117 protein-coding genes and 1 other annotated feature (2 of these 118 only partly in view) are annotated in these 115,343 nt (G+C 41.2%); of the genes, 115 read left to right on the top strand and 2 right to left on the bottom strand.

The genetic code is table 11. From position 1 onward, the window contains the following. The 43 genes from E2R51_RS05275 to pyrE form a co-directional block, all read left to right on the top strand. Positions 1–1,043, top strand: the 3' portion of a protein-coding gene (locus E2R51_RS05275) for an acyl-CoA carboxylase subunit beta (RefSeq protein ID WP_133375966.1). Its footprint begins 499 nt before the window's first position; only the last 1,043 of its 1,542 coding nucleotides appear in the window; its start codon lies off the left edge, out of view; the stop codon is at positions 1,041–1,043. A gap of 131 nt (positions 1,044–1,174) precedes the next feature. After that, a complete protein-coding gene (locus tag E2R51_RS05270; RefSeq protein ID WP_133375965.1) occupies positions 1,175–2,077 on the top strand; it encodes a ketopantoate reductase family protein in 903 nt (300 codons plus the stop codon). Further along, the gene (locus tag E2R51_RS05265; RefSeq protein ID WP_133375964.1) at positions 2,074–2,466 is read left to right on the top strand and encodes a DUF3397 domain-containing protein; all 393 of its coding nucleotides are present in this window, start codon (positions 2,074–2,076) and stop codon (positions 2,464–2,466) included. The genes E2R51_RS05270 and E2R51_RS05265 overlap by 4 nt, the downstream gene beginning before the upstream one ends. A gap of 80 nt (positions 2,467–2,546) precedes the next feature. Further along, positions 2,547–4,166 (top strand): bacillithiol biosynthesis cysteine-adding enzyme BshC, encoded by a 1,620-nt coding sequence (gene bshC, locus E2R51_RS05260; RefSeq protein ID WP_133375963.1) that lies wholly within the window; start codon positions 2,547–2,549, stop codon positions 4,164–4,166. A 253-nt stretch (positions 4,167–4,419) separates the two neighbouring features. Then, positions 4,420–4,851: a division/cell wall cluster transcriptional repressor MraZ gene (gene mraZ / locus E2R51_RS05255; RefSeq protein WP_133375962.1), complete on the top strand. Its 432-nt coding sequence runs from the start codon at positions 4,420–4,422 to the stop codon at positions 4,849–4,851. Positions 4,852–4,879: 28 nt separating this feature from the next. Further along, positions 4,880–5,815 carry a 16S rRNA (cytosine(1402)-N(4))-methyltransferase RsmH gene (gene rsmH / locus E2R51_RS05250; RefSeq protein ID WP_133375961.1) on the top strand — a complete coding sequence of 312 codons (936 nt, stop codon included), beginning with the start codon at positions 4,880–4,882 and terminating at the stop codon, positions 5,813–5,815. Positions 5,816–5,842: 27 nt separating this feature from the next. Then, complete coding sequence (gene ftsL, locus E2R51_RS05245; protein ID WP_133375960.1) at positions 5,843–6,199, top strand: cell division protein FtsL; 357 nt, start codon at positions 5,843–5,845, stop codon at positions 6,197–6,199. Next, a complete protein-coding gene (locus E2R51_RS05240) occupies positions 6,196–8,409 on the top strand; it encodes a penicillin-binding protein (protein ID WP_133375959.1) in 2,214 nt (737 codons plus the stop codon). The genes ftsL and E2R51_RS05240 overlap by 4 nt, the downstream gene beginning before the upstream one ends. Positions 8,410–8,518: 109 nt before the next feature. Further along, positions 8,519–10,441 carry a stage V sporulation protein D gene (locus tag E2R51_RS05235; protein WP_483299900.1) on the top strand — a complete coding sequence of 641 codons (1,923 nt, stop codon included), beginning with the start codon at positions 8,519–8,521 and terminating at the stop codon, positions 10,439–10,441. A 63-nt stretch (positions 10,442–10,504) separates the two neighbouring features. Beyond that, entirely contained in the window at positions 10,505–11,980 is a 1,476-nt protein-coding gene (locus tag E2R51_RS05230) for a UDP-N-acetylmuramoyl-L-alanyl-D-glutamate--2,6-diaminopimelate ligase (protein ID WP_133375958.1), read from the top strand. Between the two features lie 265 nt (positions 11,981–12,245). Then, positions 12,246–13,220: a phospho-N-acetylmuramoyl-pentapeptide-transferase gene (gene mraY / locus E2R51_RS05225; RefSeq protein ID WP_133375957.1), complete on the top strand. Its 975-nt coding sequence runs from the start codon at positions 12,246–12,248 to the stop codon at positions 13,218–13,220. After that, positions 13,220–14,569, top strand: a complete 1,350-nt coding sequence (gene murD / locus E2R51_RS05220; RefSeq protein ID WP_133375956.1) for a UDP-N-acetylmuramoyl-L-alanine--D-glutamate ligase — start codon at positions 13,220–13,222, stop codon at positions 14,567–14,569. Before mraY ends, murD begins: the two co-directional genes overlap by 1 nt. Positions 14,570–14,613: 44 nt before the next feature. Continuing rightward, positions 14,614–15,696: a stage V sporulation protein E gene (gene spoVE / locus E2R51_RS05215; protein ID WP_133375955.1), complete on the top strand. Its 1,083-nt coding sequence runs from the start codon at positions 14,614–14,616 to the stop codon at positions 15,694–15,696. A gap of 295 nt (positions 15,697–15,991) precedes the next feature. After that, positions 15,992–16,915, top strand: coding sequence for a UDP-N-acetylmuramate dehydrogenase (gene murB / locus E2R51_RS05210; RefSeq protein WP_133375954.1), 924 nt, complete (start codon positions 15,992–15,994; stop codon positions 16,913–16,915). A 155-nt stretch (positions 16,916–17,070) separates the two neighbouring features. Continuing rightward, a complete protein-coding gene (locus E2R51_RS05205) occupies positions 17,071–17,895 on the top strand; it encodes a cell division protein FtsQ/DivIB (RefSeq protein ID WP_133375953.1) in 825 nt (274 codons plus the stop codon). After that, on the top strand, positions 17,876–18,586 hold the full coding sequence (locus E2R51_RS05200; protein WP_240732960.1) for a DUF881 domain-containing protein: 711 nt from the start codon (positions 17,876–17,878) through the stop codon (positions 18,584–18,586). The genes E2R51_RS05205 and E2R51_RS05200 overlap by 20 nt, the downstream gene beginning before the upstream one ends. Positions 18,587–18,616: 30 nt before the next feature. Beyond that, entirely contained in the window at positions 18,617–19,342 is a 726-nt protein-coding gene (locus E2R51_RS05195) for a DUF881 domain-containing protein (RefSeq protein WP_133375952.1), read from the top strand. Positions 19,343–19,347: 5 nt separating this feature from the next. Further along, positions 19,348–19,716, top strand: a complete 369-nt coding sequence (locus E2R51_RS05190) for a small basic family protein (protein ID WP_133375951.1) — start codon at positions 19,348–19,350, stop codon at positions 19,714–19,716. A gap of 103 nt (positions 19,717–19,819) precedes the next feature. Beyond that, the gene (ftsA, locus tag E2R51_RS05185) at positions 19,820–21,118 is read left to right on the top strand and encodes a cell division protein FtsA (protein WP_133375950.1); all 1,299 of its coding nucleotides are present in this window, start codon (positions 19,820–19,822) and stop codon (positions 21,116–21,118) included. 41 nt (positions 21,119–21,159) lie between these two features. Then, complete coding sequence (gene ftsZ / locus E2R51_RS05180) at positions 21,160–22,347, top strand: cell division protein FtsZ (RefSeq protein ID WP_133376336.1); 1,188 nt, start codon at positions 21,160–21,162, stop codon at positions 22,345–22,347. A gap of 150 nt (positions 22,348–22,497) precedes the next feature. Next, entirely contained in the window at positions 22,498–23,373 is an 876-nt protein-coding gene (locus E2R51_RS05175) for a sigma-E processing peptidase SpoIIGA (RefSeq protein WP_165967144.1), read from the top strand. Positions 23,374–23,385: 12 nt separating this feature from the next. After that, positions 23,386–24,111 (top strand): RNA polymerase sporulation sigma factor SigE, encoded by a 726-nt coding sequence (gene sigE, locus E2R51_RS05170; protein WP_133375948.1) that lies wholly within the window; start codon positions 23,386–23,388, stop codon positions 24,109–24,111. Between the two features lie 98 nt (positions 24,112–24,209). Beyond that, positions 24,210–24,986, top strand: coding sequence for an RNA polymerase sporulation sigma factor SigG (gene sigG / locus E2R51_RS05165; RefSeq protein WP_133375947.1), 777 nt, complete (start codon positions 24,210–24,212; stop codon positions 24,984–24,986). A 66-nt stretch (positions 24,987–25,052) separates the two neighbouring features. Then, positions 25,053–25,310 carry a YlmC/YmxH family sporulation protein gene (locus E2R51_RS05160; RefSeq protein ID WP_133375946.1) on the top strand — a complete coding sequence of 86 codons (258 nt, stop codon included), beginning with the start codon at positions 25,053–25,055 and terminating at the stop codon, positions 25,308–25,310. A 78-nt stretch (positions 25,311–25,388) separates the two neighbouring features. After that, positions 25,389–26,201: a peptidoglycan editing factor PgeF gene (gene pgeF, locus E2R51_RS05155; RefSeq protein ID WP_165967160.1), complete on the top strand. Its 813-nt coding sequence runs from the start codon at positions 25,389–25,391 to the stop codon at positions 26,199–26,201. Between the two features lie 5 nt (positions 26,202–26,206). After that, positions 26,207–26,878 (top strand): YggS family pyridoxal phosphate-dependent enzyme, encoded by a 672-nt coding sequence (locus E2R51_RS05150; RefSeq protein ID WP_133375945.1) that lies wholly within the window; start codon positions 26,207–26,209, stop codon positions 26,876–26,878. 15 nt (positions 26,879–26,893) lie between these two features. After that, complete coding sequence (locus E2R51_RS05145; protein ID WP_133375944.1) at positions 26,894–27,316, top strand: cell division protein SepF; 423 nt, start codon at positions 26,894–26,896, stop codon at positions 27,314–27,316. 36 nt (positions 27,317–27,352) lie between these two features. Beyond that, positions 27,353–27,616, top strand: coding sequence for a YggT family protein (locus tag E2R51_RS05140; protein WP_133375943.1), 264 nt, complete (start codon positions 27,353–27,355; stop codon positions 27,614–27,616). A 66-nt stretch (positions 27,617–27,682) separates the two neighbouring features. Beyond that, a complete protein-coding gene (locus E2R51_RS05135) occupies positions 27,683–28,456 on the top strand; it encodes a YlmH family RNA-binding protein (protein ID WP_133375942.1) in 774 nt (257 codons plus the stop codon). Positions 28,457–28,603: 147 nt separating this feature from the next. After that, positions 28,604–29,122, top strand: a complete 519-nt coding sequence (locus E2R51_RS05130; RefSeq protein ID WP_133375941.1) for a DivIVA domain-containing protein — start codon at positions 28,604–28,606, stop codon at positions 29,120–29,122. Between the two features lie 49 nt (positions 29,123–29,171). After that, positions 29,172–29,399: a binding site (T-box leader), on the top strand. Between the two features lie 57 nt (positions 29,400–29,456). Beyond that, a complete protein-coding gene (ileS, locus tag E2R51_RS05125) occupies positions 29,457–32,234 on the top strand; it encodes an isoleucine--tRNA ligase (protein ID WP_133375940.1) in 2,778 nt (925 codons plus the stop codon). Between the two features lie 148 nt (positions 32,235–32,382). Then, a complete protein-coding gene (lspA, locus tag E2R51_RS05120) occupies positions 32,383–32,871 on the top strand; it encodes a signal peptidase II (RefSeq protein ID WP_240732959.1) in 489 nt (162 codons plus the stop codon). Beyond that, on the top strand, positions 32,837–33,748 hold the full coding sequence (locus E2R51_RS05115) for an RluA family pseudouridine synthase (protein WP_133375938.1): 912 nt from the start codon (positions 32,837–32,839) through the stop codon (positions 33,746–33,748). Before lspA ends, E2R51_RS05115 begins: the two co-directional genes overlap by 35 nt. Positions 33,749–33,920: 172 nt before the next feature. Next, entirely contained in the window at positions 33,921–34,463 is a 543-nt protein-coding gene (gene pyrR, locus E2R51_RS05110; RefSeq protein WP_133375937.1) for a bifunctional pyr operon transcriptional regulator/uracil phosphoribosyltransferase PyrR, read from the top strand. A gap of 136 nt (positions 34,464–34,599) precedes the next feature. After that, positions 34,600–35,928, top strand: coding sequence for a solute carrier family 23 protein (locus E2R51_RS05105; RefSeq protein ID WP_133375936.1), 1,329 nt, complete (start codon positions 34,600–34,602; stop codon positions 35,926–35,928). A gap of 143 nt (positions 35,929–36,071) precedes the next feature. Continuing rightward, positions 36,072–36,965, top strand: a complete 894-nt coding sequence (locus E2R51_RS05100) for an aspartate carbamoyltransferase catalytic subunit (protein ID WP_133376334.1) — start codon at positions 36,072–36,074, stop codon at positions 36,963–36,965. After that, the gene (locus tag E2R51_RS05095; RefSeq protein WP_133375935.1) at positions 36,949–38,223 is read left to right on the top strand and encodes a dihydroorotase; all 1,275 of its coding nucleotides are present in this window, start codon (positions 36,949–36,951) and stop codon (positions 38,221–38,223) included. Before E2R51_RS05100 ends, E2R51_RS05095 begins: the two co-directional genes overlap by 17 nt. Further along, positions 38,220–39,311, top strand: coding sequence for a carbamoyl phosphate synthase small subunit (locus E2R51_RS05090; protein WP_133375934.1), 1,092 nt, complete (start codon positions 38,220–38,222; stop codon positions 39,309–39,311). Before E2R51_RS05095 ends, E2R51_RS05090 begins: the two co-directional genes overlap by 4 nt. Continuing rightward, a complete protein-coding gene (carB, locus tag E2R51_RS05085; protein ID WP_133375933.1) occupies positions 39,304–42,507 on the top strand; it encodes a carbamoyl-phosphate synthase large subunit in 3,204 nt (1,067 codons plus the stop codon). Before E2R51_RS05090 ends, carB begins: the two co-directional genes overlap by 8 nt. Then, complete coding sequence (locus tag E2R51_RS05080; protein WP_133375932.1) at positions 42,504–43,283, top strand: dihydroorotate dehydrogenase electron transfer subunit; 780 nt, start codon at positions 42,504–42,506, stop codon at positions 43,281–43,283. The genes carB and E2R51_RS05080 overlap by 4 nt, the downstream gene beginning before the upstream one ends. Next, positions 43,280–44,221 carry a dihydroorotate dehydrogenase gene (locus tag E2R51_RS05075; protein ID WP_133375931.1) on the top strand — a complete coding sequence of 314 codons (942 nt, stop codon included), beginning with the start codon at positions 43,280–43,282 and terminating at the stop codon, positions 44,219–44,221. The genes E2R51_RS05080 and E2R51_RS05075 overlap by 4 nt, the downstream gene beginning before the upstream one ends. Beyond that, positions 44,193–44,918 (top strand): orotidine-5'-phosphate decarboxylase, encoded by a 726-nt coding sequence (gene pyrF / locus E2R51_RS05070; protein ID WP_133375930.1) that lies wholly within the window; start codon positions 44,193–44,195, stop codon positions 44,916–44,918. The genes E2R51_RS05075 and pyrF overlap by 29 nt, the downstream gene beginning before the upstream one ends. After that, positions 44,899–45,507: an orotate phosphoribosyltransferase gene (gene pyrE, locus E2R51_RS05065; RefSeq protein WP_133375929.1), complete on the top strand. Its 609-nt coding sequence runs from the start codon at positions 44,899–44,901 to the stop codon at positions 45,505–45,507. The genes pyrF and pyrE overlap by 20 nt, the downstream gene beginning before the upstream one ends. Positions 45,508–45,555: 48 nt before the next feature. Here pyrE and E2R51_RS05060 read toward each other — a convergent pair whose 3' ends face one another. Next, positions 45,556–47,265, bottom strand: a complete 1,710-nt coding sequence (locus E2R51_RS05060; RefSeq protein WP_133375928.1) for an Rqc2 family fibronectin-binding protein — start codon at positions 47,263–47,265, stop codon at positions 45,556–45,558. A 148-nt stretch (positions 47,266–47,413) separates the two neighbouring features. On the opposite strand from E2R51_RS05060, the gene E2R51_RS05055 reads away from it, so the two are divergent. The 15 genes from E2R51_RS05055 (at position 47,414) to spoVM (ending at position 61,206) form a co-directional block, all read left to right on the top strand. Then, the gene (locus E2R51_RS05055) at positions 47,414–48,289 is read left to right on the top strand and encodes a YicC/YloC family endoribonuclease (protein WP_240732958.1); all 876 of its coding nucleotides are present in this window, start codon (positions 47,414–47,416) and stop codon (positions 48,287–48,289) included. A gap of 31 nt (positions 48,290–48,320) precedes the next feature. After that, complete coding sequence (gene remA / locus E2R51_RS05050) at positions 48,321–48,584, top strand: extracellular matrix/biofilm regulator RemA (protein WP_133375927.1); 264 nt, start codon at positions 48,321–48,323, stop codon at positions 48,582–48,584. Positions 48,585–48,586: 2 nt separating this feature from the next. Next, positions 48,587–49,201, top strand: coding sequence for a guanylate kinase (gene gmk, locus E2R51_RS05045; RefSeq protein WP_133375926.1), 615 nt, complete (start codon positions 48,587–48,589; stop codon positions 49,199–49,201). 1 nt (position 49,202) lies between these two features. After that, the gene (rpoZ, locus tag E2R51_RS05040) at positions 49,203–49,430 is read left to right on the top strand and encodes a DNA-directed RNA polymerase subunit omega (RefSeq protein WP_133375925.1); all 228 of its coding nucleotides are present in this window, start codon (positions 49,203–49,205) and stop codon (positions 49,428–49,430) included. A 99-nt stretch (positions 49,431–49,529) separates the two neighbouring features. After that, entirely contained in the window at positions 49,530–50,753 is a 1,224-nt protein-coding gene (coaBC, locus tag E2R51_RS05035) for a bifunctional phosphopantothenoylcysteine decarboxylase/phosphopantothenate--cysteine ligase CoaBC (RefSeq protein WP_240732957.1), read from the top strand. Continuing rightward, positions 50,750–53,155 (top strand): primosomal protein N', encoded by a 2,406-nt coding sequence (gene priA, locus E2R51_RS05030; protein ID WP_133375923.1) that lies wholly within the window; start codon positions 50,750–50,752, stop codon positions 53,153–53,155. The genes coaBC and priA overlap by 4 nt, the downstream gene beginning before the upstream one ends. Before the next feature lie 20 nt (positions 53,156–53,175). Further along, positions 53,176–53,661, top strand: coding sequence for a peptide deformylase (gene def / locus E2R51_RS05025; RefSeq protein WP_133375922.1), 486 nt, complete (start codon positions 53,176–53,178; stop codon positions 53,659–53,661). Further along, entirely contained in the window at positions 53,658–54,611 is a 954-nt protein-coding gene (gene fmt, locus E2R51_RS05020) for a methionyl-tRNA formyltransferase (protein ID WP_133375921.1), read from the top strand. The genes def and fmt overlap by 4 nt, the downstream gene beginning before the upstream one ends. Then, positions 54,604–55,932, top strand: a complete 1,329-nt coding sequence (gene rsmB, locus E2R51_RS05015; RefSeq protein ID WP_133375920.1) for a 16S rRNA (cytosine(967)-C(5))-methyltransferase RsmB — start codon at positions 54,604–54,606, stop codon at positions 55,930–55,932. The genes fmt and rsmB overlap by 8 nt, the downstream gene beginning before the upstream one ends. Before the next feature lie 73 nt (positions 55,933–56,005). Further along, positions 56,006–56,764: a Stp1/IreP family PP2C-type Ser/Thr phosphatase gene (locus E2R51_RS05010; RefSeq protein WP_133375919.1), complete on the top strand. Its 759-nt coding sequence runs from the start codon at positions 56,006–56,008 to the stop codon at positions 56,762–56,764. Beyond that, a complete protein-coding gene (gene pknB / locus E2R51_RS05005) occupies positions 56,761–58,779 on the top strand; it encodes a Stk1 family PASTA domain-containing Ser/Thr kinase (protein ID WP_133375918.1) in 2,019 nt (672 codons plus the stop codon). Before E2R51_RS05010 ends, pknB begins: the two co-directional genes overlap by 4 nt. Positions 58,780–58,799: 20 nt before the next feature. Then, positions 58,800–59,681 carry a ribosome small subunit-dependent GTPase A gene (rsgA, locus tag E2R51_RS05000; protein ID WP_133375917.1) on the top strand — a complete coding sequence of 294 codons (882 nt, stop codon included), beginning with the start codon at positions 58,800–58,802 and terminating at the stop codon, positions 59,679–59,681. 1 nt (position 59,682) lies between these two features. Then, on the top strand, positions 59,683–60,339 hold the full coding sequence (rpe, locus tag E2R51_RS04995; RefSeq protein ID WP_133375916.1) for a ribulose-phosphate 3-epimerase: 657 nt from the start codon (positions 59,683–59,685) through the stop codon (positions 60,337–60,339). 111 nt (positions 60,340–60,450) lie between these two features. Further along, on the top strand, positions 60,451–61,095 hold the full coding sequence (locus E2R51_RS04990) for a thiamine diphosphokinase (protein WP_165967143.1): 645 nt from the start codon (positions 60,451–60,453) through the stop codon (positions 61,093–61,095). A 12-nt stretch (positions 61,096–61,107) separates the two neighbouring features. Next, positions 61,108–61,206, top strand: a complete 99-nt coding sequence (gene spoVM, locus E2R51_RS04985) for a stage V sporulation protein SpoVM (protein WP_240732956.1) — start codon at positions 61,108–61,110, stop codon at positions 61,204–61,206. Positions 61,207–61,266: 60 nt separating this feature from the next. Here the strand turns inward: spoVM and rpmB are convergent, their stop codons facing one another. After that, entirely contained in the window at positions 61,267–61,455 is a 189-nt protein-coding gene (rpmB, locus tag E2R51_RS04980; RefSeq protein WP_039808810.1) for a 50S ribosomal protein L28, read from the bottom strand. Positions 61,456–61,893: 438 nt separating this feature from the next. Here rpmB and E2R51_RS04975 point away from each other — a divergent pair, with 438 nt between their 5' ends. The 57 genes from E2R51_RS04975 to rpsB form a co-directional block, all read left to right on the top strand. Then, complete coding sequence (locus E2R51_RS04975) at positions 61,894–62,256, top strand: Asp23/Gls24 family envelope stress response protein (RefSeq protein ID WP_133375914.1); 363 nt, start codon at positions 61,894–61,896, stop codon at positions 62,254–62,256. A 16-nt stretch (positions 62,257–62,272) separates the two neighbouring features. Further along, on the top strand, positions 62,273–63,943 hold the full coding sequence (locus E2R51_RS04970) for a DAK2 domain-containing protein (protein ID WP_133375913.1): 1,671 nt from the start codon (positions 62,273–62,275) through the stop codon (positions 63,941–63,943). 117 nt (positions 63,944–64,060) lie between these two features. Next, positions 64,061–64,723 (top strand): L-serine ammonia-lyase, iron-sulfur-dependent subunit beta, encoded by a 663-nt coding sequence (sdaAB, locus tag E2R51_RS04965; protein ID WP_133375912.1) that lies wholly within the window; start codon positions 64,061–64,063, stop codon positions 64,721–64,723. Positions 64,724–64,777: 54 nt separating this feature from the next. Next, a complete protein-coding gene (sdaAA, locus tag E2R51_RS04960; RefSeq protein ID WP_133375911.1) occupies positions 64,778–65,665 on the top strand; it encodes an L-serine ammonia-lyase, iron-sulfur-dependent, subunit alpha in 888 nt (295 codons plus the stop codon). Then, positions 65,637–67,709 carry an ATP-dependent DNA helicase RecG gene (gene recG / locus E2R51_RS04955; RefSeq protein ID WP_240732955.1) on the top strand — a complete coding sequence of 691 codons (2,073 nt, stop codon included), beginning with the start codon at positions 65,637–65,639 and terminating at the stop codon, positions 67,707–67,709. Before sdaAA ends, recG begins: the two co-directional genes overlap by 29 nt. Positions 67,710–67,787: 78 nt before the next feature. Then, a complete protein-coding gene (gene fapR, locus E2R51_RS04950) occupies positions 67,788–68,363 on the top strand; it encodes a transcription factor FapR (RefSeq protein ID WP_133375910.1) in 576 nt (191 codons plus the stop codon). Between the two features lies 1 nt (position 68,364). Next, positions 68,365–69,357 carry a phosphate acyltransferase PlsX gene (gene plsX, locus E2R51_RS04945; protein WP_133375909.1) on the top strand — a complete coding sequence of 331 codons (993 nt, stop codon included), beginning with the start codon at positions 68,365–68,367 and terminating at the stop codon, positions 69,355–69,357. A 4-nt stretch (positions 69,358–69,361) separates the two neighbouring features. After that, positions 69,362–70,309: an ACP S-malonyltransferase gene (fabD, locus tag E2R51_RS04940; protein ID WP_133375908.1), complete on the top strand. Its 948-nt coding sequence runs from the start codon at positions 69,362–69,364 to the stop codon at positions 70,307–70,309. Beyond that, entirely contained in the window at positions 70,306–71,049 is a 744-nt protein-coding gene (fabG, locus tag E2R51_RS04935) for a 3-oxoacyl-[acyl-carrier-protein] reductase (RefSeq protein WP_133375907.1), read from the top strand. The genes fabD and fabG overlap by 4 nt, the downstream gene beginning before the upstream one ends. Positions 71,050–71,126: 77 nt before the next feature. Further along, positions 71,127–71,348 carry an acyl carrier protein gene (acpP, locus tag E2R51_RS04930; RefSeq protein WP_483299915.1) on the top strand — a complete coding sequence of 74 codons (222 nt, stop codon included), beginning with the start codon at positions 71,127–71,129 and terminating at the stop codon, positions 71,346–71,348. A 131-nt stretch (positions 71,349–71,479) separates the two neighbouring features. Continuing rightward, on the top strand, positions 71,480–72,235 hold the full coding sequence (gene rnc / locus E2R51_RS04925) for a ribonuclease III (RefSeq protein ID WP_133375905.1): 756 nt from the start codon (positions 71,480–71,482) through the stop codon (positions 72,233–72,235). Continuing rightward, a complete protein-coding gene (gene smc / locus E2R51_RS04920) occupies positions 72,235–75,804 on the top strand; it encodes a chromosome segregation protein SMC (RefSeq protein WP_133375904.1) in 3,570 nt (1,189 codons plus the stop codon). Before rnc ends, smc begins: the two co-directional genes overlap by 1 nt. A 16-nt stretch (positions 75,805–75,820) precedes the next feature. After that, on the top strand, positions 75,821–76,819 hold the full coding sequence (gene ftsY / locus E2R51_RS04915) for a signal recognition particle-docking protein FtsY (RefSeq protein WP_133375903.1): 999 nt from the start codon (positions 75,821–75,823) through the stop codon (positions 76,817–76,819). A 100-nt stretch (positions 76,820–76,919) separates the two neighbouring features. Further along, entirely contained in the window at positions 76,920–77,252 is a 333-nt protein-coding gene (locus E2R51_RS04910) for a putative DNA-binding protein (protein WP_133375902.1), read from the top strand. Positions 77,253–77,264: 12 nt separating this feature from the next. Then, positions 77,265–78,614, top strand: coding sequence for a signal recognition particle protein (gene ffh / locus E2R51_RS04905; RefSeq protein ID WP_133375901.1), 1,350 nt, complete (start codon positions 77,265–77,267; stop codon positions 78,612–78,614). Between the two features lie 109 nt (positions 78,615–78,723). Then, complete coding sequence (rpsP, locus tag E2R51_RS04900) at positions 78,724–78,996, top strand: 30S ribosomal protein S16 (protein WP_104056010.1); 273 nt, start codon at positions 78,724–78,726, stop codon at positions 78,994–78,996. An 11-nt stretch (positions 78,997–79,007) separates the two neighbouring features. Further along, on the top strand, positions 79,008–79,244 hold the full coding sequence (locus E2R51_RS04895) for a KH domain-containing protein (protein ID WP_133375900.1): 237 nt from the start codon (positions 79,008–79,010) through the stop codon (positions 79,242–79,244). 60 nt (positions 79,245–79,304) lie between these two features. Beyond that, positions 79,305–79,697 (top strand): YlqD family protein, encoded by a 393-nt coding sequence (locus E2R51_RS04890; RefSeq protein WP_133375899.1) that lies wholly within the window; start codon positions 79,305–79,307, stop codon positions 79,695–79,697. A gap of 2 nt (positions 79,698–79,699) precedes the next feature. Beyond that, on the top strand, positions 79,700–80,218 hold the full coding sequence (rimM, locus tag E2R51_RS04885) for a ribosome maturation factor RimM (protein WP_133375898.1): 519 nt from the start codon (positions 79,700–79,702) through the stop codon (positions 80,216–80,218). Then, a complete protein-coding gene (gene trmD, locus E2R51_RS04880) occupies positions 80,215–80,958 on the top strand; it encodes a tRNA (guanosine(37)-N1)-methyltransferase TrmD (protein WP_133375897.1) in 744 nt (247 codons plus the stop codon). The genes rimM and trmD overlap by 4 nt, the downstream gene beginning before the upstream one ends. Positions 80,959–81,084: 126 nt before the next feature. Continuing rightward, positions 81,085–81,429 (top strand): 50S ribosomal protein L19, encoded by a 345-nt coding sequence (rplS, locus tag E2R51_RS04875; RefSeq protein WP_133375896.1) that lies wholly within the window; start codon positions 81,085–81,087, stop codon positions 81,427–81,429. Positions 81,430–81,692: 263 nt separating this feature from the next. Next, positions 81,693–82,262, top strand: coding sequence for a signal peptidase I (gene lepB / locus E2R51_RS04870; protein WP_133375895.1), 570 nt, complete (start codon positions 81,693–81,695; stop codon positions 82,260–82,262). Between the two features lie 20 nt (positions 82,263–82,282). After that, positions 82,283–83,155, top strand: coding sequence for a ribosome biogenesis GTPase YlqF (gene ylqF / locus E2R51_RS04865; RefSeq protein WP_133375894.1), 873 nt, complete (start codon positions 82,283–82,285; stop codon positions 83,153–83,155). A 55-nt stretch (positions 83,156–83,210) separates the two neighbouring features. Next, on the top strand, positions 83,211–83,993 hold the full coding sequence (locus E2R51_RS04860) for a ribonuclease HII (RefSeq protein WP_133376330.1): 783 nt from the start codon (positions 83,211–83,213) through the stop codon (positions 83,991–83,993). Between the two features lie 359 nt (positions 83,994–84,352). Further along, the gene (gene sucC, locus E2R51_RS04855) at positions 84,353–85,513 is read left to right on the top strand and encodes an ADP-forming succinate--CoA ligase subunit beta (protein WP_133375893.1); all 1,161 of its coding nucleotides are present in this window, start codon (positions 84,353–84,355) and stop codon (positions 85,511–85,513) included. Positions 85,514–85,531: 18 nt separating this feature from the next. Beyond that, positions 85,532–86,434 (top strand): succinate--CoA ligase subunit alpha, encoded by a 903-nt coding sequence (sucD, locus tag E2R51_RS04850; RefSeq protein ID WP_133375892.1) that lies wholly within the window; start codon positions 85,532–85,534, stop codon positions 86,432–86,434. Positions 86,435–86,505: 71 nt separating this feature from the next. Next, positions 86,506–87,384: a DNA-processing protein DprA gene (dprA, locus tag E2R51_RS04845; RefSeq protein WP_133375891.1), complete on the top strand. Its 879-nt coding sequence runs from the start codon at positions 86,506–86,508 to the stop codon at positions 87,382–87,384. Between the two features lie 237 nt (positions 87,385–87,621). After that, the gene (topA, locus tag E2R51_RS04840) at positions 87,622–89,703 is read left to right on the top strand and encodes a type I DNA topoisomerase (protein ID WP_133375890.1); all 2,082 of its coding nucleotides are present in this window, start codon (positions 87,622–87,624) and stop codon (positions 89,701–89,703) included. Between the two features lie 101 nt (positions 89,704–89,804). Continuing rightward, the gene (gene trmFO, locus E2R51_RS04835) at positions 89,805–91,112 is read left to right on the top strand and encodes an FADH(2)-oxidizing methylenetetrahydrofolate--tRNA-(uracil(54)-C(5))-methyltransferase TrmFO (RefSeq protein ID WP_133375889.1); all 1,308 of its coding nucleotides are present in this window, start codon (positions 89,805–89,807) and stop codon (positions 91,110–91,112) included. 60 nt (positions 91,113–91,172) lie between these two features. Further along, positions 91,173–92,072 carry a tyrosine recombinase XerC gene (gene xerC, locus E2R51_RS04830; protein WP_133375888.1) on the top strand — a complete coding sequence of 300 codons (900 nt, stop codon included), beginning with the start codon at positions 91,173–91,175 and terminating at the stop codon, positions 92,070–92,072. A gap of 36 nt (positions 92,073–92,108) precedes the next feature. Next, positions 92,109–92,651 carry an ATP-dependent protease subunit HslV gene (hslV, locus tag E2R51_RS04825; RefSeq protein WP_133375887.1) on the top strand — a complete coding sequence of 181 codons (543 nt, stop codon included), beginning with the start codon at positions 92,109–92,111 and terminating at the stop codon, positions 92,649–92,651. A gap of 12 nt (positions 92,652–92,663) precedes the next feature. After that, positions 92,664–94,076, top strand: a complete 1,413-nt coding sequence (gene hslU, locus E2R51_RS04820; RefSeq protein WP_133375886.1) for an ATP-dependent protease ATPase subunit HslU — start codon at positions 92,664–92,666, stop codon at positions 94,074–94,076. Positions 94,077–94,155: 79 nt separating this feature from the next. Further along, on the top strand, positions 94,156–94,935 hold the full coding sequence (gene codY, locus E2R51_RS04815; protein WP_133375885.1) for a GTP-sensing pleiotropic transcriptional regulator CodY: 780 nt from the start codon (positions 94,156–94,158) through the stop codon (positions 94,933–94,935). Between the two features lie 535 nt (positions 94,936–95,470). Then, positions 95,471–95,863, top strand: coding sequence for a flagellar basal body rod protein FlgB (flgB, locus tag E2R51_RS04810; protein WP_133375884.1), 393 nt, complete (start codon positions 95,471–95,473; stop codon positions 95,861–95,863). 16 nt (positions 95,864–95,879) lie between these two features. Continuing rightward, a complete protein-coding gene (flgC, locus tag E2R51_RS04805; RefSeq protein WP_133376329.1) occupies positions 95,880–96,314 on the top strand; it encodes a flagellar basal body rod protein FlgC in 435 nt (144 codons plus the stop codon). 8 nt (positions 96,315–96,322) lie between these two features. Continuing rightward, positions 96,323–96,643 (top strand): flagellar hook-basal body complex protein FliE, encoded by a 321-nt coding sequence (gene fliE / locus E2R51_RS04800; RefSeq protein WP_133375883.1) that lies wholly within the window; start codon positions 96,323–96,325, stop codon positions 96,641–96,643. A 51-nt stretch (positions 96,644–96,694) separates the two neighbouring features. Then, positions 96,695–98,293 carry a flagellar basal-body MS-ring/collar protein FliF gene (fliF, locus tag E2R51_RS04795; RefSeq protein ID WP_133375882.1) on the top strand — a complete coding sequence of 533 codons (1,599 nt, stop codon included), beginning with the start codon at positions 96,695–96,697 and terminating at the stop codon, positions 98,291–98,293. A 13-nt stretch (positions 98,294–98,306) separates the two neighbouring features. After that, complete coding sequence (gene fliG, locus E2R51_RS04790; protein ID WP_133375881.1) at positions 98,307–99,320, top strand: flagellar motor switch protein FliG; 1,014 nt, start codon at positions 98,307–98,309, stop codon at positions 99,318–99,320. After that, the gene (gene fliH / locus E2R51_RS04785) at positions 99,313–100,077 is read left to right on the top strand and encodes a flagellar assembly protein FliH (protein WP_133375880.1); all 765 of its coding nucleotides are present in this window, start codon (positions 99,313–99,315) and stop codon (positions 100,075–100,077) included. The genes fliG and fliH overlap by 8 nt, the downstream gene beginning before the upstream one ends. Then, positions 100,074–101,399, top strand: a complete 1,326-nt coding sequence (gene fliI / locus E2R51_RS04780; protein ID WP_133375879.1) for a flagellar protein export ATPase FliI — start codon at positions 100,074–100,076, stop codon at positions 101,397–101,399. The genes fliH and fliI overlap by 4 nt, the downstream gene beginning before the upstream one ends. Before the next feature lie 4 nt (positions 101,400–101,403). Further along, on the top strand, positions 101,404–101,850 hold the full coding sequence (gene fliJ / locus E2R51_RS04775) for a flagellar export protein FliJ (RefSeq protein ID WP_165967142.1): 447 nt from the start codon (positions 101,404–101,406) through the stop codon (positions 101,848–101,850). A gap of 4 nt (positions 101,851–101,854) precedes the next feature. Continuing rightward, a complete protein-coding gene (locus tag E2R51_RS04770) occupies positions 101,855–102,463 on the top strand; it encodes a MotE family protein (RefSeq protein ID WP_133375877.1) in 609 nt (202 codons plus the stop codon). 23 nt (positions 102,464–102,486) lie between these two features. Further along, the gene (locus E2R51_RS04765) at positions 102,487–103,650 is read left to right on the top strand and encodes a flagellar hook-length control protein FliK (RefSeq protein ID WP_133375876.1); all 1,164 of its coding nucleotides are present in this window, start codon (positions 102,487–102,489) and stop codon (positions 103,648–103,650) included. A 3-nt stretch (positions 103,651–103,653) separates the two neighbouring features. Next, on the top strand, positions 103,654–104,286 hold the full coding sequence (gene flgD, locus E2R51_RS04760; RefSeq protein ID WP_133375875.1) for a flagellar hook assembly protein FlgD: 633 nt from the start codon (positions 103,654–103,656) through the stop codon (positions 104,284–104,286). A 68-nt stretch (positions 104,287–104,354) separates the two neighbouring features. Next, complete coding sequence (locus E2R51_RS04755) at positions 104,355–105,551, top strand: flagellar hook protein FlgE (protein ID WP_133375874.1); 1,197 nt, start codon at positions 104,355–104,357, stop codon at positions 105,549–105,551. 54 nt (positions 105,552–105,605) lie between these two features. Then, positions 105,606–105,824 carry a flagellar FlbD family protein gene (locus E2R51_RS04750; RefSeq protein ID WP_133375873.1) on the top strand — a complete coding sequence of 73 codons (219 nt, stop codon included), beginning with the start codon at positions 105,606–105,608 and terminating at the stop codon, positions 105,822–105,824. 127 nt (positions 105,825–105,951) lie between these two features. Next, on the top strand, positions 105,952–106,950 hold the full coding sequence (fliM, locus tag E2R51_RS04745) for a flagellar motor switch protein FliM (protein WP_133375872.1): 999 nt from the start codon (positions 105,952–105,954) through the stop codon (positions 106,948–106,950). Further along, positions 106,940–108,070: a flagellar motor switch phosphatase FliY gene (gene fliY, locus E2R51_RS04740; RefSeq protein ID WP_133375871.1), complete on the top strand. Its 1,131-nt coding sequence runs from the start codon at positions 106,940–106,942 to the stop codon at positions 108,068–108,070. The genes fliM and fliY overlap by 11 nt, the downstream gene beginning before the upstream one ends. A gap of 15 nt (positions 108,071–108,085) precedes the next feature. Further along, positions 108,086–108,448, top strand: coding sequence for a response regulator (locus E2R51_RS04735; RefSeq protein ID WP_133375870.1), 363 nt, complete (start codon positions 108,086–108,088; stop codon positions 108,446–108,448). 5 nt (positions 108,449–108,453) lie between these two features. Then, on the top strand, positions 108,454–109,068 hold the full coding sequence (locus E2R51_RS04730; RefSeq protein ID WP_165967141.1) for a flagellar biosynthetic protein FliO: 615 nt from the start codon (positions 108,454–108,456) through the stop codon (positions 109,066–109,068). After that, positions 109,061–109,726, top strand: coding sequence for a flagellar type III secretion system pore protein FliP (gene fliP / locus E2R51_RS04725; protein ID WP_133375868.1), 666 nt, complete (start codon positions 109,061–109,063; stop codon positions 109,724–109,726). Before E2R51_RS04730 ends, fliP begins: the two co-directional genes overlap by 8 nt. 14 nt (positions 109,727–109,740) lie before the next feature. Further along, on the top strand, positions 109,741–110,010 hold the full coding sequence (fliQ, locus tag E2R51_RS04720) for a flagellar biosynthesis protein FliQ (RefSeq protein ID WP_133375867.1): 270 nt from the start codon (positions 109,741–109,743) through the stop codon (positions 110,008–110,010). A gap of 4 nt (positions 110,011–110,014) precedes the next feature. Continuing rightward, positions 110,015–110,794 carry a flagellar biosynthetic protein FliR gene (gene fliR / locus E2R51_RS04715; protein WP_133375866.1) on the top strand — a complete coding sequence of 260 codons (780 nt, stop codon included), beginning with the start codon at positions 110,015–110,017 and terminating at the stop codon, positions 110,792–110,794. Next, the gene (flhB, locus tag E2R51_RS04710; RefSeq protein WP_133375865.1) at positions 110,791–111,873 is read left to right on the top strand and encodes a flagellar biosynthesis protein FlhB; all 1,083 of its coding nucleotides are present in this window, start codon (positions 110,791–110,793) and stop codon (positions 111,871–111,873) included. Before fliR ends, flhB begins: the two co-directional genes overlap by 4 nt. 24 nt (positions 111,874–111,897) lie before the next feature. Further along, positions 111,898–113,928: a flagellar biosynthesis protein FlhA gene (gene flhA / locus E2R51_RS04705; protein ID WP_133375864.1), complete on the top strand. Its 2,031-nt coding sequence runs from the start codon at positions 111,898–111,900 to the stop codon at positions 113,926–113,928. Between the two features lie 66 nt (positions 113,929–113,994). After that, complete coding sequence (locus E2R51_RS04700; RefSeq protein WP_133375863.1) at positions 113,995–114,768, top strand: FliA/WhiG family RNA polymerase sigma factor; 774 nt, start codon at positions 113,995–113,997, stop codon at positions 114,766–114,768. 270 nt (positions 114,769–115,038) lie between these two features. Further along, positions 115,039–115,343: the 5' portion of a 30S ribosomal protein S2 gene (rpsB, locus tag E2R51_RS04695; RefSeq protein ID WP_133375862.1), read on the top strand. 412 nt of this gene lie beyond the right edge of the window; 305 of the gene's 717 nt are visible here — the first part of the coding sequence; its start codon is at positions 115,039–115,041; the stop codon falls past the right edge of the window.

Below are 115,343 nucleotides of genomic sequence, written 5' to 3'. Positions count from 1 at the left end.
CGGCTGGAGGAGCCTACATACCGGCGTTTTGTGACATTGTCATCATGGTAGACGGCAATGCTTCCATGTATTTGGGTTCGCCGCGGATGGCTGAAAAAGTTATTGGTGAAAAGGTTACGCTGGAGGAAATGGGCGGGGCAAGAATGCATTGTTCTGTCAGCGGATGCGGGGATATACTGGCACAAAATGAAGAAGAAGCAATTCAAAAGGCTCAGCAGTATTTGGGCTACCTGCCGACAAATTTTAATGCAGCTGTGCCAAAAAAAGAACCCATTATGCCGTCTTCTGACAAGGCGCTGAAAGATTTGATACCTGAAAATCAAAATGCACCTTTTGATATGTATGACGCAATCAATACTTTAGTGGATGGAGAAAGTTTTTTTGAAATAAAAAAATTATTCGCACCAGAACTTATAACCGGCTTAGCCCGTCTGGATGGCAGACCTGTGGGGATCATTGCAAACCAGCCAAGAGTTAAAGGCGGGGTATTGTTTGTTGACTCAGCAGATAAAGCGGCTAAATTTATTCAATTATGTGATGCATTTAATATTCCTTTGTTATTTTTAGCGGATGTTCCCGGTTTTATGATTGGAACCAAGGTAGAAAGAGCAGGTATTATTCGTCATGGCGCCAAGCTGATTGCAGCGATGAGTTCTGCGACCGTTCCAAAAATATCAGTCATCGTCCGCAAAGCATATGGAGCAGGACTCTACGCTATGTCCGGCCCGGCCTTTGAACCCGATTGCTGCATTGCTCTGCCAACAGCTCAAATTGCTGTCATGGGGCCGGAAGCAGCGGTTAATGCGGTTTATTCAAACAAAATACAGGCAATTGAGGATCCTAAGGAAAGAATGGCATTTGTTCAGCAGAAGCATCAGGAGTATAAAGAAGAAATTGATATTTACCGTCTTGCTTCTGAGCTGATTATTGATGACATTATAGATCCGAATGATCTGAGGGGTGAACTGATTAACCGTTTTGACTACTATGCATCTAAAGAAATTGTTCATGCTCCTAAAAAACATTCGGTTTATCCTGTCTAACTAACGGGGACAGAAACTTTACACCAGCCTTTTATAAGGCGGCTACGGTGTAAAGTTTTTTTAAAACCTGGAATTATTTTTCTATTTTATGATCGAGAGATTTGCTAGACTAATCTTAAGAAGGTGATTAAATGAAAATTGCAGTAATTGGTGCCGGTGCTATTGGGCTATTATTTTCCGCTAAGCTGGTATCTGCTGGTCACGAGATATTTTTGGTAGCACGTGAAAAGCATCAAAGCGGTGAAATTAATTTAAAAGGAATCCACGTTCATTCTGATCAGGTTGAGATCACTTCAAGTACTGTTGTCTCCGGTGTTTGTTTACCCCATGAATTTAAAGCAGATTGCGTGATTGTTACAGTAAAGCAATATCATTTAGAGTCGTTAAAAAAAATGCTGGCAAGCATTCCAGGGGATATACCACTTATTTTTGCCCAAAATGGCATGGGGCACATTGAATTCATGTCCGGTCTTGCTAATACTCAATTATTTGTCAGTACAATTGAACATGGTGTAAAAAAGGAATCCCCAACCGAGGTTCGCCATAATGGAATTGGAGCCTGGAAAATTGCAGCATTCCGAGGAAACATGGACTGCATTAACTTTTTACAGTCTTCCGACCCCTCATTTCCAGTCAGTTTTTGGACAGATTATCAATCTCTTCTTCTCGAAAAGCTGATTAAAAACATTTTAATTAATTCTCTGACTTCGCTATTCGAAGTCAAAAATGGTGAATTATTGACCAACCCTTTTTTAAATAAAAATTTGCAGCACCTTTATTCTGAAACAATGCTGTTATTTCCACAAATGAAACACATGCTGACGCTTAAAGATGTTGAAAGTTTATGTGATGAGACTTCAAAGAACACCTCATCCATGAGTGCCGATCTTCAATCCAATCGCAAAACAGAAGTGGATGCCATAATCGGTTTTGCTTTAAAGACTGCAAAAGAGAAACAGATTACCGTACCTTTATTACAGTTTGTTTATGATGGTATATGTGCAATTGAATATGGAAAGGGGATTAGAGGTTGAGCGAATTCATTGCATTTCTGCTGGGTATTTTCATGATCCTGCCGACCGGTGTTTATGTCATCCTGTTCACCTGCACGAAGTTAATTACTAAGCATCATAAAAATGCAGTCAATGTTGCTGTCTATGGGACTACTCCATTTGCAATCGGATCGGTTTATTTTCTTATTTTAACAATATGGGAAATTTCACTGCTATGGGCAATTCTTATTGTAATGGCATTAGTCGGTATTTTTCTGTCGTTTTTTTTATGGAAAAATGATCCTGATTTTTATTGGCATAAGATTTTTAAAGGATATTGGCGTTTGAATTTTGTAATTTTTATCTTCATACACGGAGTCATCGTTTTATATGGACTGATTCAAGCTGTAATTTATGCCGTAGTCATCTGAGCAAGCAACTTCTTTCTTATTTTTACTGTCAGGTGCTATACTCTTTATGGACAAATGTCGGATAAAGGGGTTTTTGATCTATGTTACTGGAAAATGTGAAGCTTCCTGCGATTCAGCCTTTTACCTCTGGTTACTTAAATCAGGATGAAAAAGTTCTTTCGTTTTTTCATAATGGGTATGATGGCCAGGAAGCTTTTAACGCTAGAAAAAAAGAACTGCAGGACCGTTCGTTTAATCGGAAGGATCTTGCTGATTGCATAGAAAATTATATGAAGGATTTACCTGCTGGAGTAGCAGTGCAGCATTCATTAGATAAGCTAAGAAGGGATGGTCTGGTAGTTATCGGCGGGCAGCAGGCCGGATTGCTGACAGGTCCTCTTTATTCCATACATAAAGTGATCTCGATCGTTCAGCTGGCAAAAGTACAGGAAAAGAAATTAAATACCCCAGTACTCCCTGTTTTTTGGATTGCTGGGGAAGATCATGATTTCCTGGAAATTAATCATTTATTTATCGAATCTGATGGTCAAATGAACAAAAAAGGATATCCTGAACGCATTGCAGATAAAAGAATGGCTTCCTCAATTGAATATGATTCCGATACAATGAAAAGGTGGGTAAGGTCAGTTTTGCGTGATTTTGGAGAAACTGTCCACACGAAGGAATTGCTTTCAAAATTGGACGCTGCAATCGAACAGGCCACATCACTATCCAAGCTTTTTGCTTATATTATTATGGATATGTTTAAAGATGATGGACTCCTTGTCATTGATGCGGCAGATCCATCTCTTCGTAAACTTGAGGCACCATTTTTTAAAAGCCTTCTTTATCAAAGTGAGAAGCTGACCCAGAGTGTACTCCAGCAGCAGTCCAAAATAAAAGAGCATAACTTTAAGCCCTTAATCGAAATCGCTTCAAATGCAGTAAATTTATTTATTACAATCAATGAGGAACGTGTACTTCTGTATAGGACTGAACATGGTTTCAGTGATAAACAGGGGCATATAACATTCACTTATGATGAGCTGATAGAGCTGATGGATAATGAGCCTGAAAGGTTCAGCAATAATGTAGTGACAAGACCATTGATGCAGGAGTGGTTATTTCCAAGTCTGGCATTTATTGCAGGACCTGGAGAAATAGCGTATTGGGCTGAGCTTAAAACAGCATTTGAAAAAATGGAAATCAATATGCCTCCGATTGTTCCAAGGCTCTCGATCACCCTTGTTGAACGGGACGTTAAACAAAAAATTGACGAACTGGAAATGGATTTAAAGGAAGTTTTGATGCAGGGAACCGACATGGAAAGAGCGAAATTCTGGAATAGTGTAAAAGACGAAAAAATGGATCAATTTATAGACGAAACGGAAAAGCTTCTTGATGAGCAATATGAAAAAATTCAATCAAAAGCTGGTGAATTGCACGCAGGTCTCTTACCTATTGTTACTAAAAATTTATCCATTCATCAGAAGCAACTCGCTTTTTTAAAAAAGAAGTCAGATCATTATATCTCCTTTAAACATGAAGTAACCTTAAAAAAGTATGATCGTATTTCTTCAAGCCTTCGTCCTGAAAACGGCCCGCAGGAAAGAATATGGAATATCTTTTATTTTATAAACCGATATGGATATGAATTTGTGCATTCTATAAGCAATATTGAGTATGAATTTGATCATTCGCATAAGGTTGTATTTTTATAGATCGCGTTGATTTTCACAAAATGTTCAATCACAGAACAGCTGGATCCCGAAAAGGATTTCCAGCTGTTTTTTTGTCTGTAATTATCGCTTGAAGTACTGCCAGATTGGGATTTGTACAATTAGAACTATAAAAGTTAGAATATTCTTTTTATTTTAGCTGGTTCACATTATTACAGTTGTGTTAGAATAACAAAAAGAAGTGGTGCGAAGTGGGGGACTGTGGTACATTTAGGTGGAGAGGTGGGAAAGACGCATGTTCATGGGAGAATATCAGCACAATATTGATGCAAAGGGACGCATAATCATCCCTGCAAAACACCGTGAACATGTAGAAGATGTCTTCGTAGTTACCAGAGGACTCGATCAGTGTCTTTTCGGCTATCCTATGGAGGAATGGCGACGTCTCGAAGAAAAAGTTCGTTCGCTTCCCGTTACCAAAAAAGATGCCCGTGCTTTCGCCCGATTTTTCTTTTCTGGAGCTGTAGAGTGTGAGATTGACAAACAAGGCAGGATAAATTTACCTAAAAATTTACTTGACTATGCAAAAATCGAAAAAGAATGTATGATACTTGGCGTATCAAGTCGAATTGAAATATGGGGACAATCAGTTTGGGATGATTATTTAGCTCAATCTGAAGATTCATTCGCAGAGATTGCAGAAAACCTCATTGATTTTGATTTATAGACTTAGAAGAAGTATAGAGGTGACCCCAATGTTCGACCACACGACTGTATTATTAAAAGAAACCGTTGATGGATTAAACATCAGACCTGATGGGATTTATGTAGACTGTACCCTTGGAGGGGCCGGTCATAGTGAATATTTATTGTCTCAATTATCCTCTGAAGGTCATTTATATTGTTTTGATCAAGATGAAACAGCTATTTTTCACGCAAAGGAAAAACTGAAAAACTATGCTGGACAAGTTACATTTATTCAATCAAATTTTCGTTTTTTAAAAGAGGAACTAAATAAGCACGAAGTATATGAAGTTGATGGAATTCTTTACGATTTAGGCGTTTCTTCTCCCCAGCTTGATACTCCAGAAAGGGGATTCAGCTATCATAATGATGCTCCCTTGGATATGAGGATGGATCAAACAGCTTTCCTTACAGCAAAAATTGTTGTGAATGAATGGAAGTTTGAAGATCTGGTTCGAATTTTTTACAGGTATGGCGAAGAAAAATTCTCCAAGCAAATTGCACGTAAAATTGAGGCTGCAAGGGAAAAGAAACCTATTGAAACCACAGCTGAGTTAGTGGAATTGATTAAAGAAGGCATACCAGCACCTGCAAGAAGAAAGGGCGGACATCCGGCGAAACGAGTTTTTCAGGCAATCAGGATTGCAGTAAATGATGAACTTGGTGTTGTGGAGGATTCGCTGGAACAAGCCATTGATCTTATCAAGCCAGGCGGTCGTATCAGTGTAATCACGTTTCACTCTTTAGAAGACCGCATTTGTAAAACGATGTTTAAAAAAGCAGCACAAGGACCGGAATTGCCACACGGCCTTCCTATTATTCCAGATGAGTATAAGCCGTTATTAAAACTCATTACCCGTAAACCTATCCTTGCCAGCGAAGAAGAATTGGAACAGAATAACCGTTCAAGATCGGCTAAACTCCGTATAGTAGAAAAAAACAGATAAATTATATTATTGACAGGGGGAACTAGAGTGGCAAACTCCGCAAGACAGTACAGGGAATATCAGACTACTGAAAAAGTAAAAAAAGTAAAAGTCGTTAAACACAGAACATCGACATTTACACCCGGGGAAAAGTTAATTGCAATGTTATTTGTTGCATTTATCTGCTTTGCAAGTCTTCAAATCATTACAGCTCAAGCAGAGATTTACAGTACAAACAAAGACATACAGGATCTTGAAACCACAATCGTCAATCAGCAAACAGTTAATCATGACCTTTCCATCCAGGTTAGCCAGATGAGTACATACGAACGTGTATGGGAAAAGGCCAAAGAACTGGGGCTTACGTTAGATGAAACAAATGTGAAAGTTGTACAGCAGCCATGAATCAATTTGCAAGAGCAATAAAACAAAATTGGGGAGCCTACCTGCTGTTTATGGTATTCGGTGCTCTCTTTTTTGTTTTACTTACACGTTTTTTAACACTTCAAATCACTGGCGAAGCAGAAGGAAGAGATTTAGCTGCACAGGCACAGGCCCAATATGCAAGGGAGCAAATTCTGGAGGCTGAAAGAGGAAAGATAGTAGACCGCAATGGAGAAGTGATTGCCGAGGATACGGCCACTTACAAATTAGTGGCAATTTTAAATGAGGATATGACAACCAATGTAGATGATCCGCGTCATGTGGTTGATCCCGAAAAAACTGCATCCGTTTTAGCAGAATATCTTGAAATGCCGGAAGATGAAATTCTGAAGAAATTACAGCAGGAAGAAGCGTTCCAGGTGGAATTCGGTGCAGAAGGAAAAGACATTCCTTTAGAGGTGAAGAATAAAATCGAGGATGAAAATCTTCCTGGTGTTTTATTTTTGCAGGATTTAAAGAGATTTTACCCTAATGGCAGCTTTTCCTCCCATTTAATTGGCTTTGCTCAACCGGAGGAACAGGAAGATGGAACAATTGAAACCGTCGGTCAGATGGGCATCGAGCGGAATTTAAACAAGTATCTAGAGGGGAAAAACGGAAAATTATCCAAAGAGGAAGATGCCAGAGGCTATTTGCTTCCTATGGGCGATGAAAAAATTGAAAAAGCTAAAGATGGAAATGATGTATATGTAACATTGGATAAAAAAATCCAAACCTTTTTAGAAGATTCAATGAGCCAGGTTGCTGACGAATATAGTCCTAAGCAAATGTATGGAATTGTGGCAGATCCTAAAACGGGAGAAATTCTGGCTATGAGCCAGCGGCCGACTTTCAATCCGGACACAAGGGAAGGGCTTAATGATAACTGGTATAACCAAATTGTTGAAAGCACCTTTGAACCTGGTTCGACGTTTAAATCCTATTCACTTGCAGCTGCTGTGGAAGAAGGTGTTTTCAACCCGAATGCCACGTATAAATCCGGTTCGTATGATGTGTTAGGCACGCTTATCCGCGACCATAATAATGGAGCTGGCTGGGGAGAAATCAGTTATCTTGAAGGAGTTCAGCGCTCGAGCAACGTTGCATTTGCAAAACTGCTTGAACAAATGGGAGAAGAACGGTACGAACAGTATCTTCATGAATTTGGTTTTGGCTCAAAAACTGGTATTGATTTACCTAACGAAGCAGCGGGAAATATACTCTATCACTGGCCGATTGAAAAGGTTACAACTGTATTTGGACAGGGAACCACCGTTACACCGCTGCAGATGATTCAGGCTCAAACAGCAATCGCTAACGACGGAAAAATGATGAAACCTTATGTCATTTCAAAAATTGTGGATCCAAACTCCAAAAAAACTGTCCATGAAGGAGAACCTGAGGTCTCTGGAGAACCGATTTCCAAAGACACAGCTGCCAAGGTAAGGGAGTATCTTGCATCCACCGTTACATCAGAAAACGGGACTGGCAAACCATTTGCTGTTCAAGGCTACGATGTTGCGGGCAAATCAGGAACTGCGCAAATCCCTGATCCAGCTACAGGCAAGTATATGCAGGGAAGAGAAAACTATTTGTTTTCCTTTATGGGTATGGCACCTGCTGATGATCCTGAATTGATTGTCTATATTGCTATTCAGCAGCCGACACTTCCTGAAACAGAAATAGGTTCTGTGCCGGTGTCAAAAGTATTTAATCCTGTTATGCTGAACAGCCTTAAATATTTGAATATCCAGCCTGCAGAAACTGCATCAAAAGAAGCAGTGGAAATTGAAGATTTTAATGGAGAATCAATAGAAAAAGTTAAATCATCTTTAGAAGAAAAAGGAATTGTTCCAGTAATACTTGGAAATGGAAATAAAGTTGTCACTCAATCTGTTAAAGGTGCCTCCATGCTTGCTGGAGAAAAACTTATATTGCGGACAGACGGCAAAGTAACCATACCGGATATGACCGGCTGGTCCGTGAGGGATGTAACCAAAGTGGCCTCCCTTGCAAAACTAAAGCTCAGCATGTCCGGTTCGGGTTATCTTGATAAGCAAAGCATTCAACCCGGCGCGCAAATTGCCGGAGATGAGCCGTTAATTGTATCTTTTAAATCTCATGAACAGCAGCAAAATGCACAGCAAAATGATTCCGGGGAAGAATCTGCTGAGGAACTTCCACAGGATTAATTAAAACCTTTTCTAGACGTGTCATACGTTTAGAAAAGGTTTTTTTTGTCATGTCTAACTCTTTAAACTCATATAGTCTGATTATTACGAAGCTGGAGGATTGTACTCCTTGAAAAAGACACCGATCAGAATAATTCGAAAACGTTTGGTTGTGGCACTGCTGTTATTTTTAGCCGGAGTAGTGGTTCTTACCGGAAGAATGTTTATCGTGCAATTTGTATCACACGATACATTGTTATCTAAAGCATTAAACAGCTGGAGCAGAGAACTGCCAATGGAAGCGCAGAGAGGCCTTATCTATGACAGAAACGGAGAACCTATTGTGGCCAATAAACTGGCCCCCAGCCTGTTTATCATTCCAAGGCAAATAGAGGACCGCAAAAAAACAGCGGAAATCCTTGCTGAGATATTGGACATGCCGCTGGAAAAAGCGACTGAGTTTGTTGGACGAAAAGGATCGATGGAAAAGCTGCATCCGGAAGGGCGCAAGCTATCTTTTGAACAGGTGAGGAAAATCGAAGAAGCAAAGCTTAAAGGTGTTTATGTGGCTGATGATTTTGAACGGGAATACCCAAATGGCCGTACACTGTCTCATGTGCTTGGGTTTATAGGTGTGGACAATCAGGGGTTATCAGGTCTTGAACTGATGCATGACGATATGTTAAACGGAGAAAAAGGGGCCATTGATTTATACACAGACGCCAAAGGAAGAGATATGGAGGGAATGACTGCAAATTACAATCAGCCAGTCAAAGGGAATGATTTGTATCTAACGATCGACAGCAAAGTCCAGTCGATTCTGGAAAGAGAATTAACTAACGCTCAAATACAATATAACCCTGATCAGATGCTTGCAGTCGCTATGAATCCAAAAACGGGTGAAGTGCTGGGTATGGCAAGCAGACCGGATTTTCATCCCCTTTCATTTCAGGATACGAATCCGGATATTTATAACCGCATATTACCAATCTGGAGTACGTATGAACCGGGCTCTACATTTAAGATCATTACCCTCGCTGCCGCTCTTGAAGAAGGTAAGGTTGATTTGGAAAAAGATCAATTTTATGATTCAGGGTCTGTAGAAATTGCCGGCACGCATCTTCATTGCTGGAAAAGGGAAGGGCATGGACAGCAAACTTTTCTGGAGGTTGTACAGAATTCCTGCAACCCCGGCTTTATTGAACTGGGAAACCGTCTGGGGAAGGAAAAATTATTTGATTATATTAATCAGTTTGGGTTTGGTGCAAAAACAGGAATTGATCTGCAGGGAGAAGCAAGCGGTATTCTTTTTCCCATGGAGCGCGTTGGACCGCTTGAGCATGCCACTACTGCATTTGGACAAGGTGTTTCTGTAACACCTATTCAGCAGATAACGGCAGTTTCCGCTGCGATAAATGGGGGCTATTTGCCGACTCCGCATATCGCAAAAAAATGGACTGATGGCGAAACAGGAGAGACGGTAAAAGAGATTCAACCTAAAATGAAAAGACAGGTGATCTCTGAGGAGACCTCAAAAAAAGTTCGTGAAGCACTGGAAACGGTAGTGGCGCAAGGAACCGGAAGAGGAGCCTATGTAGACACATACCGGGTTGGAGGAAAAACAGGTACTGCACAAAAAGTAAAAGACGGCCGATATATGGAAGACAGCTATATTGTTTCTTTTATCGGTTTTGCTCCAAGTGATGACCCGGAATTGATCGTTTATCTTGCGGTTGACCATCCGAAAAACACGGTGCAATTCGGCGGTGTAGTAGCAGCTCCAATCGTAGGAAATATTTTAGAAGACGGCCTCCGGTCATTGGGGGTAAAACCCAGAACAGAACAAGTAGAAAAAGAAGTGAACTGGCTGGACCCTGTTACGTATAAAGTGCCTGACTTAATCGGCACTTCTACAAAAGATTTAAAAGAAATGCTGCTGCCATTAAAGCTGGAGGTTGAGGGGAAAGGATCGAAGGTTATTGAGCAATCTCCTAAACCGAATGTTACCGTGAACGAGGGAACGACTATACGGGTCATGATGGGAGATGAATAAGGAGCAGTAAACGCGATTTTTACAATGTTATCTGTTCAGGCACTACAGTTAGGAGTTGAAGAGATGAAGCTTTCGGAGTTGGCAAGTTGTCTGCCTTTTTATGAAATGAGAGGACCTGCCTGCGATCCGGTGATAAAAGAGATATCCCATCATCATAAAAATGTGAAAAACGGGACGCTTTTTGTTGCCATTAAAGGCGAGAATAGAGATGGAAAAGATTTTATTGCAGAGGCTGTAAGCAGCGGGGCAGCTGCTGTATTATGCGATATTGAATTATCCCTGCCGGTTCCTGTTATTCAGGTTCGCAACCCAAGGCATGCACTTGCTCAGATTACTAATTTATTTTACAACTACCCCAGCTATAAAATGAATGTCATTGGAGTAACCGGTACAAATGGCAAAACAACTGTCTCCCATATGATTCAATCAATAGTGGAATATGCAGGCGAAAAAACGGGTGTAATCGGCACGTTATACATGAAGCAGGGGCAGGAGGTTAAAGCTTCAGTAAATACCACGCCTGACAGTCTGGTATTGCAGCAGACGCTTTCGTCCTTTTTATCAAACAATGTGACTACCTCAATTATAGAAGTATCTTCCCATGGCCTGGCCCAGGGAAGACTGTTTGGCTGTGATATAGATATAGCGGTGTTCACAAACCTGACGCAAGACCACCTGGACTATCACGGTTCCATGGACCACTACAGATGGTCCAAGAGCCTGCTGTTTTCACAACTTGGCCATCACCATTATAAGGACCTTCCAAAGTTCGCCATCATTAATGATGACGATCCTTTCTCGGAAATGATTAGTCAGGCTACGTCTGCGCATATCATCTCTTACGGGCTTCATAACACTTCTGATGTTTATGCAAGCGATATTCAGTACGGAAGACACTCTACCTCTTTTCTTGCTCATACGCCGGTAGGGAAAATCAAAATAAAGATGCCGGTAGTGGGTGTGTTTAATGTTTATAATGCACTGGCTTCAATTGCTGCTACATTTGCGAAAAGAATTCCGCTGGAGGTTATTTCAAAGGGGCTTGAGAACATGAAAAGTGTCCCGGGGCGATTTGAAATTGTGGAGGGCAGCCATCCATTTACTGTTATTGTGGATTATGCCCACACCCCCGACAGCCTGGAAAATGTTATGCAGGCAATTGTGAAAATGAATGCGAACCGCACGTTCGTAGTTGTTGGCTGCGGGGGGGACAGAGACCGTTCCAAAAGGCCCTTAATGGCTAAAGTGGCTTGCGGGTATGCCACGGATGTTATATTCACCTCGGATAACCCGAGAAGTGAAAAGCCGTTGGATATTATAAAGGATATGGAAAAAGGGGTGCCGGGCAGAACCTACACCGTCCTTTTGGATCGGGAAGAGGCTATTGCTTATGCGATCGGAATGGCGTGTGAAGATGATGTCATTCTAATAGCTGGCAAAGGACATGAAAAAGTGCAGGTGATTGGGGATCAAGCTTATCCATTCGATGATAAACAAGTTGCCTGTCAACTGCTTAAAAAGCGATTCAGCAAAAATTAATTAATGAGAAAATCAAATGCAGGGTACTAATTATTTCATCCTAAAACACAGGTCCCGGTACCTTAACTTTTAGGTGTGAATCATTAGACCCTTTTTTATTTTTTCACCCGATTTTACGTATTTGAAAGAAAAAAACCTTTACCTATAGTCATTTCACTACTATGATGATATGGGGGCTTATGAACTGATTCTTATTGAATTAGTCCATGGTACAATAAAGATAAACAGAGTACATAAGGGTTTGTATTTGTTAGGAGGAGCAAGCATGTCTATTTGGGCAATTTTCGTCGCATTATTTGGCGCATTTTTTGTAACAGTTGCAGTATCACCATTGTTTATTCCTTATCTGCGCAGATTGAAATTCGGGCAGAGCATCAGGGAAGAAGGTCCGGAATCACATCAGAAAAAATCCGGCACTCCGACAATGGGCGGCGTAATTATTTTATTTTCAATTATCGTTACAACCATAGCGGTTTCAGCGTTTTATAATGCATTAAATGTAACAATTCTTTTATTATTACTGGTAACAGTCACCTTTGGAATACTAGGGTTTTTAGACGACTTTATTAAAGTGGTAATGAAGCGAAACCTGGGACTTACATCGAAACAAAAGCTGCTCGGTCAAATTATTATTGCTGTTATTTTTTATTTGATTTTCCAAGCAAACGGTTTTTCTTCGATCGTGTCCATACCGTTTACTTCATTTGAGATAAATCTCGGTTTTGTTTATGTAGGCTTTGTTATCTTTTGGCTTGTTGGATTTTCGAATGCTGTTAATTTAACCGATGGACTAGATGGGCTTGTTTCAGGGACTTCCGCTATTGCATTTAGCGCATTTGCCATCATTGCATGGCAGCAGGAACAGCTTTCATTGGCCATTTTCTGTATGGCAGTCGTTGGAGCAGTTTTAGGATTTCTGGTTTTTAATGCCCATCCTGCGAAAGTGTTTATGGGAGATACTGGTTCCCTGGCGCTTGGCAGTGCGATAGGGACTGTTTCATTAATGGCAAAACAGGAAATCCTGCTGCTATTAATCGGTCTGGTTTTTGTACTTGAAACGCTTTCCGTTATTATGCAGGTTACTTCCTTTAAATTAACGGGTAAACGCATATTTAAAATGAGTCCTCTTCATCACCATTTTGAACTTGTAGGCTGGTCTGAATGGAAAGTTGTTACCGTCTTCTGGTCGGTGGGATTGATTGTAGGAATTTTAGGTGTATTGATAGGAGTGTTTGGCTAATGAAATCCATTACGACATACCAAAATAAAAAAGTACTCGTCGTGGGGCTGGCGAAAAGCGGGGTCGCTGCGTCTCTGCTTCTGCATCGTTTAGGGGCTTTTGTAACAGTGAATGACTGGAAACCCCTCTCTGAGAATAAAGAAGCCCAGTCGCTTCTCGACGAGGGGATAAAAGTAGTCTGCGGGAGCCATCCGGTGGAATTGCTGGATGAAGGCTTTGAGTTTATCGTTAAAAATCCGGGTATTCCTTACACAAATGATCTTATTAAGGGAGCGGCACAAAAAGGGCTTCCAATCTTAACGGAAGTAGAACTTGCATACCAGATCAGTGAAGCTGATATCATTGGTATAACCGGTACAAATGGTAAAACCACAACCACAACACTTACTCACCACATGATCGAAGCCGGAAAAAAACCTTCGTATATGGCCGGTAATATTGGAACGGTCGCTTGTGAGGTTGCTCAAACAGCGCTGGAAAATGAGACCATGGTGGTTGAACTTTCTTCATTTCAGCTAATGGGGATTAAAGACTTTAGGCCTTCTATTGCCATTATCACGAATTTATATGATGCCCACTTGGATTATCATTCTTCAAGAGAAGAATATGCCGATGCGAAAGTCGCGATAACAAAAAATCAGACTAAAGAAGATTACTTAATTGTCAATGGAGATCAGCAGGAGCTGCTTGACCGGGTTCAATTTACAGATGCTGCAATTATTCCATTCTCTACAAAAAAAGAACTGGATTTTGGACTTTATGTCCAAAATGGCGGGATATATTTTAATCAGGAACATATTATCAATTTACAGGATGTAGTCCTGCCGGGTGCTCATAACCTGGAAAATATATTGGCATCGATTGGAGCAGCAAAGCTTACGGGCGTTAGCAACGAGGCTATCCAGTCAGTATTGACATCCTTTACCGGTGTGCGCCACCGCACACAATTTGTTCGTGAGTGGAATGGTATAAAATTTTATAATGATTCAAAAGCGACAAACTCACTTGCAACCAAAAGTGCATTAAATGCTTTTTCTAAGCCAACCATTCTTCTTTGCGGAGGGCTCGACCGAGGCAATGATTTTGATGACTTGCTGCCATATTTGAATAATGTGAAAGCGATGGTTGTATTTGGACAAACTGCTCCGAAAATGGCTGAGCTTGGTGAAAAAGCTGAGATTAAGTTAATTAAAAAGGTTGAAGATGTAAAAGCAGGTGTATGGGCGGCTGCTGAAATTGCAGGGGAAGGCGATATTGTACTGCTGTCACCGGCTTGTGCAAGCTGGGATCAGCATCCGACATTTGAAGTGCGCGGTGACATATTTATTGAGCAGGTGAATAAGCTTTAATAGGGCGTACAAAAGCTCAATCTCTCTACTGTGAGGCTGTATATATGGACAGATGGCTTATTGGGCTAGTGTGTTCTTGTGTGGTTTTTGGCATAGTAATGATCGATAGTGCAAGTTCTGTTTGGGCTTTGGATCGTTTTGGAGATGCCCACTTTTTTTCCAAGAGACAAGCCATTTTTGCCGTGCTGGGTATTGTTAGTATGCTGATGCTTGCCAAGTACGATTACTGGCATTGGAAAAAGTATGCATGGTGGATCTATGCTGGCGGTATTCTATTGCTGATCTTAGTGCTTATTCCCGGTGTAGGGCTTGTAAGAAATGGCTCGCAAAGCTGGCTTGGTGTGGGTCCCATATCTTTACAGCCGTCAGAATTTGCGAAGATAGGTGTTTTGTTGCTTTTAGCTCGGAACCTCGAGCGAAACGAACAGAGTATTACCAATTTTCGCAAGGGGATGTCGCCGCTATTATTGCTTCTGCTGATTCCTTTTGGAATTGTGATGCTCCAGCCCGATTTGGGTACGGGTACAGTTATTTTAGGGACAGGCCTGTCATTATTATTTCTGGCAGGAGCCCCTTACCGATTTTTTGTTGGACTGATTTTTTTGGGTATAGCAGGCTTTGCGGGATTAATTATTTCAGCGCCATACCGGCTTCAGCGAATTGTTTCGTACCTTGATCCGTGGGAGGATCCTTTAGGAGCCGGATTTCAAATGATTCAATCTCTTTATGCTATAGGACCCGGAGCAATGTTTGGGTTCGGACTGGGTGAGAGCAGGCAGAAATATTTTTACTTGCCTGAACCCCAAAATGATTTTATTTTTGCCATTGTGGGAGAAGAACTGGGTTTTTTTGGAGGGGTTATGCTGCTGGTTCTTTTCAGCGCAATTGTCTGGAGAGGGATCCTGATCGCACTTGCTGCTCCTGATCGTTTTGGCCAGCTCATGGCCGGCGGCATTGTTTTAATGATTGGAATTCAAGTAATGATTAATGTATCCGTTGTAATCGGCTTGATCCCGGTTACAGGAATCACATTGCCCTTTATGAGCTATGGCGGCTCATCACTGCTATTAGTGCTGTTATCGTGCGGTATATTGCTGAATATAAGTAAATACAGTAAAAAAATATAAAAAAACAGCTTGGGTGTAGTGATCAAGCTGTTTTTTTTCGTCTATTTTTAAGTGAACACCTTTAAGATAAGGTACAATATAATAATAAAGGAAAATCTGCATAAGATGGTTTGTTATTTTAGAATTTCCATTAATTTGTTTTATTGCCAAGAAGGAATTTTACATTTTAATGACGAAGAGTCTTCAGTTGTATGTTATGAGATTAGAATAGTGTAGTATAGGGAAAAGACCACATTGTATTGTTTGCATGTAATCATCCAAACTACGAATATTTATAGCTTTAAGGAGAGAAAGTATGGAAAAGTTTATTAATGAACTGCGTGAAGCAGAAATTGGAAATGTGTCGGTTGATGAAAAACTTGTTAACCATACAACGATGAAAGTAGGAGGCCCGGCTGAAGTATTTGTAGAGCCTTCTTCAATTGAAAAGCTGCAGAAACTAATGAAGCTGATAAATAAGCATAATTTAGAGTGGCGTGCCATTGGCCGGGGGTCAAACTTGTTAGTAAGCGATGAGGGCATTAGTGGAGTGGTTATTAAGCTTGGAAAAGGGCTGGATAACTTAACAATCGAAGGAACCACCATCCGTGCAGGAGGAGGCTATTCGATAATTGTATTGGCTACTAAAATGGCAAGGGAAGGGCTCCACGGTCTTCAGTTCTCAAGTGGAATTCCAGGTTCAGTGGGCGGATCCGTCTATATGAATGCCGGCGCGCATGGTTCTGATATTTCAAAGGTATTAACCCGGGCCCATATCTTATTTCCAGATGGAACAACAGAGTGGCTTAGCAATGAGGAAATGAAATTTTCCTATCGTACTTCCGTTTTGCAAAATGAGCGTCCAGGGATTGTATTGGAAGCAGAGTTTGAATTAACAGCCGGAGAGCCGGCAGATATTAAAGCCGATATGAAAAAATATAAAGATTACAGAAGAGAAACACAGCCATGGAATAATCCATGCTCGGGAAGTATTTTCAGAAACCCTCTGCCTAAATATGCTGGTCAGCTGATTCAGGATGCAGGACTAAAGGGATACCAAATTGGAGGGGCGCAAGTATCTGAACTTCATGGCAATTTTATTGTCAATGCAGGCGGAGCTACCTCGGAGGATGTTCAAAATTTAATAAAACATATTAAAAAAACGATCTCAGATCAATATGGAATTACGATTGAAACAGAAGTCGAATGGATTGGAAATCAGTCTGATCTAATTAATTAGCTTTTACATTCATAAGGCAGTTTGATTATTGACAGCTGGCTGCGGTGGATCTCTTGCCGGGGCATTTCTTTTTAAGCGGTAAGCTAAAAAGAAATGTCCTGAGCATCTTCTGCGTTCCACTTATGCTTTTGTTCTGAAAAAGGAGTGTAGATTCGATGGGCAGAAAGCCAGTCGTTTCACTTGAAGATCGAGTCCCTCAATTGAAGCAGCGCCGACGAAAAAAAGCGAACAGGCGGCTGCTCGCGGTAGTGCTTTTATTTATTGGAGTGATTTTAGTAGTTTTGTACCTGCAGTCACCCTTCAGCAAAATACAAACCATTTCAGTCAGCGGATCTCAATGGCTTTCTGAAGAAGAAATTATTGCGGCCAGCGGGGTTAAAACAGGAGATTCCTATTGGTCCACAAACAACAAATCCGTGGAAGAAAACATTTCGGACAAGCTGGATGTTGAGGCTGTAACGATTTCGAAAAAATTTCCTACTACTTTTAAAATTGAAATTGATGAATATGATCAAATTGCATATGTTGCAAAAGAACAGCAATTTATTCCCGTACTTGAGAACGGGGCTTCCGCAAAACCGATAGAGCCGCATGAACTGTCGAGTGATGCACCAATGCTCTTTGGGTTTACTGCCAAATCAATGCTGACTGAAATGTCGACAGCACTCGCAAGTCTGCCGCCGGAGGTTCAGCAGTCTATCTCAGAAGTGTACCTGACTCCGTCTGAAACGGATAAAGATCATATTACGGTGTATATGAATGATGGCTTTGAGGTATCAGCCCTTATAAATACATTTGCTGAAAAAATGACTCATTATCCGTCAATTGTCAGTCAGCTCGACAAAGACGTAAAGGGTGTCATTGACCTTGAAGTAGGTTCTTATTTTAGAGCTTACAACTCCAGTGATGAGATGTCTGAAGAGGAGCCGGCTGAAGGGGAAGAGCCAGAAGGAGTGGAAGATGTTGAAACGGAAGGGTAAAAGACTTGCGTTTTCAATCGTCTTTCTTACACTTGGATTTCTGCTTTCCTTTTCCTATAGCATTACGAAAGATCAATTTTCACAAGACGGGCAAGGCCATGCGGCTGTCAGCCAATACAGTGCGCAGGAAAAACAGGTAAGAAAAGAACTGCTGCAGATACAGCAAAGAAATTTGGAACTGCAAGATCACTTATACAAGAATCAGGATATCATTCGTGAATTTGAACAGAAATTGTCAGACGAAAATGATTTATCCTCATTAACCGAACAGGCGGAACGTTACAGACTTATTCTGGGGAAAGTGGCTGTTGAAGGGCCGGGTGTTGAAGTGACATTAAAAGATGGCCAATATGATCCTGCCATTTTAAATATAAATGATTATATTGTTCACGAGCACCACATTTTCAATGTCATGAATGAGCTATATATTGCAGGGGCAGAAGCAATTTCAATTAACGGACAGAGAATCAGCCATGATTCGTATATTGTATGTAACGGTCCTGTCATTACCATTGATGATGTTCAGTATCCCGCTCCATTTGTCATTTCAGCTATTGGCGATGGGGAAGTCCTAGCAGCCGCATTGAATATAACTGGCGGGATCAAGGATCAGCTGGTTAATGATCACATTATCTTCACCTTGGAGAAAAAGGCACTGCTAACGATGGATCCAATTATCGGTGGTCTTTAATGGAAGTTAAAGAAGGGCGATTGCTTCAAAATGAATAGAAAAGCTAAACGTAACTTTACTCTTATAACAATTGCAGTAGGATTTTTAGTTGCAGTGCAATTTAAAATGGTGCAGCAGCCTGTCGTTCGTGATAACCGGGATATTTGGGAATTAAAACAGGAAACACTTGCTCAATTGCAGATGCAGTCTTCCTTATTGAGTCAAATTCAAAACCAGGAAAACACGATATTTCATTATGAAGATGATAAGGCATCTGCTGCTGAAAAGGCTTTGGAAGAAACAGTTTATGCGCTCGGGGAAGAAGCGGGGATGGCTGAAATAGAGGCTTCAGGGCTTATTATCGAATTAAAGCCCGTTGAAGAAAGGCTAATGATGGGAGCCTCTCCCGCCACAATAACACCTGAACTTCTTAGAAGGCTCGTCAACCAACTTTACCAATTCAATGCAAAGTATATTTCAATCAATGAGGAACGTCTAATCGCTACCTCCGTTATTCGGGACATTAACGGTGAAACAACCGTTAATTCAAAGCCTGTCCCCAATCTTCCTATTACGGTTAAGGTTGCTGTAGAAAACTTTGAGGATGCTGAAAAGCTTTATAATAAAATGCAAGGATCAGTATTAATAGAAGATTTTTTCATTGAAGATATTCGATTGACAGTAAATGACCCTGAACGAACTCTCATAATCCCCGCCTATGAAAAAATGATTCAAGTTCGCTCGATGAAACCTGTGTCAACGAATGAAGGGGAGTAGAAAAAATGTGGCTGCCGATTTTAGGGCTGTTAATCGGGATATTCTTAGGTCTAATTACGGATCTTTCAATACCGGAGCAATATTCCAACTACTTATCGATTGCCGTGTTAGCAGCACTTGATACATTGTTTGGAGGCATTCGCGCCCATTTGCAAAATGTTTATGATGACAATGTTTTTATTTCTGGTTTCTTCTTTAATATTGCGTTAGCCGCAAGTTTGGCTTTTCTAGGCGTTCATCTTGGTGTAGACTTGTATTTAGCAGCCATTTTTGCTTTTGGTGTTCGATTGTTTCAAAATATCGCTGTAATTCGACGTATCTTATTAGTACAATGGAGTGAAAAGAAAAAATCCACAAAATTGGCTGATAAATAAAGGCTTTTGAGTTTTTTTGTTGAATAGTAAATTATATCAAATAAAATCTTAACGTACGGTTAAAATAAATAAATTTATTTGTGTTTGAGGGAGGTGCCACAGGGTGAGTAATAATGAATATTTTGTAAGCTTAGATATAGGTACATCAAATGTAAAGGTAATTATCGCAGAATTGGTTCATGACTCTCTCAACATCATCGGAGTAGGCAATGTCCATTCTGAGGGTATTCGTAAGGGTTCAATCGTAGATATTGATGAAACAGTACAATCTATTCAAAAAGCTGTAGATCAAGCAGAAAGAATGACAGGACTTGATATACATAATGTTATAGTAGGGATTCCAGGAAACCATGTGTCGCTTCAGCCTTGTCATGGGGTTGTAGCAGTATCAACAGAAGATAAAGAAATAAGAGATGAAGATGTGGCAAGAGTTATTGATGCCGCTCAGGTTATGCCAATCTCTCCGGAACGTGAAATTATTAATATAGTACCAAGACAGTTTATCGTTGACGGCCTGGATGAAATTAAAGATCCAAGAGGTATGATCGGCGTTCGGCTTGAAATGGAAGGTACAGTCGTGACCGGATCAAAAACGATGCTCCACAATATTCTCCGCTGTGTAGAAAGAGCAGGGTTGGAAGTTGCTGATATCTTTTTGCAGCCATTGGCAGCAGGTACGATTGCACTTTCCAAGGATGAACAGAGCCTTGGCACTGCGATACTCGATATCGGAGGCGGTTCTACCACAATTGCAGTATTTGAACAGGGACATTTAATTGCTACTTCCATCGTACCAGTCGGCGGAGACCATATCACTAAAGATCTTTCAATCGGTCTCAGAACAACAACTGGTGATGCTGAAGCGATTAAAATAAAGCATGGACATGCATTTTATGACTATGCTTCTGAAGAAGAAGTCTTTAGTGTTCCTATTATTGGCAGCGATCAGCACCAACAATTTAATCAGCTTGAAATATCTGATATTATTGAAGTAAGATTAGAAGAAATGTTTGATTTAGTAGTTCACGAATTAAAGAGATTAAATATTCATGATTTGCCTGGAGGTTTCGTTTTATCCGGTGGAGTGGCAAACATGCAGGGCATTTTAGAGCTTGGACAGGCCGTGCTGCAAAATCAAGTGAGAGTTGCGATTCCTGATTACATTGGCGTCAGAGAACCACAATATACTACGGCAGTGGGCTTAATAAAATATGCTCATAAACACGCAAAGCTTCAAGGGAGGCTTGACAGACAGCCTTCCGCATCTGAATATGAAGGCGCCGGGGAACATTCGTTAAAAAAACAACCGGATTCAAGGCCCAAACAGCCAAAACAGCCAAAACCAAAGCAAAACAATGAAGAGGGTAAGTTCAAAAAATTATTAGGATACTTTTTTGAATAACCTTTATTAAAAGTAATTTGGATGAATTAGGAGGACTTATGATGTTGGATTTTGATACGAATGTAGATTCTTTAGCAACTATAAAAGTCATCGGTGTAGGCGGCGGCGGTAACAATGCAGTCAATCGTATGATCGAGCATGGCGTTCAGGGAGTGGAGTTTATTGCGGTTAATACGGATGCTCAAGCATTAAACCTCTCAAAAGCAGAGATAAAAATGCAAATTGGCGGCAAGATGACCCGGGGACTGGGTGCGGGTGCTAATCCTGAAGTTGGGAAAAAAGCTGCAGAAGAAAGCCGTGAGCAAATTGAAGAAGCAATCAAAGGTGCCGATATGGTATTTGTTACAGCCGGAATGGGCGGCGGTACTGGTACTGGTGCTGCTCCTGTAATTGCTCAAATTGCCCGCGAATTAGGCAGTTTAACAGTAGGGGTAGTAACACGACCATTTACTTTTGAAGGACGCAAACGTGCCAATCAGGCAGCAGGCGGCATCAGCTCAATGAAAGAAGCAGTGGACACATTAATTGTTATACCAAACGACCGTCTTCTTGAAATTGTCGATAAAAGCACACCGATGCTTGAAGCGTTCAGAGAAGCGGATAACGTACTTCGACAAGGTGTACAGGGGATTTCTGATTTGATTGCTGTACCTGGTCTTATCAACCTGGATTTCGCGGATGTAAAAACCATTATGTCAAATAAAGGATCTGCGTTAATGGGGATCGGCGTTGCTTCTGGAGAAAACCGTGCATCGGAAGCTGCGAAAAAAGCAATTTCCAGTCCTCTTCTTGAAACGTCGATCGACGGAGCACAAGGCGTGCTGATGAATATTAACGGAGGTACTAGCCTTAGTTTATATGAAGTCCAGGAAGCGGCAGATATTGTAGCCAGTGCTTCTGACCAGGAAGTTAACATGATTTTTGGATCGGTTATTAATGAGGATCTAAAAGATGAAATCCTGGTTACTGTTATTGCTACAGGTTTTAGTGAAAATATGAGTCAGCAAAAACCTGTACGGCCTCAAATGGGCAATGGGCAGGTAAGACATCAACAGCCGCCTCCAATGGCGCCTAAGCGCGAACGGGAGCGTGACAGAGAGCTTACAAGAGAGCGTGAAAGAGAAGAAGCATCATCACATGAGCAGCCTTCACGCAATTCTCAGCAGCCTGTAGAGGATACACTGGATATCCCTACTTTCCTGAGAAACCGCAACCGACGCAGAAACTAATAAAAAAATATATGACTAAAAAGACTGAATCCACTTGTGGGATTCAGTCTTTTTTTGAAGAAATATTTATTGTTTACCGTTATGTATTTTGACAATTTTCTCTTTAACTCTTCGATATACTTTCAATCAAAGAAAGGGGGACACCGCACGATGCTTCACCTAGAAGCGCTGTGGGCGTTAAACTCTTGGATAGATTGCTGTGTTTTATGGATGGTTGGCCGCTTCCTCCATCAGGCGCCAAGGTGGAAACGCTTCTTTTTTGTAACCACGGCCAGTACTTTCTTTCACATTGGAATGATTGTTACAAACCTTTCACCTCTCCTTGAAGTGATCCTGCTTGTCTTGATGAGTGCAGGAATTGTGATCTTTACATTTACAATCAAAGGTTTTGCCCAACTCACTAAAGCCTGCTTCTTATTCTGGGGCAGTTCAAGTGCAGTTGGGGGAGTCATGTATGTGATTCAGCGTCTATTAATTGATACACCTTTTCAATCGTATATGGATCATTCATTAGGCATGCTTATCCTTTTATCAGCTGTCATTTTAGGTACCGTCATTTGTGTAGCAAAAGTGGTGGAATCCCTGCAGATGAAACATATTGAAGGAACATTTACGTACAAAGTAGAGATTATCGTTAATGGACAGGCATGGAAAGGATTTGGGTTTTTAGACAGCGGAAATCATGTGGTGGACCCTTTTACAAAGTCTCCAGTCGTATTTGCCGACACGAAAGTTGCAACAGAACTTTTACCGAATTATATTGCAGATTCTCTTACTGATAATCAGTTTTTAGCATGGCCGGAATACTGGCAAAAAAAGGTTCGCATGATACCATCGCGAACGGTTCACTCCTCAAGTCAAATGATGATTGGCATTATGTGTGATCAGGTGACTTGCTCCGTTAACGGACAAGAATACTCCTTAAACAATGTACCCGTAGTCTTCACGAAACAATCTTTATTATTTGAAGAAAAATGTAATTGTTTATTAAATCCTCTGCAATTATTGCCTTGTCATCAAATATAAGGAGTGTTGAAAATGTTACTAGTTCAAGCTAAGAGAACTGTTCAATTATGGTTACTGCAAACTTCCGACAAATTGGGAATTCGTGTTAAAGATATTTTTTATATAGGAGGCAGTGAAGCGCTGCCATCTCCGTTAGATAGGCAGGAGGAAGCAGTTGTATTGCAGCGGCTTGCTCAAGGCGATGAAAGCGCACGTTCCACCTTAATCGAAAGAAATTTAAGACTGGTTGTATACATTGCTAGAAAGTTTGAAAACACTGGTATTAATATTGAAGACTTGATCAGTATTGGAACGATTGGTCTGATTAAAGCAATCAATACTTTTGATCTTGAAAAAAAAATCAAGCTTGCTACCTATGCCTCACGCTGTATCGAAAATGAAATATTAATGTACCTTCGCCGAACAAATAAATTGCGGTCTGAAGTATCTTTTGATGAACCGCTCAATACAGACTGGGATGGCAACGAGCTGTTATTATCCGATGTACTCGGTACAGAAAATGATCTGATTGTAAAAGACATAGAGTCGCGGATGGATCGGGTTTTACTGAAGCAGGCATTAAATATTCTTGATGAACGTGAAACCTTTATCATTGAATGCAGGTTTGGATTAAATGGACAACAGGAGCATACGCAAAAAGATGTAGCGGATCTTATGGGCATTTCGCAATCATATATTTCTAGGCTTGAAAAGCGAATTATCCGCCGTCTTCAAAAAGAAGTCAGTAAAATGGTTTAAGGAAAAACCTCCAAATACAGGTAATTCAAAAATAGAATATTTTTTCTTCCGGGGGAAATACTGAACGAGAACCCATACTCCCGACTGGAGGAAAAAAGATGGCACGCAATAAAGTAGAAATTTGTGGAGTTGATACTTCAACATTACCGATTTTTAAAAATGAAGAAATGAGAAAAGTATTCACAGAACTGCAAAGCGGCAACGAAGAAGCCAGAGAAAGACTGGTGTATGGAAATTTGCGCCTGGTGTTGAGCGTAATTCAGCGCTTTTCACACAGAAATGAAAATCCTGACGATTTATTTCAAGTGGGCTGCATCGGACTTCTGAAGTCCATAGACAATTTTGATTTAGGACAAAATGTTCGATTTTCAACGTATGCTGTACCGATGATTATAGGGGAAATAAGAAGATATCTTCGAGATAACAACCCAATAAGGGTATCAAGATCATTAAGGGATATCGCCTATAAATCCTTACAGGCAAAAGAACAGCTTATAAGCGAGACATCAAAAGAACCCACCATCGAAGAAATCGCTGCAAGAATAGACCTTCCAAAAGAAGATATTTTATTTGCACTTGATGCAATACAAGATCCTGTCTCGCTTTTTGAGCCTATTTATCAGGATGGCGGGGATCCAATTTATGTGCTTGATCAAGTGAGCGATGATCGGACAAGCGATGAACAATGGGTAGAGGATTTATCCATTAAAGAAGGAATGCATCATTTAAGTGAGCGCGAAAAAATGATCATTCAAAACAGATTCTTTTTTGGTAAAACCCAAATGGAAGTTGCTGATGAAATCGGCATATCACAAGCACAGGTTTCCAGGTTGGAAAAAGGTGCCATCAAACAAATGAATAGATATGTTCATTAAGAGGGGAGATAAGTGTTCTCCTCTCTTTTTATTGCATAAAATAGATGTATCTTAGGAGGGATGGATATGAGAATTTCTGAATTACAGCAAAAAGATGTTGTTTCAGTTGCCGACGGCAAAAAGCTGGGTCCCATTTCTGATATTGATATTAATGTTAAGACGGGGATGATCGAATCCATTATCATCCAGGGAAATGGAAATTGGAAGGGCTGGTTCAGTAAAGGAGGAGAAATAACAATTCCTTGGAAAGATTTAGTTAAAATAGGGAATGATGTGATTTTAGTCCGAGGACAAATTCTTCAAGATACGATCGAATCAACTTAATCGCAATGTTTTCGATAACGTTTTAGGCGGCAATATGATACACTTTAAAAAAATGCTAATGGGGTGTGACGACAAGTGATGATGACCAAAGAGCATTCACCTGCATTTTTATCCATTGATAAATGGAAAAGTGAATTTCCCTCACTTGTTGCCGCCTTTTCAACCAAAAATGGCGGGGTAAGTCAAGGGTCATTTCGTTCACTAAACGTAGGTTTGCATGTGAACGATATGGATGAAAGTGTTATTAGAAACCGTGAGATTTTAAGCGAGGCTTGCAGCAGCAATTTATCCCAGTGGGTGTTTGCTGACCAGGTTCACGGTTCTGCGATAAAGAGAACAGGTCATTTTGACAGAGGAAAAGGCACGTTATCCTATCAAGAAGCCCTGCCTGAAACGGACGGACTTTGGACGATGGAGCGCAATGTTTTTTTAAGTTTATGTTTTGCTGATTGTGTGCCGATTTACTTTGTAGAACCGCAAACTCAATTTATTGGAATTGCCCATGCCGGATGGAAGGGAACAGTTCAAAACATTGCAGGGCGGATGATCAATGAAGCAATTGAAGCAGGAGTTGCAATTGGCCAGATTCAAGCATTTATCGGCCCGTCAATTGGGGATTGCTGTTATGTTGTAGATGATATTGTTATACAGGAAGTGAAAAATTGTTTATCCGAAATGTTTCATTCAAGTTTTAGTAAACAGTCAAAAGGGCAATATACATTAGATTTAAAAGCCGTCAATGAACAGCTTCTTTTAAATGCAGGTCTTGCAAAAGAACAGATTGCTATTTCCTCTTATTGTACATCCTGTGAGGAGTCGCTGTTTTTTTCCCATAGAAAAGACAAAGGGAAAACAGGCAGAATGGCAGCGGTCATCGGCTGGAAGGAGTAGTATTGATGAAAGTTGAGGAAAAGGGCAAGGACATTATTAACCGTATTAAGCAGGCAGCTGCGCGGTCAGGACGAACCCCTGACGAAATTAATGTAGTAGCTGTGACAAAATATGTGTCAAACGAACGTGCACAGGAAGCAGTTGAGGCCGGATTTAACCATCTTGGAGAAAATAGATTTGAGGGTTTGACTGAAAAACAGGCCAGTTTAAGTGGTTCCGTTAAATGGCACTTCATAGGATCACTGCAGTCAAGAAAAGTAAAAGATGTTATTAACCGCATTGATTATCTTCATTCACTCGATCGATTATCCCTGGCAAAAGAAATTAATAAACGCGCCCACAAGACCGTGGAATGTTTTGTGCAGGTAAATGTGTCAGGTGAAGTACAAAAGCACGGGCTGGCTCCTCAAAATGTATTGAATTTTATCGAACAGCTGTCTATATATGATAAAATAAAAGTAGTAGGTTTAATGACGATGGCTCCCGATACAGAAGATGAACAGGTTCTTAGAAAATGCTTCAAAGACCTGTCGCGCTTAAAGGATGAAATACATAGACATAGATACCAGAACGCACCATGTACTGAACTTTCTATGGGCATGTCCAATGATTATGAGATAGCCATTGAAGAAGGTGCTACATTTGTACGGATTGGATCAGCACTAGTAGGCGAATAAAGGAGGAATTTAGCCGTGGGCATGAAATCGAAATTTAAAAATTTCTTTTTTGTTGAGGATGAAGAAGAATATGTTGAAGATTACGTAGATGAACAGCCTGATGAAACTCCGGCAGTACGTCAAAATAAAAAAGCCCCTCAAAAACAAAATGTAGTGAGCCTGCAAAGCATCCAAAAATCATCCAAAATGGTTTTGCTTGAGCCAAGAATGTATGCAGAAGCACAGGATATTGCAGATAATTTAAAAAATCACCGTGCCGTCGTCGTGAATCTGCAAAGGATAAATAAGGATCAGGCAAAAAGAATTGTTGATTTCCTGAGTGGTACAGTGTATGCCATTGGCGGTGATATTCAGCGTGTAGGAACCGATATTTTCTTATGTACTCCCGACAATATTGAAGTAAGTGGCAACATTACAGATTTTATAAATGAAGAATAATTCTCAATAATGGATGGATAGGTGGGGTCATACAATATGCAATCTGTTTTAAGTATTTTAAACACTGCAATAACCTTTTATAGTTACGCTTTAATTATCTATATTTTACTGTCCTGGTTTCCTAATGCCAGGGAAAGCAGCTTTGGACAGACATTGGCCAAGCTCTGTGAACCCTATTTGGAACCTTTCAGAAAAATTATTCCTCCGCTTGGCATGATCGATATCTCACCTTTGGTTGCAATTATCACGTTGCGTCTGGCGCAGAGCGGAATTCAAGTTTTGTTTGGAATGGTTGCCTGAACAAGTTAAGTGCCTTTATCCTGAAAAAAGGGTAGAGGTGCTTTTTTAGTAAAGTGAGGAGATAAAATGTCATCGTTATACCAGCATTTTCGTAAAGAAGAACAGGGTTTTATTGATCAGGTGCTAAATTGGAAACGCGATGTAGAATCAAAATATGCGCCAAGATTAACTGATTTCCTTGATCCCAGACAAATGTTTATTTTAAGCTCGATCATCGGAGCATCAGATGATGTGCGTATTGCTTTTGAAGGAGGACCTGAGTCCGAGCGGAAAAGAGGGTTGCTTTATCCTTCTTATCTGGAACCGGACATTGAGGACTTTGATCTAGCCTTGCTTGAAGTCAATTATCCGTCAAAGTTTATAACTGTTGAGCATAAGCATGTCCTGGGTTCGCTAATGGGATTGGGAATTAAACGTGAAAAGATTGGCGACATTATTGTGTCAAATGAAATTATACAGATCGTGGTGGCAAAAGAACTTTCATCATTTTTTACATTAAACTTTAACCAAATTGGCAACGCATCAGTTTCTGTCAGTGAAATCAGCTGGGAAAAGCATGTTCCGTCAAATGAAAAATGGAAAGACCGTTTTGTTACTCTGAGCTCACTCAGGCTGGATGTAGTTGTTGCTGGAGCGATGGCGATTTCCAGGCAAAAAGCGCAGCTATTGATCAAAGCATCAAAGGTGAAAGTTAATTTTAAGGCAGAGGAACAAACATCTTTTGAATGTGCAGAAGGAGATATGGTGTCAGTCCGCGGTTTCGGTAGGTTTCGGGTCGGAGAAATTGATGGGAAAACCAAAAAAGACAAATGGCGGATGACACTTTATTTGTTAGGCTAAACGGAGGAGCTTGCTTTAAATACATGATACAATTTGACGAAATTTGAAAAAAGTTAAAATGAATTGCAGGAGATTCCACACAAGCGGGCGAATCATCAGTATAATGAATAAAGATAAGCTTAAAGAGAAGTTGGAGGTGCCAGAAGAATGCCACTATCGCCATTAGATATACATAATAAAGATTTTAACCGTGGGTTCAGAGGGTATGATGAGGATGAAGTAAACGAATTCTTAGATCAAATAATGAAAGACTATGAAATTTTGCTTCGGGAAAAGAAAGAGCTTGAAGAAAAATTAAATAACAATAGTGAACGTTTAGGCCATTTTACAACGATTGAAGAGACGTTAAATAAATCAATCGTCGTTGCTCAGGAAGCAGCAGAAGAAGTTCGTCACAATGCCTTGAAAGAATCAAAGCTGATTGTCAAGGAAGCAGAGCGAAATGCAGACCGGATAGTAAATGAATCCCTTGCCAAAGCAAGAAAAATTGCAATAGAAATTGAAGATCTTAAAAAGCAGTCAAAGGTTTTCCGCACAAGATTCAAGATGTTAATTGAAGCGCAGCTTGATCTCATTTCAAATGGTGACTGGGAAGACCTTCTGGAGTATGAGCTTGACACAACCGATTTAAAAAGCTTGCAGCCTCAAGAGAAAGAACAGTACTAGTTGACTTTAACCGCTATTTTAAAATATAATAACTTCAGAATCATATACGTTATGGACAGTGATGGGAACAGTATCTAATACTGCTGTGTATCAGCGAGCCGGGGATGGTGCAAGCCCGGTGCGGAGCAATTAGAGAACATCATCCTTGAGTTCTGCTGCCGAAGTGGGAGTAAGCAGCAGCGGTTAGCATCCGTTAAAGGCTACTTGAGTGGGAAATAATTTTTGTTATTTTCTATAAGGGTGGTACCGCGTGAAGCAATGCTCTCTCGTCCCTTTTTTGGGATGGGGGAGCTTTTTTTATTTTACTGCAGATTTTATCCAAGGAGGTACACTGATGGAATACAAAGATACATTACTTATGCCAAAAACAGCTTTCCCTATGCGTGGCAATCTGCCAAACCGGGAACCTGAAATTCAGCAAAAATGGGCTGAAATGAATATTTACGACAAAGTGCAAAAACGCACAGAAGGACGGCCGCTTTTTGTTCTTCATGATGGACCGCCATATGCAAATGGTGATCTTCACATGGGCCATGCCTTAAACAAGGTCCTGAAGGATTTTATCGTACGCTACAAATCAATGAACGGTTTTCAAGCACCTTATGTGCCGGGCTGGGATACGCATGGTCTTCCTATTGAACAGGCGTTAACAAACAAGGGTGTGAAAAGAAAAGAAATGACCGTTGCTGAATTCAGAGAACGCTGTGCTGAATATGCATACAGTCAGGTTGAAAATCAGCGTGAACAATTTAAACGGATTGGTGTACGTGGAGATTGGGATAATCCATATATTACACTTGAACCAAAATACGAAGCACAACAGATCCGTGTTTTTGGTGAAATGGCGAAAAAAGGCTATATCTATAAAGGGAAAAAGCCGGTCTACTGGTCACCTTCAAGTGAATCAGCCCTTGCAGAAGCAGAAATTGAATACCAGGATAAGCGCTCTGCTTCAATCTATGTTTCGTTTAAGGTAAAAGACGGAAAAGGAAAACTGGATACCGGTGTTAATTTCGTTATTTGGACTACAACTCCATGGACAATCCCAGCGAACCTGGCAATTGCTCTTCACCCTGAGCTGGATTATGTGGTGGTTGAAGAACAGGGAAGCAATTATGTTGTGGCAAAAGACCTTCTGTCACATGTAGCAGAAACGATGGGTTGGACTGACGCGGCTGTCCTTAAAACAGTTAAAGGGGCAGAACTTGAGCATGTTACAGCGCAGCATCCGATTTATGATCGTGAATCATTAGTTGTTCTCGGTGAGCATGTTACAACTGAAGCGGGAACAGGCTGTGTTCATACGGCACCCGGCCACGGGGAAGACGATTTCCAGGTGGGCAGAAAATACGGTCTCGATGTCTTATGTCCAGTTGATGACCGCGGTGTGTTTACAGAAGAAGCACCGGGTTTTGAAGGACTATTTTATGATAAAGCAAATAAGCCGATTACGGAAAAGCTTGAGGAAGCCGGTGCTTTACTTAAACTTGAATTCTTTACGCATAGCTATCCTCATGATTGGCGTACAAAGAAACCGATTATCTTCCGTGCGACGGCTCAATGGTTTGCTTCCATTGATAAGTTCCGTGAAGAACTGAAGCAGGCAGTTAACGATACTAAATGGGTTCCGGCATGGGGAGAAACCCGTCTTTATAATATGGTACGGGACCGCGGAGACTGGTGCATTTCGCGCCAGCGTGCATGGGGCGTCCCAATTCCCGTTTTTTATGCTGAAAATGGTGAAGCTATTATCACAGAAGAAACAATTGATCATGTTTCCCGCCTGTTTGGAGAGCACGGATCAAATATCTGGTTTGAAAAAGAAGCAAAAGAATTGCTTCCTGAAGGTTTTGCACATGAAGGCAGCCCGAATGGCAGATTTACAAAAGAAAATGACATCATGGATGTTTGGTTTGACAGCGGATCATCCCACCAGTCAGTGCTTGAAGAAAGAGAAGATCTTCAGCGTCCTGCCGACCTTTATCTGGAAGGCTCCGACCAATACCGCGGCTGGTTCAACTCTTCATTGACAACGGGAGTTGCCGTTACAGGCAAAGCTCCTTACAAGGGTGTTTTGAGTCATGGCTTCGCATTGGACGGCAACGGCAGAAAAATGAGTAAATCATTGGGGAACGTGATGCTTCCATCGAAAGTCATGAACCAATTAGGAGCAGATATTCTGCGTCTATGGGTAGCCTCCGTGGATTATCAGGCTGATGTCAGGGTATCAGACCCAATTTTAAAACAAGTTGCTGAAGTATATAGAAAAATCCGGAATACACTGCGATTCCTATTGGCAAACCTGGCTGATTTTGATCCGAAAAATGATGCTGTCGCTTTTGATCAGCTGCGTGAAGTCGATCAATTTTTAATGGTTCGCTTAAATCAAGTGATTAAAACCGTTAAAACCTCATATGAGGAATATGAGTTTGCGACCATCTACCATACAATTAATAACTTCTGTACGCTGGATCTCAGCTCATTCTATATGGATTTTGCCAAAGATATTTTATACATCGAAGCAAAAAATCATGCAGACCGCAGAGCGATGCAAACCGTTATGTATGAAACGCTGACTGCATTAGTAAAACTGACATCACCAATTCTTTCGCATACTGCAGATGAGGTGTGGGCATTTATTCCAGGTGTTGAGGAAGAAAGCGTTCAGTTAACTGACATGCCAAAAACGACAGAATATGCCAATGAAAAGGATATTCTTGAAAAATGGAACGCATTCCTTGATTTGCGTGATGATGTATTAAAGGCGCTTGAAGAGGCGCGCAATAATAAAGTAATTGGTAAGTCTCTTGCAGCAAAAGTTACACTTTATGCTGATGACTCAACCAGAAACTTATTATCATCAATTGATGAAGATTTAAAACAGTTGTTTATCGTATCTCAATTCGAAGTTGCAGGAAGTTCAACAAGTGCACCTGACGAGGCAATGAAGTTTGAAGGCCATTCAGTTGCAGTAACAAAAGCAGATGGAGAAACGTGTGAGCGCTGCTGGATCATCACACCTGAAATCGGCAGTGACGCTGCTCATCCGACGTTATGTCCAAGATGTGCAGCAGTGGTAAAAGAAAATTATTCCCATCTCACAGCAGAATAATCAGAAACCAAAAAGGCCTGGAGATCTGTTTGGATCTCCGGGCCTTTTTATATGCAAAATGAAAAAACAATTCAGGCGCAGGTGCCTGCAGCAGTAAATTATGCTACAATACACAAAGGTATTGTATTCAATTATCGGAGGTAGACATGTGATTTATTACTTAATTGCTTTCCTTATTATTGTCATTGACCAAATCACAAAATATTTTGTGGTTCGTAATATGGAGCTTGGGGAGTCCATACGTGTAATTGATGGTATCTTTTACATAACCTCACACCGCAACACCGGAGCCGCCTGGGGTATGTTAGAAGGACAAATGTGGTTGTTTTATCTTGTTACAATCGCTGTGATTATCGGGATTCTATTTTATTTTCACCGCCATGCAAAAGGAAATCCATTATTCAGTTTAAGCCTTATGGTTATTCTTGGAGGTGCGGTTGGCAATTTTATTGACCGGATATTCAGACTAGAAGTGGTTGATTTTATTCAATTTACTTTCTTCAATTTTATCTTTAATATAGCGGATGCTGCCTTAACAATAGGTGTGGCATTGCTTTTAATTCAAATGATTTTGGAAGAAGTGCAGGAAAAGAGGAAAAAGAGTGGAAAACATTCAACATCAGATACAGGAAAATGAAAAAGGCAATCGCCTTGATATGGTGGTCGCAAGTCTTCAAAAAGACTGGTCGCGATCTCAGGTTCAGCAATGGATAAAGGAAGGCGATGTAACCGTTAATGGTTTGACGGCTAAACCAAATTATAAAAGTGCAGCAGGAGACATGATTGAAATAACGATCCATGATCCTGAACCGCTTGACGTGGAAGCTGAAGAAATGAACTTGGACATACATTATGAAGATGAAGATGTTCTTGTCGTGAACAAGCCGAAAGGAATGGTAGTTCATCCTGCTCCCGGTCATTTAAATGGTACACTGGTCAACGGTCTGATGGCTCATTGCAAAGACTTATCAGGGATTAACGGCGTATTGCGCCCCGGAATTGTCCATCGTATTGATAAAGATACGTCTGGTCTTTTAATGGTAGCAAAAAATGATTTTTCTCATGAAAGACTCGTTCAGCAGCTTGTTGATAAGTCAGTTACAAGAAAATACCGGGCGATCGTCCATGGATTAATTCCTCACGAATATGGAACAATTGATGCCCCTATCGGCCGTGATCAAAAGGATCGCCAAAGCATGGCGGTAGTTAATAACGGAAAGCAGGCTGTCACGCATTTTCGCGTTCTGGAACGTTTCAAAGAGTTTTCTTTTGTGGAATGCGAACTTGAAACAGGCAGAACACATCAAATCCGTGTGCATATGAAGTATATCGGATTTCCACTGGCAGGAGACCCTAAGTATGGGCCGAGAAAAACGATGGATATTGGCGGTCAGGCACTTCATGCAGGTATTCTGGGTTTTGTCCATCCAAGAACAGAGGAATATATTGAATTCAGTGCTCCATTGCCAGCCGATTACGAAGAATTGCTCGACAAGCTTCGGAATGACCGTTGACAAAAATCGAGCTTGGCTTTACAATGAAAACAACTTAATAATTCGGACCCTTTAAATCAGTCCAGAGAGGCTGGGAAGGACAATTTTGTGTGCATGTTTGTAATATGCATACCTGTACCCTCCCTGTCTGCTGACTGGGAGGGTTTTTCTATAGGAGGAATTGTTGCTTACTATGTCCACTCAAACAACAACTGTAATGGATGAACAAATGATGAAGCGGGCGCTGACAAGAATTGCCCATGAGATAATTGAAAGAAATAAAGGTGTTGAAGACTGTGTATTGGTAGGCATTAAAACCCGCGGCATTTATCTGGCCAATCGCTTAAAGGAACGGATTGAAGCAATTGAGGGAGTAATGATTCCAGTCGGTGAGCTGGATATTACCATGTACCGCGATGATCTGAAAGCCAAGCATGAGAGCGGGGAGCCTGTTGTGAATGATGTAGACTTAGGAGCTGCCATAGACGGACAAAAGGTCATTGTCATTGATGATGTTTTGTATACCGGACGCACTGTGCGGGCTGCTATGGATGCCATCATGGATTACGGCAGACCTAATCAGATTCAGCTCGCAGTATTAATTGACAGAGGGCACAGAGAGTTGCCAATTCGGGCGGACTTTGTGGGAAAAAATATTCCAACTTCCAGTCAGGAACAGATAAAAGTTGAATTAACTGAAGTAGATTCACAGGATTTAGTTACGATTCACAAATAAAATGAATATCCTTTAATCGCAGTCCAGAGAGGCTGACAAAGGAATTTCAGAAGGATGCACCGCCTTCCTTCTGTCTGCCCTCTTTGTCTATGCCCTCATGGATGAAGAGGGTTTTTTCTATATGAGGAGGAAAAACATGACAACAGCAGAAACAAAACGTCCAGTACTCGATGTTCAGGAAGTGCCAAAAGCCAATCAATGGCTGACATTAAGCTTACAGCATCTTTTCGCAATGTTTGGAGCAACGGTATTAGTTCCCATGCTTGTAGGGTTAAGCCCCGGTGTGGCGCTTATCTCAAGCGGACTGGGAACACTTGCCTACCTATTAATTACGAAAGGGCAGATACCGGCCTACCTTGGTTCTTCCTTTGCTTTTATAGCACCGATCATTGCTGCAACTGAACTTGGCGGACCTCAGGCCGCTATGTTTGGAGCTTTTTTTGCGGGGCTTGCCTACGGCGCAGTTTCACTCCTGATTTATAAGTTTGGCGTTGGATGGCTGACCCGGGTACTTCCGCCGGTAGTCGTAGGGCCGGTTATCATCGTCATCGGACTTGGACTCGCAGGCACTGCAGTTAATATGGCTATGTATGAAAATCCATTAGCTCAAAACCCGATGGATTTCGTATACAGCGGACGGCATATCACAGTTGCTCTGATCACTTTAGCCATTACAGTAGTCGGCTCAATTTATTTTAAAAAATTCTTTGGACTCATACCTATTTTAATCGGAATAACAGGCGGGTACATTGCAGGAATATTTGCCGGTCTGGTTGATTTCCAGCCGGTTCTGGATGCTAAATGGTTTGCGATGCCTGAATTTATCATACCATTTGTCAACTATACCCCATCTTTTTCAATGGCTGCACTGGCGCTGATGGTACCCATCGCGGTAGTGACGCTGTCTGAGCATACCGGTCATCAAATGGTTGTAAGTAAAGTAGTGGGGCGCAATTTTCTTGAAAAGCCGGGTCTGCACCGTTCAATTTTAGGAGATGGCGTGGCAACAATCATCGCTTCCTTAATCGGAGGACCGCCAAATACGACTTATGGTGAAAATATAGGAGTGCTGGCTATTACACGGGTTTACAGTGTGTTTGTTATCGGCGGCGCTGCTGTCCTGGCAATATGCTTTGGTTTTGTAGGCAAAATATCAGCCCTCATCAGTACAATCCCCACTGCAGTAATGGGCGGAGTATCCATCCTGTTGTTTGGAATCATTGCTTCAAGCGGATTGCGGATGCTGATCGAAGCAAAGGTGGATTTTTCTTATAAACGGAATTTGATCATTGCTTCAGTTATTATGATTCTCGGAGTGGGAGGGGCATTCATTCAGTTTACACCTGAGTTTACGCTTCCCGGAATGGCGCTTGCTGCAATCGTCGGGATCTTTTTAAACCTTGTACTGCCCGGCAGAAAAAAAGAGGAAGAAAGTCTTTTTAATGAAGAAAAAGAAGTTGCATAGCAATCCTTTTAATTGAAGTCCAGAGAGGCTTTCAAAAGGGGAATTAGAAACTGTATTTACGCAGGTTTCTTTTGACACCTTTTGAGGCTTTCTCAAAAGGTGTTTTTTATATCGAAGGAGGTAAAAATGTGCATATCTTAACGATGGATGATTTAACAAATGAGCAAATGATGTATCTTATCGAGACGGCTGAAGCATTTAGAAGGGGCCAAAAACAATTGACGCGCCCTTATTATGCTGCCAATTTGTTTTTTGAAGACAGCACCCGCACAAAAAGCAGCTTTGAGATGGCCGAAAGAAAGCTTGGCATGAATGTAATTTCATTTGATGCACAAACCGCTTCGATTCAAAAAGGCGAAACGCTTTATGACACCGTTAAAACACTTGAGGCGGTAGGACTTGATGTCGTGGTGATTCGTCACGGCGAAGACCGTTTTTTTGATCAGCTTGAAGGCCGGGTTAAGCTTTCCATCATTAATGGCGGAGACGGGATGGGGCATCATCCATCCCAGTGCTTACTTGATTTGCAAACCATCTATCAGGAGTTTAAATCATTTAAAGGGCTGAATGTCACCATTGTAGGCGATATTCATCACAGCCGTGTCGCAAGATCGAACGCCATTGCGTTAAAAAGACTGGGAGCGTTTGTGCAATTTTCTGGTCCTAAAGAATGGATGGACGATGATTTGCTGGCAATAGGGAGATACATAGATTTTGATCAGGCAGTGGAAACAAGTGATGTATTAATGATGCTGCGCGTTCAGCATGAGAGGCATGCATTTGGGATGACGTTCTCTAAGAATGAATATCACCGGTTGTACGGTCTGAATGCAGAAAGAGAAAAGAGAATGAAGCAGTCAAGTATCATAATGCATCCTGCTCCTGTAAACAGGGGAGTTGAGATTGCAGATGAATTGGTGGAATGCAGCCGGTCAAGAATTTTTAAGCAAATGGCAAATGGCGTATATACCCGAATGGCAATGCTGCAGTTTGTTTTACAACAAAGGGAGGCTTTAAAACATGAATTTGTTAATTAAAAACGCAACGATCGATGCAGAAAAAAATGAGCTTGGTTATGTAGGGATTAAAGATGGAAAAATAGCTGAAATTGGTGAACATCCAACCGGTGACTATGAGCAGGTTATTGATGGAAAAGGATTTTTCCTGGCACCGGGATTTGTGGATGTGCATGTTCATCTCAGAGAACCGGGTGGAGAACATAAAGAAACTATTCAGACAGGTTCTGCTGCTGCTGCGCGGGGAGGATTTACAACAATATGTGCAATGCCAAATACCCGTCCTGTTCCGGACACGGTTGAAACCGTCAAGGATTTGTTCAGCCGCATCGAACAAACATCAAGTGTAAATGTACTTCCTTATGCGTCAATTACAGAACGCCAGCTTGGCAAAAATTTAGTGGATATGGAATCACTCCATGAACTGGGAATATTTGCTTTTACGGATGATGGAGTGGGTGTTCAAAGCGCTGATATGATGTACCAGGCAATGAAAAGAGCTGCTGGTGTAGGAAAGGCGATTGTTGCCCACTGTGAGGATAACACGCTCATTCATGGAGGGTGCATGCATGATGGAGAAAAATCAAAAGAACTGGGGCTGCCGGGTATTCCCTCGATTTGTGAATCAGTCCAAATTGCACGGGATGTGCTGTTGGCTGAAGCGGCAGGCTGCCATTACCATGTCTGCCATGTGTCAACAAAAGAATCTGTCCGTGTAATCAGAGACGCAAAAAAAGCAGGTATCCGGGTGACAGCTGAAGTAACACCGCATCACCTGCTGCTGAATGAGCAGGACATCACTGAGCCCGATTCAATGTATAAAATGAATCCTCCTCTCAGGTCATTGGAAGATCATAAAGCACTATTGGACGGACTGGAAGACGGGACCATTGATTTTATCGCAACCGATCATGCCCCCCACTCACTGGAGGAAAAATCTGAAGGAATGAAACTTGCCCCATTTGGTATTGTTGGGCTTGAAACAGCTTTTCCTTTGCTTTATACGCGGTTTGTAAAAACAGAACGATGGACGCTGACGCAGCTGATTGACTGGCTGACGATTAAACCAGCTGAGACCTTTGGATTAAATGCAGGCACAATCCAGGTTGGGCAGCCAGCTGATCTGGTCCTGCTTGATCTTTCTAAGGAAAAAAGAATTGATGCAAATGAATTTCTGTCCAAAGGAAAAAACACACCGTTTAACGGTTTGAAAACGATGGGCTGGCCTGTTATGACGATTGTAAATGGAAAAGTTGCATGGAAGGAGCAATCAGAATGAAGAGACAATTGATTTTAGAAGACGGCACCGTGTTTGTAGGAGAAGGATTTGGCAGTGAAGGGGATACAGTTGGGGAAGTCGTTTTTAATACCGGTATGACCGGTTACCAGGAAATTTTATCTGACCCTTCCTATTGCGGTCAAATGGTTGCATTAACTTACCCGCTCATCGGAAATTACGGCATTAATCGAGATGATTTTGAATCAATCCAGCCATCAATAAAAGCACTTATTGTACGTGAAGCTACTGATCTGCCTTCCAACTTCAGAAGCGAGCTCACGATAGATGAGCTGCTAAAAGAAAAAAACATTCCAGGTCTAGCCGGAATCGATACGAGAAAGCTGACACGCCTGATTCGGCAGCATGGAACATTAAAAGGAAAGCTTACTGCGCTTGATGTGGATGTTCAAAATGTAGTTGATTCACTGCAGTCATGTACTTTGCCGACAAATCAGGTGCAGCAGGTATCTACACCAACTCCATATCCTAGCCCGGGGAGAGGGAAACGGGTAGTGCTCGTTGATTTTGGAATGAAACACGGTATTTTGAGGGAGCTGAATCGCCGTGATTGCGATGTAATCGTAGTTCCGTATAATACATCCGTTTCCTCCATTCTTTCTCTGCATCCCGATGGCGTCATGCTGTCAAATGGTCCCGGGGATCCGAAGGATGTAACCGAAGCGATTCAAATGGTGAATGAGCTTCTAGGAAAAGTCCCGGTGTTTGGAATTTGTCTTGGGCACCAGCTCCTTGCTCTGGCGTGTGGAGCGGATACGTTTAAATTAAAGTTCGGTCACCGTGGATCAAATCACCCTGTAAAAGAACTAAGTTCAGGAAAAGTTGATATAACAGCTCAAAATCATGGATATACAGTAGATCCAGCATCGCTGTTGGCAACTTCTTTGGAAATCACTCATGTTGCACTCAACGATGGAACTGTGGAGGGGCTCAGACATAAAACAGTGCCGGCGTTTTCAGTTCAGTATCATCCGGAAGCTTCACCCGGTCCGGAGGATGCCAACGGTTTATTCGACCAATTTATGACAATGATGGAACAGTTCTTGAAGGAGGAAGCAGCACATGCCTAAACGTACAGATATACAAACTATTTTAGTTATCGGATCAGGACCGATCGTTATCGGCCAGGCAGCGGAGTTTGATTACGCTGGCACCCAGGCTTGCCTGGCTTTGAGGGAAGAAGGCTATAAAGTCATTCTCGTTAACTCCAACCCTGCTACCATCATGACGGACACTGAAATCGCAGATAAAGTGTACATGGAACCATTAACGGTAGAATTCATAAGTCAGATCATTCGCAAAGAGCGCCCGGACGCTTTACTTCCTACTTTAGGCGGGCAAACGGCTCTTAACCTGGCTGTTGAACTTTCAGAATCCGGCGTTTTGGATGAATGTGACGTAGAAATATTAGGAACTAAGCTTTCCGCAATTCAGCAGGCTGAAGACCGTGACTTATTTCGAACATTGATGAATGAATTAGGAGAGCCTGTACCCGACAGTGATATTATTCATAATCTTGATGAAGCGAAAGCTTTCGTTGAGAGAATTGGCTATCCCGTGATCGTTCGTCCTGCGTTTACGCTCGGTGGTACGGGAGGAGGAATTTGTCATAATGATAAAGAGCTGAAAGAAATCGTTTCTTCTGGTCTGAAATACAGTCCAGTGACACAATGCCTCCTTGAAAAAAGCATTGCGGGATTTAAAGAAATTGAATATGAAGTAATGCGGGATGCCAGTGACCATGCCATTGTAGTATGTAATATGGAAAACATTGATCCGGTTGGAATTCATACTGGTGATTCAATCGTTGTAGCTCCGTCTCAAACATTGAGTGACCGCGAATATCAAATGCTGAGAAACTGCTCGCTAAAAATCATCAGAGAATTGGGGATTGAAGGCGGCTGTAATGTTCAGCTGGCACTGGACCCCCACAGCTATCAGTATTACATTATCGAAGTTAATCCGCGGGTAAGCCGGTCATCGGCTCTTGCATCAAAAGCAACGGGCTATCCTATTGCAAAGCTTGCTGCAAAAATTGCAGTAGGTCTGACATTAGATGAAATGCTGAATCCTGTTACCGGAACATCTTATGCCTGCTTTGAGCCTGCGTTAGATTATGTAGTGACCAAAATTCCAAGATGGCCATTTGATAAATTTGAATCGGCTAAACGAAATCTGGGAACACAAATGAAAGCAACAGGAGAAATCATGGCGATCGGCCGGACGATTGAAGAATCATTGCTTAAGGCAGTACGATCTCTAGAAAATGATGTATATCATCTGGAGCTTGATCAAGCAGATTCTTTCACGGCGGAATGGATCGAAAGAAGAATAAGAAAAGCCGGCGACGAAAGACTTTTCTATGTAGGAGAAGCATTGAGAAGAGGAGTGCCAGTCGAAGACATTCATGAGTGGAGCAAAATCGACTATTTTTTTCTTGATAAAATGGAAAAAATCGTTGCATTCGAAAAAGATATTGCCCAAACGAGAGATTATGAAACTTTAAAACAGGCGAAGCGGATGGGATTCTCTGATATTACGATTGCCCGGTTATGGAATTGTGATGAAAAAGAAGTATATGATACAAGAAAAAAAGAATCCATCCTGCCTGTATATAAAATGGTAGATACCTGTGCGGCTGAATTTGAATCGTCAACCCCTTACTTTTACGGCACCTACGAAGAAGAAAACGAGTCCGTCGTCAGTGAACGAAAAAAGGTGATTGTACTCGGTTCAGGTCCGATCCGTATTGGCCAGGGCGTTGAATTTGACTATGCAACTGTCCATTCAGTGTGGGCAATCAAAGAAGCCGGTTATGAAGCGATTATCATTAACAATAATCCGGAGACAGTTTCAACAGATTTTTCGATTTCAGATAAGCTGTACTTTGAACCGCTGACAATTGAAGATGTGATGCATATTGTGGACCTTGAGCAGCCGGAAGGAGTTATTGTCCAGTTTGGCGGACAAACTGCGATTAACCTGGCGGACAAACTGGTTGAACGGGGCGTAAAGATACTTGGTACAAGCCTTGAGGATTTAGACCGGGCAGAAAACAGGGACAAATTCGAACACACACTAAATGAATTGGATATTCCTCAGCCGGAAGGAAAAACAGCCGTTTCAGCCAGGGAAGCGCTGATTATTGCTGAATCCATTGGGTATCCTGTGCTTGTTCGTCCTTCCTACGTTCTTGGCGGAAGAGCGATGGAAATTGTTTACCGTAAAGAAGAATTAGAGCAATACATGACCAACGCAGTAAAAGCAAGTCCGGAACACCCGGTATTAATAGATCGTTATTTAACGGGAAAAGAGATTGAAGTCGATGCCATCTCAGATGGGGAAAACGTCTTAATACCGGGGATAATGGAGCATATAGAGCGGGCTGGAGTTCATTCTGGAGACTCGATTGCAGTTTATCCTCCTCAGTCCCTTACCGATGATCAAATTAATCAGCTTGCCTTGTATACAGAAAAGCTTGCCAGAGGATTGAACATTAAAGGATTAATAAATATTCAGTACGTTATTTCGAAAGATCAAATTTACGTTCTTGAAGTTAATCCAAGATCCAGCAGAACGGTTCCTTTCTTAAGCAAGATCACCGGTGTGCCAATGGCTAATCTGGCAACAAAAGCAATATTGGGCCACTCTATTCCTTCCTTTGGTTTTGGCACGGGGCTGGTTAAGCCGGGTAAAGGGGTATTTGTAAAAGTACCTGTGTTTTCCTTTGCTAAATTACGCCGGGTTGATATTACATTAGGACCTGAAATGAAATCAACAGGGGAAGTCATGGGAAAAGATGCTACCCTTGAAAAGGCGCTGTATAAGGGATTAGTAGCAGCTGGAATGAGTATGAAAAAACATGGATCAGTTCTTTTAACTGTAGCCGATAAAGACAAGCCGGAAGCAGCCGTTTTGGCAAAACGTTTTCATGCATTAGGATATAAAATTCTTGCCACTGAAGGAACGTCAGGAATACTGAGTGAAATTGGCATACCGTATGAAGTAGTAAACAAAATTGGCCAAGGTGAAAAAACACTTCTTGATTTTATACAGGGAGGAGAAATTCAGCTCGTGATCAATACGCTGACTAAAGGAAAACAGCCTGCAAGAGACGGATTTAGAATAAGAAGAGAATCCGTTGAAAACAGCATTCCATGTTTGACTTCACTTGATACAGCAGAGGCAATGGTACGGGTATTTGAATCAATGAACTTTGCCATGGATCCTATGACTTTACCAAATAAGGAGAAGGTCTCTATATGATAAAACAGCAAAATATGATGATCGTTTCCCATCAATCAATTGCAGAAGATGTTTATGAGCTGACTCTGCAGGGGTCTCTTGTCAGACATATGAGCTCTCCAGGACAATTTGTGCATGTAAAGGTAACTGCAGGAAGTGATCCTTTGCTTAGGAGACCAATCAGTATTTGTTCAATCGATCCGCTGCTTGAGCAATTCACAATGCTTTACCGGGTTTCAGGCGGCGGAACAAAAGTGCTGTCAAATCTCGTTAAGGGCTCAGAAATAAATGTAATGGGTCCACTCGGCAGCGGTTTTCCGGTTGATGAATTGCGTGAGGGTGAAAAAGCGCTGCTCATTGGCGGGGGAATCGGAGTGCCTCCTCTTTTTGAATTATCCAAACGCTTAAAAACAAAAGGTGTAAAAGTCACACATGTTTTGGGATTTCAGCAGCAAAGTGCAGTATTTTACAAGCATGAGTTCGAACAGTTGGGAGAGACCTATATTGCTACTGCAGATGGGTCAGAAGGGACAAAAGGGTTTGTAACAGATGTGATAAAAGATCATTCGTTTGAACCAGATGCTTACTTTACATGCGGACCTACTCCCATGCTAAAGGCAGTAGAAAATATGTTGGACCACACGCCTGGATTTATATCAATGGAGCAGCGGATGGGGTGCGGCATTGGTGCATGTCTGGCATGTGTTTGCCATGTTCAGGGGGATGACACAGGTCTTTTGTATAAAAAAGTCTGCAGCGATGGACCGGTATTTCGAAGTGGGGAGGTGGTATTGTGAGTCGTTTAGCGATTGAGCTTCCGGGGCTTTCTCTTAAAAATCCAATTATGCCGGCATCGGGCTGCTTTGGCTTCGGCAAGGAGTACAGTCAATTTTATGATTTGAGCGAGCTCGGAGCCATCATGATTAAAGCTACAACAAGAGAAACGAGGTTCGGCAACGCAACACCGCGTGTTGCTGAAACAGCTTCGGGGATGTTAAATGCCATTGGATTGCAAAATCCGGGCCTGTCTCATGTGATGGAACATGAATTAAAATGGCTGGAACAATACGATGTACCGATTATTGCGAATGTAGCTGGGTCCACCGTTGAAGACTATGTGGAAGTAGCTGAAAGAATATCGGGTGCTCCAAATGTCCATGCACTTGAGCTGAATATCTCATGTCCCAATGTAAAAGATGGAGGAATTGCCTTCGGGACTGATCCTGCTGTTGCAAAAGAATTAACTGAAAGAGTTAAATCAGTTTCAAAGGTTCCTGTCTATGTTAAGCTTTCACCCAATGTCAGTGATATAAGCAAAATGGCATTAGCGGTGGAAGACGGAGGCGCCGACGGATTGACGATGATTAACACTTTAGTAGGGATGAGACTTGACAGCAGGACAGGGAAACCTGTTATTGCGAATAAAACAGGGGGGCTTTCTGGACCTGCTATTAAACCGGTAGCGCTGCGAATGGTGTTTGAAGTCAGCCAGAAAACTTCGCTGCCAATCATTGCTATGGGCGGAGTTCAAAACGAATATGACGTGATTGATTTCATTTCTGCAGGAGCGAGCGCGGTGGCAGTCGGGACGGCAAACTTTGTTGATCCGCTTGTTTGTCCGACCATCATTCAAAACCTTCAGGCTTTACTAAAGGAGTGGCAAATCGATCATATCCATGAACTTAAGGGAAGGAGCTGGATGTCAGTTGGAGAAACAGCCAATTATCGCACTTGATTTTGCATCAATACATGAGGTGGAACAATTTTTGCACCAGTTTGACGAACCTCTGTATGTAAAAGTCGGCATGGAGTTGTATTTACAAAACGGTCCGGCTGTCATTGAAGCCATCCAAAAAAAGAATCACAAAATATTTCTGGACTTAAAACTTCATGATATTCCCACAACGGTCAAAAAAGCGATGAAAGGGCTCGCTTCTCTTGGCATTGATATGGTTAATGTTCACGCAGCAGGCGGCAAAAGAATGATGGAAGAGGCAATGGAGGGTCTTATATCAGGAACTTCTTCAGCAGATCGGGCCAAGCTGATCGCGGTTACCCAGCTGACATCTACATCTTTAGCAATGCTCCATGATGAACAAAAAATTCCTTTATCAATGGATGAAGCTGTTCTGCACTATGCCGGTCTGGCCTACGATTCCGGCCTGGATGGGGTGGTATGCTCTTCTTTGGAATCACAGCGTATTCACGACGAAATTTCCGGGGAATTTTTGCGGGTTACACCAGGCATCCGGCTTGAGGGAGGCAACGCCCACGATCAAGCAAGAATTTCGACGCCGAAACAGGCATTTCTCAATGGTGCCAGCGCGATTGTCGTAGGACGGGCTATTACCTCGAGTGAAAACCCGGTGAAAACGTATGTAAGAATAAAAAACGAATGGGAGAGTGCGTGGCATGAAAAAGCAAATCGCTAAAAGCCTTCTTGAAATTAAAGCGGTTCATTTACGGCCGGAGGAACCATTTATCTGGTCGTCTGGGATAGAGTCGCCAATTTATTGCGATAACCGGCTAACGATGTCTTATCCTCAGGTGAGAAAAAGTGTAGCAAATGGTTTGGCTGCCCTGGTAGAAGAATATTTTCCCGAAGCGGAGTTAATTGCCGGAACAGCGACAGCAGGTATTCCTCATGCAGCGTGGGTCAGCGACTTACTGGACCTGCCAATGTGCTATGTCAGGTCTTCTGCAAAAAAGCATGGCAAAGGGAATCAAATTGAAGGGCTGGCAAAAGCGGGGCAGAAGGTAGTAGTAATTGAAGATTTAATCTCCACCGGAGGCAGCAGCTTGGAAGCGGCTAAGGCATTAAACGCAGCCGGCTGTGATGTAGTCGGCATTGCCTCTATTTTTACATACGGTCTACCGAAAGCGGAAAAAGCGCTGCAGGAAGCCGGGATTACTAATTATTCATTAACCGATTACGATACATTAATTTCACAGGCTGCAGAGCTGGGTTATGTAAAAGAAGAAGATTTGAACAGTTTAAGAGAGTGGCAGAAAAGTATATAAAAAAAGGATTTCCCAATCGTCAGTGTGTTGGGAAATCCTCTTTATTTATTATTTTTTAAGTTTTAAAATTAAATCTTCTGTTGGTGTAACAAATACTGTTTCCTGATGATCATAAATGACATATCCCGGTTTTGCACCGCTTGGTTTTTTTACATGCCGTATCCTGGTGTAATCAACCGGCACAGAGCTTGAAGCCCGCGCTTTGCTGTAATAAGCAGCGATGGACGCGGCTTCCAGTATCGTTTCATTTGAAGGATCCTGTTCTTTAATCACCACATGGGAGCCGGGAATATCTTTTGTATGGAACCAAAGGTCATCGCGGGCTGCCAGCCGGTTTGTTAAAAAGTCATTTTGTTTATTGTTTTTGCCGACAAGAATCAGTGTCCCGGTTGAAGATTCATATTCTTCAAGCTTTGGCTTTGCAGCCTTCGGTTTTTTCTTCTTGGTTATTTTGGCTTTTATATATCCTTCCTCTGCAAGCTCTTCCCGGATTTCTTCTATATCAGAGGTGGATGCCGCTTCAAGCTGCTGTAAAAGCTGCTCAAAATAAACCACTTCTTCTTTCGCTTTATCAATCTCATGTTCCACTGCAATAATAGCGTTTTTGGCTTTTTGATACTTTGTAAAATAGCGCTGGGCATTTTCAGATGGAGATTTCCTTGGGTCAAGAGAAATGACTACTGTTTCGTTATTTTCATCATAATAATTTTGCACCTGAATTTCTTTCATGCCCTTTTTTACAGCGAAAAGATTGGCAGTCAGCAGCTCGCCATGCAATTGGAACTTATCTCCGTTATTTGCCTGTTCGAGTGTTTTATCCAGTTTTTTAATTTTAGATAAATTTTTGTCTCTTTCATTTCTGATAAAGCGTTCAAGATCATGCCCTTGTTGTTTTACCCGATCACGTTCTGCTTTGCCAAAAAAATATCGGTCCAGCATCAAACTTAATGTAGAAAAGTGTGTCATTTTTGCCCCTGGAAACTGTTCCAGCGGCATCAGATAATAATAATCCTTCCCCTCATGCTGAATGAAAGAAGGCTGATACATATGCTGTCTTAAGTTTTCGATTAACTGAAAGAATGAGGTGGATACTGCTTCTTTTGTCAATAATCCGGCTCTTGCAGCAACATCTTTGGCAAATAAGGGAGACAGTCCGCTGAACCGGTCTACCAGCTGCTTGTCGGTTCTGCCGCTGTTCCAGTCTATTTGCTGCAGAAAAGTATCTTTATCCGTTGCAAAAGGGTTTAGTTTATCCTGCTTGGGCGGCCACTCAAAAGGAGCTCCCGGCATAATCGTTCTCGCACGGTTAACCGCAGGAGATAAATGCTTAATGCTGTCTAAAATCATTTTTCTCTCTTTATCAACAAGCGTAATATTTGAATGGCGACCCATAATTTCAACGATAAGCTGTTTGTATGATACATCGCCTATTTCGTTTCTGCCCCTCACTTCAAAAATAATAATCCGTTCCATCTCTTTTTGATAGATCGATTCAATAATTGCACCCTCTAAATGCTTGCGCAGAAGCATGCAGAACATTGGAGGTTCACTTGGGTTATCGTATTGTTCATTCGTTAACTGAATCCGGGAATAGGTTGGATGAGCAGAGATCAGCAGCTTATGGTTCTTGCCTTTTGCCCGAATAACAAAAAGAAGTTCATTTTTAAATGGCTGATGAATGCGGCTTATGCGGCCGCCATCTAAAGCCTGATGCAATTCGTTTGTCATGGCTCTTGTAAATAGTCCATCAAATGACATGGTGGTCCCTCATTTCAAAAATCGTTATATTCATTCTGTTTCATCTTATCATTTTTTTCGTATTGCGTGTGAAATGTGCTATAATGGAATGATGAATGACTAATTGTTTGATCAGTTTTATTTTAGGAAATGCAGGTGAAATAGATCTATGGTTATAAGTATGACTGGTTTTGGACGAGGTGTTACGGAGATTGGGAATGTAAGAATAACGGTTGAAGCCAAGTCTGTAAACCATCGCTTCTTCGAATGCTCTATTCGTATGCCGCGGCAGCATTTTCAATTAGAAGATCAGTTAAAGAAAATGATCAGCCAGTATATAAAAAGAGGGAAAGTAGATGTTTTTATAACCATTACAGGTGATGAAGGTGCCAAACAAAAATTATCAGTTGACTGGCCGCTTGTAGACTTATATTACAAATTTGCCAGTGAATTAAAGGATCGATTTGAATTAACCGAGGAAATATCACTCACGCATCTTTTGTCTAATCCCGCATTTGCGACTCTAGAAGAATCCCAGACGGGAGCAAGTGAATGGGAAGGGCACATACAGACTGCACTTAAACAGGCTGTTGAACATTTACATTCTATGCGTAAATATGAGGGGATTGAACTTGAAAAAGACCTCCACCTTCAATTAAAATCATTTAAGAAATGCCTACATAATGCAAAAGAAATCAGTCCAACTATTGTTGCGAAATACAAAGACCGCTTGGAAAAAAGAATAAAAGAATTTGCAGATGGTCACATTGATGAGAACAGGCTGCTTACCGAAGTGGCTGTTTTTGCAGAAAAAACCGATGTAACTGAAGAATTCACCAGACTGGAAAGTCATGTGGTTCAATTCGAACATGCTTCCCTGCAGATGGAACCAATTGGAAGACGGCTGGATTTTCTTACGCAGGAGATGAACCGGGAAGTTAATACGATCGGTTCAAAAGCCAACGACGCAAAGCTGACTTCTCATGTAGTCGATATGAAATCAATGCTGGAAAAAATCCGAGAACAAGTGCAAAATATAGAGTAAGGGTCTAGGCAATGCTAAAGGAGTGTCATGGATGGCAATAAAATTAATTAATATTGGTTTTGGAAACATCGTCTCTGCCAATCGGATTATTACCATTATTAGTCCTGAATCAGCACCTGTAAAAAGGCTGATTCAAGATGCAAGAGAGCGTGGCACGCTGATTGATGCCACATACGGCAGACGTACAAGGGCTGTAATGATTATGGACAGTGATCATGTAATATTAGTTGCTGTGCAGCCGGAAACGGTGGCATCGCGGTTTACTGATAAAGATGAAGGGCAGGAAGAAGGTTAATTATGAAAGAAAAAGGTTTGCTTATTGTATTATCTGGTCCCTCCGGTGTGGGAAAGGGGACGGTAAGGAAAGAATTATTTTCAGATCCCCGTACCACCTATGAATATTCAATATCTATGACGACAAGACTGCCTCGTGAAGGGGAAATCGATGGAATCGACTACTTCTTTAAATCAAGGGAAGACTTTGAGACGCTGATCTCTCAAGATAAGCTTCTTGAATATGCAGAATATGTTGGCAATTATTATGGCACTCCAGTTGATTATGTAAGAGAAACGATCAACGACGGAAGAGATGTTTTTTTAGAAATTGAAGTACAGGGTGCCAAACAGATCCGCGATAAATTTCCAGAAGGATTATTTATCTTTTTGGCACCGCCAAGTCTGTCAGAATTGCAAAATCGTCTTGTCCACAGAGGCACTGAAACGGACGATATCATTGCTGACCGTGTTGAAACAGCAAGAAAAGAGCTTGAAATGATGAATTTGTATGACTATGTTGTAGAGAATGACCATGTTACATTAGCTTGTGAAAGAATTCATGCTATTGTATTAGCAGAACATTTACGCCGTGACAGAGTGGAAGCTCGTTATAAAAAAATGCTGGAGGTTGAGTAATATGTTATATCCATCGTCTGATGCTTTAAGAAAGAACATTGATTCAAAATATTCACTAGTGAGTGTCGCGGCAAAACGCGCGCGCAATATGCAGGAAAAAGGGGAAAAAGGAACACTTAATTCCTACTATTCCATTAAATTCGTAGGGCAGGCTCTGGAAGAAATTGCAGCAGGCCACCTGTTAATGAAAACACCTGTAGAAGGAATTGAATACGAAGATGAAAAATAACAGCCTCCGGGTTGTTTTTTCTTTTGCATAAAAAGTGAAAATCAAACTATTTTCCTTCATAATAAAGGCATTGAATGATGAACAGGGGAGATGGGTTTTTTGGACAAGAAAAATATATTGTTATGTGTTACAGGGGGGATTGCGGTTTATAAAGCCGCAGCCCTGACCAGTAAACTAAGCCAGGCAAACTTTAATGTTAAGGTGATGATGACAGCAAGCGCAATGGAATTTGTAACACCCTTAACGTTTCAAGCTATGTCCAGAAATGATGTGTACTTTGACACTTTTGATGAAAAAGATTCTGCGAAAATAGCTCATATCGATCTGGCTGACTGGGCGGATTTAATTATTGTGGCACCAGCGACGGCCAATACCATAGGTAAACTGGCAAATGGAATTGCTGATGATATGGTGACTACAACCCTTCTGGCAGCAACCGCACCAGTCTGGATCGCACCTGCTATGAACGTGCATATGTATGATCATCCGGCCGTGAAGAAGAACATTGAGACACTTCACACATTTGGCCATCGTTTTATCGAGCCATCAGAAGGATTTCTGGCTTGTGGATATATTGGCAAAGGAAGGCTTGAAGAGCCGGAAAAAATCGTGAACCTTGTTCAGGATAAATTAACTAAACCTTCTAAACAGCCGCTGCAAAATAAAAAGGTATTAATTACAGCCGGTCCGACCCGGGAGCATGTGGACCCTATCCGTTTTTTTACTAATCATTCTTCAGGCAAAATGGGTTATGCAATTGCAGCAAAAGCATTGGAGCTTGGAGCAGAAGTTACATTGGTGTCAGGGCCGGTTACAATTCCAGCTCCTGCGGGAGTTAATGTCATTCAAATTGAAACAGCAGAGGAAATGAAAATCGCAGTCATGCAACACTATCGTGAAATGGATATTATCATAAAAAGCGCTGCTGTAGCAGACTATCGGCCTGCTGTACACCACTCCGAGAAAATCAAGAAAAAAGACGGGGCAATGGTCATGGAGTTTGAACGCACGGCTGATATCCTAAAAACGCTGGGTCAAGAAAAGGAGCATCAAATTCTTGTTGGTTTTGCTGCTGAAACGCAGGATGTTGAATACTATGCGATGAAAAAGCTGCAGGATAAAAATGCGGATATTATCGTAGCAAACAATGTTAAACAAGAGGGAGCGGGTTTTAGCGGTGATACAAACATTGTTACGATCTATCACCGTGACGGATCGAAAAAGGAACTTCCGCTTCTCTCAAAAGAAAAAGTCGCTGAAGCCCTTTTGTTGGAAGTTGATAAGCTTATAAAGCAAAAGGTTCAGGGACAGGATTTGTTATGATAGCCTGCGTTATTGTTGATGTTCCAGCCAAGCAAACCGACAGACCTTTTGATTATGAAGTGCCGGTTTCATTACAGGGGATTATTCAAGAGGGTATGAGGGTTGTGGTCCCATTCGGCCCCAGAAAAATTCAGGGTTTTGTTGTGGGATTTAAAAATGACTCCACTTTTAAAAATTTAAAAAAGGTTGAGGAAGTACTTGATATAGTCCCAGTATTAAATGATGAACTGCTATCACTTTCCAAGTGGCTGTCCGATGAAACGCTTTGCTTCCGGATCTCCGCCCTTCAGGTGATGCTTCCTGCAGCGATGAAAGCAAAATACGATAAAGAATTTCAAACAATAGTTGACAGGACATCCCTGCCACCGGTTGTTTCGGAGGTTTTAAGTAAAGATGGCAGTTTAACCTGGAAGACTGCTGTAGAAAAAGGAATGCTGAAAAATTTACAGGAGCTCGTAACTGCAGGGAAAATGGAGCTTCGTTATGTGGTGAAAGGAAAAACCGGCAAAAAAAAAGAACGCATGGTTTCATTAGCCATCACAAAAAAAGAAGCCGAGGATTTGATTGTCCATTTGCCTAAGCAGGCAGAAAAGCAGAAAAACATTCTCAGACTCCTGACAGATACGAATGAATCATCCATGAGCGTTCAGGGTGTAAAAAAAGCTGCAGATGCTTCTTCCGCTACAATTAAAGCCATGATTGACAGAGGGTATTTAGAGGAATCGTTTCAGGAAGTATACCGTGACCCTTTTGAGCACAGAGTATTTAAAAAAACCACTTCTCACAAGTTGACAAAAGAGCAAAGAGAGGCTATCTCACCTATCTTAGAAAAAGTGAATGATTACAGCCATGATACATTTTTGCTTCATGGCGTTACGGGAAGTGGAAAAACAGAGATCTATCTTCAGACAATCGAACGAATTCTTACTCAGAACCGGCAGGCAATCATGCTGGTACCGGAGATTTCTTTAACGCCGCAAATGGTGGAGAGGTTCAAAGGAAGATTTGGAGATCAGGTGGCTGTCATGCACAGCGGATTGTCGGTTGGAGAGAAATATGATGAATGGCGCAAAATCCATCGGAAAGAAGTCAATGTGGTAGTAGGCGCGCGTTCAGCTGTATATGCCCCGTTTGAGAAATTAGGCGTCATTATCATTGATGAGGAACACGAATCAAGCTATAAACAGGAAGATACCCCGCGTTATCATGCGAGGGATGTAGCAATTGAACGGGCTAAAAGACATGGTTGTCCTGTTATTTTAGGAAGTGCAACACCTTCTTTGGAATCTTTTGCACGCGCTCAAAAAGGCAATTATAAACTTCTGACGCTATCGAAACGAATGAATGATCAACCGATGCCAAACGTTGCTGTTGTTGATATGAGAGAAGAGCTGCGTGAAGGAAACAGGTCGATGTTTTCAAGAGAACTGTTAGAGCAGCTTAAAACACGAATTGAAAGACAAGAACAGACCGTCCTGTTTCTAAACCGCAGGGGACATTCCTCCTTCATTATGTGCAGAGACTGCGGCTACGTGATGCAATGTCCTCACTGTGAAGTATCCATGACCTATCACAGGCAAAATGAAGGCATGAAATGTCATTACTGCGGCCATGAGGAGCGCGTACCTGTTACATGTCCTGAATGTCAAAGTGAACATATCCGCTACTTTGGAACGGGGACGCAAAAAGTACAAGAAGAATTAACGAAACTGCTGCCTGAAGCCAGAGTGATCAGAATGGATGTTGATACAACTTCCAGAAAAGGTTCGCATGAAAAGCTTCTAACAGAATTTGGAGAAGGCCATGCGGATATTTTGCTGGGAACACAAATGATCGCAAAAGGTTTAGACTTTCCCAATATTACATTGGTCGGTGTTTTAAGTGCTGATACTATGCTGCATCTCCCTGACTTCCGTTCAGCAGAAAAAACTTTTCAACTGCTGACACAGGTGAGCGGGCGGGCAGGAAGACATGAAAAAGAAGGAGAAGTCATTATTCAAACCTATACACCTGAACATTTTTCCATAGAATTGGCAAAAAATCAGCAATTTGAGCCATTTTATAATCAGGAAATGAGCATGAGAAAAATGGGCCAGTACCCTCCTTTTTATTTCATCGCACTTATTACCATCAGTCATGAAAATGTTCTTAAGGTCGTTTCTGTCAGTGAAGAAATCAGTGCTTTATTAAAACAAAAACTCTCTGACCAAGCAGTAATACTTGGCCCAGTAGCATCGCCGATTGCCCGGATACAGAATAGATATCGGTACCAATGTTTGATAAAATACAAAAAAGAAGATGGATTAAAACCTCTTCTAAAATCAATTTTAAATGATTACCAATCAGCAAAAAAAGATTCTATCTCAATTCAGATAGATGTACAGCCATATATTATGATGTAGCGCATCAAGGAGGAAATGATTTGTCCATTTTAACTATAGTAAAACACCCCGACAGCCGATTAGTAAAAGAGTGTGAAACAGTTACGGATTTTTCCGGCAGCCTGCATGCTCTTTTAGATAATATGTACGATACGATGGTAGAGAGCGACGGCGTCGGTATTGCTGCTCCCCAGGTGGGAGTATGTAAAAAAATTGCGATCGTTGATTTAGATGACGATGAAGGCACAATTGAAATGATCAATCCTACAGTAACATTTAAAGATGGAAAAGATACAGATGTTGAGGGCTGTCTAAGCTTTCCCGGTATATATGGTGAGGTGGAGCGTGTCAACGTTGTAACAGTAAAAGCGCAGGACCGCCATGGCGAATGGTTTGAACTTGAAGCAGAAGGATATTTGTCGCGTGCCATCCAACACGAAGTAGACCATTTATCCGGTGTCCTGTTTACATCAAAAATAACAAGATATGTTACAGAAGAAGAGCTTGAAGGGTATGGTGAAGAATGACAAAAGTAATTTTTATGGGGACGCCGGCTTTTTCGGTTCCAGTCCTGCAGCAGTTATTGGCAGACGGTTACGAGGTAATAGCGGTAGTCACTCAGCCCGATCGTCCAGTCGGAAGAAAAAGAATTCTGACACCGCCTCCAGTTAAAGCAGAAGCACTTAAGCATGAAATCCCTGTTCTTCAGCCAGAAAAGCTTAAGGGATCAGACGAGCTGGAAAAAATTAAATCATTACAGCCGGAGGTTATTGTTACTGCTGCATTTGGCCAGCTGCTGCCGAAAGATCTCCTTGATACCCCATCAAAGGGATGCATTAATGTCCATGCGTCGCTGCTTCCTCAACTACGGGGGGGAGCACCTATTCATCATGCGATTATGCAGGGGAAAAAGGAAACTGGAATCTCGATTATGTATATGGCAGAAAAACTGGATGCCGGTGATGTTATCAGCCAGGTAAAAGTCGAAATAACGGAATGTGACGATGTCGCTTCACTGCATGACAAACTGAGTGCAGCCGGGGCCAAACTGCTCTCTGAGACACTGCCGGAAATTGTCGCAGGTACAGCAGAGCGGACCCCTCAAAACCATTCAAATGCAACATTTGCCTGGAACATTAAGCGTGAAGAAGAACGTATTGACTGGTCAAGAACAGGGGCAGCTATTTACAACCATATTCGCGGCATGCACCCATGGCCAATTGCATACACCATTTTCAGAGGAAAAACCATGAAAATTCTAAAAGCTAAAAAAATGGATAAAATACACAATCAGCAGCCGGGTGTTATAATAGAAATAACTCTAGAAGGTCCGGTTGTGTCAACGGGAGATTCTACTGCAATCTTAATTACAGAGCTTCAGCCCTTCGGTAAAAAGAAAATGTCCGCTTCTGATTTCCTGCGCGGAGCTGGCGCAGATCTTGCGGTTGGGGAAAAGGTAGGGTCGCTCAATGAGTAATACATCTGCCAGAGAAGCAACATTGCATATCTTGGATCAAATTGACAAAAATCAGTCCTACAGTAACTTATTAGTGAACCACGCAATAAAAAAATTTAATATAAAAGGTCCCGATGTAGGACTGCTCACTGAATTAACTTATGGAACAATTCAGCGTAAGCTTACTCTCGATTTTTATTTAAAGCCTTTTATTAAAAAGAAAGTAGAAGGCTGGGTAAGAAATCTGCTTCGTCTGAGCCTGTACCAAATGAAATATCTGGACAGGGTTCCTGAACGCGCAGCTATTCATGAAGCCGTTGAAATAGCAAAAAAAAGGGGTCATAAAGGGATAGCCGGACTCGTTAATGGAATACTCAGATCCATTCAAAGACAGGGCGTTCCGTCGCTTGATGAAATTGCGGATCCAGTGGAACGGCTGTCAGTTGAAACAAGCCACCCTCTCTGGCTGGTCAAGCGATGGAGCGAACAATTTGGCATTGAAAAAACCAGAGCGATGTGTGAATCCAATTTGCTGGCGCCAGTTCAAACAGCGAGGGTCAATACTCTTCTAACCACCAGGGAAGAGGTAATGGAGGAACTAAAAGATGCGGGCATTGAAGCCGAATTAAGCACTCTGATTCCAGAAGGTATTCATATTAAGCGGGGGAACATTGCTCATACAGACTCGTACAAAAAAGGTTATTTATCAATTCAGGATGAAAGCTCAATGCTCGTAGCCTACGCACTTAATCCTCAGCCTGGAGAAAGCGTGCTGGATATGTGCGCGGCACCTGGAGGGAAAACAACACATATTGCCCAAAAAATGACTAATAAAGGAACGATCGTGGCACTCGATCTTCATCCTCATAAAATTAAATTAATTCAGGAAAATGCCGACAGGTTAAAAATAACGTCTATAGAAGGACATGCTTTAGACGGACGCAAAGCACATGAAAAGTTTGAGCTTCAATCATTTGACCGCGTGCTGGTTGATGCTCCGTGCAGCGGATTAGGGGTATTAAGAAGAAAGCCGGATATTAAATATGCCAAAAAAGAGCAGGATTTAGCTTCTCTTACATCTATTCAGCTGGCTCTGCTTGATTCAGCTGTTGATTTGCTGAAACCAGGCGGAACATTAGTGTATAGCACCTGTACAGTTGACTATGAAGAAAATAATCTGACGGTCAGCAGGCTGCTGGAAAAAAACACGGCATTAAAGCAGATTTCGATTGATTCGCTGCCAGAAGCAATCCAGCCGCTCGTCAAAGATAAACAGCTTCAGGTTTTTCCTCAGGATTTTGGAGGAGACGGCTTTTTCATTGCCTGCTTTAAAAAAGAATAATGATCCAAAAATGAAATTTACCGAAAAACAGCCGCCATGTGACTATGAGTGTAAAAAGGACGAGGTGACGTAAGTGCAGTTTGCGTTTGTTAGCGATCAAGGTAAAGTTCGTCGTTTAAATGAAGATGCAGGAGGAGTTTTCCTGCATCCTCAAGGGCATATTTTAGCAGTTGTAGCTGATGGTATGGGCGGACATCGTGCAGGGGATGTGGCGAGCTCAATGGCTGTCGAAAAAATTGAAAATCTTTGGATGGCTGCACCTATCATTTCTAAGCCTACAGATGCTGAAAAATGGTTAATTGCAAGTATTGAAGAAATTAATCATGACTTAAATGTTCATGCAGCACAGTATCCAGACTGTGAAGGAATGGGAACCACAATTGTTGTGGCGATTTGTACCCAGGAATTTGTTACGCTTGGAAATGTTGGTGACAGCAGAGGCTACATAGTTGCTGAAAAGCGTATCCGACAGGTTACGGAAGATCATTCATTTGTTAATGCGCTGGTTCAATCAGGAGAAATCTCGGAAAGTGATGCAGAGCATCATCCGAAAAAGAACTGGCTTCTAAAGTCACTGGGGGCGAAAGGTCCAGTAAAACCATCGATTACCACGATCACTGTAGATCATGGAAATATTGTTTTTCTATGCTCAGACGGCATGTCTAACAAGATTACCGAACAGAGGCTGATGGAAATACTTTTAGACAAGAGCCCAATGGAAGAACGCGCCAGGCAATTGGTGAACATAGCAAATGAAAATGGCGGAGAAGATAATATCACAATCGCGATGGTGGAGTATTTGCCGGTCGGAGAAAGTGAGGAAATCAAATGATGATCGGAAAACGGTTAAACGGTCGTTATAAAATTCTTCGCGCTATTGGCGGCGGCGGTATGGCTAATGTATTTCTTGCTCATGACATGATATTGGACCGCGATGTTGCAGTGAAAATACTGCGGCTGGATTATGTCAATGAAAATGATTTAATGAAACGTTTTCAACGGGAAGCCCAGTCTGCTACAAGCTTAACGCATCCCAATATTGTCAGCATGTACGACGTTGGCGATGAAGATGAAAACTATTATCTTGTGATGGAATATGTTGAAGGAATGACATTAAAAGAATACATTCAACAGAACTCTCCCGTTTCACTTGATAATGCAATAAAAATTATGTCCCAGCTCACTTCAGCCATATCACATGCTCATCATAATGGAATCATCCACCGTGATATAAAACCGCAAAACATACTGGTTGATACAAAAGGTGATATAAAGATAACAGACTTTGGCATTGCTATGGCATTAAGCGCTACATCCATCACTCAGACAAACTCGGTCATGGGAACCGTCCACTATCTTTCACCGGAGCAGGCACGGGGTGGGGTGGCTACAAAAAAATCTGATATTTATTCACTAGGCATTGTAATGTTTGAGTTGATTACCGGCAGGCTTCCATTTGAAGGTGAATCTGCTGTCTCAATCGCGTTAAAGCATCTGCAATCAGAAATTCCGCCGCCATCAAAGTGGAGTGCGAATCTGCCTCAGAGTGTGGAAAATGTGATTTTAAAGTCAACCACAAAGGACGCATTTTACCGCTATTCAACGGTTGATGAAATGCATGAGGATTTAAAATCAGTTCTAGATGAGGACCGCTTTAATGAACCTAAATTCATGGTGGAGCCTGATAACGATGCCACAAGAGCAATCCCTATTATCAAACCTGACCGGAATATTTCCAGTAAAACAGATACACAGATACGCACTGATAAAACAAAAAAGGCGATACCGTCTGCGGCACCTCCTGAAAAAACAATAAAAAAAGAAAAGAAAAAGAAAAAGAAATGGCCGTGGATTGTAACTCTTGTTCTTCTTTTGATGCTCGTAGGTACAACCGCAATGGCTGCACTTGGTATGTTTGGGCCTGCCAGGGTAGCCGTTCCGGACCTTGTGGGCGAATCTCTTTCAGATGGAGAAGATATACTCGAGCAAAACGGATTGCTATTAGGAGATATTACGTATGAACCAAATGAGGAAGTGCCTAAAGATGTTATCCTCAAAACAACGCCTAAAGCTACACGGAATGTAGATGAAGGAGAGCCTGTGAACGTTGTAGTCAGCAGCGGCAAGGCAACCATTGAATTGGATGACTACACGGACAAACTGTATGAAGACGTACAATCCCTAATACAAAATCTGAAATTTGATAATGTAAGAATTGAAGAAGTTTTTGATGATTCACCTAGGGGGACAATCATTGATCAGAGTCCAGAAGCAGGCGCGGAGCTGGTGCCAAGTGAGACGACCCTCGAATTAACGATAAGCCAGGGAGAAGAAATGGCAGCAGTCGAAAATCTGATTGGGATGTCTCCACAGGAAATAGCAGATTTTGAAGCCAGAACAGAGCTGACCGTAAATACGACCAGGGAAGAATATTCTTCAGAGCTGCCTGAAGGAGCAGTTATCTCACAGGATCCTGCAGAAGGTACCGAGCTTTCACTTGGAGACCAGGTTAACGTTGTGGTTTCACTTGGAGAAAGACCACTACCGGTAAGTAATGTGGTTGTCCCTGTGGTCATTGAATATCTGGAGAAAGAAGAAGAGGCTCCTCCTGAAGAAGGAGAAAGTCCTCCTGAGGTTCCGGGGGATCCAGTTCCTCAAAATATTCAGATCTTCATTGAAGACAAAGACAATGATATTTCTGAACCCTACGAGGAATTTACTATTACAGAATCGACTGAACGCACGATTCCGCTTAAAATTGAGCCAGGCGAAACAGGCGCTTATAAAGTGCTCAGGGATGGCGAGGTTATTTTAGAAAATGAAATAGCTTACAACGAAAACCAATAAATACCATAAGGAGAGATCCAATGCCCGAAGGTAAAATTATGAAAGCTTTAAGCGGCTTTTACTACGTGAAAGATCAGGAAAGAGTAGTCCAATGCAGGGGAAGAGGCGTTTTTCGCAAACAAAAGATTACACCTTTAGTTGGGGACTATGTTGATTATCAGGCAGAAAATGACAAGGAAGGCTACGTTCTCGATATAAAGGAGCGTAAAAATGAGCTGGTCCGGCCGCCAATTGCAAACGTAGATCAGGCAGTGCTTGTTTTTTCAGCAGTTGAACCGGATTTCAGCACTTCGCTTCTTGATCGGTTTCTGGTACTGGTAGAAAGTCATTTAATAAACCCTTTGATCTGTATTTCCAAAATGGATTTGCTAACAGAAGAACAAACGATAAAGATCAAGCATTATGCTGAGCAATATGAACAATTTGGCTACACTGTTTTACTATCCTCTGCCAAATGGGAAGATGGAATGGATACCCTTCTTCCCTATCTGGAAGATAAGATCACAGTATTTGCCGGGCAGTCAGGAGTGGGGAAATCTTCGATATTAAATGCCCTGCGCCCGGATTTACACTTGAAAACAGATGAAATTTCTTCATCATTGGGCCGAGGGAAACACACAACCAGGCATGTTGAATTATTGTCTATTGGAACGGGCTTTGTAGCCGATACACCAGGTTTCAGTGCATTGGAATTTACCGATCTGGAATTAGAAAGTTTGCCGAAATGCTTTCCGGAAATGGTTGAAATCGGAGAAGACTGCAAGTTCCGCGGATGTCTCCACATGAATGAACCAAAATGTGCAGTAAAAAAAGCGGTGGAAAACAAGCTTATACCCAACTACCGTTATCAGCATTATCAGCAATTTTATGAAGAAATTAAATCAAGAAAGCCGAGGTATTAAAATGGTAAAAATCGCACCATCTATCTTATCAGCTGATTTTTCAAGGCTTGGAGATGAGATACGTGAAGTTGAAAGAGCGGGAGCAGATTATATTCACATTGACGTAATGGATGGACATTTTGTTCCAAATATCACATTGGGTTCACTTGTTGTTGATGCCATTCGTCCGGTTACTTCGCTTGTGCTTGATGTTCATCTGATGATCGATCAGCCTGAACGCTATATTCAACAGTTTGCAAATGCAGGTTCTGACATTATATCCGTTCATGTTGAAGCTACAAAACATCTGCATCGTACTATACAATTAATTAAAAGCTCAGGAGTAAAAGCCGGAGTGGTGGTGAATCCGCATACGCCGGTTGATGCAATTAAGCATGTACTTAATGATGTGGATTTGGTTTTGATCATGACGGTTAATCCGGGTTTTGGCGGACAATCATTTATTCCTTCCATGGTTGATAAAATAGAAGAACTCAATCTTATTAAAAGAAATAATAATTTGCATTTTGAAATTGAAGTTGATGGCGGTATCAATGAAGAAACCGTGAGTGCTTGTGTTCAGGCCGGAGCAGACGTCGTTGTAGCCGGATCTGCTGTATATGGTAAACAGGACCGGGCAGCAGCCATTAAATTAATTCGTTCGAGCGCAAAAGCCTAATCAAAACCTCACTTGTGATAAACAAGTGAGGTTTTAGTTTACATAATTATATTATTTTCTAATTTATGAATAGATGGCTTCCCGGCACATAAAGTAGAAGGAGTGGTATTGTTGATTTATTTAGTAGGTGGAGCAGATGTAAACAAGCAATGGCTTAAGTCATTAGACCATAAAAATGCGATATGGGTGGGGGTGGATCGCGGAACTCAGACACTGTTAGATGCAGGCATTAGGGTTGACCGGGCATTTGGTGATTTTGACTCTGTATCAGCTGTTGAACTGGAATTCATCCGATCGGTCGTGCAGTCTGTTGAAACGGCAAATGCTGAGAAAAATGAAACAGATCTGGAACTGGCATTAAATTGGGCTATCGAGCAGCAATCAGATATTAAAATTCTCGGAGCAACGGGTGGAAGGCTGGATCACTTTATGGGAAATCTCCAGCTTCTATCATCAGAAAAAGCGCTTAATTACACCCGCTTAATAGAAATTGAGGATGAACAAAATAGGATACGCATGTTGAAAGCAGGGAAGTGGAAAGTCGAGAATTGTGAAGATTTTCAGTACTTATCGTTTATCCCTATGACTAATGAAGTAGAAGGGCTTTCTCTAACAGGCGTTAAGTACACATTAACAAATTATAATGCAGTATTTGGGAGCACCCGGACAATAAGCAATGAAATTATTGAACCAATTGCGTCTATTTCTTTTAGTACAGGCATACTTATGATGGTAAGAAGTAAGGACAAAAGTTGATCCTTAGTCGGAATGGGGGAGGTCCACTTGCGATTTTATTCTATAAAATTACCTAGAGTGCTTGGTGGAATTGTGAAAGCGATGCTGGGAGCTTTTAAAAAGAACGCGTAACATAAATAAGAAGGGGAGCTGATCATATCAGCTCCCCTTCTTATTATGTTAAATCCATTATTATACGCGTTCCACTTTACCGGATTTCAATGCTCGTGCAGAAACCCATACGCGCTTAGGCTTACCGTCAACAAGAATACGAACTTTTTGAAGGTTAGCGCCCCATGTACGCTTGTTAGCGTTCATAGCGTGGGAGCGAGCGTTGCCTGAACGAGTCTTACGACCAGTTACAACACACTGTTTCGCCATTTAATTCCCCTCCTCACAAATGAAGCTGAAAACAATCTGTTTCAATCTTTCACTTAGTCAATCACACCTTAATTAATTTACCACACCTACTTTCATTATGCAATAAAAATTAAGAGCCCTATCAAGTTTTTTTCCTTTACATATTAAGTGCTTTTGGAGGCGTTCAGCGGCGACAGGCATAAGACGCGGTGCCAATCAGGCGCTTTATGCCTGAATGGCAGCGTGGCTTATGACCCCAGGCGCTGCCTCCAAGAGCCGGATAGCCAAATTAACTACAGGGCGAAGCGGACATCAGGGGAGTCGCAGGCGCAAAAATGTGATAACTTTAATGGATGTTTGCCCGCGCCAATGCTGATGTTTGCCGGTTTAGCTTTTAAAACCGCTGATTGTATAGTAAAATGACTTTAGCCAAGACAGTATCCAAAGGGGGAGCAATGCATGTCTATTGAATTAACGACAAAGTTTGGACAAATTGATATCTCAAACGAAGTGATCGCAATGGTTGCTGGCGGGGCGGCGATTGAATGTTACGGGATCGTAGGAATGGCGTCCAAGCATCAGATCAGAGATGGTTTAACAGATATCCTTCGTCGTGAAAATTTCACACGAGGCGTGATTGTTCGTCAGGAAAACGATAAGGTTTACATCGACATGTATATTGTGGTCAGCTATGGAACAAAGATTTCTGAGGTGGCACACAATGTTCAATCAACAGTGAAGTATACATTGGACAAAACTGTCGGGCTTTCAGTTGAGTCCGTCAATATATATGTTCAGGGAGTTCGGGTAACACACCCGTAATGAGGAGGAAAGTTTCGTGTCAATTAAAGAGTTAAATGGAAGGCAATTTGCCGAAATGGTGTTACAAGGGGCAACCAATTTGTCCAATAATGCGGATACGGTAGATGCTTTAAATGTATTTCCTGTGCCTGATGGAGATACCGGTACAAATATGAACTTATCCATGACAAGTGGATCAAAAGAAGTTAAAGCAAATGTAACAGATCACCTTGGCAAAGTTTCGACGGCTCTTTCAAAAGGGCTGCTGATGGGTGCCCGGGGAAATTCAGGCGTCATTTTATCACAGCTTTTCCGAGGATTTGGAAAAACAATTGAAACGAAAAGCGTCCTAAATACGCTTGAATTCGCCCAGGCTCTTGATGCCGGTGTTGCATCTGCCTATAAAGCTGTAATGAAACCAGTTGAAGGAACGATTTTAACGGTGGCTAAAGATGCAGCAAAAAAAGCATTGGAAGTTGCAGAGAAGGAAACGGACTTTGTTATATTTATGGAGGAAGTTTTAAAGGAAGCGAAGGCTTCTTTAAAAAGAACACCTGATCTGCTGCCGGTGCTTAAAGAAGTGGGAGTAGTTGATAGCGGCGGACAGGGTCTTGTCCACGTGTATGAAGGCTTCCTTGCTGAACTCAAAGGTGAAAAGATTGATAATTCTCCTGTAACGCCATCTATGGATGATCTGGTCAGCGCAGAGCATCATATCGGTGTTCAGGGATATATGAATACAGAGGATATTGAGTTTGGTTACTGTACTGAATTTATGGTAAGTCTTGAAAATGATAACTCCGGGAAAACATTTGATGAAACTGTATTCCGAAATGAATTAAGTGAGCTTGGAGATTCTCTGCTTGTTATTTCTGATGAAGAAATGGCTAAGGTTCATATTCATACAGAGCAGCCTGGCGAAGCACTTTCCTATGGACAGCGCTACGGCAGCCTGATCAAAATCAAAATTGAAAATATGCGTGAACAACATACAGAGATTGTTGGGGCTAAGCATCGAGCTGAAGGTAAAAGTGAGTCCCCTAAGGAAAAACAGGAATTTGCTGTTATTACAGTTTCGATGGGAGAAGGCATTGCTGAACTGTTTAAGAGCATCGGGGCAACCAATGTGATTGAAGGCGGCCAGACAATGAACCCCAGCACTGAAGACATTGTTAAGGCGATTGAAGAAGCAAATGCTGAAAAAGTTATTATCCTTCCAAATAACAAAAATATTATTATGGCCGCACAACAGGCAGCTGAAGTAGTAGATTTAGATGCAGTCGTGGTGCCGTCAAAAACGGTCCCTCAGGGAATGTCAGCTATTTTAGCTTTTAATCCAACGGCTTCGCTTGTTGAAAATTATGAAGGCATGAAAGAAGCCTTGAATCATGTGAAGACAGGTCAAGTCACTTTTGCTGTTCGGGATACGACAATTGATGGAATATCTATTCAAAAAGATGACCATATGGGTATAGCGGAAGGCAAGATTGTTGCAAGCGATAAAGACCGGACCTCTTCAGTTAAAAAACTGCTCGGTCAAATGATTGATGAAGAATCAGAAATCTTAACGGTTCTTTATGGCGAAGACGTGTCTGAAGAAGAAGTGCAAGAGCTTGAATCTTATATAGAAAATGAATTTGATGATGTGGAATTGGAAATTCATAACGGTAAACAACCGCTTTATTCATATATATTTGCAATTGAATAGGGATGATGATTGTATTCCTCTCTCATTAGAGAGAAAATAGAAGAGAAGGGTGAATATACCCTTCTTTTTTCTCTGTTTATAAAAATTAAGAGACCATAGACAAGGTGGTAGAACAGTTTGAAATATAAAAGCGTATTTGAAATTATTGGACCTGTAATGATTGGGCCCTCTTCTTCCCATACGGCAGGTGCAGCAAGAATTGGAAAAATGGCAAGAGAGCTATTTGGCAGGGAACCGAAATGGGCCAATATTTCTTTTTACGGATCTTTTGCTAAGACGTACAAGGGGCATGGTACTGATGTAGCTTTAATAGGCGGATTAATGGATTTTGAAACAGACGATGAACGTATTATAAATGCTTTTGAACATGCAAAAAAGAAAAAAATCAAAATTCGAATAAGAGAAGAAGAAGCTGTTACAGATCATCCTAATACTGCGCGTATTCTAATTGGAGATGACAATGGGGAAATGGAACTGGTTGGCATCTCTATTGGCGGAGGAAAAATAGAAATTATAGAATTGAATGGCTTTGAATTAAAGCTTACAGGACACCATCCGGCAATACTCGTTGTACACGATGATCGGTTCGGAGCTATTGCTGCAGTTTCAAATATTTTAGCAAGTCATAAAATTAATATTGGACATATGGATGTATCCCGAAAAGATATTGGACAAATGGCATTGATGACCATTGAAGTGGACCAGAATGTCGAGGAAGTTGTACTAAAAGAACTAAAGCAGCTCCCTGAAGTAACACAGGTAACAAGAATCGCAAATTAACTATTTAGATATAGGCAGATGATAACGCTTGCAAAGAGCGGAGGAGGAAATTATATGTTTCGGAATGTAGCGGAACTTGTGGAGATGGCTGAATCTCAAAACAAGAAAATATCAGATATTATGATTGAACAGGAAATGAAAGTGACAAATCGTTCCCGGGAGGATGTCTTAACTCAAATGGAACGCAACTTGGTGGTCATGGAAGAAGCAGTAGAAAAGGGGCTGCAGGGTGTTAAATCACATTCCGGTCTGACGGGCGGGGATGCTGTACTGATTCAAAATTACATTAAAACCGGCAAATCGCTTTCAGGCGACCTATTGTTGGATGCTGTGAGCAAGGCTGTTGCCACCAACGAAGTAAATGCTGCGATGGGCACTATATGTGCTACGCCGACGGCAGGTTCGGCAGGGGTTGTTCCGGGAACACTTTTTGCAGTTCAAAACAAACTTAACCCTTCCCGTGAAGAGAAGATACGTTTTCTATTTACATCAGGTGCGTTTGGCTTTGTTGTTGCCAATAATGCGTCTATATCGGGAGCTGCCGGCGGATGCCAGGCTGAAGTGGGGTCCGCATCGGGTATGGCAGCAGCAGCCATCGTGGAAATGGCGGGCGGAAGCCCTGCACAATGCGCTGAGGGCATGGCAATTACATTAAAAAATATGCTTGGACTTGTATGTGACCCTGTTGCAGGGCTTGTTGAGGTGCCTTGTGTGAAGAGAAATGCAATGGGAGCTGCAAATGCGATGGTTGCAGCCGATATGGCACTTGCTGGAGTCACAAGCAGAATTCCATGCGACGAAGTAATTGATGCAATGTATAAAATCGGTCAGACAATGCCTGTGGCCTTAAGGGAAACAGCTCAGGGCGGTCTTGCGGCTACTCCTACAGGACGAGAGCTGGAGGCGAAGATTTTTGGATTCGCACTTGATAAAAAAGGGTAATGAACCGCTTGGGGAATCAGTTGCAAACTTAAATGGAGTTGGTGAAGAAACCGCCCAGCAGCTAACTGACATGGGAATTGTAACGATTAACGATTTAATAAATTATCTTCCGTACAGATATGATGATTTTCGTGTAAAAGATCTTTCTGAGGCTGCTCACGAAGAACGTGTAACCATTGAAGGCAGGGTTCACAGTGAACCTGCCATTCAGTTTTTTGGAAAGAAAAAATCCAGATTAACGATTCGATTGTTGAGCGGTCCACATAGTGTGAAGGTGACTTTTTTTAATCAGCCCTACCTGAAGAAAAAAATAAATGTCCAGGATATAATAACTGTAACGGGGAAATGGGATCGTCATAGGCAAATGATAACTGCTCAAACGTTTAAGCTGGGCCCTCAGCAGGGAGAGGAAGAATTTTCTCCCGTATACCCTCTGAAAGGCGCAATGACAAACAGGGTGCTTAAGAAGCTGATTCACCAGGCATTAAACCGCTCTGAATCATTTATCATTGATCCGATCCCAATCGAATTTGTTCAGCGATACCGTTTGTTAAATCGCCGTGATGCTCTATTTGGCATGCATTTTCCTGCCAACCCGGAGGAAATGAAGCAATCCAGACGAAGATTCGTGTATGAGGAATTTTTACTTTTTCAACTTAAGATGCAGGCCTTAAGGAAAATTGAACGGGAACAGTCAAGGGGGATATCCATCTCTTATTCTGAAGATGACATAACTGCCTTTACTGCAAGGCTCCCTTTTCCATTAACTGCAGCTCAAAAGAGAGTTTTAGAGGAGATTTTCCAGGATATGCGTTCTCCGCATCGCATGAACCGTTTATTGCAAGGGGACGTAGGATCGGGTAAAACGGTTGTTGCTGCCATTGCATTGCTCGGAGCGATATCTGCAGGGTTTCAGGGAGCGCTTATGGTCCCGACAGAGATCCTTGCAGAACAGCACGCTGAATCTTTAAACCAGCTATTTTCACCTATTGGAATAACTGTCGCGTTATTAACCAGCTCCGTAAAAGGAAAGAAAAGGGCTCTTCTACTGGATCAATTGGCTCAAGGAGAGATTGATATCATGATCGGGACCCATGCGCTGATTCAGGATGAGGTGAATTTCAGAAATCTTGGACTTGTGATAACCGATGAGCAGCACCGGTTTGGAGTAAATCAGCGCAGAGTGCTGAGAGAAAAAGGAGAAAATCCTGATGTGTTGTTCATGACGGCAACACCAATTCCAAGAACCCTTGCCATTACCGTGTTTGGGGAAATGGATGTATCGATAATTGATGAAATGCCAGCAGGCAGAAAACCTATCGAGACCTATTGGGCAAAGGAAAACATGCTTGATCGGATTTTAACGTTTATGGAAAAAGAATTAAATAAAGGACGGCAGGTGTACGTCATTTGTCCGCTGATTGAAGAATCGGACAAGCTCGATGTTCAAAATGCGATTGATGTACATATGCAGCTTGAACAATTTTTTTGGGGCAGATTCTCTGTTGGCCTGATGCACGGAAGGCTTCATCCTGACGAAAAAGAAAAGGTAATGAAAGCATTCAGCGAAAATGAGTTTCATATTCTTGTTTCGACCACTGTGGTTGAGGTAGGCGTAAACGTTCCGAATGCTTCGTTAATGGTTATTTATGATGCTGAACGGTTCGGGTTATCTCAGCTTCACCAGTTAAGGGGCAGAGTTGGTCGGGGAAGCGACCAGTCCTATTGCATATTGTTGGCTGATCCTAAAAATGAAGTTGGCAAAGAGCGAATGAAAATAATGACCGAAACGAATGATGGATTTGTTCTAAGTGAAAAAGATCTGGAACTTCGGGGACCTGGAGACTTTTTTGGCCGTAAACAAAGCGGGCTTCCTGAATTTAGGGTGGCAGATATGGTTCATGATTATCGAGCTCTTGAGGTTGCAAGAGACGATGCTCATAAATTGGTTGAAAGCCAGTCGTTTTGGACAGAAGAACGATTTGAACCTCTCAGGGATCACCTGGTGGAAGAGGGCATCCTTAGTGGAAGCAAGCTTGATTAGACAGAATGCAGTTGCATTCTGTCTCTTTTCTTTATATACTCCTATTAGTACCTAGTGCTAGTAGCGGGCGGTGAAAACATGAAACTATCAAAAAAAGAGAGACAGGCCAGATTACAGCAGACCATTACAGAAACACCATTTGTAACGGATGATGATTTGGCCAGGCGGTTCCAGGTCAGTGTTCAAACAATCAGACTGGACCGGATGGAACTTTCAATTCCTGAACTTCGTGAAAGAATTAAAAATGTAGCCGAGCAAACGTTTGAAGGCGAAGTCCGGTCACTTCCAATCGACGAAGTAATCGGTGAAATTATAGATATTGAACTTGATGACAATGCTATTTCTATTTTTGATGTAAAACAGGAACATGTTTTTCAGCGAAATCAAATTATGCGCGGGCATCACCTTTTTGCTCAGGCTAATTCACTTGCGGTAGCAGTCATTAATGATGAATTAGCTCTTACTGCCAGTGCGCATATTTTATTCAGCAAGCCTGTCCAGTTGGGTGAGCGGGTGGTAGCGAAGGCGAGAGTGAGCGGCAGGGATGATCACCGCACAACTGTTGTAGTGAAATCATACGTAGAGCAAATTCTCGTTTTTAAAGGGGAATTTGAAATGTATCGTTCCACTACCCAGTTAAAGGAGGAAATATAACGTGATAATTGCAGTGGATGCTATGGGTGGAGATCATGCGCCAAAAGAAATTGTCTTGGGAGCAATAAAGGCAGTCAATGATATCCCTTCCTTAACAGTAAAACTTTTTGGTGATGAGCAAAAGATTCGTCCTTATTTAACAAATGATCGCAATATAGAAGTTATACATACTGAAAATGCCATACTGAGCACTGATGAACCGGTGAGGGCTGTACGCAGAAAAAAAGATGCATCCATGGTTCTGATGGCCCAGTCAGTAAAGGACGGCGAATCACAGGCATGTGTATCTGCTGGAAACACAGGTGCACTAATGGCTGCTGGACTATTTGTTGTCGGCAGGATTAAAGGCATTGAAAGACCGGCATTAGCCCCAACCCTTCCAACAATTGATGGAAAAGGGTTTGTAATGATGGACTTGGGAGCCAATGCTGATGCAAAACCTGAGCATCTTGTTCAATATGCTCTTATGGGAAGCATCTATGCTGAAAAAGTCCGAGGTATTACCCGTCCCACTGTCGGCCTTTTAAATATTGGAACAGAAGAAGGGAAAGGCAACGAACTAACGAAGGCGGCTTTTACTTTACTGAAAGAATCAGATGTTAATTTTATTGGGAATGTAGAATCAAGAGACCTCTTAAACGGGGCAGCTGATGTTGTCGTAACTGATGGCTTTACGGGAAATATGGTGTTAAAAACACTTGAAGGCACAGCACAGGCATTATTTGGTATGCTAAAAGATACGTTTACGTCTTCAGTAAAAGCTAAGATTGCTGCAGGTCTTATTCAAAATGATTTAAAAGCTGTGAAAAATAAGATGGATTATACCGAATACGGCGGCGCTGCATTGTTCGGACTTGAAGCTCCTGTGATAAAAGCACATGGCTCATCAAATGAAAATGCAATTTTTAATGCGATTAAACAAGCGAACAGTATGGCAGAACAGCAAGTAGGGTTATTAATTTCCCAATCATTAAATAGACAATCAAAGGAGTAGAAGTATGGCTAAAATTGCATTTATATTTCCCGGACAGGGATCTCAAACTGTTGGAATGGGTCAGGAGCTTGCTGGAAATTATGATTCAGCAAAAAAAATCTTTCAATTGGCAGATAAAAGTCTGGATGACAGTCTTCAAGCATTAATGTTTGAAGGGCCGCAGGAGGAATTGACAAAAACAGCTAATGCGCAGCCTGCACTGTTAACTGCGAGCACAGCAATATTATCCGTTCTCCTTGAGCAGGGCATTCATGCTGATTATGTTGCTGGTCATAGTCTAGGTGAATATTCTGCATTGGTTGCAGCCGAAGCAATTAGTTTTGAAGATGCTGTACGGACAGTAAGAAAAAGAGGCGAATTAATGGAAGAAGCTGTTCCAAATGGCCAGGGAAAGATGGCAGCAATTCTTGGCATGGATCGTGAACCGTTAAAGAGAGTAACCGACGAAGTGACCGAAAACGGCTTTCCAGTTCAATTAGCGAATTTAAACTGTCCGGGACAAATTGTTATCTCCGGATCTGCTGAGGGTGTTGAGAAAGCGTCTGAGCTTGCTAAGGAAAATGGCGCTAAACGCTGTCTTCCGTTAAATGTAAGCGGACCTTTCCACTCCAGCTTAATGAAGCCCGCAGCCAATAAATTTGAAGATGTTCTTTCGTCTGTTACGATAAAAGACGCTGCGATTCCCGTTGTAGCAAATGTAACGGCTGATCCCATATTTGATTCAATCAAAATACAGAAACTGCTGGTTGCGCAATTATATTCGCCCGTTTTATGGGAAGATACAATTGTAAAACTGCTTGATTTAGGCGTAGATACATTTGTGGAAATAGGACCCGGAAAAGTTCTTTCCGGATTGGTGAAAAAAATTAACCGCCGGGCTGTAACACTCCCTGTTTTTGATGAGGAATCACTTCAAGCAGCTGTTAAGGCGTTAAAGGGGGAAGTAAGATGAAGTTAGAAGGAAAAGTAGCATTGGTAACGGGAGCTTCAAGAGGTATTGGCAGAGAAATTGCACTGGAGCTTGCAAAAAACGGTGCAGATGTTGCTATAAATTACAGCGGCAGCAAAGAAAAGGCTGAAAGTGTTGCTAAAGAAGTAGAGGAGCTTGGCAGGAAAGCTTTTGTCATTCAAGCGAATGTCGGGGATTCTGAGCAGGTTCAGCAAATGATTAAAGAAACAATAACCCGCTTTGACAAAATTGATATTTTAATCAATAATGCTGGTGTGACCAGGGATAACCTTCTTATGAGAATGAAAGATGATGAGTGGGATGATGTGATGAATATTAACCTGAAAGGGGTATTCTTAACAACAAAGGCTGTCTCAAGAAGCATGATGAAACAGCGAAGCGGACGAATTATCAATATTTCTTCGATCGTAGGTGTCACAGGAAACCCTGGCCAGTCTAACTATGTTGCCTCCAAAGCCGGAGTCATCGGACTGACAAAAACAGCAGCAAAAGAGTTATCCTCAAGAGGAATCACCGTCAACGCAGTCGCTCCAGGCTTTATCGAAACGGATATGACTGATAAACTAACGGAAGATATCCAAAATGAAATGAGAAAACAAATTCCGCTGGCACGCTTTGGCAAGCCGGAAGACGTGGCGAAAGTCGTTGTTTTCTTAAGCGGTGATGATGCATCGTATATGACAGGACAAACCCTGCATGTTGATGGCGGAATGGTAATGTAAATTCATAAGCAATAGTTTATTTACATGCTGTTTTCAATTATACTAATTGAAGGGAGGTGAAGAACGTGGCAGAAGTTATGGATCGTGTAACAAAAATCATCGTTGATCGCTTAGGCGTTGATGAGTCCGAAGTTAAGCTTGAAGCTTCATTTAAAGAAGATCTTGGTGCTGATTCACTTGATGTAGTAGAATTGGTAATGGAGCTTGAAGATGAATTTGATATGGTTATCTCTGATGAAGATGCAGAAAAAATTGGTACAGTTGGTGATGCAGTTAATTACATAGAAGCTAAAGTGTAATAAATTCATCCAGCCAAGATGATCTTTTTTGACCAGTTAGGTAAAACTTGGCATGATCTTTCATGCCAAGTTTTGTTTTATATGATGGCTCTTTTAAACTAATGTGAAAAGAAATGGCAAGGTGAAGTCCCATGAGTAAAACGAGGAAAGACCAGCCTGCAGCAAAGAGAATGGAAGAAAAATTCGGTTTATTCCAGCAGCAGCAGGGCATAAAATTTAATGACCATAAACTATTAATGAAGGCATTTACACATTCATCCTATGTGAATGAGCATCGCAGGAAGCCATATGAAGACAATGAACGCCTTGAGTTTTTAGGGGACGCTGTTCTTGAACTAACAGTTTCCCACTATTTATTTGAACGATTTCCGATGATGAGCGAAGGCGAAATGACGAAGCTTCGTGCCGCCATTGTCTGTGAGCCTTCGCTTGTAATCTTTGCAAATGAATTAAACTTTGGTGATTTGATTCTGCTTGGTAAAGGTGAAGAGCAAACAGGGGGGCGCATGAGACCAGCGCTATTAGCTGATGTATTTGAGGCGTTTATTGGTGCTTTATACCTGGATCAGGGTGTGGAACCAGTGAGAACGATACTAGAAAAAGTGGTATTTCCTAAAGTGAATACCGGTGCTTTTTCGCATGTGATGGATTTTAAAAGCCAGCTGCAGGAATTTATTCAGCGAAACCATTCCGGTGCATTAAGTTATGAGATTCTAAAAGAAAAGGGACCCGCGCATAATCGGGAGTTTGTTTCCCGGGTGCTTCTTGGAGAAAAAGAACTTGGCACGGGTTCTGGCCGCTCAAAAAAAGAGGCAGAACAGCACGCAGCTCAAAAAGCTCTGGAATTTTTGAAGAATAAGCCGGATTCGCAGCAGGTGAAAATGTAATGTTTTTAAAAAGACTGGATATACTGGGATTTAAATCGTTTGCAGAGCGGATAGCCGTAGACTTTGTTCCTGGCGTAACAGCGGTTGTCGGACCAAATGGCAGCGGGAAAAGCAACATAATAGATGCAATCCGCTGGGTTTTGGGTGAACAATCTGCCAAGTCTCTGCGAGGAGCAAAAATGCAGGATGTCATATTTGCAGGCAGTGATTCACGCAAACCTTTAAATATAGCTGAGGTAACGCTGACTCTCGATAACGAGGATCAAGCGTTGCCTCTTGACTATGCAGAAATAAGCGTGACAAGAAGAGTTTTTCGCTCAGGTGACAGCGAGTACCTTCTAAATAATCAGCCATGCCGTTTAAAAGATATTGTGGATTTATTCATTGACTCCGGGCTTGGGAAAGAAGCATTTTCTATTATCGGACAAGGCCGTGTTGAACAGATTTTAAACAGTAAACCTGAAGAACGCAGGGTGATTTTAGAAGAAGCAGCTGGTGTTTTAAAATATAAAAACCGCCGCAAAAAAGCGGATATGCGCCTTGTTGAAACACAGGAGAATTTATTCAGAGTACAAGATATCCTCCACGAACTGGAAGGACAGGTGGAGCCGTTAAAAATTCAGGCCTCTATCGCCAGAGAGTATCTTGAAAAAAAGGAAGAGCTAAAGCGTACAGAGGTGGCTCTCCTCGTTCATGATATTGAACAGTTAAATGATGAGTGGGAAAAATCCAAAGAAAATCACCGTGCATTGCAAATTCAGGAAGAGCAAAAGGCGGAATCAATCAGAGAAAACGAAGAGCTGCTCTCACAAAAAAGAACAGATCTGTCACAGATTGATGTTGAGCTGGATGAGCTGCAAAAAAAATTATTAGCGGCAACCGAGGAAGCTGAACAGCTTGAGGGCCACCGCCAGGTTCTCCTGGAAAGAAGGAAAAATGCCAATCAAAATGAAGAGCAAATGATCAAGGCAATGAAAGAGCTTGCTGAACAGATTGCCGGCACAAAAAATCTTTTAAGTGATAATGGGCAGAAATCAAAAGCGCATAATGAAAAAGTAGGCAATCTTCAAAAAACAGTAAAAGAGCTTCAGAGTTCTGTAGATAACCTGGAAATAAATATTGAAGATCAGTTAGAACAAGTTAAAAATGATTATTTTGAAATTTTAAATGAAAAAACAACGATTAAAAATGAATTAAACTATGCAAATCAGCAGCTGGAGCAACAGGGAAAAAGGGCTAATAAATTACTTGGGCAAAATTCCCATTTTCTTAATGAAAGAAATGAACGTCTTGTAAAAAAAGAAACATTGCAAAAAGAGCTTGATGCTGTTTCACAGGAATTGAAAGAATCTGTTCAGCAATTTTCAGCGCTTCAGGAAAAAAAGAAAAAATCCAATTCAGAGTATAATGAGTTAGAAGAAAAGCTTTATAAAGCCTACCAGTATGTCAGTGATGCAAAATCCAGAAAAAATATGCTCGAGGCTATGGAAGACGACTTTTCGGGGTTCTATCAAGGGGTAAAAGAAATTCTTAAAGCACGCTCTGATAAACTGAAAGGTATAGAAGGAGCAGTAGCTGAGCTGATCACGGTAGACAAGCAGTATGAGTTGGCAATTGAAACGGCTTTAGGCGGTTCGATGCAGAGCATCATAACAGCTACTGAAAAAGACGCCAGACAAGGAATTCAGTTTCTCAAACAAAACCGGTTTGGCAGAGCAACCTTTTTGCCGATGTCAGTCATAAAACCTAAAAACATACAGCAGCATCAATTCGAGACAGCGAAACAGCATCCCTCATTTATCGGTGTGGCATCATCTTTGCTTGATTATGATGAACGCTATACGATGATAGTTGAAAACCTGCTTGGTAATGTATTAATCATGAAAGATTTAAAAGGTGCCAATGAATTGGCGGCCCGTTTGCAGCACCGTTTTCGTTTAGTAACGGTTGAGGGTGATGTTGTCAATCCGGGAGGCTCTATGACAGGTGGAGCACAGTCAAAAAAAGGGGCTTCCCTATTATCCAGGAAAAACGAACTGGATCAGCTTTCTGTGCAAATTCCCAAAATGGAGGAAACCGCACTATTGCTTGAAGAAAAAGTCCGGGCAAATAAAAAACAAATAAACGAATTCGATAAAAATTTAGAGATCATTCGTGCAAAAGGTGAATCTCTTCGAATAAAAGAATCTGAAATTAAATCCTCCATCAGGGAAACAGAAACAGCGCTGAAAAGAACTGACGATCAACTTTCGATTTATGATATAGAGATGAGTGAATTCGATGATTCCAGCAAGGATATCAATGAAAAAAAATCCTCTCTAAATGAACGGCTGCAGGATATAGATGCAAAGCTTATACAGCTTGATTCATTAATGAAGAAGCTGACTGCAAAAAAAGAAACACAGCGATCGTCTAAAGATGAGCTGTTACAAAAACTTTCGACTGCCAAGTCCGACTTGGCTGTGGCTAAGGAACAGCTGCATCAGCTCGGAAGAGAAAAAGAAACCATTACATTATCTTTAAAGCAGCTTGAAAATCGAAAATCATCTTTATCAGAAGATCTTTCCTGGTTATCGAAAGAGATGAACAGTGGTGAAGATCAAGCCGAGGTGCTGCTTCATACGATTAATCAAAAGCAGCAGCTTAGAAAAGAAGCCATGTCATCGATTGAAAAAAGTAAGCAAAACCGGGTGAGCCAGCAGCAGGAATGGGAGCAGGTAAACCGTCTGGTGAAGGAACTTACAAGGCTGCATAAAGGACTCGTTGACGGGCTTAACGATGAAGTAATCCGTATTAATCGATTGGAAGTGGATATTGACAACCGGTTGAACCGGCTTCAAGAGGAATACGAGCTTTCTTTTAACGGAGCAAAGCTTGAGTTTCAACTGGAGCTTTTACCGGAAGAAGCACGCCGTCATGTGAAATTAATCAAGCTGGCAATCGATGAATTAGGAAATGTGAACATAGGTGCTATTGATGAATATGACCGGGTTTCAGAGCGCTATCATTTTCTGCTCGATCAGCAGACAGATTTACTCGATGCCAAGCAGAACCTGCAGGAAGTTATAGAAGAAATGGACAGGGAGATGTCCCGGCGTTTTGGAGAAACATTTGAGCAGGTAAAAGTTCATTTTGCAAAAGTATTTAAAGAATTATTTGGCGGAGGCCGGGCTGAATTGAAATTAACGGATCCTAAAGATCTATTAAATGCCGGTGTGGACATTGTAGCCCAGCCGCCCGGAAAAAAACTCCAAAACCTGGGATTACTGTCGGGTGGAGAGCGGGCTTTAACAGCAATAGCGCTTTTATTTGCTATTTTAAAAGTAAGGCCAGTGCCGTTTTGCATACTGGACGAAGTGGAAGCAGCGCTTGATGAAGCAAATGTACACCGTTTCAGTCAATACCTGCATCGTTTCAGCCAGCAGTCGCAGTTTATTGTGATTACGCACCGTAAAGGTACAATGGAAGGCGCCGATGTATTATATGGAGTTACCATGCAGGAATCTGGTGTGTCAAAATTAGTGTCTGTGCGTTTAGAGGATCAGGCTGAAGTGCAGGCATTAACTTAAGAAGGGAACTGATAAAATGAGCTTTTTTAAAAAATTAAAAGATAAAATAACCCATTCGCAAGACACAATGTCGGATAAATTCCGTGATGGGCTGACGAAAACCCGTGACAGCTTCACTTTTAAAATGAATGATCTGGTAGCAAAATACCGAACGGTGGATGAGGATTTTTTCGAAGAGCTGGAAGAAATTCTGTTTGAAGCGGATGTCGGCTACGATACGATCATGAAGCTGATTGAAGAATTGAAGATGGAAGTCAGACGGCAAAATATTAAAGACACAGAAGGCATCCGGAGCGTGATCTCACAAAAGCTGGTTGAAATCTATCAGGGTGACGATCAGTCAGGTTCAGCGCTTCAAATTCAGCAAGAAGGCCTGACTGTTATCTTGTTTGTTGGTGTGAATGGGGTTGGAAAGACAACCACAATTGGAAAATTAGCCAGCAAGTTCAAGCAGGAAGACAAAAAGGTGATGCTTGCAGCGGGTGATACATTCCGTGCGGGGGCGATTGAGCAGCTTGAGGTTTGGGGGAACCGGGTTGGAGTTGATGTTGTTAAGCACGCAGAAGGTTCAGATCCCGCAGCTGTAATGTATGATGCCGTTCAGTCTGCAAAAGCGCGTAAAGCGGACATCCTGATTTGTGATACAGCAGGGCGATTGCAAAATAAAGTGAATCTGATGAAAGAGCTTGAGAAAGTGAAAAAAGTAATTGAACGTGAAGTGCCAGGAGCACCTCATGAAGTGCTTCTTACGCTCGATGCCACAACTGGACAAAATGCTTTAACGCAAGCAAAGATCTTTAAACAGGCTACAGATGTAACAGGGATTGTGTTAACGAAGCTTGATGGAACGGCTAAAGGTGGAATTGTTTTAGCGATTAAGCAGGAGCTTGGAATCCCTGTAAAATTTGTAGGTCTAGGTGAAAAAATGGATGACCTTCAGCCATTCGACGCTGAAAAATATGTTTATGGATTATTTGCAGACCTTGTTGATGAAGAGCTTGAAGAGTTGAACTAACCGTCCATATGCCAATTATGCGGCTATGCTTGACAGAAAGAACGGTAATCGGTATTATTTGAGTGTAAAGGCTTTTCACTTAACAAAGGGAGGACATGTCATGCTAGCGAAAACGACCCGTGTCAATTTTTTATTTGATTTTTATCAAATGTTGTTAACGCCCAAGCAGCGGAGCTACATGTCCCTATATTACCTGGATGATTATTCTCTTGGTGAAATTGCGGATGAATATGACGTGAGTAGACAGGCAGTCTATGATAATATTCGAAGAACCGAAGCAATGCTTGAAGAATATGAGTCAAAGCTATTGCTTTTTCAGAAATTTCAAGAGCGTGCGAAAATGATTGATCAATTAAGAGCAGCTGCAAAGAAATCACCAATAGAGGCTACTCAATTGTTGCCGATCATTGATTCACTTGAAAAATTGGAATAGGAGGCTGCACATATGGCATTTGAAGGATTAGCCGACCGACTGCAAGGCTCCATCCAAAAAATCCGTGGAAAAGGGAAAGTGAATGAAGCGGATGTCAAAGAAATGATGAGAGAAGTTCGCCTTGCACTTTTAGAAGCGGATGTTAACTTTAAAGTCGTTAAAACCTTTGTTAAACGTGTAAGTGAGCGTGCAGTAGGTCAAGAAGTTATGCAAAGCCTGACGCCCGGCCAGCAGGTTATAAAGGTCGTTAAGGAAGAATTAACAGAATTAATGGGCGGAGAGCAGAGCCAGATAGCTGTTGCAAAAAAACCGCCCACCGTTATTATGATGGTCGGGCTCCAGGGAGCAGGTAAAACAACCACTACCGGTAAATTAGCAAATTTACTGCGTAAAAAACACAACCGTAAACCTCTGCTTGTAGCCGCAGATATTTATCGACCGGCAGCCATCAAACAGCTGGAAACGCTGGGCAAGCAATTAGACCTGCCCGTATTTTCAATGGGTGATCAGGTTAGTCCTGTAGAAATTGCCAAGGCGGGGATCGAAAAAGCGAAGGCAGATCATCAGGATTACGTTTTAATTGATACTGCCGGACGGCTGCATGTAGATGAGACACTGATGGATGAGTTGAAGCAAATTAAAGAATTGTCAAACCCGGACGAAATCTTTTTAGTTGTGGACTCAATGACAGGTCAGGATGCGGTGAATGTTGCGCAAAACTTTGATGATGCAATCGGGGTCACCGGTGTTGTGTTAACAAAACTTGATGGCGATACCCGTGGGGGTGCAGCCCTGTCCATCAGATCCGTTACAGAAAAGCCAATTAAATTTGTCGGGATGGGCGAGAAGCTTGATGCGTTAGAGGCATTTCATCCTGAACGAATGGCATCCCGTATACTGGGAATGGGTGATATGCTGTCTCTTATCGAAAAAGCCCAGACCAACGTTGATGAGACGAAGGCAAAGGAAATGGAACAGAAGCTTCGCACTGCTTCATTTACACTGGATGACTTTTTAGAACAGCTGGGACAGGTTAAACAGATGGGACCGCTGGATGAATTAATTAAAATGATCCCGGGTGCCAACAAAATGAAGGGGATGGACAATCTTCAGGTGGATGGAAAACAGCTCGGTCATGTTGAAGCGATTATCAAATCGATGACGATGAAAGAGAAGGAATCCCCGGAGGTTATTAATGCCAGCCGAAGAAAACGCATTGCCAAAGGCAGCGGAAGAACCATTCAGGAAGTAAACCGTCTGCTCAAGCAATTTGATGAAATGAAAAAAATGATGAAACAAATGACAGCTGCCCAGCAAAAGGGCAAAAAACGCGGTGGATTTAACTTTCCATTTATGCAATAAAGGCGAAAATCAAAAAAAAATCAGTGTGTTAAGAAAAAAGACTTTACAAACAATCTAACCCTTGATATTATACTATCTTGTGTGAAACTATTCGGAGGTGCAATTTAAAATGGCAGTAAAAATTCGTTTAAAACGTATGGGAGCTAACAAAAACCCATTCTATCGTATTGTAGTAGCAGATTCTCGTTCACCACGTGACGGCCGTTTCATCGAAACAGTTGGAACGTACAACCCAGTTGCTAACCCAGCAATTGTTGACCTTAAAGAAGACCTAATTCTTAAATGGATGAACAACGGCGCAAAGCCATCTGATACAGTACGTAACTTATTATCAAATGAAGGCATTATGGAAAAATTCCATAACGCTAAACACGGCAAGTAAGAGACTCGTACATGAGAGAGCTTATCGAAACGATTGTCAAGCCTCTTGTAGATCACCCAGAGTCGGTACGCGTAGAGACAGCCGAAACTGAGCGCTCTATCACATACAGACTTTTCGTCGATAAAGACGATATGGGGAAAGTCATTGGCAAACAAGGCAGAGTTGCGAAAGCTATACGTACAGTCACTTTTGCTGGTGTGGCAACACAGCAGCAAAAGCGAACCGTATTAGAAATAGTGGATCAGTAAAGGGAGGACCAGTCCTCCCTTTTTCCATATGTAGAATTTCAGAATTGGGGGAGTTTAATCATGCAAATCACGCAGAAAACCATTGTGAAAGAAATTATGACAAATTCATCAAAATCCCGCCTGAAAGAATCATTAAACGGAAAAATAACCAGAGCTGAAAAAGAGTGCGATCAACTGATCTTTCAACAAAAAAAACTTGAAAAGCAGTTTGAGCAAAATACCGATGCAGTTAAACAGAAAATCCAGCAGGAATTAAATAAACGAAGACAATTTATCAGATCATCACAGGCACAAGTAAAATCGATTGAGGAAACACCCATGGGAACGGAATATACGCTGATGGAAACAGATACGCTCGTTGATTTGCATGAGGGCAGTATTTGGCATCCTGATCAAAAGCCGATCATTGTACTAGAAGATGGCATGGTGAAAGAGATCAGACAGAGGTGGTAGAAATGAAAAACTGGTTTAATGTTGGGAAAATAGTAAATACGCATGGCATACGCGGTGAAGTGCGTGTCATTTCCAGAACGGACTTCCCGGATGAGCGATATGTACCTGGAAACGTTCTTTTTTTGTTTAAAGACCAGAATAGCGATCCTAAGGAATTAACGATAAAAAGCCATAGAAAACATAAAAATTTTGATTTATTAACCTTTGAAGGTTACGACGACGTAAATCAGGTGGAACATTTTCGCGAAGGAATGCTCAAAATTTCGGAAGAACAACTAACTGATTTACATGAAAATGAGTATTACTACCATGAAATTATTGGCTGCAAAGTAACAACAATCAATAATGAATACATTGGTGAAGTGAAAGAGATTCTTTCACCCGGCGCGAATGATGTTTGGGTTGTTGCCGCTGAGGATGGTAAAGAAGTATTAATTCCATATATCGAACAGGTGGTCAAAAGCGTAGATGTGGAATTAAAACAAGTAACGATAGAAGTTATAGAGGGTCTTTTAGAATGAAAATAGATGTATTATCTCTTTTTCCGTCTATGTTCGCTGGCGTTTTTGGAGAATCGATTTTAAAAAAAGCGCAGGAAAAAAATGCTGTCCAGTTGAATGTGGTAGATTTCCGTGAATATTCTCCCCACAAACAAAAGTCTGTAGACGATTATCCCTATGGCGGCGGTGCGGGGATGGTGCTGAAGCCGGAGCCGATATTTGAAGCGATGGATGTTCTGGCTTCAAATGAAACAAAGCCGAGAGTGGTCCTTATGTGTCCGCAGGGTGCACGCTTTACACAGGAGAAAGCAGAAGAACTTTCAAAGGAAGAACATCTTATCTTTATTTGCGGGCATTATGAAGGATATGATGAGCGTATCCGCCAGCATCTTGTAACTGATGAGATATCGATAGGAGATTTTGTTTTAACAGGCGGTGAGCTTGGTGCGATGGTTGTAATTGACAGTGTGGTTCGTTTGCTTCCTGAGGTATTGGGGAATGCTGAATCTGCTGTTAAAGATTCATTTTCAAGCGGCTTGCTTGAGCATCCTCACTACACCCGGCCTTCAACTTACAGAGGGCATGAAGTTCCGAATGTTTTAATGTCAGGCAATCATGCGCATATTGAAGAGTGGAGAAGTAAAGAATCACTTAAAAGGACATGGCAGAGACGCCCTGATTTACTTGAACGTTATCCACTCACTTCTCTTCAGAAAAAATGGATAGAAGAATGGGAAAAAGATAAAAAGATAGTTGAATGATAGCGTGCGCTATGGTATTATAAATCTTGTGCCAAGTTTACGGAATGTGAACAGGCCATTGAAAACGGTGTTCCGCTGCTCAGGCAATAGTGAGGCAAGAGCATCTGTTGGAAGGAGTTGAAATCGATGCATAACTTAATTCAAGAAATTACTCAAGAACAATTACGTACGGATCTTCCGTCTTTCAAACCTGGTGATACTGTTAAAGTACACGTTAAGGTTGTAGAGGGAACCCGTGAGCGTATTCAGGTGTATGAGGGTGTTGTTATTAAACGCCGTGGCGGTGGAGTAAGTGAAACATTTACAGTTCGTAAGATCTCTTACGGCGTAGGCGTTGAACGTACATTCCCTGTTCACACACCAAAGATTGCTCAGCTTGAGGTTGTGCGTCGCGGTAAAGTTCGCCGTGCGAAACTTTACTACCTACGCAATCTGCGTGGTAAAGCGGCCCGCATTAAAGAGATTCGATAATAATTTAAGTAAAAGAAGGAGCTTGCATGCAAGCTTCTTTTTTTTGTTAAGCTTTGGTAAACAGGATGTACATCTGCCAACAGAGGTTTTTAAGAGCGGAACAGCAATGGTCTATTTGACCTGAAACAGTTTGAAACGGTCACGAAAATGATGTGTAAATAAGAGTGTGAGGCAGGAAATAGCCAATATATGCCTCTAAATCACAATTTATGCTACAATTATGACTATAAGAATCTCACTGTACTGCTGTATAGTAGCGGAGGCTGGATAAAGTGAAAAAAAGAAACGAGTGGTGGGAGTGGACAAAAGCATTATTTATCGCTGTTTTAATTGCGGCAGCTGTTCGCTATTTTTTATTTACCCCGATCGTTGTTGATGGTTTGTCCATGATGCCAACCCTTCAGGATGGAGATAGAATGATTGTAAATAAATTCAACTATAAAGTTTCCACTCCTGAAAGATTTGACGTAATTGTTTTTCATGCCCCGGAAAAACGCGATTATATAAAACGGGTAATCGGTCTGCCTGGAGATAAAATAGTGTATTCAGGTGATCAATTATTTATCAATGATAAGCCGGTAAGTGAGCCATACTTAGAAGGCTTTAAAGAACAATTAGCAGGAGGCATCCTGACGAATGATTTCACTCTTGAGCAGATTACCGGTGATGAACGTGTTCCGGAAGGTCAGCTGTTCGTTATGGGGGATAACAGAAGATACAGCAAGGATAGCAGACATATAGGAACGATTGACATAGAGGAGATTGTTGGTGATACCAACCTTGTTTTTTGGCCGTTGCAAGAAACCCGGCTGATAAATGAACAAAACCAATAGTCAAAATTAGGAGTGATGATATGACAATTCAATGGTTTCCGGGTCATATGGCTAAAGCAAGGCGCCAGGTAACGGAAAAATTAAAATTAGTAGATATTATTTTTGAATTAGTAGATGCAAGAATACCGATTTCATCAAGAAACCCGATGATCGATGAAATAATTAATCAAAAGCCCCGTCTTATTTTAATTAATAAGGCTGATATGGCGGATCCCCATCGAACCAAACAATGGGTGGCTTACTTTGAAGAAAAAGGGATACGTGCATTAGCTATTAACTCGGATAAAGGTGTAGGGCTGCAGCAAATTCATAAAGCTACAATGGACATCCTTCAAGAAAAGTGGGACCGCATGAAATCGAGGGGGATAAAGCCCCGTGCAGTAAGAGCAATGATTGTGGGAATTCCCAATGTCGGAAAGTCCACTTTAATTAATCGCCTTGTGAAAAAAAATATAGCACAAACAGGTAATCGACCGGGTGTAACAAAAGCTCAGCAATGGATTAAAGTAGGAAAAGAAATGGAACTATTAGATACTCCCGGGATCCTTTGGCCGAAATTTGAAGATCAGGAAGTAGGATATCGTCTGGCATTAACGGGCGCTATAAAAGATACGCTGTTAAACCTTCACGAAATAGCTATATATGCATTGAAGTTTTTAGAAACCTATTATCCGGAACGTTTGAAAAAACGTTATGAATTAGAGGAAATACCTTCAGACGTGGTTGAATTATTTGAAGCAATTGGCAAAAGAAGAGGCTGCTTGATGGCTGGCGGTACAATTGATTTTGACAAAACAGCTGAAGTGATTGTACGGGATGTTCGCAATGTGCAGTTTGGCCCGCTGACATTTGATTTGGATGTTTTAGAAAAAGCTGCATCAGAAAATAAATGACCCTGGTTTGTTCGGGGTCTTTATTTTATCTCCGATATTATTTATAAGGACGTTGATCATGACTCAATCAATTAAAGAAATTGAACAAGCATTAAAAACCATTGATTCGATGGCTGATCCGAGAATTGAACAGTTAAAGAAAGATCCCCGAAAAGGGGTAGCAAAACTTCTAACAGCGTTTGACAATAAAATCCGAAAAAAGCAGGCACTCCATGAACGCTTTATTGAGATGAGTAAATTTGAAGAATCAGCAAGAGCCGGAAACTTTAATCTGATCGCAGGTGTTGATGAGGTTGGAAGAGGGCCGCTTGCCGGACCTGTAGTGGCTGCAGCTGTGATCCTGCCGGAAGATTTTTATCTTCCAGGACTTGATGATTCAAAAAAACTCTCTCATAAGTTGAAAAACCAGCTATATCAGGAAATAAATAAACAAGCGGTTTCAGTAGGGGTTGGTTTTGCCAGTGCAGTGGAGATTGACCAAATAAATATTTATCAGGCTACAAAGCTTGCTATGACAAGAGCAATTAATCAGTTGAACCGCACGCCGGAAATGCTGTTAATAGATGCCATGACTGTAGAAGGTGATATTCCCCAGCAATCAATTATAAAAGGGGATGCCAGAAGTGTTTCTATTGCTGCTGCATCCGTCGTGGCTAAAGTGGTAAGAGACAGGCATATGATTGAACTTGCCGGGAGCCATCCTTATTACAGTTTTGAGAAAAATGCCGGCTATGGAACTAAAGAACATCTTGAGGGATTACATAACTACGGGCCGTGTAAAGAACATCGAATAAGCTTTGCACCTGTAAAGTCGATGGCTGGGCAAGTTAGGGAATAATAGTCAGTGGAAAGAGAAACGTTGTTCGTTTAACCCGTCAGAGTACATAGAGGCTTCATTTATGGGTTTTTAATTCGTTTTGACTAATATTGGCTTAAGTTATTATTAAATCGTTACAGCGATGCATATTGGACTGCTGACGCCTATTTAGCTCTCTATAATTGAATCGATATTTCCTTCACCTGTTAAGAGTTTGATAGGTGAAGGATTTTCATTTTAATAAAAATAAAAAAACAGCAGAATATCTTTAATTGTCGCTTTTTTCACAAGTTCGTCGGAAATGGTAGACACAGCCACTTTACTTTAATACAATGAAAGCGCAGTCTATTTTTCAAAAGAGTTTGATAGGAGGATGGAACATGAATATCCATGAGTATCAAGGGAAGGAACTCCTCAGAAAATATGGGGTATCCGTTCCACGCGGTTATGTCGCGTTCACACCAAAAGAAGCGGTGGAAGCAGCGAAAGAACTAGGCACTGCTATCACAGTGGTCAAAGCGCAGATTCATGCAGGCGGCCGCGGTAAAGCTGGCGGAGTCAAGATCGCTAAAAATTTAGATGATGTGCGTACATATTCTAAAGAACTTCTTGGGAAAACACTTGTTACACATCAAACAGGTCCGGAAGGAAAAGAAATAAAACGTATCCTGATAGAAGAAGGATGCGATATTAAAAGCGAGTATTATATTGGATTGGTGCTGGACCGTGCCACTTCCCGCATTACGTTGATGGCTTCTGAAGAAGGCGGAACGGAAATTGAAGAAGTTGCAGAAGCAACACCTGAGAAGATATTCCGGGAAACGATTGATCCTGTAGTGGGTTTAACCGCATTCCAGGCTCGCCGTGTAGCCTTTAATATCAATATTCCGAAGGAACTGGTTGGCAAGACCGTTAAATTTATGCTGGGCCTTTACAAAATGTTTGTTGAAAAAGACTGCTCTATTGCAGAAATTAATCCTTTAGTTACTACCGGAGACGGAAATGTAATGGCGCTCGATGCAAAATTAAACTTCGATGCAAACGCTTTATACCGTCAGAAGGATGTAATGGAATTCCGTGATTTAGATGAAGAAGACGCGAAAGAAATTGAAGCATCAAAATACGACCTTAGCTACATTGCTCTTGATGGCGATATCGGCTGCATGGTTAATGGTGCAGGACTGGCGATGGCAACCATGGACATCATTAAGCATTATGGCGGAGACCCCGCTAACTTCCTTGATGTTGGGGGCGGTGCTACAGCAGAGAAAGTTACTGAAGCATTTAAAATCATTTTATCTGATGATGCTGTTAAAGGGATCTTTGTTAACATCTTCGGAGGCATCATGAAGTGTGACATTATTGCTGAAGGTGTGGTTGAGGCTGCTAAACAAGTAGAGCTTAACGTGCCGTTGGTTGTTCGTTTAGAAGGAACAAATGTTGAATTAGGAAAGAAAATCCTGAATGAATCAGGTCTTGATATCGTTGCAGCTGAAACGATGGCTGATGGAGCTCAAAAAATTGTGGAACTAGTAGGCTAAGAAAGGCAGGGAGCATAAATGAGTGTTTTTATTGATAAGAATACAAAAGTATTAGTTCAAGGAATCACGGGTGCAACTGCCCTGTTCCATACTAAGCAAATGCTTGAGTACGGCACGAAAATCGTTGCAGGAGTAACGCCTGGCAAAGGCGGTACAGAGGCTGAAGGAGTTCCTGTATTTGATACAGTTGAAGCTGCGGTTAGAGCAACTGGCGCAAACGTTTCAGTTATCTATGTTCCGGCACCATTTGCAGCAGATGCCATTTTAGAAGCAGTAGATGCTGAATTGGATATGGCAATTTGTATTACAGAGCACATTCCTGTAATCGATATGGTAAAAGTAAAACGCTATATGGAAGGCAAAAAAACACGTCTGGTTGGACCGAACTGCCCTGGTGTTATTACACCTGACGAATGTAAGATCGGGATTATGCCTGGATATATTCATACTAAAGGACATGTTGGAGTAGTGTCACGTTCTGGTACGCTGACATATGAAGCAGTTCATCAGCTGTCACAAGAAGGAATCGGCCAGTCAACAGCAGTTGGAATTGGTGGAGATCCAGTAAATGGAACTAACTTCATTGATTCACTTGAAGCTTTTAACAATGATGAAGACACTTATGCTGTCATCATGATTGGTGAAATTGGCGGAACGGCTGAGGAAGAAGCAGCAGAGTGGGTTAAAGCTAATATGACTAAACCGGTTGTAGGCTTTATTGGCGGAGCGACTGCACCTCCTGGCAAACGTATGGGCCATGCAGGCGCCATCATTTCCGGCGGTAAAGGAACGGCTGAAGAGAAAATCAGGGTAATGAACGAGTGCGGCATTCAAGTTGCAGATACGCCTTCTGTTATGGGTGAAACCCTAATTAAAGTTTTAAAAGAAAAAGGTCTTTACGATCAGTGTAAAACACATTAATTTCTAAAAAGATCATCAAACAGCCCCTGTTAACGCAGGGGTTATTTAACTTATAAAATTGGAGGTTAAACATGCCGGTAAACAGTGTAAAAAATCGTCTTCTGCACATCCATTACAGTCATATTCTTTCGAACAAACAGCTTCTGGAATGGCTTTCTCTAGATCCTTCACTTACCTCCTGGGAAAAAAGCTCCTCTCCATTTTGGCCCTCAGCTTTAAAACTATCCTCAAGCCAGAAAATCAGGCTCCAAGACTATCATTCTTCCACATGCATTGCCTGCGCAATAAACCAGCTCAAACAAAAACAAGTATCCTTTATTACTATTTTTGACAATCATTATCCTCCTCAATTAAAAGAAATCTATGACCCTCCGGCAGTTATCTATACAAAAGGAAATGTGAATCATTTAAACGCATCTTATTTTCTGGGGATTGTAGGTGCAAGAAAGGCAGATCGGTACACAATTTCAAGTCTGCAGAAAATAATTCCCCCGCTCATTGATATGAATATCTGCATTGTTAGCGGCATGGCTCAGGGGGCAGATGGCGCAGCGCATCAACTGGCAATGAATGGGTTTACAATTGGAGTACTCGGAGCAGGATTTGATTATCAATATCCTTCAACTCATACTAAGCTCTATGAGCAAATGATAAAAAGCCAGCTCTTAATCTCAGAATATCCCCCTTACTTGCGTCCTGATAAACGCTTTTTCCCCAGCAGAAATCGAATAATAGCAGGCCTGTCCCGGGGAGTCCTCGTCACTCAGGCGGCTTTAAGGAGCGGTTCAATGATCACCGTGGACAGAGCTTTGGAAGAAGGAAGAGATGTTTTTGCCCTGCCAGGCCCGATCGATCATGAATTATCGCAGGGTACGAATCATTTAATCAGGCAAGGTGCAGTGCTAATAACATGTGCACAGCATATTGCAGAAGAATGGGGAATTCGTTAAAAATAGTTGCTTTTTAAAAAAATATAGTTTACATTGTGCTTCAGACGTTTTCTTGCACATAAGAAGGTTTTTTTCTCCTTAAACGTCAGGAAAACGTTATCAATCAAGCAGTATAAGGGAATAAATGTGTTTAATTATGTTTATTGACAATGTAAAACATATTGACAAAATTTAGCCAGTACACATATAGTTACACATAAATAGTTACAGATAGATTACCTCTGGGGAGGACTTTGAATGTCAGATTTTTTAGTTATCGTGGAATCACCCGCTAAAGCCAAAACAATCGAGCGGTATTTAGGAAAAAAGTATAAAGTTCGTGCATCAATGGGGCACGTTAGAGATCTGCCTAAAAGTCAGATGGGCGTAAATGTAAAAGACAGTTTTGAACCAAAATATATTACCATCAGGGGAAAAGGCCCTGTTCTGAAAGAATTAAAATCCGCTGCTAAAAAAGCAAAAAAAGTCTATCTTGCAGCCGATCCGGATCGTGAGGGTGAAGCAATTGCTTGGCATTTGGCTCATAGTCTGGATCTGGATCTGGACTCTGAATGCAGAGTGGTTTTTAATGAAATTACAAAGGATGCCATAAAAGAATCATTTAAGCATCCACGCAAAATTGATATGGACCGAGTCGATGCCCAGCAGGCAAGAAGAATTTTGGACCGTCTGGTAGGCTATAACATAAGTCCTATACTATGGAAAAAAGTTAAAAAAGGCTTAAGTGCCGGCAGAGTGCAATCTGTTGCAGTGAGATTAATTATCGATCGTGAAAATGAAATAAAAAACTTTCAGCCAGAAGAGTACTGGACGATTGATGGAACGTTTAAAAAGGGAAAAGATACGTTCCATGCTAACTTTTACGGAATTAATGGAAAGAAAAAGAAACTTCAAAATGAACAAGACGTTAAAGATGTTTTAAAGCAAGTGAAGGGCAAGGATTTTTCAATTTCGAATGTAACGAAAAAAGAACGAAAAAGGAATTCTTCCCCATCTTTTATTACTTCTTCTTTGCAGCAGGAAGCAGCCCGAAAGCTAAATTTCCGTGCAAGAAAAACAATGATGCTTGCACAGCAGTTATATGAAGGAATTGAACTTGGAAAAAAAGAAGGAACAGTCGGATTAATTACGTATATGCGTACAGATTCCATCAGAATCTCCGATATTGCGAAAGAGGAAGCAAAAAATGTAATTGAATCTGAATATGGCAAGGAATTTGTGCAGCAGACACCGCAAAAGCCCAAAGCGAAAACAGCTAAAACTCAGGACGCCCATGAAGCAATTCGTCCTACAAGCGCTCTTAGAACGCCTGCTGCCATGAAGCCGTTTTTAAGCAGAGACCAACACCGATTATACAGACTCATCTGGGACCGGTTTATTGCAAGTCAAATGTCGCCTGCTGTAATGGATACAATGAGTGTGGATTTATTAAATGGCGAAGTGCAATTCCGGGCAACAGGTTCAAAAGTTAAGTTTCCCGGCTTTATGAAAGTTTATATTGAAGGCAGTGACGACCAGTCTGAAGAAAAAGAAAACTATCTTCCGGACTTAAAGGAAGGGGAAACTGCCAAATCTGATACAATTGATCCAAAGCAGCATTTTACCCAGCCGCCTCCACGATACACGGAAGCGAGACTCGTTAAGGTGCTGGAGGAACTGGGGATTGGACGACCGTCAACCTATGCTCCTACACTTGATACAATCCAAAAAAGAGGATATGTTTCTCTTGATAATAAACGCTTTATTCCAACTGAACTTGGAGAAATCGTTCTTGAACTGATTGTGGAGTTTTTTCCCGAAATTATTGATGTGGAATTTACAGCAAAAATGGAAAAAGACCTGGATAGTGTAGAAGAGGGACAAATTCGCTGGGTCAGTATCATTGATGAATTTTATAAAGATTTTGAAATACATTTAGACAAAGCGGAAAAAGAAATGGAAAAAGTTGAAATTAAAGATGAATATGCCGGTGAAGATTGTGAAGAATGCGGCAATGCCATGGTCATTAAAATGGGCCGTTATGGAAAGTTTATGGCCTGCAGTAATTTTCCGGATTGCAGAAACACTAAGCCGATCGTAAAAGAAATTGGTGTTAAGTGTCCTAAATGTAAGGAAGGCAATGTAATCGAACGGAAAAGCAAGAAAAAACGCATATTTTACGGCTGCGACCAATATCCAACATGTGATTTTCTCTCATGGGATAAACCGATCGACCGCCCATGTCCGAAATGTAATGAAATGCTTATAGAGAAAAAGCTCAAAAAAGGAAATCAAATTCAATGCTCAGCCTGTGATTACAAAGAAGAGCATCAGCAATAACCAATTAAGGGTCCTGGCGGCTTGATGCGTCAGGCTCTTTCTTGTTTGCACATATATGATAAACTATTTAATGGCTATGAAGCGCAAGGAGGAATAAAACTATGACACAACCAGTAGTAAATGTAGTGGGAGCAGGTTTGGCAGGCAGTGAAGCGGCTTGGCAGCTTGCAGAACGAGGTATTGCTGTAAACCTTTATGAAATGAGACCTGTTCGTCAGACAGCAGCGCATCATACAGATAAATTTGCTGAACTTGTATGCAGTAATTCACTGCGTGGCAACAATTTAACGAATGCGGTTGGCGTATTAAAGGAAGAAATGCGCAGGCTGAATTCAGTTATTATCAGCTCGGCAGATGCATGCGCTGTTCCGGCAGGAGGAGCTCTTGCTGTGGATCGTCATGAGTTTGCCGGTCATGTAACGTCAAGGGTGAAAGATCATCCCAATGTCACCGTATTTTCTGAAGAAGTTACCAAAATTCCGGCGGGAACAACGATCATTGCAACGGGTCCACTTACTACTGAGGGACTGGCATCAGAGCTGAAGGAACTGACAGGAGAAGAATACCTGTACTTTTATGACGCGGCTGCTCCCATTCTCGAAAAAGACAGCATTGATATGACTAAAGTATATTTAAAATCACGTTATGATAAAGGCGAAGCAGCGTATTTAAACTGTCCAATGAACGAAGAGGAGTTTAATACATTTTATGATGCACTGATCGAAGCAGAGGTTGTTCCATTGAAAGAGTTTGAAAAAGAAATTTATTTCGAAGGATGCATGCCTGTTGAGGTTATGGCAGAAAGAGGCAGAAAGACTTTATTATTTGGTCCAATGAAGCCTGTTGGACTGGAAGATCCTAAGACCGGAAAAAGACCTTATGCAGTAGTTCAGCTTAGACAGGATGATGCTGCAGGGACGTTATATAATATTGTAGGATTTCAGACACATTTAAAATGGGGCCCTCAAAAAGATGTAATTCGCTTAATTCCAGGTCTTGAAAATGCAGAAATTGTCAGGTACGGAGTTATGCACCGCAATACCTTTATAAATTCCCCGAGGGTGCTTGATGCCACCTATCAGTTCAAAGAAAGAAAAGACCTGTTCTTTGCCGGTCAAATGACGGGTGTAGAGGGATATGTTGAATCTGCTGCAAGCGGCTTGGTAGCGGGGATTAACGCTGCTAAACTTGCACTGGGAGAAGAGCCTGTACTATTTCCCGCTGAGACGGCAATTGGAAGCATGGCCAGATACATCACCCAGGCAAACACGAAAAATTTTCAGCCTATGAATGCTAATTTTGGGTTATTTCCTGATCTAGAAGAAAAAGTAAAAAGCAAGAAAGAACGAGCAGAACAGCATGCTAACAGAGCGATAGAAACAATTCAGAACTTTGTGAAAAAAGTGTAATATTTATTGCCAAAGCCTCTAGTTCATGTTAGAATTTAGAGGCTTTTGTGAGGTGAGAAGATGATTCAGGCATTTATCGATGCTAAACAGCAGTTTGTTAATTATTTGCAGACAGAAAAAAATTATTCTTCTTTAACAATTGAGCATTATATTCATGACCTTGAACACTTCTATGTTTTTTTAAATAAAGAAGGAGTCGGGGATCTGAAGGAAGTTGATGATGTTCATACCAGGCTGTATTTAGTTCAGTTGCACCAGGAGAAATATTCCCGATCCAGTGTATCGAGAAAAATTTCAAGCCTGCGCAGCTTTTTCTCTTTTTTACAGCGGGAAGAACTGCAATCAGTTAATCCAATGTCATACGTATTGCATCCCAAAAAAGAGGGCAGGCTGCCACATTTTTTTTATGAAAATGAAATGGAGCAGCTTTTTTCAGCATGTGAAGGGGAAAGTGCCCTTGATCTGCGAAACAAAGCCATCTTGGAACTTTTATACGGGACTGGTATTCGGGTAAGTGAATGTACGACGATTGAGATGAAAGATATTGATTTAGCAATGTCCACTCTCCTGGTTAAGGGCAAGGGGAAAAAAGAAAGGTATGTACCTTTTGGAGAATTTGCCCGGAATGCATTAACGGAGTATGTTAATAAAAGCCGCCCTCAGCTATTAAAGGAAGAGCTTTATTCATCCCTTTTTATAAATCACAGGGGGAAACCTTTTACTGCCCGGGGAATCAGACATATGCTTTCAAATCTTATTAACAAGACATCTTTAACGGCTTCAATCCATCCACATATGCTCAGACATACCTTTGCCACTCATTTATTAAACAATGGAGCAGATCTTAGAACGGTGCAGGAGCTGTTAGGGCATGCACATCTTTCATCTACTCAGTTATATACACATGTAACAAAAGAGCACTTGCGCAGAACATACAATTCTTTTCATCCTAGAGCGTGATACATAAAACGCGTTAAACATGAAGGAGGCATCGGAATGGATCAATTTCATGCAACAACGATTTTTGCTGTTCAGCATAAAGGGCAATCTGCAATGTCGGGTGATGGCCAGGTTACATTCGGAAATGCAGTCGTCATGAAGCATACGGCACGTAAAGTAAGGAAGCTATTCAACGGGCAGGTTATCGCTGGATTTGCCGGATCCGTAGCCGATGCATTTACACTGTTTGAGATGTTTGAAGGAAAGCTTCAGGAGTATAATGGCAATCTGCAGCGCGCTTCTGTTGAAGTAGCAAAACAGTGGCGCAGTGATAAAGTGCTGCGCCGTCTTGAAGCCATGTTAATTGTAATGGATCAACAGGGGCTTTTGCTGGTGTCCGGCACCGGAGAAGTTATAGAACCGGATGACGGAATACTTGCCATTGGATCAGGCGGTAATTATGCATTGTCTGCAGGCCGTGCATTAAAAACGCATGCAGGCGACACCATGACAGCAAAAGAAATCGCTGACGCTGCATTACATGTGGCGGCTGATATATGTGTATATACAAATACCAACATTGTAGTAGAAGAGCTATAAAGGAGTGGGACTATGGCAAAATCATCAGAACTAACCCCCAAACAAATTGTCGAACGTCTTGATCAGTACATTGTCGGTCAGCGAGATGCCAAACGCGCGGTCGCTGTAGCCTTGCGGAACCGTTATCGACGCAACCTGCTGGATACCTCACTTCGTGAAGAGATTATACCGAAAAATATATTGATGATGGGGCCAACAGGCGTCGGTAAAACGGAGATTGCCCGCAGAATCGCCAAACTTGTGGGTGCTCCATTTATTAAGATAGAGGCAACCAAGTTTACGGAGGTTGGATATGTCGGCCGTGATGTTGAATCGATGGTGCGAGATTTAATGGAAACCTCAGTCAGGATCGTTAAAGGCGAAAAAATGATTTCTGTCCAGGAGAAAGCGCAGGAAAATGCCAATCAGCGCTTAGTGAAATTGCTGGTGCCATCTGCTAAGAAATCACAAAATTTTAAAAATCCATTTGAAATGATGTTTGGCGGAGGTGACTCCTCAGACGAAAGTTCAACGGATCAAAAAGAAGAAGAAGCAACAATTAAAGACCAGCGAAAAGAAACAAAAAAACGGCTGCATGATGGGGAGCTTGAAGAGCAGACTGTCACAATCGAAGTGGATGAACAGCAGATGTCTTCTATGTTTGATATGCTGCAGGGTTCAGGTATGGAACAAATGGGCATGAATATGCAAGACGCACTAAGCAACTTAATGCCCAAAAAAAAGAAAAAGCGTAAATTGAAAGTAAAAGATGCCAGAAAAGTATTAATACATGATGAAGCCGCAAAATTAATCGATATGGATGAAGTTACACAGGAAGCACAAAATCGTGCAGAACAGATGGGCATAATCTTTATTGATGAAATTGATAAAATTGCTTCTAAATCTTCAGGTTCAGGTTCTGCTGATGTATCCAGAGAAGGTGTGCAGCGGGACATCCTTCCGATTGTGGAAGGCTCAACTGTCACCACTAAATATGGACCGATTAAAACCGATCATGTGCTGTTTATTGCAGCTGGTGCTTTTCATATCGCCAAACCGTCTGATTTAATCCCTGAGCTGCAGGGGCGCTTCCCGATACGAGTGGAGCTTCAAAAACTGACTGTGGATGATTTTGTGCGTATTTTAATTGAACCGGATCAGGCGCTTATTAAGCAGTATGTAGCATTATTAGGAACAGAGGGTATTGAAGTGGAATTCACTACAGAGGCTATCAGAAGACTTGCTGAAATTGCCTATCAGGTAAATCAGGATACTGATAATATAGGGGCGAGACGACTTCATACAATTATGGAGAAATTGCTGGAAGATCTGTCGTTTGAGGCTTCTGATATTTCGCTTGGCACAATTACCATCACTCCAGGCTATGTAGATGACAAATTGCAGACCATTGCGAAAAATAAAGATTTAAGCGAGTTTATTCTTTAAGGTTTGATTATCTCTGTATAGGGAAAGATGAGTATTACGAATACAACGATTTATGAGAATGTAGGAGGAAATGATAACAATGAATTTACTAGGTAAAACAAGACAAATCAACTCGATGCTTCAACAATCTGCAGGTAAGCCGGTTAACTTTAAAGAAATGGCAGAGACGCTTTCAGATGTAATTGAAGCAAATGTATTTATTTTAAGCAGAAAAGGAAAACTTTTGGGGTTTGCAATTAACCAGCAAATTGAAAACGAACGTATGAAACAAATGTTAGAAGACCGTCAGTTCCCAGAAGAGTATACAAAAAATCTTTTTAATATTTCAGAGACATCTGCAAACCTTGATGTTGACAGTGAATACACAGCCTTTCCTGTAGAAAATCGTGACCTTTTCAAAAAAGGACTTACCACTATTGTTCCATTCATTGGGGGCGGAGAACGCTTGGGAACGCTGATTCTTGCGCGTGTTGAACAAACATTTGAAGATGATGATTTGATTCTGGGTGAATATGGAGCTACTGTAGTTGGGATGGAGATTCTTCGTGAAAAAGCTGATGAAATTGAAGAAGAAGCCCGCAGCAAAGCTGTTGTTCAAATGGCGATTAGCTCTCTATCTTACAGCGAATTAGAAGCAATCGAACATATTTTTGAAGAACTTGATGGAAATGAAGGACTGCTTGTAGCGTCTAAAATCGCTGATCGTGTAGGTATTACAAGATCTGTGATCGTTAATGCGCTTAGAAAGCTTGAAAGTGCCGGTGTAATTGAATCCCGTTCTCTTGGAATGAAAGGAACTTACATCAAAGTATTAAATGATAAATTCCTGCTAGAGCTTGATCATATCAAAAATAACTAATAGTAAATGCTCTTTAGATAAGAGTGATACCCCGGCGAACGGACGCTTTATAAGTCCCTTAACCGGGGTTTTTTATATTCAAGGACGAATCTGTGAAGAAGATCATAACTTTTCCCCGAATTCCTCGCTCCTGACCTTAACTCCTTTTTGTCCTCATTAAACAAATTTACTCTTTTCGGTTCATCGCACTACTATAATGCTCTATTTGTTTTGTAAGCATCACCCTGTAAAAGGAGCTCGTAAAAGATGGATAAATTTATCACTAAAATTTCTTAAACATTACAAATGTAACAAGGATCTATTGTAAAACGCTGATTTAGCAGAGATTATTAGTTTTTAAAAACCTGTTTTAATAAATATAATAAATAAACCGGACTTAAAGTAATTTTTAAAAAATGGTTCTTTAAGCCTATAAATATTTTGAAAATCCTATAGACTATAGTTAAACGTAACAGTAAAATGATGTATAAGTGTTTTATTATACAGTATCGATTGTTATCGAACTTTGTCGTATAAAGGGAATTGGGGTGTATGAGTGAATTTATTTTCAGGATCAATAAGTCAATTAGAACAAGGTTTGCATTACTCTTCAGTTAAGCAAAAAGTCATCTCTAATAATATTGCAAATATCGACACGCCAAACTATAAGTCAAAAGATGTGGATTTTAATGAAATATTACAAAGTGAAATGAAAATGTCATCTTCTAGTATAAAAGTATCTGATCCCCGTCATTTCCCTATTTCAGCATCACAAAATTCTTCAACAATAACATCCAAAATGTATAGCGTGCGAGAAAATGGCAACGGTGTTGACATGGATCGTGAAATGGCAGAATTAGCTACCAACCAAATATATTATGATGCGCTGGTGGAACGAATCAGTGGGAAATTCGGCTCGTTAAATTCTGTTATCAGAGGAGGGAAATAATCCATTGTTCCAGTCGATGAATGTAACAGCTTCAGCTTTAACAACCCAAAGACTACGTATGGATGTAATATCTTCCAATATGGCAAATTCAAATACAACAAGAGCTGTTTTTGAAAATGGGGAATGGCAGCCATATAAAAGAAAATCGGTTATGGTACAGGAAAAAGGAGAAGGTTTTACATCTTTCCTTAAAACTGAAATGAACAAATCAAAAACAGGGGATGGAGTTACCGTCTCAGGAATTATAGAAGATGAGAGTCCTGGGGAATTACTTTATGATCCTTCACATACCGATGCAAACGAAGAAGGGTATGTGAGATTGCCGAATGTCGACCCTTTGAGGGAAATGGTGGATTTAATGTCAGCTACTCGCTCTTATGAAGCAAATGTAACGGTATTTAATGCAAATAAATCAATAATGATGCGTGCTCTTCAAATCGGAAAATCATAAACGAAAGGATGACAAATTTGCCAATTCAATCTATAAATACTACCGCACTTGAATCTTTTCGTCCGTCAAACGATCAAGTAATTAAAAAAAGTTCACCATATGAAGCACAGCAAAGTTTTGCTGCAATGCTAAACGATTCTCTACAGACAGTGAATGATGCCCAAGTTCAAAGTGATAAGGCGACTGAAAAAATGATTAAAGGTGAAAAAATAGACTTGCACGATGTCATGATTACCTCACAGAAGGCATCTGTATCATTAGCGCTGACAATGGAATTAAGAAATAAAGCGGTGGAAGCATATCAGGAAGTAATGAGAATGTCGGTATAATAATTTCAATTTTTTAGGCAGTGACTGTAAACGAAAAACCGGAGGATTACGATGAACGTAATATTTCAAAAGATAAACTTTAAAGTAATGCAATTTCTTAAACAAAAATCCAAAAAACAGCTGATATATGGTGGAGTATTATTATTCGTTTTTCTGCTGATTATTTTGTTTATATCAGTCCTTTCAACCCGGAGTGAAATGGCGCCTTTATATAGTGACCTGACCCCGTCTGAAACGGGAATGATTAAAGAAAACCTTGATGGCAGGGGGATCGCCTCTGAAATAGTGGATAATGGGACTGCTATTTTAGTGCCTGAACAGCAAGTAGAAACACTTATGGTAGAGCTTGCAGCAGAAGGGCTTCCGCAGACAGGTAATATCGATTATTCCTATTTCAGTGAAAATGCTGGATTCGGCATGACAGACAATGAATTCAAGGTATTGAAAATGGAAGCAATGCAAACAGAATTAGCTGAGCTGATCAAAAGCATTGACGGTGTGCAGGATGCCAAAGTAATGATTACACTTCCGGAACAAGCGGTGTTTCTAAACGATTCACCCGAACAGGCATCTGCTTCCATTGTTGTACATACGAAGCCGGGTTACCAATTTGATAATGGACAAATATCCTCGTTATATCATTTGGTTTCTAAGAGCATACCCAACCTCCCTCCAGAAAATATCGTCATCATGAATCAATTGTTTGAATATTTCGACTTTGAAAAACCGGATTCATCTTTTGCGGGTGCCAATGTAATGGATCAAATGGAGATTAAGCAAACGATCGAACGTGACCTGCAGAGACAGGTTCAAATGATGCTTGGTACATTGATGGGACAAAACAAAGTAATGGTATCCATAACAACAGATATTGATTTTGATCAGGAAAATAGAGAAGAAAACTTAATTAGCCCGGTTGATGAAGAAAACATGGAAGGCATTGAAATAAGTGCACAGCGAATCTCGGAAACATTTGAGGGAAATGAAAACACTGGCGGGCTGACAGAAGCTGGAGATCCGGGAGATACTTTGACTGGATTTGTAGAAAACTCAGAGGGTAACGGCAATTATGAAAACGTAGAAGAGACCATAAATAAGGACGTTAACCGTATCAAAAAAAATATTGTTGAAAGTCCTTACCGTATCAGGGATATCGGTTTTCAGGTAATGGTTGAACCGCCAGAACCGGAAAATGAAGCTTCTCTTCCTCAAAATCGTATCGATGACATCGAATCTATGCTGGAAACCATTATACGAACGTCCATTGATAACGAATTTTCAGATGAGCTGACCGAGGAAGAGTTAGATCAAAAAGTGGTCGTTTCACTACAGCCTTTTAATGGAAGGGTTGGAGCGGAAGAAACAGTTCAGGAACCTTCCATGCCATGGTGGATTTATGCAGGCGCCGGCCTCCTTATTGTTATTATAGCTGCGCTGATCATCTACATTGTTCGTTCCAGAAAGAGGAATGTGATGACAGTGGAAGAGGATATGCTTCCGGGGGAACAGGAATTTTCAACAGTTGCGCCAGATTTACTTCAAGAAAGAGAATCAGAAGAAACAATTCGGCGAAAACAAATAGAAAAAATGGCCCAGGAAAAGCCTGAAGACTTTGCTAAGCTCTTAAGATCCTGGATTGCTAAGGATTAGGAGTGTAAGTTTGATGTCAAAGAAAGCTAGGGAATTAACCGGCAGTCAAAAAGCAGCTATTTTACTTATCTCACTGGGTCCGGACGCTGCTTCATCTGTTTATAAACATTTAAATGAAGAAGAAATTGAAAGTTTAACGTTAGAAATTTCAGCTGTTCGAAAGGTGGAAAAAGAGGCGAGAGAAAAAATATTTGAAGAATTTCAGACCATTGCTTTAGCTCAGGATTATATTTCTCATGGTGGAATCAGCTATGCTAATTCAGTTCTTGAAAAAGCGCTTGGACCAGATGAAGCAAAAGCGATTGTAAATCGTTTAACATCATCACTCCACGTAAAGCCATTTGATTTTGCAAAAAAAGCTGACCCGATGCAATTGTTTACTTTTATCCAGGATGAACATCCCCAAACGATTGCATTAATTCTTTCTTATTTACACCCTCAGCAGGCAGGGAAAATCCTTTCTGCGCTGCCCCATGATATTCAAACAGATATAGCCAGACGCATCGCAGTGATGGAGAGTACAAGTCCTGAAGTAATAAGTGAGATTGAAGCTGTTCTGGAGAGAAAATTATCCTCATCCGTTCAGCAGGATTATTCAGAAACAGGCGGCATTGAAGCGATTGTAGAGGTGCTGAATGGAGTGGATCGGGCAACAGAGAAAACAATTCTCGATTCTCTTGAAATACAGGATCCGGAACTCGCTGAAGAAATTAAAAAACGAATGTTTGTATTTGAAGATATCGTAACGCTTGATAACCGTTCTATACAGCGTGTAATAAGAGACTCTCCAAATGAAGATCTTCTATTGTCTATGAAAGTCTCAGCAGAGGATGTTAAGGAAGTGTTGTTCAGAAATATGTCCCAGCGTATGGCAGAAAGTTTCAGAGACGAAATGGAAGTTATGGGACCTGTGAGACTTAGAGATGTGGAGGAAGCTCAATCGAATATTGTAGCGGTAATAAGACGGCTTGAAGAAGCCGGAGACATTATCGTAGCCAGGGGCGGGGGAGATGATGTAATTGTCTAGAATCATTAAATCAGAAAGTATCGGTTCCGGCAATTTCCAAACAAAAGTCATTCCCTTTCAGTTACTTACAACATCAGAAAATGCCGAAGGGCTGGTGCGGAAAACTGTAGCTGGTATGGATTCCAGCGCCATTATAAAAAGTGCAAAAAAAAATGCTTCTGCCATTCTTGAACAGGCGGAAATGGACAAAATAACGATCATAAAAGAAATAGAAGATCAAAAACTGAGCTGGGAAAATGAAAAAATAGAACTGCAAAAATCAGCGTATGAATCAGCATTTGCCGAAGGGTATGAAGATGGAAGAGAAAAAGCGTATGCTGACATACACCTTTTAATAGAGGAAGCGAGACAAATTGTTTCATCGTCAAAGGCCACGCTGGAAAATCACTTAATGCAAAATGAAGAAGTCATCCTGAAGCTTTCGATTACAGCAGCCGAAAAAATATTGAATCAAAAGCTTGAAGAAAAACCTGATAATTTTCTTCCTATTATCCACATGGGACTAAAAGAGGCAAAAGAAATGAAAGATATTAATATACATATATCTCCAAGCCAGTATCTGCATGTGAAAGAACAGGAGGAAGATTTATACACTATTTTTCCTTCCACTGCCAACGTTTATCTTTACCCTGACGAGAAATTAGAACCATTCCAGTGTTTTATCGAAAGCGATAAAGGGAGAATTGATATAAGCGTTGATGCTCAATTAAAAGAATTGAAGAATCAATTATTAATTTTAATAGGTGATCCTGAATGAAAGCTGCTGATTTGATTCCGCATGTTCGGTCTATTGTAACGGCAAAGTACTATGGAAAAGTAAAAAAAGTTATTGGACTGATGATTGAAACAACTGGTCCGCAATGTTCAATAGGTGAAATTTGTTATATCCATCCCCTTTCCAGCACTAAAAATGGTGAAAAGACGATCATGGCTGAAGTGGTCGGCTTTAATGAGGACCGCGTGGTGCTGATGCCATTTACCTCCATGCATGACATAGCACCAGGCAATCTCGTTGAATCAACCGGCAGGCAGTTTGAGACAAAAGCAGGTGATGCGCAGATCGGCAAAATTGTGGATCCTCTTGGTATTCCGATAGATGGTACGGAACTTCCGTACGACATGAAGATGGTGAATGTTGAAAAACTCCCGCCTAACCCGATGTCCCGTCAGCCTATAACTGAACCGATTGAGGTTGGTGTCAGAGCGATTGATGCTTTGCTGACTGTTGGGAAGGGACAGAGAATGGGGATTTTTGCAGGCAGCGGAGTAGGAAAAAGTACTTTGTTGGGCATGATCGCGAGAAATACAAAAGCAGATATAAACATAATCGCCCTAGTTGGTGAGCGCGGCCGTGAAGTCAGAGAGTTTGCAGAAAAGGATCTGGGACCGGAGGGCATGAAAAAAAGCATTATTGTAGCAGCCACCTCTGACCAGCCGGCGTTAATGAGAATAAAAGGGGCGTCTGCTGCAACTGCTATTGCGGAGTATTATCGGGACAAAGGCTTTAATGTCATGCTGATGATGGATTCTGTCACTAGAGTTGCCATGGCTCAGCGGGAAATCGGGTTAGCCGTAGGAGAGCCTCCGGCAACGAAAGGATATACACCTTCAGTATTTAGTATTCTTCCGAAGCTGCTGGAAAGGACAGGAACCAATGAATATGGAAGCATAACCGCTTTTTATACCGTGCTGGTAGAAGGCGACGATATGAACGATCCGATAGCTGATACTGTACGAGGTATACTTGACGGTCATATAGTGCTGGACCGGATGCTGGCAAACAAGGGACATTTTCCTTCTATAAATACTCTTAAAAGCATCAGCCGTTTAATGAATTACATCATCCCGACCGCTCATTCCAATGCTGCAAATAAAATAAGGAATCTTATTAGTACATATGAACAGGCGGAAGACCTGGTTAATATAGGGGCATATAAAAAGGGATCTTCGAAGGATATAGACCAGGCAATTATGTTTAATCCGCTCATTAATTCGTTATTATGCCAGGGTGTGAATGAAAAGATCGGTTTATCAGCAAGTGTCGGTCAGCTTGAAGAACTCAGTGAAAAAGGTGAGTGAGAAAGTGCTAAATTCATTTCGGTTTGAGCGTATATTAAACGTTAAAGAACGAGAAAAAAAAGAAGCGGAAGGCTGTTATCGGGAAGCTATGGAAACGTTTGAGAAGACTGCCCGGAAGCTGTATCAGCTTTTGAAAAAGAAAGAATTGATGGAAGACGCTCAATCTGCAGCCATCATAAATGGTCTTTCAGTCCAAAAACTTAGACATACTCAGCAATTTCTATTAAATATAGAAAAAAGTATTAGTTTTCAGCAAAAACTGGTTGTTGAATCCAGATCCGCTATGCAATGGCACGAAGAAGAGTTAAAAAAAACAGCAGTTGAAGTAAAGAAGTATGAAAAACTAAGGGAAAACGATCAGCTTCATTTTGTTGCAGTTCAAAAGGTTATAGAGAACGAGAAAATGAATGAGATTTCCATTATTCAGTATTTGAATCATAAAAACAGGTGAAAAAATGAAAAAAAACAATAAAAAACTTTCAGATGAAGATTTTTCAGAGAATAAACCTCCTAATAAATTTCAATTGCTACTGCTTCTAATCGTTATTCCCGCTGTATTCATTCTGGTTGCTGCTTTCACCGTTATTTCATTGCTGGACATAAATATCGCAGAAAAAGCGGAGGAGGCGGGAATCAATATCCCATTCATTGCAGACGGCAAAGAGAACGAGGCAGCTGTCGACAAAGTGAAAAAACAGGAAACGACATTTGCTGAAGAGAATATGCAGGAAAAAAACGACCAAATTGCCGGGTTGGAACAGCAACTTGAAAGCAGAAAAAATGAAATGGAAGAGATTAAATCAGAGAATGAACTGCTTAAAAGTGAGCTTGGAGTTTTACAGCAGAATAATGAAACAGAAGTTCAAAAAAAAAGTGAAATCATTGCTGTCTTTAAAGAAATGTCCGGAAAAGCAGCCGCACCGGTACTTGTGAATATGTCAGAAAATGAAGCTGTCCGGATTTTGTCCCAGCTCCCTTCAGAAAAAATCGCTCAAATTCTTGAAAAAATGCCTGCTGAAACAGCAGCAAAATATGCAGAATTAATATCACAACAAGAATCGTAATTTTCTTGCAGGGAAGTGGCCAAATGGTACTCAATGTAGTAATGAACAATCAAGGGAACAACATTTCACCTAAGCAAAACAATAAACCAAAAGGGGATGAAGTGACCGCTTTTGGACAGGTAATGGATAAATTGATTCATGCGGATCAGGCAGGAGAGTCTGCGGGGTATATTGAAGAAAAAACGGCCGTTCAGCAGCCGGCAGACTCTGAACATTCACCTTCAAATGGGGGATATCATGCTGGAACTGCTAAATACTTCTCAGGAGATGTTAAGACTGATCAACATCTTAGTGAAGTTATAAATCAAATGCTACAGTCCAATTCATACTCGTTACCTGATTATAAATCTGCTGTGACAGAGCTCACCTCCGGAAAAGGGATTTCCCCTGAATCGTTGGTGCTGCTTTATGAAGTGGCAGAATATATGGCAAAAGAACCGATTGAAAAACACTTTACACCGAAGGCATCCGAAGCTTTAGAAGCGATAAAAAAGGCGGCATTAAGAGTCCGGATGCAAGGCGGTTACTTTGAAGACAGTGAAATCATTTCGAAAATTTTAAAAACACTGGAGAGTATAAATGAAAAACCTGGCGCAGCTGAGAATAGAAAAACGGCTTTGCTGCATGCCGTCAGAAACGACCCAATGCTTCGTCCGCTATCGATCAATGCATCCCAAGACGTCGTTCGGTCATCAGATGCTTTGCCAGTCTCATTACCTTTCTCACAGGCGCACTCTAATTTTCTGTTACAGCCTATTAAAAATACTTATACAGCAGGTGCTCTGCCGGAAGAGTTTCACCGTATCATGAGTCAGGCGAAATTCGGAAAAATCAACGGCACAGAAAAATTACTGATTCGGCTGCAGCCTGAACATCTTGGCACGCTAAGAATTGAATTGATTCAAAAAGAAGGTATGCTGACAGCAAAAGTAATGACTTCGACAGGAGCGGCGAAAGAAATAATAGAATCAAAGCTTCAGCAGCTGCAGCAGGCTTTTTCCTTTCAGAATATTAAAGTCGACAAGCTGCTGATCGAGCATTTCCCGCTGGAACATGATCAGCAGGGGAATCCTAATAAAGAGCATTCATCAAAACAGCATGATCAAAAGGCGCATCAGGAGCAGAATGAGGCGCAAGGTGACCCGGAACATCAATTTAATCAAATCCTTTTGAATGTTGAGGTATAACGAATGGAAGTAAACTCACTTAATACAGATCTTTTCAAATCATCACTGGATCAGAAAAAACTCGATCCCAAAAATAATACAATGGGCAAGGATCAATTTTTATCTTTGTTAATTGCACAACTGTCCAATCAGGATCCGACACAGCCTATGGAAGATAAAGAGTTTATCGCACAGATGGCAAGTTTTTCTACGTTGGAGCAAATGACCAATATGAGTGAATCATTTGAAAAGCTCGCATCAATGCAGGAGCAGACGCAGCTGATTCAATACAATGAGTTTGCAGGTAAAGAAGTTAAGTGGGATAAGCTGGACATTGTAAATGGCGAAGAGACAGCTGTAAGCGGCAAAGGTGTGATCAACACTGTCCGCTATACGGGGGGAACGGTTGAGTTTGAACTGGCAGACGGAGTGAAATTAAATCCTGCAAACATTTCAGAATTAAAATCAGATCAAACGAAGAGTTCTCTTCAGCAAGCCAGTATGCTGATTGGCAAAAAAGTAAATTGGATAACTGACCAGGGAAAAGAAGCTGCAGGCAATGTAACAGCTGTTTCTAAGAAAAACGGTGAATTCTTTGTTATTACAGAAAATGATGACCGGGTCGGAATTGAAGAATTAATCAAAATTACGCTATAACTAGTCCAAGTTTTACATCTTTTTGTTTTACGATAATTCTGCACCTTAATCTGAAAGGGGAAAAACGAATGATACGTTCAATGTATTCTGGAATTGCGGGTCTTAAAAACTTTCAAACAAAGCTGGATGTCATAGGTAATAATATTGCAAACGTTAATACAAATGGATTTAAAAAGGGAAGGGTTACTTTCCAGGAGGCCATGAATCAAACCATTCAGGGAGCATCAGGTGCAGGAAACGGGCGCGGCGGAAAGAATTCACTTCAGGTTGGACTGGGTTCTGTAACTGCAACAATTGATAGTCTTCAATCCCAATCTTCTTTGCAAACTACAGGCAGGTCACTTGATCTTGCAATAAACGGTGACGGATTCTTTGTCGTAAAAGGATTGGGAGGCCAAAACCTATATACAAGAGGCGGAAATTTTTATTTAGATGAATCCGGTTCTCTTGTCACAGGTGACGGACACCGTGTTCAGCAGTTTGAAAATGGAAGACTGCAGGATATTACCATTAACAGCAACGCAGAGCTTCCGGCACAACAAACTGAGGTTCTTGAAATAAGCGGCAATCTCTCCTCTTCAGTGTCAGATCCTGATTATACATTCTCCCAACAGATGAAGGTAGTTGACGATCTTGGTGAAGAAAATATTTATGAAGTGATTATGGAGCGCGCTTCTTCTAACGAGTGGAATATCACCTTTAAAAATAATGCAATGAATGAGTTAAATACATCAACCGGCAGGATTACTTTCGATGGAAATACGGCTTCCTTTGCAGCGGCAGGTGGGGATTTGATTCTTCCGAGGCCGGGCGGCGGTTATTCTATACCTGCAGCCCAGATTAATGTGTCCAATATTACAAATAACGCGGGCCAGGTTTCAGCTCAAATAAAAACAGATGGTAATCTTGTAGGTTCAATTGAAAGTTTCAGTGTCAGTTCATCCGGTGAAATTAATGGAGTATATTCCAACGGGCATGTTGAGCGAATTGGTTCAATTGGCCTGGCGAGGTTTAACAATCCATCCGGACTTGAAAAAGCCGGGAATAACTTATTTCAGGAATCAGTGAATTCAGGCATAGCGAATATTGGGAATGCTGAATCCGCGGGAGGAACCCTATCATCTGGCGCACTCGAAATGTCTAATGTGGATCTTTCAGAAGAATTTACGGAGATGATTACAGCGCAGCGTGGATTCCAGGCTAACACACGGATTATTACGACTTCCGACCAGATTTTAGAAGAGCTTGTTAATCTGAAGAGATAAAAATAGCAGGGGGTGACTGGGGCGGGTTCTTCAAAACCCATTGCCCTGTAAACAATGATCAACGTAACCCGTTTAAATGGAAAGGAATTTATTATAAACGCCCTATATATAGAAACAGTAGAATCATTTCCCGATACGATGATCACGATGACAAATGGCAAAAAAATAATTGTTAAAGATTCAGTTGAATATGTACAAAAGGAAGTTGCAAATTTTTATCGTTCCATTCAGGTATTGAATAGTTGCAGCCACACAATTTCCGGAACGGAATAGAGCGCAAGTAAAATGAATTTCAGCAGTTCTGCATTTTGTCGGGAAGTTAATAAGCGGAGCGGTAACAGGGAAAAGGACAACACGGAAATCCTTTGAATAAAGAAGGGATGAATGAAGGAGAAATCAAATGGCGGGAGACATACTGTCACAACAGGAAATAGATGCGTTATTATCAGCGATATCAAGCGGTGAAATGTCAGTGGAAGAAATAATGAGAGATGGAATGGACCAAAAAATAAAAACGTATGACTTTAAACGTGCACTTCGGTTTTCCAAGGACCAAATACGTAGCCTGACGAGAATTCATGAAAATTTTGCCCGATTATTAACGACTTTTTTATCAGCACAGCTCAGAACGTTTGTTCAGGTAAGTGTGGAGTCAGTAGATCAAATTCCATATGAAGAATTTATACGGTCTGTTCCAAAAATGACAATATTAAATGTATATGAAGTACCACCGCTCGATGGCAAAATCTTAATGGAGATAAACCCTAATATCGCCTATGCCATGATGGACCGTGTTATGGGCGGCAGAGGTTCGAGTGTAAGCAAGGTAGAAAACCTCACAGAAATTGAAACAAAGATTATGTCTGCCATGTTTGAAAAAGCTTTTGATAATCTGAGAGAGGCATGGAGTAATATTGGTGAAATTAATCCAATTCTATCCGATTTTGAAGTAAACCCACAATTTTTGCAGGTGATTTCCCCTAATGAAACAGTTGTGGTTATATCCTTGAATACAACAGTGGGCCATACATCCGGCATGATTAATATTTGCTTGCCTCACATTGTACTGGAACCGGTCATGCCAAATCTATCGATTAAGCATTGGATGCATTCCAGAAAAAAAGAAGCGAAGCCTGGACAACTTCTTCAGCTTGAAAATCGCGTGAAAGAAGCCGAGTTAATGATAATTGCGGAGTTAGGTACCTCTACCGTTGCTATTGAGGATTTTCTGCTGCTGGACGTTGGGGATGTGCTGGAGTTAAATCACCGATTTGATCAGCCTGTAACCCTGCAGGTCGGGGATGTCCCTAAATTCTCCGCTCAGCCTGGACAGATTGGCAAAAAGATCGGTGTGCAGATATTAACTGAATTGAAAGGAGGAGAAGGGAATGAGAAGTGAAGAAATGCTTTCACAGGACCAGATTGATGCTTTACTAAAGGGCAAGCTGGATAATGATTATCTGAATGGAAGGGAAATTGATGCCTTAGGTGAAATTGCAAACATTTCGTTGGGCAGCTCGGCAATTGCTCTTTCTGCATTGCTGGAACAGCAAGTGAAAATAACTGCACCTGATGTGACAGTAGTAACAACAGAGCAGATTTCAGAATCAATTACACAGCCTTCAATAGGGATCAGGGTTCATTATACTCAGGGAATTGAAGGCAGTAATTGGTTGATTTTCAAACTGAACGATGCATCGATAATAGCAGATTTGATGTCAGGAGGGGACGGAATCCTCCAATCTGATGAGATCTCCTCGCTTCACCTGAGTGCATTGCAGGAAGCAATGAGCCAGATGATGGGTGCATCATCTAATTCCTTGGCTTCAATTTTTAATCGTCGTGTAGAAATATCACCGCCATCAGTCGAAATGATGGAATGGAATCAAGGAATAGAAATACAAAATCTGTTTGACAGACAACCGGTTATCCGGGTTTCGTTCAAATTAAAAATCGGCCATGTGATCGATTCCACGATCGTTCAGCTTATTCCTCTGGAATTCGGACGGTATTTAATCAATCAATTACTTTCAGACGGTAAGCTGGATGGAGATTCCTTGCCTGGTCGTGAACAAACAAAACCAGAAACAGATGTTCACGGTAAAATTCCTTCCTCAATACAGTCGCCTGATGATTTAGTCAGTCGCCATTCTGCTCAAGAAAAAAAGAATGAGGAAGGCCGTTCAAATACCCCGTATATTGATGTGCAGCCTGCTAAATTTGCAAGCTTTGATCAGCCGGATAGTAAAGCGGCAGAATCAAGGAATCTTGCTATGCTGTTGGATATTCCCTTACAAATTACCGTTGAACTTGGCCGAACTAAGCGTACGGTGAAAGAAATATTAGCGCTTTCAGCAGGCTCTGTTATTGAATTAGACAAATTAGCAGGTGAGCCGGTTGATGTTTTGGTGAACAGCCGGTTAATTGCTAAAGGTGAAGTGGTTGTAATAGAGGAGAATTTTGGAGTTAGACTGACAGAGATCGTAAGTCAAAATGACCGTTTAAGCAAACTTAGATAAAGCTGGAGGAATCATATGCCTAAAAAAATTTTGATTGTGGATGATGCAGCTTTTATGAGAATGATGATAAGAGATATTTTAGTGAAGAACGGCTTCGAGGTTGCAGGAGAAGCAGCTGATGGTATTCAGGCAATTGAAAAATTCATCGAAACAAATCCAGACCTGGTAACGATGGATATAACCATGCCTGAGATGGACGGTATTACGGCATTAAAAGAAATTAAAAAGCTGGATGCAAAAGCGAATGTAATTATGTGTTCAGCAATGGGGCAGCAGTCAGTGGTAATTGAGTCCATCCAGGCTGGAGCAAAGGATTTTATCGTCAAACCATTTCAAAAAGAACGGGTTTTAGACGCGATACAAAAAGCGATAGGTTGATGGGAATGAAAATTAAGATAGTTGTTATTGTAGTGCCTTTAATTTTGCTTAGTACTTTCTTGGCAGGTGAAGAATCCAGTTTAGCCAATAAGTCAATGGTAAATCAATGTTTTGAGAATGAGAGTAATTGTTCAGATGATTCGATCCAGCCGGCTCATAAAAGCGGCAGTGAAGGTGGTATAACATGGGTGGATTATATTAAACTCATTGCCGCCCTTTGTTTTGTAGTGTTTTTGTTATATGTACTTTTAAAGTTTGTTAATAGTCGTTCGCGAAATTTTCAGCAAACCAAGATCATTCATAACCTGGGAGGGACGGCACTGGGTTCCAATCGATCAATTCAAATTGTGAAAATCGCCGGCACCTTTTACGTGCTTGGTGTAGGAGAAAATATCAACCTGATTAAAGAAGTTACGACTCCGGAGGAAATAAATCGTTTTAAGCATTTTTACCAAAATGACGAAGAGAGAGACTCTGGAAGTCTCAATGGTTTTTTCAGAAAAGGGAAAAAAGAGGTTGAATCATTTCAATCATTGCTGGCAGCTCAGCTGATCGGTAATGAAAAACGCAACCAGATTAAGCGCAAAGATAAAAACAAGGAGCAGCGCAGCGATGGGTGAATTTATCCAACTTTATAATGACAGTTCCCCGGCTGATGTTGCAACTTCAGTCCGATTGCTTCTATTGTTAACGGTGTTATCGGTTGCTCCGGGTATTTTAATCTTAATGACCGCTTTTACAAGAATCGTAATTGTATTGTCGTTTGTGCGGACCTCACTGGCTACCCAGCAAATGCCGCCGAACCAAATAATCATAGGTCTTGCGTTGTTTTTAACATTTTTTGTTATGTCACCTGTATTAAGCGAAGTAAACGACCGGGCATTAACTCCGCTATTTAATGAAGAAATTGATTTGACTACCGCATATGAAGAAGCATCTATTCCTTTTAAGGAATTTATGAGTAAACACACCCGCCAAAAGGATCTTGAACTATTTTTAAGTTATACGCAGGCAGAACGGCCGGAAACCATTAACGATATTCCCTTGACAGTTATGGTTCCTGCTTTTGCGTTAAGTGAAATTAAAACTGCTTTTCAAATGGGTTTTATGATTTTTATCCCATTTCTGGTTATTGATATGGTGGTTGCGTCTGTATTAATGTCGATGGGAATGATGATGCTTCCCCCTGTAATGATTTCACTGCCTTTTAAAATATTGTTATTTATATTAGTTGATGGTTGGTATCTTGTAATGCAGTCTTTACTGCAGAGCTTTTAGGCAGGTGATTATTAATGAATGGAGAAATGGTAATTTCGATTGCAGAAAGAGGAGTATACATGACGTTAATGATCAGTTTGCCTCTGATGCTCGTTGCGCTTCTCGTTGGACTTTTAGTCAGTATTTTTCAAGCTACCACACAAATTCAAGAACAAACCCTGGCTTTTATTCCTAAAGTAATTGCAGTAATGATTGCATTGATTTTTTTTGGACCATGGATGCTAACCCAGATTGTAACCTATGCGTTCGATATCTTCTCAAATCTAACAAGGTATATAGGGTAATAGAATGGAAGAATTGTATTCAAGGCTGACCATTTTACTTCTTGTTGTCGTAAGAGTTTCAGCGTTTTTTGTAACGATCCCACTGTTTTCTCACAGGTCAATTCCGGTTATGCATAGAGTCGGTTTTGCTGTTCTTCTTTCGGTCATGGTTTATTACACTATTGATGCTGAACCCTTTTCGATTAATGGGGCATATATGCTGCTGATATTAAAAGAGGCAGTTATCGGATTATTCATCGGATTAATAGCCTACATCGTATTATCAGCGATACAGATTGCAGGGAATTTGATCGACATTCAAATGGGCTTTGCGATTGCAAACATCATTGATCCTCAGACCGGTGCACAAAGTCCGTTAATGGGTCAGTATTTATATACACTCTCACTATTATTGCTGCTCTATTTCGATGGCCATCATTTGATCCTGGATGGCATTTTTTACAGTTATCAATTCGTGCCGATAGAACAGCTTTCACTGGGAGTTGGTGAGTCTGCTGCTGAAATCGTCATAAAAGCATTTGCAGCTGCCTTTGTTATCGCATTTCAACTTGCGGCACCTGTTGCAGCTGCATTATTTCTTGTGGATGTGGCTCTGGGGATTGTTGCGCGAACAGCACCACAGTTTAATATTTTTGTCATTGGTTTTCCAATAAAAATAGCCGTTGCATTTATGATCCTTTTCGTTTTGATGGGTGTTATGTTTGGGGTCATTCAAAGGCTTTTTGATTTAATGTTTATTGTTATGAGGGATCTAATGAGCATTCTTGGAGGAGGGACAATATGAAATTTATATCGTTAAACCTCCAATTTTTCGCTGGTGAAAAAACGGAAAAAGCAACGCCAAAGAAAAAGTCTGAATCCCGTAAAAAAGGAGAAACTGCCAAAAGTCAGGATGTAAATACTGCCCTCATCCTTTTTGCTGTTTTTTTATTTTTGTTTTTCACCGGGAAGATGTTTCAAGAGCGCCTGGAAAATATACTTTTCGTTCCATTAACTGATTACATTCTCCGCCCCGTAACAATTGAAACCACAATGGTCGTATACAGGGATATGTTAGCGCAGGCAGCCTGGGTAGTTCTGCCAATCATGGGGACTGCAGCGCTTGCCGGAATTTCAGCAAATTATATTCAAACAGGCTTTCTATTTTCCACGTATCCTCTAAAGCCCAAGCTCTCCAAATTAAATCCTCTTAAGGGCTTCCAAAGAATTTTTTCAGCCAGGGCTTTAGTTGAGTTTCTAAAATCTGTACTAAAGATCGCGATGATCGGAATGACTACTTTCCTGCTGATCTGGTTCAGCATGGAACACATCCTATCCCTGTCGCTAAAACCGGTTCAGCAATCTCTGGACATTGCAGGGAAATTAACTGTTCAAATGGGCTTGTATGCTTCATCGCTTTTGATTGTATTATCGATTTTGGATTACTTGTATCAGAAATATGATTTCGAAAAAAATATTCGAATGTCAAAACAGGATCTTAAAGACGAATTCAAAAACACAGAAGGAGACCCGCTTATTAAATCCAGAATCAAACAGCGTCAGCGGGAAATGGCTACGAAAAGAATGATGGCGGATATTCCGGATGCCGATGTTGTGATTACAAATCCCACCCATTTTGCCATCGTTCTAACATATAAGGAAGGGGAATCTCATGCGCCGGTGGTCACTGCGAAAGGCGTGGATTACGTTGCTCAAAAAATAAAATTAATCGCAAATGAAAACAGCATAGCAGCAGTGGAAAATCGTCCCCTTGCCCGGGCGCTTTATCATCAGGCTGACATCGGCGATCCCATACCGGAAGAGTTTTTCAAAGCAGTTGCTGAAATTTTAGCTTATGTCTATCGCATTAAAAATAAAGTGTAATACACAGCTGAGGGTGAGACCGGCATGTCGGGAAAAGATTTAACTGTACTATCGAGTGTCATTATGATTGTAGCTATGTTGGTCATACCGCTTCCATCATGGATGCTTAGCGTATTAATTATTATTAATATCACACTTGGATTAATTGTCCTTTTAACTTCCATGAACATGAAAGAACCACTGGAATTCGCTATATTTCCTTCTTTAATCTTGTTGTTGACCTTGTTTCGTCTTGGGTTAAATGTATCAACAACAAGATCCATTTTAAGCAAAGGGGAAGCGGGTGGTGTTGTTGAAACCTTTGGAACGTTTGTCACTGGCGGCAATATTCTTGTTGGTATGGTTGTCTTCATTATCTTGATCATTATTCAATTTATTGTAATTACAAAGGGAGCTGAAAGGGTTTCAGAGGTGGCTGCACGATTTACCCTTGATGCAATGCCGGGAAAACAAATGAGCATTGATGCAGATTTAAATGCCGGTATGCTTTCTGAATCAGATGCCAGACACCGGAGAGAAAAAGTGGGCAGGGAAGCTGATTTTTATGGCGCCATGGATGGAGCTACTAAATTTGTGAAAGGTGATGCAATAGCCGGAATTATAATTGTTGTGATCAATTTAATTTTCGGCATGATTATCGGGGTTGTGCAGATGGGGTTGTCGCTTGGGGATGCAGCAGGGCAATTTACGCTGCTTACGGTTGGTGATGGAATTGTAAGTCAGATTCCTGCTCTATTAATTTCCACTGCAACTGGAATTGTCGTAACGCGGGCGGCATCAGAAGGAAATCTGGGTCAGGACATAACTAGTCAGCTTTTTTCTTTCAGTCCTATTATGTATGTTGCAGGATTTACTATCGCACTTCTCGGTATCTTAACACCGATTAATAATCTGGTTACCCTTCCAATTGCAGTGATTTTACTACTCGGGGGTTATTTTTTATCCACGACAGCAAAACAAAAAGATGATAACCCGGAAATCGCACAACAAGAGAGTGCGGATGAAATGAAAAGTCCGGAAAGTGTTGTCAATTTATTAAATCTGGATCAGATCGAGTTTGAATTTGGTTACGGCCTCATTCCTTTAGCTGATCCGAATCAAGGCGGGGACTTGCTTGATCGCATCGTTATGATCAGAAGACAGCTGGCACTGGAAATCGGGCTTGTCATCCCGGTTGTTAGAATAAGAGATAATGTTCAATTGCAGCCAAATCAATACCGTTTAAAAATAAAGGGGAGTGAAGCCGGAAGAGGCGAACTGCTGCTGGATCACTATTTGGCGATGAGTCTTGAAGACGACCATTTAATAGAAGGAATTGATACGATAGAGCCCTCTTTTGGGTTGCCTGCAAAGTGGATAGCAGAGTCAGTGAAGGATCGGGCTGAACTGTCAGGGTATACGGTAGTGGATCCCCCCTCTGTTGTTTCAACTCATATAACGGAAATTATAAAAGAACACTCGTATTCGCTGCTTGGAAGACAGGAAACAAAACAGCTGATTGATCATTTAAAAGAAACCTATCCAATTTTAGTGGAAGAAGTAACTCCTTCTGTCCTTTCTACTGGTGAAATCCAGAAGGTGCTTGCCAGACTGTTAAAAGAAAATGTATCGATCCGCAATCTCCCGGTTATTTTTGAAGCTCTCGCAGATTATTCAAAAGCAACCTCTGATACCGATATACTCACAGAATATGTAAGACAAGCACTGGCGAAGCAGATTACGAATCAGCTGTCAGGGGATGAGAGTGTTTTAAAAGTCATCACCCTATCCGGCCGTGTTGAAAAGCTTGTAGCGGATTCAATTCAACAAGCGGAACATGGCAATTTCCTTGCCATTGAACCCTCCGATTCGCAGCGGATATTAGAATCAATGTCGAATCAAATTGATTATGCAAGGGTGAACGGACAATCGCCGTTAATTTTGTGCTCCCCGGCAGTGAGAATGTATATAAGGCAATTAACAGAACGATATATGCCTAAAATCCCAATAATATCCTACAACGAACTGGAAGCAAATGTTGAAGTTCAAAGTATTGGGGTGGTGAATATAGAGTAACGGCTCAAAGACATTGGAACAAATAATAAGTAGAGGGTATATCCTGTACTTTGAAGGAGGTGTATCATGAATAATTCAACTGTGAATCAGGAAAAATACTATTGGAAGTTATGGCATGCTTCAAGAGACTCTTTTGCTGGAGACATGCTGATTCAGCAATACATACCTCTGGTTCAATACCATGTTCACCGAATTGGTGCAGGCTTGCCTGCAAATGTATCAAGAGAAGAGCTTAAAAGCTTGGGACTTATGGGCTTGCTGGATGCCTTGTTGAAGTTTGATTTGTCTCGGGATTTAAAATTTGATACATATGCATCTTTTCGGATTAGAGGAGCCATTATAGATGGATTAAGAAAAGAAGACTGGCTGCCGCGTTCGACTAGAGATCGGGCAAAAAAAATAGATGCAAAAATTGAAGAGCTTGAACAGGAAAAACTTCGGCATGTTAACGCAGATGAAGTGGCAGCAGCGTTGGATATCAATGTGGAAGAAATATACAGGTTTTCAAAAGAAAATCTTTTTGGTAATGTGATATCCATTGACGACCAGTCTTTAGACTCTGCCGGGAACGACTTGATTGACTATACTTTAAAGGATAATCAGACGGTTTTACCTGAGGAAAGTGTCATTAAAAATGAATTAATCGATGACCTTTCAGAAGTCATCAGCGGCTTAAATGAAAAAGAGCAGCTGGTTCTCAGTTTATTTTATAGTGAAGAATTGACGCTGACTGAGATTGGTGAGGTTATGAGCCTGTCTACTTCGCGTATATCACAAATCCATTCAAAATCTCTATTTAAACTGAAAAAACTTCTATCATCTGAATTTAATTTGGCGTGATTCAGGAACGGAAAGAGGGACCTCGCTTTTGATTTAAGGATCACATAAAGTAAGTTTTCATTAAAACTCAATAAAGCGATCCGCAATTTTATATGGCTATCAAAGAATATAAAATTATTTCTTGAAGCAGACTGCTCCATGTGATATAGTAGTTAATGGTGTTAATACACACGCTTTGTGATTTAGCGAATGGTGCTATTATTTTTAATAGTTTTCGTACTAAAAGAGATCAAAGCGGAGGAGAACAAACCACAAGGAGGAAACAACATTATGTCAGTAATATCTATGAAGCAATTGCTTGAAGCGGGTGTTCACTTCGGTCACCAGACTCGTCGCTGGAACCCAAAAATGAAGAAGTATATCTTTACGGAGCGTAACGGAATCTACATCATTGACCTTCAAAAAACGGTTAAAAAAGTAGAAGAAGCTTACAGATTTGTTAAAGAAGTTTCTGCTAATGGCGGAACAGTTCTTTTCGTAGGAACAAAAAAACAAGCTCAAGAGTCTGTACGTGACGAAGCTGGCCGTGCCGGCATGCACTACATTAACCAACGCTGGTTGGGTGGAACTCTAAC

It is taken from the genome of Jeotgalibacillus sp. S-D1, assembly GCF_004358665.1.
GTDB lineage: Bacteria > Bacillota > Bacilli > Bacillales > Jeotgalibacillaceae > Jeotgalibacillus.
Note: the sequence above shows the minus strand (reverse complement) of the source record. Positions and strands in the feature narration are given on the sequence as shown.

Coding starts and splice junctions, on each gene's coding strand:
- E2R51_RS05270 (WP_133375965.1), top strand. CDS start 1,175: ATGAAAATTGCAGTAATTGGTGCCGGTGCTATTGGGCTATTATTTTCC.
- bshC (WP_133375963.1), top strand. CDS start 2,547: ATGTTACTGGAAAATGTGAAGCTTCCTGCGATTCAGCCTTTTACCTCT.
- mraZ (WP_133375962.1), top strand. CDS start 4,420: ATGTTCATGGGAGAATATCAGCACAATATTGATGCAAAGGGACGCATA.
- rsmH (WP_133375961.1), top strand. CDS start 4,880: ATGTTCGACCACACGACTGTATTATTAAAAGAAACCGTTGATGGATTA.
- E2R51_RS05240 (WP_133375959.1), top strand. CDS start 6,196: ATGAATCAATTTGCAAGAGCAATAAAACAAAATTGGGGAGCCTACCTG.
- E2R51_RS05230 (WP_133375958.1), top strand. CDS start 10,505: ATGAAGCTTTCGGAGTTGGCAAGTTGTCTGCCTTTTTATGAAATGAGA.
- mraY (WP_133375957.1), top strand. CDS start 12,246: ATGTCTATTTGGGCAATTTTCGTCGCATTATTTGGCGCATTTTTTGTA.
- murD (WP_133375956.1), top strand. CDS start 13,220: ATGAAATCCATTACGACATACCAAAATAAAAAAGTACTCGTCGTGGGG.
- spoVE (WP_133375955.1), top strand. CDS start 14,614: ATGGACAGATGGCTTATTGGGCTAGTGTGTTCTTGTGTGGTTTTTGGC.
- murB (WP_133375954.1), top strand. CDS start 15,992: ATGGAAAAGTTTATTAATGAACTGCGTGAAGCAGAAATTGGAAATGTG.
- E2R51_RS05205 (WP_133375953.1), top strand. CDS start 17,071: ATGGGCAGAAAGCCAGTCGTTTCACTTGAAGATCGAGTCCCTCAATTG.
- E2R51_RS05200 (WP_240732960.1), top strand. CDS start 17,876: ATGTTGAAACGGAAGGGTAAAAGACTTGCGTTTTCAATCGTCTTTCTT.
- E2R51_RS05195 (WP_133375952.1), top strand. CDS start 18,617: ATGAATAGAAAAGCTAAACGTAACTTTACTCTTATAACAATTGCAGTA.
- E2R51_RS05190 (WP_133375951.1), top strand. CDS start 19,348: ATGTGGCTGCCGATTTTAGGGCTGTTAATCGGGATATTCTTAGGTCTA.
- ftsZ (WP_133376336.1), top strand. CDS start 21,160: ATGTTGGATTTTGATACGAATGTAGATTCTTTAGCAACTATAAAAGTC.
- E2R51_RS05175 (WP_165967144.1), top strand. CDS start 22,498: ATGCTTCACCTAGAAGCGCTGTGGGCGTTAAACTCTTGGATAGATTGC.
- sigE (WP_133375948.1), top strand. CDS start 23,386: ATGTTACTAGTTCAAGCTAAGAGAACTGTTCAATTATGGTTACTGCAA.
- sigG (WP_133375947.1), top strand. CDS start 24,210: ATGGCACGCAATAAAGTAGAAATTTGTGGAGTTGATACTTCAACATTA.
- E2R51_RS05160 (WP_133375946.1), top strand. CDS start 25,053: ATGAGAATTTCTGAATTACAGCAAAAAGATGTTGTTTCAGTTGCCGAC.
- pgeF (WP_165967160.1), top strand. CDS start 25,389: ATGATGACCAAAGAGCATTCACCTGCATTTTTATCCATTGATAAATGG.
- E2R51_RS05150 (WP_133375945.1), top strand. CDS start 26,207: ATGAAAGTTGAGGAAAAGGGCAAGGACATTATTAACCGTATTAAGCAG.
- E2R51_RS05140 (WP_133375943.1), top strand. CDS start 27,353: ATGCAATCTGTTTTAAGTATTTTAAACACTGCAATAACCTTTTATAGT.
- E2R51_RS05135 (WP_133375942.1), top strand. CDS start 27,683: ATGTCATCGTTATACCAGCATTTTCGTAAAGAAGAACAGGGTTTTATT.
- E2R51_RS05130 (WP_133375941.1), top strand. CDS start 28,604: ATGCCACTATCGCCATTAGATATACATAATAAAGATTTTAACCGTGGG.
- ileS (WP_133375940.1), top strand. CDS start 29,457: ATGGAATACAAAGATACATTACTTATGCCAAAAACAGCTTTCCCTATG.
- pyrR (WP_133375937.1), top strand. CDS start 33,921: ATGTCCACTCAAACAACAACTGTAATGGATGAACAAATGATGAAGCGG.
- E2R51_RS05105 (WP_133375936.1), top strand. CDS start 34,600: ATGACAACAGCAGAAACAAAACGTCCAGTACTCGATGTTCAGGAAGTG.
- E2R51_RS05100 (WP_133376334.1), top strand. CDS start 36,072: ATGGATGATTTAACAAATGAGCAAATGATGTATCTTATCGAGACGGCT.
- E2R51_RS05095 (WP_133375935.1), top strand. CDS start 36,949: ATGAATTTGTTAATTAAAAACGCAACGATCGATGCAGAAAAAAATGAG.
- E2R51_RS05090 (WP_133375934.1), top strand. CDS start 38,220: ATGAAGAGACAATTGATTTTAGAAGACGGCACCGTGTTTGTAGGAGAA.
- carB (WP_133375933.1), top strand. CDS start 39,304: ATGCCTAAACGTACAGATATACAAACTATTTTAGTTATCGGATCAGGA.
- E2R51_RS05080 (WP_133375932.1), top strand. CDS start 42,504: ATGATAAAACAGCAAAATATGATGATCGTTTCCCATCAATCAATTGCA.
- pyrE (WP_133375929.1), top strand. CDS start 44,899: ATGAAAAAGCAAATCGCTAAAAGCCTTCTTGAAATTAAAGCGGTTCAT.
- E2R51_RS05060 (WP_133375928.1), bottom strand. CDS start 47,265: ATGTCATTTGATGGACTATTTACAAGAGCCATGACAAACGAATTGCAT.
- E2R51_RS05055 (WP_240732958.1), top strand. CDS start 47,414: ATGGTTATAAGTATGACTGGTTTTGGACGAGGTGTTACGGAGATTGGG.
- remA (WP_133375927.1), top strand. CDS start 48,321: ATGGCAATAAAATTAATTAATATTGGTTTTGGAAACATCGTCTCTGCC.
- gmk (WP_133375926.1), top strand. CDS start 48,587: ATGAAAGAAAAAGGTTTGCTTATTGTATTATCTGGTCCCTCCGGTGTG.
- rpoZ (WP_133375925.1), top strand. CDS start 49,203: ATGTTATATCCATCGTCTGATGCTTTAAGAAAGAACATTGATTCAAAA.
- priA (WP_133375923.1), top strand. CDS start 50,750: ATGATAGCCTGCGTTATTGTTGATGTTCCAGCCAAGCAAACCGACAGA.
- fmt (WP_133375921.1), top strand. CDS start 53,658: ATGACAAAAGTAATTTTTATGGGGACGCCGGCTTTTTCGGTTCCAGTC.
- rsmB (WP_133375920.1), top strand. CDS start 54,604: ATGAGTAATACATCTGCCAGAGAAGCAACATTGCATATCTTGGATCAA.
- pknB (WP_133375918.1), top strand. CDS start 56,761: ATGATGATCGGAAAACGGTTAAACGGTCGTTATAAAATTCTTCGCGCT.
- rsgA (WP_133375917.1), top strand. CDS start 58,800: ATGCCCGAAGGTAAAATTATGAAAGCTTTAAGCGGCTTTTACTACGTG.
- rpe (WP_133375916.1), top strand. CDS start 59,683: ATGGTAAAAATCGCACCATCTATCTTATCAGCTGATTTTTCAAGGCTT.
- spoVM (WP_240732956.1), top strand. CDS start 61,108: ATGGGGGAGGTCCACTTGCGATTTTATTCTATAAAATTACCTAGAGTG.
- rpmB (WP_039808810.1), bottom strand. CDS start 61,455: ATGGCGAAACAGTGTGTTGTAACTGGTCGTAAGACTCGTTCAGGCAAC.
- E2R51_RS04975 (WP_133375914.1), top strand. CDS start 61,894: ATGTCTATTGAATTAACGACAAAGTTTGGACAAATTGATATCTCAAAC.
- sdaAA (WP_133375911.1), top strand. CDS start 64,778: ATGTTTCGGAATGTAGCGGAACTTGTGGAGATGGCTGAATCTCAAAAC.
- fapR (WP_133375910.1), top strand. CDS start 67,788: ATGAAACTATCAAAAAAAGAGAGACAGGCCAGATTACAGCAGACCATT.
- fabD (WP_133375908.1), top strand. CDS start 69,362: ATGGCTAAAATTGCATTTATATTTCCCGGACAGGGATCTCAAACTGTT.
- fabG (WP_133375907.1), top strand. CDS start 70,306: ATGAAGTTAGAAGGAAAAGTAGCATTGGTAACGGGAGCTTCAAGAGGT.
- acpP (WP_483299915.1), top strand. CDS start 71,127: ATGGATCGTGTAACAAAAATCATCGTTGATCGCTTAGGCGTTGATGAG.
- rnc (WP_133375905.1), top strand. CDS start 71,480: ATGAGTAAAACGAGGAAAGACCAGCCTGCAGCAAAGAGAATGGAAGAA.
- smc (WP_133375904.1), top strand. CDS start 72,235: ATGTTTTTAAAAAGACTGGATATACTGGGATTTAAATCGTTTGCAGAG.
- ftsY (WP_133375903.1), top strand. CDS start 75,821: ATGAGCTTTTTTAAAAAATTAAAAGATAAAATAACCCATTCGCAAGAC.
- E2R51_RS04910 (WP_133375902.1), top strand. CDS start 76,920: ATGCTAGCGAAAACGACCCGTGTCAATTTTTTATTTGATTTTTATCAA.
- ffh (WP_133375901.1), top strand. CDS start 77,265: ATGGCATTTGAAGGATTAGCCGACCGACTGCAAGGCTCCATCCAAAAA.
- rpsP (WP_104056010.1), top strand. CDS start 78,724: ATGGCAGTAAAAATTCGTTTAAAACGTATGGGAGCTAACAAAAACCCA.
- E2R51_RS04895 (WP_133375900.1), top strand. CDS start 79,008: ATGAGAGAGCTTATCGAAACGATTGTCAAGCCTCTTGTAGATCACCCA.
- E2R51_RS04890 (WP_133375899.1), top strand. CDS start 79,305: ATGCAAATCACGCAGAAAACCATTGTGAAAGAAATTATGACAAATTCA.
- rimM (WP_133375898.1), top strand. CDS start 79,700: ATGAAAAACTGGTTTAATGTTGGGAAAATAGTAAATACGCATGGCATA.
- trmD (WP_133375897.1), top strand. CDS start 80,215: ATGAAAATAGATGTATTATCTCTTTTTCCGTCTATGTTCGCTGGCGTT.
- rplS (WP_133375896.1), top strand. CDS start 81,085: ATGCATAACTTAATTCAAGAAATTACTCAAGAACAATTACGTACGGAT.
- ylqF (WP_133375894.1), top strand. CDS start 82,283: ATGACAATTCAATGGTTTCCGGGTCATATGGCTAAAGCAAGGCGCCAG.
- sucC (WP_133375893.1), top strand. CDS start 84,353: ATGAATATCCATGAGTATCAAGGGAAGGAACTCCTCAGAAAATATGGG.
- sucD (WP_133375892.1), top strand. CDS start 85,532: ATGAGTGTTTTTATTGATAAGAATACAAAAGTATTAGTTCAAGGAATC.
- dprA (WP_133375891.1), top strand. CDS start 86,506: ATGCCGGTAAACAGTGTAAAAAATCGTCTTCTGCACATCCATTACAGT.
- topA (WP_133375890.1), top strand. CDS start 87,622: ATGTCAGATTTTTTAGTTATCGTGGAATCACCCGCTAAAGCCAAAACA.
- trmFO (WP_133375889.1), top strand. CDS start 89,805: ATGACACAACCAGTAGTAAATGTAGTGGGAGCAGGTTTGGCAGGCAGT.
- xerC (WP_133375888.1), top strand. CDS start 91,173: ATGATTCAGGCATTTATCGATGCTAAACAGCAGTTTGTTAATTATTTG.
- hslV (WP_133375887.1), top strand. CDS start 92,109: ATGGATCAATTTCATGCAACAACGATTTTTGCTGTTCAGCATAAAGGG.
- hslU (WP_133375886.1), top strand. CDS start 92,664: ATGGCAAAATCATCAGAACTAACCCCCAAACAAATTGTCGAACGTCTT.
- codY (WP_133375885.1), top strand. CDS start 94,156: ATGAATTTACTAGGTAAAACAAGACAAATCAACTCGATGCTTCAACAA.
- flgC (WP_133376329.1), top strand. CDS start 95,880: ATGAATGTAACAGCTTCAGCTTTAACAACCCAAAGACTACGTATGGAT.
- fliE (WP_133375883.1), top strand. CDS start 96,323: ATGACAAATTTGCCAATTCAATCTATAAATACTACCGCACTTGAATCT.
- fliF (WP_133375882.1), top strand. CDS start 96,695: ATGAACGTAATATTTCAAAAGATAAACTTTAAAGTAATGCAATTTCTT.
- fliG (WP_133375881.1), top strand. CDS start 98,307: ATGTCAAAGAAAGCTAGGGAATTAACCGGCAGTCAAAAAGCAGCTATT.
- fliI (WP_133375879.1), top strand. CDS start 100,074: ATGAAAGCTGCTGATTTGATTCCGCATGTTCGGTCTATTGTAACGGCA.
- E2R51_RS04770 (WP_133375877.1), top strand. CDS start 101,855: ATGAAAAAAAACAATAAAAAACTTTCAGATGAAGATTTTTCAGAGAAT.
- E2R51_RS04765 (WP_133375876.1), top strand. CDS start 102,487: ATGGTACTCAATGTAGTAATGAACAATCAAGGGAACAACATTTCACCT.
- flgD (WP_133375875.1), top strand. CDS start 103,654: ATGGAAGTAAACTCACTTAATACAGATCTTTTCAAATCATCACTGGAT.
- E2R51_RS04755 (WP_133375874.1), top strand. CDS start 104,355: ATGATACGTTCAATGTATTCTGGAATTGCGGGTCTTAAAAACTTTCAA.
- E2R51_RS04750 (WP_133375873.1), top strand. CDS start 105,606: ATGATCAACGTAACCCGTTTAAATGGAAAGGAATTTATTATAAACGCC.
- fliM (WP_133375872.1), top strand. CDS start 105,952: ATGGCGGGAGACATACTGTCACAACAGGAAATAGATGCGTTATTATCA.
- fliY (WP_133375871.1), top strand. CDS start 106,940: ATGAGAAGTGAAGAAATGCTTTCACAGGACCAGATTGATGCTTTACTA.
- E2R51_RS04735 (WP_133375870.1), top strand. CDS start 108,086: ATGCCTAAAAAAATTTTGATTGTGGATGATGCAGCTTTTATGAGAATG.
- E2R51_RS04730 (WP_165967141.1), top strand. CDS start 108,454: ATGAAAATTAAGATAGTTGTTATTGTAGTGCCTTTAATTTTGCTTAGT.
- fliP (WP_133375868.1), top strand. CDS start 109,061: ATGGGTGAATTTATCCAACTTTATAATGACAGTTCCCCGGCTGATGTT.
- fliQ (WP_133375867.1), top strand. CDS start 109,741: ATGAATGGAGAAATGGTAATTTCGATTGCAGAAAGAGGAGTATACATG.
- fliR (WP_133375866.1), top strand. CDS start 110,015: ATGGAAGAATTGTATTCAAGGCTGACCATTTTACTTCTTGTTGTCGTA.
- flhB (WP_133375865.1), top strand. CDS start 110,791: ATGAAATTTATATCGTTAAACCTCCAATTTTTCGCTGGTGAAAAAACG.
- flhA (WP_133375864.1), top strand. CDS start 111,898: ATGTCGGGAAAAGATTTAACTGTACTATCGAGTGTCATTATGATTGTA.
- E2R51_RS04700 (WP_133375863.1), top strand. CDS start 113,995: ATGAATAATTCAACTGTGAATCAGGAAAAATACTATTGGAAGTTATGG.